At 69.6% G+C, this 115,343-nt stretch carries 89 protein-coding genes (1 of these 89 running past the window's edge); 53 read left to right on the top strand and 36 right to left on the bottom strand.

Translation table 11 applies throughout. The features are described 5' to 3' along the window. From secA to KF823_09995, 3 genes are all read left to right on the top strand, one after another. On the top strand, window positions 1-2,203 hold the 3' portion of the coding sequence (gene secA, locus KF823_10005; protein ID MBX3726240.1) for a preprotein translocase subunit SecA. Its footprint begins 518 nt before the window's first position; 2,203 of the gene's 2,721 nt are visible here — the last part of the coding sequence; its start codon lies off the left edge, out of view; the stop codon is at window positions 2,201-2,203. A gap of 15 nt (window positions 2,204-2,218) precedes the next feature. Further along, a complete protein-coding gene (locus KF823_10000) occupies window positions 2,219-3,295 on the top strand; it encodes a thiamine phosphate synthase (protein ID MBX3726239.1) in 1,077 nt (358 codons plus the stop codon). Between the two features lie 253 nt (window positions 3,296-3,548). Continuing rightward, entirely contained in the window at window positions 3,549-4,151 is a 603-nt protein-coding gene (locus tag KF823_09995; protein ID MBX3726238.1) for a YdeI/OmpD-associated family protein, read from the top strand. A gap of 27 nt (window positions 4,152-4,178) precedes the next feature. Here the strand turns inward: KF823_09995 and coaE are convergent, their stop codons facing one another. From coaE to KF823_09955, 8 genes are all read right to left on the bottom strand, one after another. Further along, complete coding sequence (gene coaE / locus KF823_09990) at window positions 4,179-4,865, bottom strand: dephospho-CoA kinase (protein ID MBX3726237.1); 687 nt, start codon at window positions 4,863-4,865, stop codon at window positions 4,179-4,181. A gap of 26 nt (window positions 4,866-4,891) precedes the next feature. Continuing rightward, window positions 4,892-5,770 (bottom strand): prepilin peptidase, encoded by an 879-nt coding sequence (locus KF823_09985; GenBank protein MBX3726236.1) that lies wholly within the window; start codon window positions 5,768-5,770, stop codon window positions 4,892-4,894. A 139-nt stretch (window positions 5,771-5,909) separates the two neighbouring features. Then, window positions 5,910-7,139, bottom strand: a complete 1,230-nt coding sequence (locus KF823_09980; protein MBX3726235.1) for a spore maturation protein — start codon at window positions 7,137-7,139, stop codon at window positions 5,910-5,912. 47 nt (window positions 7,140-7,186) lie between these two features. After that, the gene (locus KF823_09975; GenBank protein MBX3726234.1) at window positions 7,187-7,588 is read right to left on the bottom strand and encodes a hypothetical protein; all 402 of its coding nucleotides are present in this window, start codon (window positions 7,586-7,588) and stop codon (window positions 7,187-7,189) included. Beyond that, on the bottom strand, window positions 7,585-8,346 hold the full coding sequence (locus tag KF823_09970) for an ABC transporter permease (GenBank protein ID MBX3726233.1): 762 nt from the start codon (window positions 8,344-8,346) through the stop codon (window positions 7,585-7,587). Before KF823_09970 ends, KF823_09975 begins: the two co-directional genes overlap by 4 nt. Continuing rightward, window positions 8,343-9,284 (bottom strand): ABC transporter ATP-binding protein, encoded by a 942-nt coding sequence (locus tag KF823_09965; protein ID MBX3726232.1) that lies wholly within the window; start codon window positions 9,282-9,284, stop codon window positions 8,343-8,345. The genes KF823_09970 and KF823_09965 overlap by 4 nt, the downstream gene beginning before the upstream one ends. A gap of 67 nt (window positions 9,285-9,351) precedes the next feature. Continuing rightward, window positions 9,352-10,566: an RNA polymerase sigma factor gene (locus tag KF823_09960; GenBank protein ID MBX3726231.1), complete on the bottom strand. Its 1,215-nt coding sequence runs from the start codon at window positions 10,564-10,566 to the stop codon at window positions 9,352-9,354. 89 nt (window positions 10,567-10,655) lie between these two features. Then, window positions 10,656-11,012 (bottom strand): YciI family protein, encoded by a 357-nt coding sequence (locus KF823_09955; protein ID MBX3726230.1) that lies wholly within the window; start codon window positions 11,010-11,012, stop codon window positions 10,656-10,658. A gap of 201 nt (window positions 11,013-11,213) precedes the next feature. Here KF823_09955 and dbpA point away from each other — a divergent pair, with 201 nt between their 5' ends. The 5 genes from dbpA to KF823_09930 all read left to right on the top strand — a co-directional run bounded on the left by dbpA (window position 11,214) and on the right by KF823_09930 (window position 18,387). After that, window positions 11,214-12,590 (top strand): ATP-dependent RNA helicase DbpA, encoded by a 1,377-nt coding sequence (dbpA, locus tag KF823_09950; GenBank protein MBX3726229.1) that lies wholly within the window; start codon window positions 11,214-11,216, stop codon window positions 12,588-12,590. A gap of 175 nt (window positions 12,591-12,765) precedes the next feature. Next, on the top strand, window positions 12,766-13,125 hold the full coding sequence (locus KF823_09945; GenBank protein ID MBX3726228.1) for a DUF1428 domain-containing protein: 360 nt from the start codon (window positions 12,766-12,768) through the stop codon (window positions 13,123-13,125). Between the two features lie 139 nt (window positions 13,126-13,264). Next, window positions 13,265-13,975: a pseudouridine synthase gene (locus KF823_09940; protein MBX3726227.1), complete on the top strand. Its 711-nt coding sequence runs from the start codon at window positions 13,265-13,267 to the stop codon at window positions 13,973-13,975. A gap of 80 nt (window positions 13,976-14,055) precedes the next feature. Beyond that, window positions 14,056-15,744 carry a serine hydrolase gene (locus KF823_09935; protein ID MBX3726226.1) on the top strand — a complete coding sequence of 563 codons (1,689 nt, stop codon included), beginning with the start codon at window positions 14,056-14,058 and terminating at the stop codon, window positions 15,742-15,744. A gap of 273 nt (window positions 15,745-16,017) precedes the next feature. Continuing rightward, window positions 16,018-18,387 (top strand): hypothetical protein, encoded by a 2,370-nt coding sequence (locus tag KF823_09930; protein ID MBX3726225.1) that lies wholly within the window; start codon window positions 16,018-16,020, stop codon window positions 18,385-18,387. 67 nt (window positions 18,388-18,454) lie between these two features. Here KF823_09930 and KF823_09925 read toward each other — a convergent pair whose 3' ends face one another. From KF823_09925 to KF823_09905, 5 genes are all read right to left on the bottom strand, one after another. Further along, window positions 18,455-21,970 (bottom strand): indolepyruvate ferredoxin oxidoreductase family protein, encoded by a 3,516-nt coding sequence (locus KF823_09925; GenBank protein ID MBX3726224.1) that lies wholly within the window; start codon window positions 21,968-21,970, stop codon window positions 18,455-18,457. 68 nt (window positions 21,971-22,038) lie between these two features. Then, window positions 22,039-23,904 carry a diguanylate cyclase gene (locus KF823_09920; GenBank protein ID MBX3726223.1) on the bottom strand — a complete coding sequence of 622 codons (1,866 nt, stop codon included), beginning with the start codon at window positions 23,902-23,904 and terminating at the stop codon, window positions 22,039-22,041. Window positions 23,905-23,984: 80 nt separating this feature from the next. Beyond that, a complete protein-coding gene (gene dusB / locus KF823_09915; protein MBX3726222.1) occupies window positions 23,985-24,974 on the bottom strand; it encodes a tRNA dihydrouridine synthase DusB in 990 nt (329 codons plus the stop codon). A 157-nt stretch (window positions 24,975-25,131) separates the two neighbouring features. Next, window positions 25,132-26,220, bottom strand: a complete 1,089-nt coding sequence (locus KF823_09910; protein ID MBX3726221.1) for a hypothetical protein — start codon at window positions 26,218-26,220, stop codon at window positions 25,132-25,134. Window positions 26,221-26,305: 85 nt separating this feature from the next. Continuing rightward, the gene (locus KF823_09905; protein MBX3726220.1) at window positions 26,306-27,283 is read right to left on the bottom strand and encodes a ribokinase; all 978 of its coding nucleotides are present in this window, start codon (window positions 27,281-27,283) and stop codon (window positions 26,306-26,308) included. A 147-nt stretch (window positions 27,284-27,430) separates the two neighbouring features. On the opposite strand from KF823_09905, the gene KF823_09900 reads away from it, so the two are divergent. Next, window positions 27,431-27,718 (top strand): hypothetical protein, encoded by a 288-nt coding sequence (locus KF823_09900; protein MBX3726219.1) that lies wholly within the window; start codon window positions 27,431-27,433, stop codon window positions 27,716-27,718. Window positions 27,719-27,760: 42 nt separating this feature from the next. Here the strand turns inward: KF823_09900 and KF823_09895 are convergent, their stop codons facing one another. Further along, entirely contained in the window at window positions 27,761-29,053 is a 1,293-nt protein-coding gene (locus KF823_09895; GenBank protein ID MBX3726218.1) for a NupC/NupG family nucleoside CNT transporter, read from the bottom strand. Window positions 29,054-29,274: 221 nt separating this feature from the next. On the opposite strand from KF823_09895, the gene KF823_09890 reads away from it, so the two are divergent. From KF823_09890 to KF823_09880, 3 genes are all read left to right on the top strand, one after another. Beyond that, window positions 29,275-30,870, top strand: coding sequence for an electron transfer flavoprotein-ubiquinone oxidoreductase (locus KF823_09890; protein MBX3726217.1), 1,596 nt, complete (start codon window positions 29,275-29,277; stop codon window positions 30,868-30,870). A gap of 145 nt (window positions 30,871-31,015) precedes the next feature. Then, window positions 31,016-34,105, top strand: coding sequence for a S8 family serine peptidase (locus KF823_09885; protein ID MBX3726216.1), 3,090 nt, complete (start codon window positions 31,016-31,018; stop codon window positions 34,103-34,105). Window positions 34,106-34,330: 225 nt separating this feature from the next. After that, window positions 34,331-35,188, top strand: a complete 858-nt coding sequence (locus KF823_09880; protein MBX3726215.1) for a hypothetical protein — start codon at window positions 34,331-34,333, stop codon at window positions 35,186-35,188. A gap of 31 nt (window positions 35,189-35,219) precedes the next feature. Here KF823_09880 and speA read toward each other — a convergent pair whose 3' ends face one another. After that, entirely contained in the window at window positions 35,220-37,106 is a 1,887-nt protein-coding gene (gene speA, locus KF823_09875) for an arginine decarboxylase (GenBank protein ID MBX3726214.1), read from the bottom strand. Between the two features lie 129 nt (window positions 37,107-37,235). Here speA and speE point away from each other — a divergent pair, with 129 nt between their 5' ends. Both speE and KF823_09865 read left to right on the top strand, forming a co-directional pair. Next, complete coding sequence (speE, locus tag KF823_09870) at window positions 37,236-38,096, top strand: polyamine aminopropyltransferase (protein MBX3726213.1); 861 nt, start codon at window positions 37,236-37,238, stop codon at window positions 38,094-38,096. 169 nt (window positions 38,097-38,265) lie between these two features. After that, a complete protein-coding gene (locus KF823_09865) occupies window positions 38,266-41,169 on the top strand; it encodes a penicillin acylase family protein (protein ID MBX3726212.1) in 2,904 nt (967 codons plus the stop codon). A 104-nt stretch (window positions 41,170-41,273) separates the two neighbouring features. Here KF823_09865 and KF823_09860 read toward each other — a convergent pair whose 3' ends face one another. Beyond that, entirely contained in the window at window positions 41,274-43,328 is a 2,055-nt protein-coding gene (locus tag KF823_09860; protein MBX3726211.1) for a hypothetical protein, read from the bottom strand. A gap of 196 nt (window positions 43,329-43,524) precedes the next feature. On the opposite strand from KF823_09860, the gene KF823_09855 reads away from it, so the two are divergent. Then, on the top strand, window positions 43,525-44,169 hold the full coding sequence (locus KF823_09855) for an SCP2 sterol-binding domain-containing protein (GenBank protein ID MBX3726210.1): 645 nt from the start codon (window positions 43,525-43,527) through the stop codon (window positions 44,167-44,169). Then, window positions 44,166-45,818, top strand: a complete 1,653-nt coding sequence (gene ubiB, locus KF823_09850) for a 2-polyprenylphenol 6-hydroxylase (protein MBX3726209.1) — start codon at window positions 44,166-44,168, stop codon at window positions 45,816-45,818. Before KF823_09855 ends, ubiB begins: the two co-directional genes overlap by 4 nt. Window positions 45,819-45,894: 76 nt before the next feature. Here the strand turns inward: ubiB and KF823_09845 are convergent, their stop codons facing one another. Then, the gene (locus KF823_09845; protein ID MBX3726208.1) at window positions 45,895-48,549 is read right to left on the bottom strand and encodes a serine/threonine protein kinase; all 2,655 of its coding nucleotides are present in this window, start codon (window positions 48,547-48,549) and stop codon (window positions 45,895-45,897) included. Between the two features lie 71 nt (window positions 48,550-48,620). On the opposite strand from KF823_09845, the gene KF823_09840 reads away from it, so the two are divergent. Together KF823_09840 and KF823_09835 are read left to right on the top strand one after the other, a co-directional pair. Continuing rightward, the gene (locus KF823_09840) at window positions 48,621-49,193 is read left to right on the top strand and encodes a sigma-70 family RNA polymerase sigma factor (GenBank protein MBX3726207.1); all 573 of its coding nucleotides are present in this window, start codon (window positions 48,621-48,623) and stop codon (window positions 49,191-49,193) included. A 282-nt stretch (window positions 49,194-49,475) separates the two neighbouring features. Next, window positions 49,476-50,876 carry a hypothetical protein gene (locus KF823_09835; GenBank protein MBX3726206.1) on the top strand — a complete coding sequence of 467 codons (1,401 nt, stop codon included), beginning with the start codon at window positions 49,476-49,478 and terminating at the stop codon, window positions 50,874-50,876. A 285-nt stretch (window positions 50,877-51,161) separates the two neighbouring features. Here KF823_09835 and KF823_09830 read toward each other — a convergent pair whose 3' ends face one another. Both KF823_09830 and KF823_09825 read right to left on the bottom strand, forming a co-directional pair. After that, on the bottom strand, window positions 51,162-52,766 hold the full coding sequence (locus KF823_09830; protein ID MBX3726205.1) for an NAD(P)/FAD-dependent oxidoreductase: 1,605 nt from the start codon (window positions 52,764-52,766) through the stop codon (window positions 51,162-51,164). 19 nt (window positions 52,767-52,785) lie between these two features. Beyond that, entirely contained in the window at window positions 52,786-53,613 is an 828-nt protein-coding gene (locus KF823_09825; protein MBX3726204.1) for an NYN domain-containing protein, read from the bottom strand. 85 nt (window positions 53,614-53,698) lie between these two features. Between KF823_09825 and KF823_09820 the strand changes: the two genes are divergently transcribed. From KF823_09820 to KF823_09810, 3 genes are read left to right on the top strand one after another with little or no spacing between them, the layout of a single operon-like run. Then, entirely contained in the window at window positions 53,699-54,454 is a 756-nt protein-coding gene (locus KF823_09820; GenBank protein MBX3726203.1) for a pseudouridylate synthase, read from the top strand. A gap of 47 nt (window positions 54,455-54,501) precedes the next feature. Then, window positions 54,502-54,924, top strand: coding sequence for an aminoacyl-tRNA hydrolase (gene arfB, locus KF823_09815; GenBank protein ID MBX3726202.1), 423 nt, complete (start codon window positions 54,502-54,504; stop codon window positions 54,922-54,924). Between the two features lie 8 nt (window positions 54,925-54,932). Further along, entirely contained in the window at window positions 54,933-55,526 is a 594-nt protein-coding gene (locus KF823_09810) for a lysophospholipid acyltransferase family protein (GenBank protein ID MBX3726201.1), read from the top strand. Between the two features lie 40 nt (window positions 55,527-55,566). Here the strand turns inward: KF823_09810 and KF823_09805 are convergent, their stop codons facing one another. The 3 genes from KF823_09805 to KF823_09795 form a co-directional block, all read right to left on the bottom strand. After that, window positions 55,567-56,475, bottom strand: coding sequence for a hypothetical protein (locus tag KF823_09805; protein MBX3726200.1), 909 nt, complete (start codon window positions 56,473-56,475; stop codon window positions 55,567-55,569). A 14-nt stretch (window positions 56,476-56,489) separates the two neighbouring features. After that, window positions 56,490-58,577, bottom strand: coding sequence for a S8/S53 family peptidase (locus KF823_09800; protein ID MBX3726199.1), 2,088 nt, complete (start codon window positions 58,575-58,577; stop codon window positions 56,490-56,492). Window positions 58,578-58,878: 301 nt separating this feature from the next. After that, window positions 58,879-59,775 carry a hypothetical protein gene (locus KF823_09795; protein ID MBX3726198.1) on the bottom strand — a complete coding sequence of 299 codons (897 nt, stop codon included), beginning with the start codon at window positions 59,773-59,775 and terminating at the stop codon, window positions 58,879-58,881. A gap of 146 nt (window positions 59,776-59,921) precedes the next feature. On the opposite strand from KF823_09795, the gene KF823_09790 reads away from it, so the two are divergent. Beyond that, window positions 59,922-61,334 (top strand): hypothetical protein, encoded by a 1,413-nt coding sequence (locus KF823_09790; protein MBX3726197.1) that lies wholly within the window; start codon window positions 59,922-59,924, stop codon window positions 61,332-61,334. A gap of 95 nt (window positions 61,335-61,429) precedes the next feature. Here the strand turns inward: KF823_09790 and KF823_09785 are convergent, their stop codons facing one another. Beyond that, window positions 61,430-61,831 (bottom strand): VOC family protein, encoded by a 402-nt coding sequence (locus KF823_09785; protein MBX3726196.1) that lies wholly within the window; start codon window positions 61,829-61,831, stop codon window positions 61,430-61,432. Between the two features lie 346 nt (window positions 61,832-62,177). Here KF823_09785 and KF823_09780 point away from each other — a divergent pair, with 346 nt between their 5' ends. After that, window positions 62,178-64,640 (top strand): serine/threonine protein kinase, encoded by a 2,463-nt coding sequence (locus tag KF823_09780; protein ID MBX3726195.1) that lies wholly within the window; start codon window positions 62,178-62,180, stop codon window positions 64,638-64,640. A gap of 520 nt (window positions 64,641-65,160) precedes the next feature. Here the strand turns inward: KF823_09780 and KF823_09775 are convergent. Then, window positions 65,161-66,006 carry an ATP-binding protein gene (locus KF823_09775; protein MBX3726194.1) on the bottom strand — a complete coding sequence of 282 codons (846 nt, stop codon included), beginning with the start codon at window positions 66,004-66,006 and terminating at the stop codon, window positions 65,161-65,163. Here KF823_09775 and KF823_09770 point away from each other — a divergent pair. The 14 genes from KF823_09770 to KF823_09705 all read left to right on the top strand — a co-directional run bounded on the left by KF823_09770 (window position 65,970) and on the right by KF823_09705 (window position 81,693). Then, window positions 65,970-66,632, top strand: a complete 663-nt coding sequence (locus KF823_09770) for a TnsA endonuclease N-terminal domain-containing protein (protein ID MBX3726193.1) — start codon at window positions 65,970-65,972, stop codon at window positions 66,630-66,632. The two genes, KF823_09775 and KF823_09770, sit on opposite strands and share 37 nt — an antisense overlap. Continuing rightward, window positions 66,629-68,539: a DDE-type integrase/transposase/recombinase gene (locus KF823_09765; protein ID MBX3726192.1), complete on the top strand. Its 1,911-nt coding sequence runs from the start codon at window positions 66,629-66,631 to the stop codon at window positions 68,537-68,539. The genes KF823_09770 and KF823_09765 overlap by 4 nt, the downstream gene beginning before the upstream one ends. Continuing rightward, window positions 68,536-69,423 carry a TniB family NTP-binding protein gene (locus KF823_09760; protein MBX3726191.1) on the top strand — a complete coding sequence of 296 codons (888 nt, stop codon included), beginning with the start codon at window positions 68,536-68,538 and terminating at the stop codon, window positions 69,421-69,423. The genes KF823_09765 and KF823_09760 overlap by 4 nt, the downstream gene beginning before the upstream one ends. Continuing rightward, on the top strand, window positions 69,378-70,460 hold the full coding sequence (locus tag KF823_09755) for a TniQ family protein (protein MBX3726190.1): 1,083 nt from the start codon (window positions 69,378-69,380) through the stop codon (window positions 70,458-70,460). The genes KF823_09760 and KF823_09755 overlap by 46 nt, the downstream gene beginning before the upstream one ends. Before the next feature lie 575 nt (window positions 70,461-71,035). Continuing rightward, the gene (locus KF823_09750) at window positions 71,036-71,941 is read left to right on the top strand and encodes a hypothetical protein (GenBank protein ID MBX3726189.1); all 906 of its coding nucleotides are present in this window, start codon (window positions 71,036-71,038) and stop codon (window positions 71,939-71,941) included. Between the two features lie 1,057 nt (window positions 71,942-72,998). Further along, window positions 72,999-73,823, top strand: coding sequence for a hypothetical protein (locus tag KF823_09745; GenBank protein MBX3726188.1), 825 nt, complete (start codon window positions 72,999-73,001; stop codon window positions 73,821-73,823). A gap of 21 nt (window positions 73,824-73,844) precedes the next feature. Continuing rightward, on the top strand, window positions 73,845-74,288 hold the full coding sequence (locus tag KF823_09740; GenBank protein MBX3726187.1) for an NUDIX domain-containing protein: 444 nt from the start codon (window positions 73,845-73,847) through the stop codon (window positions 74,286-74,288). After that, the gene (locus KF823_09735) at window positions 74,278-74,937 is read left to right on the top strand and encodes a hypothetical protein (protein MBX3726186.1); all 660 of its coding nucleotides are present in this window, start codon (window positions 74,278-74,280) and stop codon (window positions 74,935-74,937) included. Before KF823_09740 ends, KF823_09735 begins: the two co-directional genes overlap by 11 nt. Before the next feature lie 2 nt (window positions 74,938-74,939). After that, window positions 74,940-76,046, top strand: coding sequence for a radical SAM protein (locus KF823_09730; protein ID MBX3726185.1), 1,107 nt, complete (start codon window positions 74,940-74,942; stop codon window positions 76,044-76,046). A gap of 69 nt (window positions 76,047-76,115) precedes the next feature. Continuing rightward, window positions 76,116-77,558 (top strand): hypothetical protein, encoded by a 1,443-nt coding sequence (locus KF823_09725; protein ID MBX3726184.1) that lies wholly within the window; start codon window positions 76,116-76,118, stop codon window positions 77,556-77,558. A gap of 227 nt (window positions 77,559-77,785) precedes the next feature. Continuing rightward, window positions 77,786-78,655: a hypothetical protein gene (locus tag KF823_09720; protein ID MBX3726183.1), complete on the top strand. Its 870-nt coding sequence runs from the start codon at window positions 77,786-77,788 to the stop codon at window positions 78,653-78,655. Beyond that, on the top strand, window positions 78,652-79,650 hold the full coding sequence (locus tag KF823_09715; GenBank protein MBX3726182.1) for an NAD(P)-dependent alcohol dehydrogenase: 999 nt from the start codon (window positions 78,652-78,654) through the stop codon (window positions 79,648-79,650). The genes KF823_09720 and KF823_09715 overlap by 4 nt, the downstream gene beginning before the upstream one ends. 126 nt (window positions 79,651-79,776) lie before the next feature. After that, window positions 79,777-80,271, top strand: a complete 495-nt coding sequence (locus tag KF823_09710) for a DinB family protein (GenBank protein ID MBX3726181.1) — start codon at window positions 79,777-79,779, stop codon at window positions 80,269-80,271. A gap of 186 nt (window positions 80,272-80,457) precedes the next feature. Continuing rightward, the gene (locus tag KF823_09705) at window positions 80,458-81,693 is read left to right on the top strand and encodes a TCR/Tet family MFS transporter (protein ID MBX3726180.1); all 1,236 of its coding nucleotides are present in this window, start codon (window positions 80,458-80,460) and stop codon (window positions 81,691-81,693) included. A gap of 218 nt (window positions 81,694-81,911) precedes the next feature. On the opposite strand, the gene KF823_09700 is transcribed toward KF823_09705, so the two are convergent. Beyond that, window positions 81,912-82,805: a WYL domain-containing protein gene (locus tag KF823_09700; GenBank protein MBX3726179.1), complete on the bottom strand. Its 894-nt coding sequence runs from the start codon at window positions 82,803-82,805 to the stop codon at window positions 81,912-81,914. A 119-nt stretch (window positions 82,806-82,924) separates the two neighbouring features. Between KF823_09700 and KF823_09695 the strand changes: the two genes are divergently transcribed. Genes KF823_09695 through KF823_09685 form a run of 3 tightly spaced genes read left to right on the top strand, consistent with a single transcriptional unit; the run spans window position 82,925 to window position 88,058 of the window. Then, window positions 82,925-86,071, top strand: coding sequence for an N-6 DNA methylase (locus tag KF823_09695; protein MBX3726178.1), 3,147 nt, complete (start codon window positions 82,925-82,927; stop codon window positions 86,069-86,071). Further along, complete coding sequence (locus tag KF823_09690) at window positions 86,068-86,808, top strand: hypothetical protein (GenBank protein MBX3726177.1); 741 nt, start codon at window positions 86,068-86,070, stop codon at window positions 86,806-86,808. The genes KF823_09695 and KF823_09690 overlap by 4 nt, the downstream gene beginning before the upstream one ends. After that, a complete protein-coding gene (locus KF823_09685) occupies window positions 86,808-88,058 on the top strand; it encodes a toll/interleukin-1 receptor domain-containing protein (protein ID MBX3726176.1) in 1,251 nt (416 codons plus the stop codon). Before KF823_09690 ends, KF823_09685 begins: the two co-directional genes overlap by 1 nt. 110 nt (window positions 88,059-88,168) lie before the next feature. Here KF823_09685 and KF823_09680 read toward each other — a convergent pair whose 3' ends face one another. Further along, entirely contained in the window at window positions 88,169-90,067 is a 1,899-nt protein-coding gene (locus KF823_09680) for a hypothetical protein (GenBank protein MBX3726175.1), read from the bottom strand. Window positions 90,068-90,275: 208 nt separating this feature from the next. Between KF823_09680 and KF823_09675 the strand changes: the two genes are divergently transcribed. From KF823_09675 to KF823_09665, 3 genes are all read left to right on the top strand, one after another. Next, on the top strand, window positions 90,276-90,470 hold the full coding sequence (locus KF823_09675; protein ID MBX3726174.1) for a hypothetical protein: 195 nt from the start codon (window positions 90,276-90,278) through the stop codon (window positions 90,468-90,470). Between the two features lie 77 nt (window positions 90,471-90,547). Continuing rightward, on the top strand, window positions 90,548-90,928 hold the full coding sequence (locus KF823_09670; GenBank protein ID MBX3726173.1) for a DUF2384 domain-containing protein: 381 nt from the start codon (window positions 90,548-90,550) through the stop codon (window positions 90,926-90,928). A 2-nt stretch (window positions 90,929-90,930) separates the two neighbouring features. Next, the gene (locus KF823_09665) at window positions 90,931-91,287 is read left to right on the top strand and encodes an RES domain-containing protein (protein ID MBX3726172.1); all 357 of its coding nucleotides are present in this window, start codon (window positions 90,931-90,933) and stop codon (window positions 91,285-91,287) included. Between the two features lie 137 nt (window positions 91,288-91,424). On the opposite strand, the gene KF823_09660 is transcribed toward KF823_09665, so the two are convergent. Both KF823_09660 and KF823_09655 read right to left on the bottom strand, forming a co-directional pair. Beyond that, complete coding sequence (locus KF823_09660) at window positions 91,425-92,324, bottom strand: ATP-binding protein (protein MBX3726171.1); 900 nt, start codon at window positions 92,322-92,324, stop codon at window positions 91,425-91,427. A gap of 7 nt (window positions 92,325-92,331) precedes the next feature. Further along, a complete protein-coding gene (locus tag KF823_09655; GenBank protein ID MBX3726170.1) occupies window positions 92,332-92,592 on the bottom strand; it encodes an accessory factor UbiK family protein in 261 nt (86 codons plus the stop codon). Between the two features lie 104 nt (window positions 92,593-92,696). On the opposite strand from KF823_09655, the gene KF823_09650 reads away from it, so the two are divergent. The 4 genes from KF823_09650 (at window position 92,697) to KF823_09635 (ending at window position 96,452) form a co-directional block, all read left to right on the top strand. Further along, window positions 92,697-93,035: a P-II family nitrogen regulator gene (locus tag KF823_09650; GenBank protein ID MBX3726169.1), complete on the top strand. Its 339-nt coding sequence runs from the start codon at window positions 92,697-92,699 to the stop codon at window positions 93,033-93,035. 49 nt (window positions 93,036-93,084) lie between these two features. Beyond that, entirely contained in the window at window positions 93,085-93,996 is a 912-nt protein-coding gene (cysD, locus tag KF823_09645; protein MBX3726168.1) for a sulfate adenylyltransferase subunit CysD, read from the top strand. After that, window positions 93,996-95,873, top strand: coding sequence for a sulfate adenylyltransferase subunit CysN (gene cysN / locus KF823_09640; protein ID MBX3726167.1), 1,878 nt, complete (start codon window positions 93,996-93,998; stop codon window positions 95,871-95,873). The genes cysD and cysN overlap by 1 nt, the downstream gene beginning before the upstream one ends. Before the next feature lie 105 nt (window positions 95,874-95,978). Next, on the top strand, window positions 95,979-96,452 hold the full coding sequence (locus tag KF823_09635) for an MgtC/SapB family protein (protein MBX3726166.1): 474 nt from the start codon (window positions 95,979-95,981) through the stop codon (window positions 96,450-96,452). Window positions 96,453-96,669: 217 nt separating this feature from the next. Here the strand turns inward: KF823_09635 and hemF are convergent, their stop codons facing one another. Beyond that, the gene (gene hemF / locus KF823_09630) at window positions 96,670-97,602 is read right to left on the bottom strand and encodes an oxygen-dependent coproporphyrinogen oxidase (protein ID MBX3726165.1); all 933 of its coding nucleotides are present in this window, start codon (window positions 97,600-97,602) and stop codon (window positions 96,670-96,672) included. Between the two features lie 262 nt (window positions 97,603-97,864). Here hemF and KF823_09625 point away from each other — a divergent pair, with 262 nt between their 5' ends. Together KF823_09625 and plsY are read left to right on the top strand one after the other, a co-directional pair. Then, window positions 97,865-99,706 carry a DegV family EDD domain-containing protein gene (locus tag KF823_09625; GenBank protein ID MBX3726164.1) on the top strand — a complete coding sequence of 614 codons (1,842 nt, stop codon included), beginning with the start codon at window positions 97,865-97,867 and terminating at the stop codon, window positions 99,704-99,706. Beyond that, window positions 99,703-100,347, top strand: a complete 645-nt coding sequence (plsY, locus tag KF823_09620) for a glycerol-3-phosphate 1-O-acyltransferase PlsY (protein MBX3726163.1) — start codon at window positions 99,703-99,705, stop codon at window positions 100,345-100,347. The genes KF823_09625 and plsY overlap by 4 nt, the downstream gene beginning before the upstream one ends. Window positions 100,348-100,414: 67 nt before the next feature. Here the strand turns inward: plsY and KF823_09615 are convergent, their stop codons facing one another. Next, window positions 100,415-101,056 (bottom strand): MliC family protein, encoded by a 642-nt coding sequence (locus KF823_09615; GenBank protein ID MBX3726162.1) that lies wholly within the window; start codon window positions 101,054-101,056, stop codon window positions 100,415-100,417. Here KF823_09615 and KF823_09610 point away from each other — a divergent pair. Further along, the gene (locus KF823_09610) at window positions 101,055-101,972 is read left to right on the top strand and encodes an MOSC domain-containing protein (protein ID MBX3726161.1); all 918 of its coding nucleotides are present in this window, start codon (window positions 101,055-101,057) and stop codon (window positions 101,970-101,972) included. The two genes, KF823_09615 and KF823_09610, sit on opposite strands and share 2 nt — an antisense overlap. Further along, complete coding sequence (gene dinB, locus KF823_09605; protein MBX3726160.1) at window positions 101,950-103,131, top strand: DNA polymerase IV; 1,182 nt, start codon at window positions 101,950-101,952, stop codon at window positions 103,129-103,131. The genes KF823_09610 and dinB overlap by 23 nt, the downstream gene beginning before the upstream one ends. Here the strand turns inward: dinB and KF823_09600 are convergent. Together KF823_09600 and KF823_09595 are read right to left on the bottom strand one after the other, a co-directional pair. Beyond that, window positions 103,092-103,709, bottom strand: a complete 618-nt coding sequence (locus tag KF823_09600; protein ID MBX3726159.1) for a superoxide dismutase family protein — start codon at window positions 103,707-103,709, stop codon at window positions 103,092-103,094. The two genes, dinB and KF823_09600, sit on opposite strands and share 40 nt — an antisense overlap. A gap of 214 nt (window positions 103,710-103,923) precedes the next feature. Continuing rightward, entirely contained in the window at window positions 103,924-104,430 is a 507-nt protein-coding gene (locus KF823_09595; GenBank protein MBX3726158.1) for an RcnB family protein, read from the bottom strand. Between the two features lie 310 nt (window positions 104,431-104,740). On the opposite strand from KF823_09595, the gene KF823_09590 reads away from it, so the two are divergent. Then, window positions 104,741-105,232 carry a hypothetical protein gene (locus KF823_09590; protein ID MBX3726157.1) on the top strand — a complete coding sequence of 164 codons (492 nt, stop codon included), beginning with the start codon at window positions 104,741-104,743 and terminating at the stop codon, window positions 105,230-105,232. A gap of 229 nt (window positions 105,233-105,461) precedes the next feature. On the opposite strand, the gene aceE is transcribed toward KF823_09590, so the two are convergent. The 3 genes from aceE to KF823_09575 form a co-directional block, all read right to left on the bottom strand. Continuing rightward, on the bottom strand, window positions 105,462-108,173 hold the full coding sequence (gene aceE / locus KF823_09585) for a pyruvate dehydrogenase (acetyl-transferring), homodimeric type (protein MBX3726156.1): 2,712 nt from the start codon (window positions 108,171-108,173) through the stop codon (window positions 105,462-105,464). Between the two features lie 715 nt (window positions 108,174-108,888). Continuing rightward, window positions 108,889-109,077 carry a hypothetical protein gene (locus tag KF823_09580; protein ID MBX3726155.1) on the bottom strand — a complete coding sequence of 63 codons (189 nt, stop codon included), beginning with the start codon at window positions 109,075-109,077 and terminating at the stop codon, window positions 108,889-108,891. Between the two features lie 178 nt (window positions 109,078-109,255). After that, window positions 109,256-111,553 carry an NADP-dependent malic enzyme gene (locus tag KF823_09575; GenBank protein MBX3726154.1) on the bottom strand — a complete coding sequence of 766 codons (2,298 nt, stop codon included), beginning with the start codon at window positions 111,551-111,553 and terminating at the stop codon, window positions 109,256-109,258. A 165-nt stretch (window positions 111,554-111,718) separates the two neighbouring features. On the opposite strand from KF823_09575, the gene purD reads away from it, so the two are divergent. After that, window positions 111,719-113,026 carry a phosphoribosylamine--glycine ligase gene (gene purD, locus KF823_09570; GenBank protein MBX3726153.1) on the top strand — a complete coding sequence of 436 codons (1,308 nt, stop codon included), beginning with the start codon at window positions 111,719-111,721 and terminating at the stop codon, window positions 113,024-113,026. A 7-nt stretch (window positions 113,027-113,033) separates the two neighbouring features. Here the strand turns inward: purD and KF823_09565 are convergent, their stop codons facing one another. Continuing rightward, window positions 113,034-115,130: a TonB-dependent receptor gene (locus KF823_09565; GenBank protein MBX3726152.1), complete on the bottom strand. Its 2,097-nt coding sequence runs from the start codon at window positions 115,128-115,130 to the stop codon at window positions 113,034-113,036. Window positions 115,131-115,343 lie beyond the last annotated feature (213 nt).

Genomic DNA, 115,343 nt, shown 5'->3' with positions numbered 1-115,343 from the left:
CATCACCTACGGCACCAACAACGAGTTCGGCTTCGACTACCTGCGCGACAACATGGCGCTGGCCAAGGACGACCGCTACCAGCGCAGCCTCAACTACGCGATCGTCGACGAGGTCGACTCCATCCTGATCGACGAGGCGCGCACGCCGTTGATCATTTCCGGCCCCGCGGACGAGTCGCCGGAGCTGTACGTCAAGGTCAACCGCATCGTGCCCTCCCTGGTCCGCCAGGAGAAGGAGGACGCGGCAGGCGACTACTGGGTCGACGAGAAGGGCAAGCAGGTGCACCTGTCCGAGCAGGGCATGGAGCACATCGAATCCCTGCTGCGGCGTGCAGGCATCCTCGCCGAGGACGACGCCCTGTACGACGCCGCCAACATCGCCGTGGTGCACCACCTCAACGCCGCCCTGCGCGCGCACGCGCTGTTCCAGCGCGACGTCGACTACATCGTCCGCGACGGCGAGGTGATCATCGTCGACGAGTTCACCGGCCGCACGCTGCCGGGCAGGCGCTGGTCGGACGGCCTGCACCAGGCGGTCGAGGCCAAGGAGGGCGTGCCGATCCAGCGCGAGAACCAGACGCTGGCCTCGATCACCTTCCAGAACCTGTTCCGCATGTACGGCAAGCTGGCCGGCATGACCGGCACCGCCGACACCGAGGCCTACGAGTTCCAGGAGATCTACGGCCTGGAGGTGGTGGTGATCCCCACCCACCGGCCGATGGTGCGCAAGGACGAGGCCGACCTGGTGTTCCTGAAGAAGGAGGCCAAGTACAAGGCGATCGTCGAGGACATCCGCAACTGCAACGAACGCGGACAACCGGTGCTGGTCGGCACCACCTCCATCGAGGTGTCCGAGTACCTGGCCGGCCTGCTGCAGGAGGGCAAGGTGCCGCACGAGGTGCTGAACGCCAAGCAGCACGCCCGCGAGGCGCAGATCGTCGCCCAGGCCGGCCGGCCCGGTGCGGTGACCATCGCCACCAACATGGCCGGCCGCGGCACCGACATCGTGCTGGGCGGCAACCTCGAGGTCGAGCTGTCGCAGCTGCCCGAGGACGCCTCGGAGGCCGAGCGCGAGAAGGTGCGCGGCGACTGGCAGGTTCGACACGACCAGGTGATCGCCGCCGGCGGCCTGCACATCATCGGCACCGAACGCCACGAGTCGCGGCGCATCGACAACCAGTTGCGCGGCCGCTCCGGTCGCCAGGGCGACCCGGGCTCCAGCCGTTTCTACCTGTCGCTGGAAGACACCCTGATGCGCATCTTCGCGCCGGACTGGGTGGCGCGGCTCATGGCCTTCGCCGGCATGAAGGAGGACGAGGCCCTGCAGGACCGCATGGTCAGCCGCCAGATCGAGAAGGCGCAGCGCAAGGTCGAGGCGCACAACTTCGACATCCGCAAGCACCTGCTCGACTACGACGACGTCGCCAACGACCAGCGCAAGGTCATCTACGAGCAGCGCAACGAACTGATGGAAGCCGAGTCCGTGCAGGACTCCATCGAGGGCATCCGCCACGACGTGGTCGAGGCGCTGGTGCGCGAGTACGTGCCGGTCGCATCGATCGACGAGCAGTGGGACCTTGCCGGCCTGGAGAAGGCGCTGGAGTCCGATTTCGCCGTGCACGTCGACGCCCGGCGCTGGCCGCAGGACGATGAGGGGCTGGACGCCGACGGCATCCTGGCGCGCGCCCAGGACGCCGTCGACCGCCACTTCCGCGAGAAGGAGGCGATGGTCGGCAGCGAGGTGATGCGCCAGCTCGAGCGCCACATCATGCTCAGCGTGCTCGACCAGCAGTGGAAGGAGCACCTGGGCAGCATGGACTATCTGCGCCAGGGCATCCACCTGCGCGGCTACGCGCAGAAGCAGCCCAAGCAGGAGTTCAAGCGCGAGGCCTTCCAGCTGTTCTCCGGGATGCTCGACCGGATCAAGCGCGAGGTCGTGACCCTGCTGTCGCGGGTGCGCATCCGCACCGACGACGAGATCGCCCAGCTCGAGGCCCAGCAGCGCGCCGCCCAGCAGCGCGTGCCCCTGCAGATGCAGCACGCCGAGGCCGCCGCCCTGGGCGGCCAGCCCGACCCCCTGCCGATGCCGACCGCCCAGGCGGCGGGCACTTTCGCGCGCAGCGAGCCCAAGGTCGGTCGCAACGACCCCTGCCCCTGCGGCTCCGGCAAGAAGTTCAAGCAGTGCCACGGCAAGCTGGCTTGAACCCTTGAGCCAGGCATGACCGGGCCCCGCCGACCGCACGGAGCGGGGCCCGCGCAGGCGCCGCGTGCCGATCGCGACGCGCCCTTGCTGGAGGTGGTCGCCGGCATCATTCGCGACGACCGCGGGCGGGTGCTGCTGGCCCGGCGGCCGCCCGGCCGGCCGCTCGCCGGCCTGTGGGAATTCCCCGGCGGCAAGCCCGATGCCGGCGAGTCGCTGGTGGCCGCGCTGGCGCGCGAACTGCGCGAAGAGCTCGGCGTCGAGCTGCACGACCTCGCGGCCCTGGGGTGCACCACCCACGCGCAAGCCGGCCGCCGGCTTCGCCTGCATGCCTTCGAGGCGACCGCCTGGACAGGCCCGGTACGGGCGCTGGAAGGCCAGGACCTGGCCTGGGTTGCGGTCGACGACCTTGATCGCCAGGCCATGCCGGCAGCCGACTGGCCGATCGCCGCCCGATTGCGCCTGCCGTCCCTTTGCGCGATCAGCCCCGATCCGGGCGCCGAGGGCGTCGGAAGAATGCTGGCCGGCGCATTGCAGGCGCTGGCCGCGGGCGCCCGACTTCTCCAGGTCCGCGTTGCCGACGCGGACGACCCGGCGCTGCAAGCGCTGCTGTTGGCCCTGGCCGGTCCCGCCCGCGAGGCCGGCGCCACGGTCCTGCTGAATGGCCGGCCTGCGCTGGCCGCCCGGCTGGGGGTCGGCCTGCACCTGCCCTCGCGCCTGCTGGCACCGGCCCTGGCCGGTCGGCTGCCGGGCTTCGAGGCCTGGCAGACGGCCGTGGACGACGACGGTGGCGATACGCCACCCCGGCACCGTCGCAGGGCCGGCGCCTGGCTGACCGCTGCCTGCCATGACGCCACGCAGCTACGCCAGGCCTGGGCCCTGGGCTGCGACGCCGCCCTTGTTTCTCCGGTACAGGCCACGGCCAGCCATGCCGATGCGGCGCCGCTCGGCTGGGACGGCCTGCAGCGGCTGCTGGACGACGCGCCCCTGCCTGTCTATGCGCTGGGCGGGCTCGCTCCCGGCGACCTGGCACGTGCCCGCGCCGCGGGCGCCCATGGGGTGGCCGGCATCTCGGCATTCTGGCCCCGGCGCTGAACCCACCGCAGGGCGGCTGCGCCGCTGCCGGGTGCGCAAGTCGTGGGACGCCGGCAGTCCACCACTTGCGACTCCGTCGCCATTGCGGGTGGCTTTTTCACCCGGCTGAATCGATGCGCCACCCGCCCAGGTCGAACGCTCGAGCCAGCGCTGCGCCGGGTCTGCCGCACCCCGGCCCCTGCGCCGCACACCCGCCCCGCCCACGGACAGGGCGACTATGCTGGCCTGGCGCCCGCTGCCCAGGAAGCCGACCATGGCTGTGCCCGATCCTCGCATCGATGCCTACATCGCCCGCGCCGCGCCGTTCGCGCGGCCCGTCCTGGAAGAGCTGCGCGCGCGCGTGCACGCCGCCTGCCCGGATGCCGAGGAGACCTTGAAGTGGAGCGCGCCGGCGTTCACCTGCAAGGGAAAGCTGCTGGCGGTGATGGCGGCGTTCAAGCAGCACGTCGCGTTCAACCTGTGGCAGGGCGCCCGGGTGATGGCGCAGGAGGCCGGCAGCGAGGCCATGGGCCAGTTCGGGCGGCTGGCCAGCGTCGCCGACCTGCCGCCACGACCTGCCATGGCCGCCCTGTTGCGCCAGGCGCGCGCGCTGGGCGCGGCCGGCGAGCCCGGCGGCGGTCGCAAACGGGCAGCCCCGAAGCCGCCACCGCAGCCGCCGCCCGATCTCGTCGAGGCCCTGGCGGCAAACCCCGCTGCCCGCGCCACCTTCGAAGGTTTCCCGCCCGGCAAGCGGCGCGACTACGTGGACTGGATCGTCGAGGCGAAACGCGAGGCGACCCGCCGCAACCGCATCGAGCAGGCCGTGGCCTGGCTGGCCGAGGGCAAGGCCCGGCACTGGAAGTACGAGAACTGCTGATCCACGGTCGGGCCGCGGCAACCCGGTTCAGCGATGCCCCCCCGCCAGGGCACGGATCCTCGGCGGCGGCAGGCCGCCGTCGCGCTTGCGCCGGGCAAGCTCCAGGTACTGCGCGTGCAATTCCAGCACCCGGGCATCGAGCGCCTCGATCGGTCCGCTGGCGTCGTGGACATCGTCGGCCAGCGCCAGGCGGACCTCGCGGCTGGCCTGCGCGGCCAGGATAGAGCGCGCCAGCGACTCGGCGACGCCATCTCGACGCACCAGCCTCTCGATCTGGACCTCCGGGGCGACATCGACCACAAGGACGCGGTCGACATCGACATAGGCGGCGGCGTTCTCGGCCAGCAGGGGGATGGCGAGCAGGCCGTAGGGCTGCCACCAGGCGGCCACCTGCGCGCGCAGCAGACGGCGCACACGCGGATGGATGATCGCCTCCAGGTGCCGGCGCGCCTCGGCGTCGGCGAACACGCGCGCGCGCATGGCGACGCGGTCCATGGCGCCGTCGCCGCCGAGCACGCCGGGGCCGAACGCCGCGACCACCTCGGCCAGCCCCTCGCTGCCTGGCGCGACCGCTTCGCGGGCGGCCAGGTCGGCATCGGCGACCGGCACGCCCAGGGATTCGAAGCGGCTGGTCAGCGCGCTCTTGCCGCTGGCGATGCCGCCGGTGACCGCGACCAGCAGCGGCGGCGCCGGGCCGCCGTCGGCACTTCGCATCAACACCGCCTCGATGCCGCCGCCGCTCACAGGCCGATCAGGTTCCAGTACCAGCCGACCAGGCGTTCGCCGGCGACCAGGTAAAGCCAGCCGGCGATCGCAAGGTAGGGGCCGAACGCGAACGGCTTGCTCTCGCCACGGTGGCGCAGGGCCAGCCAGAGGCCGCCGATCAATGCGCCGCTGATGCTGGCGAGCAGGACGATCGGCAGGATCGCGGCCGGCCCCATCCAGGCGCCGAGCGCGCCGAGCAGCTTGAAGTCGCCGTAGCCCAGGCCCTCCTTGCCGGTCGCGAGCCGGAACAGCCAGTACACGCTCCACAGGCTGAGGTAGCCGACGGTGGCGCCCAGGATCGCCTGCACCGGTCCCACGAAGACGCCGGCCAGGGCCAGCAGCAGGCCGGCCCACAACAACGGCAAGGTGATCTGGTCGGGCAGCAGCTGGGTGCGGAAGTCGATGCCGCACAGCGCCACCAGCGCCCAGGTGAAGGCCAGCGCCGCCAGCGCCTGCACACTGAAGCCGAAGGCCAGGGCGACCGCCAGCGAGGCCAGGGCGGTGGCCAGCTCGACCAGCGGGTATTGCCAGGAGATCGGCGTGGCGCAGGCGGCGCAGCGGCCGCGCAGCAGCAGCCAGCTCAGCACCGGGACGTTCTGCCAGGCGCGGATCGGCGCCTTGCAGGACGGACACTGCGAGCGTGCCACCACCAGGCCCGGCGGTTTCGGATCGTCGGCCGGCGCCGGCAGCGCCAGGAACTCGCGGGCCTGCTGGCGCCAGCTCCACTCAAGGCGCGGCGGGAAGCGCAGGATCACGACGTTGAGGAAGCTGCCGACGATGGCGCCGAGTACGGCGGCGATCAGCGGCCACCAGGGCGCCAGCGGGCTGTCGGCGGCGAACAGGGTCAGATCCATGCGCGAGGTTCCCAGGACTTGGCGATTGTGCGGCCTGGCGGACGACGAGGCCAGCGTGCGGCGCCAGGCCCGAGTGCCCGCGCACCCGATACCGGGTGCGCGCCCGTCGAGCCCGTGACCGCGGTCGGACCGCCGCCGCTCAACCGAAGAACCGGTAGCACACGGCGATCGCGGCGATCACGCCGGCGGCCTCGGCGACGAGGGCACAGCCGACGGCGTGGCGGGCGCGGCGGATGCCGACCGCGCCGAAGTACACGGCGAGCACGTAGAAGGTCGTCTCCGTGCTGCCCTGGATGGTCGCGGCGACCAGCGCCGGGAAGCTGTCGACGCCGTGGGTCTGCATGGTCTCGATCAGCATGGCGCGCGCGGCGCTGCCGGAGAACGGCTTGACCAGGGCGGTCGGCAGGGCATCGACGAAGCGGCCGTCGGCGCCGGTCAACAGCACCAGGGCGCGGATGCCGTCCAGCAGGTAGTCGAGCGCCCCGGAGGCGCGCAGCACGCCGATCGCGCAGAGCATGGCGACCAGGTAGGGCAGCAGGTCGCGGGCCACCTCGAAGCCGCCGCGCGCGCCTTCCACGAAAGCCTCGTACACCGGCACCCGGCGCAGCGCGCCGGTCAGCAGGAAGGCGACGATCACGGAGAACAGGACCAGGTTGCCGAGCAGCGAGGACAACGCCGCCAGCGCGGTCGCCGTCAGCGTCGCCAGCACCGCCATGAAGCCGCCCAGCAGCAGGCCGGCGCCGCCCAGCCAGGCCAGCACCACCGGATCCCACAGGCGCAGGCGCTGGACCACGGCGACCACCAGCAGCCCGGCCAGGGTCGAGGCGCTGGTGGCGAGCAGGATCGGCAGGAACACCAGGGTCGGGTCGGGCGCGCCCTGCTGCAGCCGGTACATGAAGATCGACACCGGCAGCACGGTCAGCGACGAGGCGTTCAGCACCAGGAACAGGATCTGCGCGTTCGACGCGGTGTCCGGCCGCGGGTTGAGCGTGTGCAGCTCGCGCATCGCACGCAGGCCGATCGGCGTCGCCGCGTTGTCCAGGCCCAGGCCGTTGGCCGCGAAGTTGAGCGTGACCAGGCCGATCGCCGGATGGCCGCGCGGCACCTCGGGCATCAGCCGCGCGAACAAGGGCCCCAGCGCCCGCGCCAGGGCGTCGACCAGGCCGGCGCGCTCGGCGATCTTCAGCAGTCCCAGCCACAGGGTCAGGGTGCCGAACAGCAGCACCATCACCTCGACCGACAGCCGCGCCATGTCGAACAGGGCGGCGACCATGGCAGCGAACACCTCGGCTTCGCCGCCGACCAGCCAGCGTGCCAGTCCGGCCACCGCCGCGGTCAGGAAGAAGGCCAGCCACAGTCCGTTGAGCATGCGCGCTTCCGCTTCGCCAGGGCGAAGGATGGCATGCGCGGGCCCGCTCAGTCAGCGGGTCCGCCCCGGTCGCCGGACGGCGGCGCCAGGCGCCGGCGCCGCTCGCGCTCAAGCCAGCGTTGCATGGCCCGCGCGCGGCGCGGGCCGGTGCGCGGGTCGCGCAGCACCGCCTCGACATGGCCGAGCAGGTCGTCGACATTGGCGGCGTGCGGCTGGCCGGGCTCGCGCGCGGCACCCCACAGGTCGATCCAGTCCTCGCTGCGCCGGCCGACGCGCAGCAGGCGGTAGAACAGGGCATCGCGGTCGCGGCGTCCGCTCAGTCCGTCCAGGGCGGCCGCCGCCAGCGACAGCGGGCTCAGCGCCACGTCGCGCAGGGCATCGAGCAGCAGCTTGAGCTGGAAGCGCAGGACATCGCGCAGCAACGGGCGCGGCGCGCCGGGGCCGGTCATGGCCGCAGCCGCCAGCCGGTGCGGAAGATCCACCACACCAGCCCCAGGCACAGCGCCAGGAAGCCGCAGATGGCGGCCAGGCTGATTCCGACGTTGACGTCGGAGATGCCGAAGAAGCTCCACCTGAAGCCGCTGACCAGATAGACCACCGGGTTGAACAGGGTGATGGTCTGCCAGACCGGCGGCAGCATGCTGATCGAGTAGAAGGCGCCGCCCAGGAAGGTCAGTGGCGTCACCACCATCAGCGGCACCACCTGGAGCTGCTCGAAGTTGTCGGCCCACAGGCCCAGGATGAAGCCGAACAGGCTGAAGCTGACCGCGGTCAGCACCAGGAAGGCGATCATCCACAGCGGATGGGCGATCTCGTAGGGCACGAACAACCGGGCCGTCAGCAGGATCAGCAGGCCGAGCAGGATCGACTTGCTGGCCGCCGCGCCGACGTAGCCGATCACCACCTCGATCCAGGACACCGGTGCCGACAGCACCTGGTAGAGCGTGCCCGACCACTTGGGCAGATAGATGCCGAACGAGGCGTTGCCGATGCTCTCGCTGAGCAGGGACAGCATGATCAGGCCGGGAATGATGAAGGCGCCGTAGCTGACCCCGTCGACCTCGCCCATGCGCGCGCCGATGGCGGCGCCGAACACCACGAAGTACAGCGTGGTCTGCAGCACCGGCGAGGCGATCGACTGCATCAGGGTGCGGAAGGTGCGCGCCATCTCGAAGCGGTAGATGGCGAGGATCGCGTGGCCGTTCATGCCGCGGCCTCCCGCACCAGGCCGACGAAGATGTCCTCCAGCGAGGTCTCCGAGGTGTGCAGGTCGCGCACGTCGATGCCCTGCCCGGCCAGCCGGCGCAGCAGGTCGGCGATGCCGCTGGACTGCGCCTGGGCATCGAAGCTGTAGGTGAGCGTGACGCCGTCGTCGGACAGCGACAGCGGCAGGTCGGCCAGGGCCGGCGGCACGGCCGGCAGCGGCGACTGCATGACCACGGTCAGCTGGCGGCTGCCCAGGCGGCGCATCAGCGAGGCGGTCTCCTCGACCACCACCAGCTCGCCGCGGCGCATCACGCCGATGCGATCGGCCATCTCCTCGGCCTCCTCGATGTAGTGGGTGGTCAGCACCACCGTGGTGCCGCGCTCGCGCAACTCCCGCACCATCGCCCACATGTCGTGGCGCAGCTCGACGTCGACGCCAGCGGTGGGTTCGTCAAGGAACAGCAGGGACGGCTCGTGCGCCAACGCCTTGGCGATCAGCACCCGCCGCTTCATGCCGCCGGACAGCGTGCGCACCTGGGCGTCGCGCTTGTCCCACAGGGAGAGCTGGCGCAGCACCCGCTCGACATGGCCGGGGTCGGGCGGCCGACCCATCAGCCCGCGGCTGAACGCCACCGTGGCGCGCACCGTCTCGAAGGCGTCCACCGCCAGCTCCTGCGGCACCAGGCCGATCCGCGCCCGGGTCTGGCGGAAGTCGCGGACGATGTCGAAGCCGTCCACCCGCACCGTGCCGGCGCTGGCGTTGACCAGACCGCAGACGATGCTGATCAGCGTGGTCTTGCCTGCGCCGTTCGGCCCCAGCAGCGCGAAGATCTCGCCGCGCCGGATATGCAGGTCGACGCCGCGCAGCGCCACCAGGCCGTCGCGATAGCGCTTGTCCAGGCCCTGGATGTCGAGGATGACGTCGTCGTCGGGATTCATTGCCGCTCCTTTCGGGCCAGGCCGGGAATCCTAGTCGGCCACCGACCGGGCAACCACCCGCCAGTGGTCATGGCAGTGCCGCCAGCCGGTCGGACAGGAAGGCGCGTTCCGGCAGTTGCCGCACCAGGCGGAGCGCACGCTGGTAGGCGGCGCGCGCCTCGTCGGTACGGTCCAGCCGGCGCAGCAGTTCGGCGCGGGTGGCATGGGCCAGGTGGTAGCCGGCCAGAGCCCCCTCGGCGAGCAGGTCGTCGACCAGGGCCAGGGCCGGCGCCGGGCCGTCGCGCTCGGCGACCGCGACGGCGCGGTTGAGCGCGACCACGGGTGAGGGATCGACGCGCAGCAGCAGGTCGTAGAGGGCGACGATCTGCGGCCAGTCGGTGGCCTCCGCGGTCGCCGCCTCGGCGTGCACGGCGGCGATCGCCGCCTGCAGGGCATAGCTGCGCGGCGGCCGGGCGCGCAGGGCCAGGCGGACCAGGGCCAGGCCCTCGTCGATCAGGGCGCGGTCCCAGCGGCCGCGGTCCTGGTCGGGCAGCAGCACCAGGGCGCCGTCGGCGCCGATGCGGGCGTGACGGCGCGAGGCGTGCAGCAGCATCAGGGCGAGCAGGCCGACCGCCTCGGGTTCGGGCAGCAGGGCGACCAGCAGGCGGCCCAGGCGGATCGCCTCCTCGACCAGGTCGTGGCGCACCGCCTGCGCGCCGGCGCTGGCGCTGTGGCCCTCGTTGAACACCAGGTAGACCACCTGCAGGACGCTGGCCAGGCGCGCCGGCAGCTCCGCGTGCCCCGGCACCTGGTAGCCGACCCGGGCCTGGCGCAGCTTCGCCTTGGCGCGCACGATGCGCTGCGCCAGGGTCGGCACCGGCACAAGGAAGGCGCGCGCGATCTCCTCGGTGGCAAGGCCGCAGACTTCGCGCAGGGTCAGGGCGACGCGCGCCTCCGGCGCCAGCACCGGATGGCAGCAGGTGAACACCAGGCGCAGGCGGTCGTCGCCGACCGCGTCGATCTCGGCCTCGGCCGGGTCGCCGTCCGCGGCGGCGACCCGCTCGGCGATGCGGCCATCGTCGAGGTCGTAGCGGCGCCGCCGGCGGATCTGGTCGATGGCCTTGAAGCGGCCGGCCGAGACCAGCCAGCTGTAGGGATTGCCGGGCACGCCTTGCGCCGGCCACTGCTCGAGCGCGGCGCGGAAGGCGTCGTGCAGCGCCTCCTCGGCCAGGTCGAAGTCGCCGAGCAGGCGTACCAGGGTGGCCAGCGCGTGGCGGGAATGCTCGCGCCAGGCCGACTCCACCGCCGCCCGGGCGGCCGCGACGGCGGCCGGGCTCAGGGCCGGCACGGCAGCGTCCGGCGGCGCGTCTTCGTCATCGCGGTCCGGCTCGCTCAGCCGGGCAGGGACTGCGCGATCGGCCGAACCTCGACGCTGCCGGTGCGCGCCCAGGGAAAGCCGGCGGCCAGGCGGATCGCCTCGTTCATGTCGCGCGCCTCGACGACATTGAAGCCGGCCAGGTACTCCTTGGTCTCGGCGAACGGGCCGTCGGTCACCGCCAGCTCGTCGTCGCGGATGCGCACGGTGGCGGCGGTCTCCGGCTTCTCCAGCCGCTCGGAGCCGAGCAGGCGGCCGTCGGCCATCAGCTCGCCGGCGCGCTCGTAGCAGTGCGCCAGGCGGTGCTCGAACTCTTCGGGCGGCAAGGCGTCGAGCAGGGCGGCATCGTTGTAGATCAGCAGCAGGTACTTCATGGCAACGCTCCTGTGGACGGTCTGGTGCGACGGGCGGGTCGACCGGCGAAGGAATCCGGCAGCCTCACCGGCTGGTCGGTCGGACGCGGCGCGGATCGACCGGCGCGCGGCACCCTGCGGCAGGGCCCAGCCTGCCCGCGCCCGGACGAGGCCGCAAGCACGCCGCCGCGCGCCTGGCGCCGGTTGCTGCGATCATTGCGCATGGATTCCTTCGACACCCTCGCCCTCGACCCCGCCCTGCGCCAGGCGGTCGCCGCCGCCGGCTACACCACGCCGACGCCCATCCAGGCCCGCACCCTGCCGGTGATCCTCGCCGGCCAGGACCTGCTGGCGATGGCGCCGACCGGCAGCGGCAAGACCGCCGCCTTCGGCCTGGGCCTGCTGCAGCGGCTGCAGCCGGGCCTGCTGCGCACCCAGGCCCTGGTCCTGTGCCCGACCCGCGAACTGGCCGACCAGGTGGCGCGCAGCCTGCGCAAGCTCGCCGCCGGCATCGGCAACGTCAAGCTGACCCTGGTCACCGGCGGCGTGCCGGCCGCACCGCAGCGCGCCTCCCTGGTGCAGCCGCCGCAGGTGGTGGTCGGCACCCCGGGGCGGGTGCTGGAAATGCTCGAGCAGGGCCTGATCGACCCGGACGCGATCGCCGGCTTCGTGCTGGACGAGGCCGATCGCATGCTGGACATGGGCTTCGCCGAGGCCATCGAGGCGATCGTGCGGCGGCTGCCGTCCGGCCGCCAGAGCCTGCTGTTCTCGGCGACCTGGCCGGACGCGATCCGCGCCATGGCGCGCACCACGCTGCACGAGCCGGTCGAGGTCACCGTCGACGAGGCCGGCCAGCAGCCGCGCATCGAGCACGTCTTCCACGAGACCGACCCGGCCCGCCGCAACGACGCCCTGGTCGCCCTGCTGCTGGTCAACCGGCCGCGCGCCGCCGTGGTGTTCTGCAACACCCGCAAGGAGGCCGACGAGGTCGCCGCGCGCCTGCGCGACGAGGGCTTCGACGCCCTCGCCCTGCACGGCGACATGGAGCAGCGCGACCGCGACGAGACCCTGCTGCGCTTCGGCAACGGCAGCCTGTCGGTGCTGGTCGCCAGCGACGTCGCCGCGCGCGGCCTGGACATCGACGAGGTGGACTGCGTGGTCAACCACGCCCTGCCCTCCGACGCCGACGCCTACACGCACCGGGTCGGCCGCACCGCGCGCGCCGGCCGCACCGGCCTGGCGCTGAGCCTGGTGGCGCCGGCCGAGATGGCGCGCGCACAGCGCATCCGCGACGCCCTGGGCATCGAACCGCGCTGGGCGCCGACCGGCCTGCCCGTCGGTGGCGCGGCGCGAGCGGCGCCACGTGCGGCGATGGCGACCGTGCGCATCGACGCCGGCCGCGTCGACAAGCTGCGCCCCGGCGACATCCTGGGCGCGCTGACCGGTGCCGCCGCGGTACCTGCCGAGGCCATCGGCCGCATCGACCTGTTCCCCACCCGCGCCTACGTCGCCATCCGCCGCGACCTGGCAAAGGCCGCCGCCGCGGCCCTGCAGGCCGGCCGCATCAAGGGCCGCAGCCGCCGCGTGCGGCTGGTCTGAGCCGGACCCGCCGGCAGCCGACTGGCGCCGGGGTCAGGACGAGAGTGCGGGCTGACCTGGGCCGCGAAGCCGCTGTCCCGCGCCGGACCGGATCGCCGGTCGATCCAGCCCGCGCCGGTTCGACCATGGGGCAAATCCCGGCGGCGCGGCCGCCCCGTCCAGCAAGGAGCGTCCCATGTCCACCTATGTCGATGGCTATGTCCTTCCCGTCCCCCGCGCCCGCCTCGAGGAGTACCGGCAGATCGCCGCCAGGGCCGGCGCGGTCTGGCGCGAGCACGGCGCGCTGTCCTACCGCGAGTGCGCCGGCGACGACCTGGCCGTGGAAGGCATGCTGCCGTTCACCGAGCTGTCCGGCGCCGGTCCGGACGACACCGTGGTGTTCGCCTGGGTGGAGTTCGCCTCGCGCGCCGAGCGCGACCGCATCAACGCCCTGGTGATGAACGACCCGCGCCTGGCCGGGATGTCGCCGGAGGCCATGCCGTTCGACTGCCGGCGCATGGCCTACGGCGGCTTCCAGACCCTGGTCGCGGCCTGACGGCGCCCTGGCGGCGGACCGCGCGGAGCGGCGCGACGCCGCCGCGCTCCGCTGCGCTGCCGGGGCCGGGCAGCGGCCGGCTGGGTGCCGCGCGCGGCCGCGGGCCGGGTGGCACAATGCCCCGCCCGGAACCCGCGCCATGCGCCTGAACAAGCACATCGCCGCCACCGGCTTCTGTTCCCGGCGCGAGGCCGACCGGCTGATCGCCGCCGGCCGGGTGACCGTCGGCGGCCGGCGCGGCGGCATCGGCACCGAGGTGGCGCCGGGCGAGGAGGTCCTGCTCGACGGCCAGCCGCTGCCGGCGCGGACCGTGCGCGCCGGACGCGCCCACGTCTACATCGCGCTCAACAAGCCGGTCGGCGTCACCTGCACGACCGAGTCCGGCGTGCGCGACAACATCGTCGACTTCGTCGGCCACGAGCAGCGCATCTTCCCGATCGGCCGCCTGGACAAGGATTCCGAGGGGCTGATCCTGCTGACCAGCAACGGCGATATCGTCAACGAGATCCTGCGCGCCGAGAACCGCCACGAGAAGGAATACCTGGTGGCGGTCAACAAGCCGGTGACGCCGGAGTTCCTGGCCGGCATGGCGCGCGGCGTGCGCGTGCATGGCGAGATGACCCTGCCCTGCCGAACCGCCAGGATCGCCAAGTACGGCTTCCGCATCGTGCTGACCCAGGGCCTGAACCGGCAGATCCGACTGATGGCCGCGGCGTTCGGCTACCGGGTCACGCAGCTGCGCCGGGTGCGCATCGACAACCTGAAGCTGGGCACGCTCAAGCCCGGCCAGTGGCGCAACCTGACCGCCGCCGAGCTGGCCGGCCTGCTGCCCGGGCGCAGCGACTGGTGAGCCCGGCCATGGCTTCCGGCAGGTGCGCCGGGCGCCGCTGGCACCCAGACTCGGGGATACCGTTCCAGGGAGATTCACCCATGACTTCAACAGCTCGCCTGTTGGCCTGCCTGCTGCCCGCCCTCTTCGTAGCGCTGCCCCAGTCGGCCGCCGCCCGCAGCGAGGCGCCCGACATCGAGGCAGCCGCCTCGCAGCTGCTGGAAGCTGCAGTGCGCGATCCCTCCGGTCCCGGCATGGCGGTGCTGCTGGCCCGGGGCGACACCGTGCTGTTCCGCGATGCCCGCGGCATGGCCAGCATCGAGCTGGGCGTGCCGCTGTCGCCCGACCACGTGTTCCGGATCGGCTCGGTCACCAAGCAGATCGCCGCCGCCGGCCTGCTGAAGCTGGTCGACGAAGGCAAGGTCGCGCTCGACGACCCGCTGGCCAAGTTCCTGCCCGACTACCCGAACGGCGGGGCGATCACCGTCGCGCAGCTGCTCAACCACACTTCGGGCATCAAGAGCTACACAGGCATCGCCGGCTACATGGACCAGGAGATCCGCAGGGATCTCGACACCAGCGCCCTGATCGCCGTGTTCGCCGACCAACCGGTCGACTTCGCCCCCGGCGAGGGCTGGAACTACAACAACTCCGGGTACGTCCTGGTCGGCGCGGTGATCGAGAAGGCCAGCGGCATGGCCTGGGACCGCTGGCTTGAACGCAGCCTGCTCCGCCCGCTGGCACTGGAACGGACGCGCTCCGGCGCCACCAGGCAGGTCATCGCCGGTCACGTCAGCGGCTACAGCGCCGGCGCCGACGGCGGCCACACCGTGGCGGCACCGCTGAGCATGACCCAGCCGCATGCCGCTGGTGCCCTGGTCTCCACCGTCGACGACCTGTGGCGCTGGAACCGCGCCCTGCATGGCGGCCAGGTGCTGTCCGCGCCGACCTATGCGCGCATGATCGCGCCCGAGGGCAAGGCCGCCGAGCCGCCGCAGCGCTACGGCTACGGCATCCAGGCCGGCACCGTGCGCGGCCGGACGACGCTCGAGCATGGCGGCGGCATCCACGGCTTCATCTCCCTGCTGGTGTACGTGCCCGAGGCCGACATCACCGTCGCCGTGCTGCGCAATGCCGACGCCAGCGGCGGCCAGGCGGTCGGCGTGCTGGCGCGCCGGCTGGCGGCGCTGGCGCTGGGCGATCCCTACCCGGCGCTGACCCCGGTGCCGGTACCCGACGACGAACTGAAGTCCCTGGAGGGCGTCTACCGTCTCGATGCCGACAATGCCCGCGTGCTGCGCTTCAAGGACGGCGCGCTGACCTCGCAGCGCAGCGGCGGCATGGCGTTCCCGCTGATCCCGGTCGGCAACGACAGCTTCGCGTTCGCCGACTCGCTCAGCCGACTGGCGATCGAACGCGACGCCGACGGCAAGCCGACCGCGATGCGCTTCTTCGCCGACGGCGAGGGCGAAGGCGAGCTGTGGCCGCGCACCGACGATTCGATCGAGGCGCGCACCGGCATAGAGCTGCCGCGCGCGGCGCTCGAGCGCCTGGTCGGCGACTATGCGGGGGAGGAGCTCACCTTCAAGGTGTTCTTCGACGAGTCCGACACGCTGCGCGTGCAGGTACCCGGCCAGCCGGCCTTCCAGCTCCATGCCGAATCGGCCAGCCGCCTGTTCATTACCGAAGTCGACGCCGCATTCGAGTTCGCCCCGGCCACCGGCGCGGTCGAGACCGCGACCCTGATGCAGGGCTCGGCGCGCATCGAGGCCCGGCGCCGATCGGACTGAACACCCAGGCACCGAGGCCGCGCAGCAACAGGGTGCCCGGCTGCCTGGGTTGACCGGGGATATCCCTTGAGGACGCGTGGCGAGGCCGTCGCGATCGCGCTGAACTGCGGATGGCGGACCGCTGCACGGCGAATGCGTAGCCGATGCCGAGTCGAACTGGCCGATGGAAGCGGACCGCGCCAGGGCGCGGAGATCGGTGGCCGCAGCAGCGGCCTCACGGAATATCCGGGTTAGGATGGCCGCAACCCCCGGCCGTCACGAGGATACGCGCGCGTGGCCTGCAACAGCCCTGCCCTCTCGACTGGCGCCTGGCACTTCCGGACGTTGCTGGCCGGGGCGCTCGGCTGCGGCACGCTCATCGCGGCGGCTGTGGCGCAGCAGATCGACATCGCTGCGCCACCCGGCAGCGACCGCTTCGGAACCGGCGTGCACCTGCTCGGCAATGGCAACATCGTGGTACGCGACTGCGGGGTGTTCGGTACCGCGGTCGGCTCGGTGTCGCTGTACCGGCCCGATGGCGAACTGATCAGCACGCTTACGGGCGCGATGGCCGGGGACTGCGTTGGCAGCCACGGCATCCGCGAGGTGGGCGACGGCAACTTCATCGTGCTCAGCCCCCACTTTCGTCACCAGGGACTGGAGGGCGCCGGTGCGGTCACCTGGGTGGATGGCGACGCCGGCCTGTCGGGCGAGGTGTCGGCAGCGAACTCCCTGGTCGGCAGCAGCGCCAACGACCGGATCGGCGAGCCGCAAGGCATCCTGGTGCTGGGCAACGGCAACTACATCGTGCAGAGCACGCTGTGGGACAACGGCGACGCCATCGATGCCGGGGCGGTGGTCTGGGCCGATGGCGACCTCGGAGTGGTCGGGCCGGTGTCGGCGGACAATGCCCTGGTCGGAACCCGGACCCATGATGCCGTGGGCTCCTCGGGCGGCCTGAATCACACGATCACCGAATTGCCGGGGGGCGATTTCGTCGTGCGCAGTCCCCTGGTTGATCTCGATGGGCTGCCTGACGCCGGCGCCGTCACCTTCGGCAGCGGCAGCAGCGGTGTGCGCGGCGTGGTGGGCGACGGCAACTCCCTGGTCGGCAGTCACGCCGGCGATCAGGTGGGCGGGGGGCAGCCCATCCTGCTGGCCGAGGGTCGCTACGTCCTGAGGAGCCCGTTCGCCGATCGCGATGGTCTGTCCGATGTCGGCGCGCTCACCTGGATCGACGGACCCCAGCCACTGCAAGGCGCGGTGGATCCCGGGAACTCCCTGTTCGGAATGCACCCCGGCGACCGGTTGGGGGAGGGTCTGGTGCAACCCCTGGCCAACGGCAACCTCGCGGTGGGCGTGCCGCGTTTCGGCCCCGACCAGCGGGGCGCAGTGCTGCTTTTCCAGGCGGGGGCCCTGCCGACCGGCATCCTGGATCCGACGTCGGCACTGCTGGGAAGCGAACCGGGCGATCGGGTGGGCAGCGACATCAAGGCGCTGCCGAACGGACATTTCGTCACCGCCACGCGCTACTGGCGCAACGGCGCGGCGGCCAACGCCGGTGCCGTGACCTGGGTCGACGGATGGACCGGCCTGGCCGCGGAAGTCGGAACCGGCAACTCGCTGGTGGGCAGCCTGCCGGGCGACACAATCGCCGAAAGCCTGGTGGTGCTGCCCGACAGCCGATACGTGGTGGTCAGCCCTTACTGGTCCAGCCCGACGTCCCCACGAGTCGGCGCGATCAGCGTTGGCGACGGCCTTGGCGGGCTGACCGGTCCGGTGTCCGCCGCCAACTCGCTGGTCGGCGCGCAGGCCAGCGACCTGGTCGGCTTCGGCGGGGCGACGGTGCTCGCCAACGGCAACGTCGCCATCCTCAGCCCGAGGTGGGCAAACGGTGACGCATTCCGGGCCGGCGCGGTCACCTGGATGTCGCCGGATCAGCCGGTGCTGGGTCCCGTCAGCGCCGGCAACTCCCTGGTTGGCAGCACGATCCAGGATGGCCTGGGCATGCGCCTGTTCCCCCTCGCCAATGGCAACCTCGTGGTCGGTGCGCCCGCCTGGGACCACGGCGACACTGCCGATGTCGGCGCAATCACCTGGATCGACGGCAGCACCGGTCGGACCGGTGCGATTTCACCCGGCAATTCCCTGATCGGGGCCAACACCGGCGACTTCCCGATCAATTCGTTTTCCGGCAGCCCGGTGGTATGGCCGCTGGCGAACGGGAACTACGTGGTCAACGCCCCCGGCTGGGACGGCTGGGGCGGACTGCTGCTGGAGCAGGGCGCGGTGGTGTGGGGCGACGGCAGGCGCGGCGTCACCGGCGTGCTTTCGCCGGAGCTGGCCCTGGTCGGCACGGTGGAAGGCGATGGCGTCGGCGACATCCACGTCCATGGCGACCACTTCGTGGTCGCGGCACCCCGCTTCGATGGCGCCGGCATCCTCAACGGCGGCGCTGTCGCGCTGCTGCGCGGGGGCCACGCCACCATCGGCATGTTGCACCCGGACTTCGCGGTGTTCGGGACAACCACGGCCACCGGCGTCGGCGACCACCTCCGGCACGCCTACGACCCCGTCCGGGATCTGCTGGTGGTCGGCCGCCCTGCCGACCGCGTGGTCAGCCTGCTCCGGATCGATGCCCTGCTGGTGGCCGACTTCGACTGAGCTCGCACGACGCAAGGCCCGGGCGGGCCGTGCATGGATCGATCAGACCGGACAGGTTTCCACCGGGTCAAGCGGCCGAGCGCAGCCGCGGGACCGGCGCCCGCCAGCGGGCCATCAACTCGGTCCAGCGTGCCCGGGCGCGTTCAAGGTGCGCCTCCTTGACGTGCCCGAAGCCGCGGATGTCGGCCGGGATCGAGGCGATCTCCACCGCCAGGGCATGGTTGTCGGGGGCCAGGCCGGCCAGCAGCTCGTCGGCGGTGGCGAAGTACTCCTCGACCAGGCGCCGCTCCATGCGCCGCTCGGCGGTGTGGCCGAACGGGTCCAGCCAGGTGCCGCGCAGGCCCTTGAGCTTCGCCAGCAGGCCGAAGGCCTTCAGCAGCCATGGCCCGAACTCGCGCTTGACCAGGTGGCCGTCGGCGTCGCGGCGGCTGAGCAGTGGCGGGGCGAGGTGCAGGCGCACCTTGTAGTCGCCGTCGAAGGTCTGCTCCAGGCGCCGGCGGAACTCGCCGCTGGTGTACAGGCGGGCGACCTCGTACTCGTCCTTGTAGGCCATCAGCTTGGCGGCGTTGCGGGCGACCGCCTCGGTCAGCGCGCTACGGCCGGGCGCGACCTGCTGCTCGGCGACGCGCACGCGCTCGACCAGGGCGCGCCAGCGCGCCGCGTAGGCGGCGTTCTGGTAACCGGTCAGGAAGCGCTCGCGGCGGGCGATCAGCTCGTCCAGGCCGGAGGACAGGCGCAGGTCGTCGATCGGCAGCGCGACCACCTCGGCAGCGACCTCCTCGCCGGCCGCCGCGGCCTGCACGGCGGCGACGTCGACCGCGGCCATGCGGCCCCAGGTGAAGGCCTTGCGGTTCATCTCGACCGCGGCGCCGTTGAGCTCCACGGCACGCATCAGCGCGTCCAGGCCGACCGGCACCCAGCCCTTCTGCCAGGCGTAGCCGAGCATGAACAGGTTGGCGCCGATCGCGTCGCCGAGCAGGGCGGTGGCCAGGGCGCTGCCGTCGACCAGGGCCGGGTCGCGGCCGCCCAGGGCGGTGCGCACGGCCTGCACGATGTCGGCGGCCGGGAACTGCATGTCCGGCTGCCGGGTGAAGGTGCCGGGCATCGCCTCGTAGGTGTTCAGCACCACGTTGGAGCGGTCGGCGCGGATCTTCGACAACGCCCAGTAGTCGTTGACCACGACCATGTCGCAGCCCAGCACCAGGTCGGCCTCGCCGGCGGCGATGCGCACCGCGTGGATGTCGTCGGGCCGCCGGGCGATGCGCACGTGGGTGGTGACCGCGCCACCCTTCTGGGCCAGGCCGGTCTGGTCGAGCACGCTGGTGCCCTTGCCTTCCAGGTGCGCGGCCATGCCGATCAGGGCACCGATGGTGACCACGCCGGTGCCGCCGATGCCGGTGACCAGGATGTTCCAGGGCAGCTCCAGGTCCGGCAGCGACGGCATCGGCAGCGCGGCCGGGTCGATCGCGCCGGCGCGCGGCTTCGGCTTGCGCAGGGCGCCGCCGTGCACGGTGACGAAGCTGGGGCAGAAGCCCTCGACGCAGGAATAGTCCTTGTTGCAGCTGCTCTGGTCGATGCTGCGCTTGCGGCCGAACTCGGTCTCCAGCGGCAGCACCGACACGCAATTGGACTTCACGCCGCAGTCGCCGCAGCCCTCGCAGACCAGCGAGTTGATCATGACCCGCTTGGGCGGGTCGACCATCAGCTTGCGCTTGCGGCGGCGACGCTTCTCGGCGGCGCAGGTCTGGTCGTAGATCAGCACGGTGGTGCCGGGGGTCTCGCGCAGGCGCTTCTGGACCTCGTCCAGCCGCTCGCGGGGCGCGAACTCGACGCCCTCGGGGAAGATCTCCGGACGGCTCCACTTGCCGATGTCGTCGGACAGCACGACGATCGTGGCCACCCCCTCGGCGCGCACCTGGTGGGCGATGTCGGGCACGGTCAGGGTGCCGTCGACCGGCTGGCCGCCGGTCATCGCCACCGCGTCGTTGTAGAGGATCTTGTAGGTGATGTTGACGCCGGCGGCGATCGCCTGGCGGATCGCCAGCGAGCCGGAATGGAAGTAGGTGCCGTCGCCGAGGTTCTGGAAGACGTGCTTCTCGCTGGTGAACGGCGCCTGCCCGCACCAGGTCACGCCCTCGCCGCCCATCTGGGTGAAGGTGTCGGTGCGCCGGTCCATCCAGGTGACCATGTAGTGGCAGCCGATGCCGCCCAGCGCCCGGGAGCCCTCCGGGACCACGGTCGAGGTGTTGTGCGGGCAGCCCGAGCAGTAGTGCGCGGCGCGCGGGAACACCGGCCGCGGCAGGGCCAGCTCGGCCTCCTTGGCGGCGATCCACTTCAGGCGCTGCTCGATGCGCTCGCTGCTGAAGAAGCGCGCCAACCGCCCGGCGATGACCCGGGCGATGCGCGCCGGGGTCAGTTCCGAGGTGCTGGGCAGGATCCAGTCGCCGGATTCGTCGTACTTGCCGACGATGCTCGGGCGCCGCTCGTGGTCCCAGTTGTACATGGCCTCCTTCATCTGCGACTCGATGAAGGCGCGCTTCTCCTCGACGACGACGATGTCCTCCAGGCCGCGCGCGAACTCGCGGATGCCGGCCGGCTCCAGCGGCCAGGTCATGCCGACCTTGTAGACGCGGATGCCGATGTCGCGGCAGGCCTCGGCGTCGATGCCCAGGTATTCCAGCGCCTGCAGCACGTCCAGGTAGCTCTTGCCGGTGGTGACGATCCCCAGCCGCGCACGTGGCGAGTCGAATACCGTGCGGTCGATGCCGTTGGCGCGCGCGAAGGCGATCGCCGCGTCGACCGCGTACTGGTGCAGGCGCATCTCCTGGTCCAGCGGCGGATCCGGCCAGCGGATGTTGAGGCCGCCCGGCGGCAGCGGGAAGTCGCCCGGCACCACGATGTCGAGCTGGTGCGGGTCGACGGTGACGCTGGCCGAGGATTCGACGGTCTCGGCGATGGTCTTGAAGCCGACCCAGCGGCCGGTGAAGCGGCTCATCGCCCAGCCGAGCAGGCCCATGTCGAGGATGTCCTGGACGCCGGCCGGGTTGAGCACCGGCATCAGCGCCGAGACGAACTCGTGCTCGGAGCCGTGCGGCAGGGTCGAGCTGCGGCAGGCGTGGTCGTCGGCGGCCAGGGCCAGCACACCGCCATGGCGCGAGGTGCCGGCGGCGTTGCCGTGCTTGAAGACGTCGCCGCAACGGTCGACGCCCGGGCCCTTGCCGTACCACATGGCATAGACGCCGTCGTGCTTCGCGCCGGGGAACAGATTGGCCTGCTGGCTGCCCCAGACCATGGTCGCGCCCAGGTCCTCGTTGAGGCCGGGCACGAACTTCACGGCGGCCGCTGACAGGTGCTTGCGGGCACGCCACAGTTCCAGGTCGAAGCCGCCCAGCGGCGAGCCACGGTAGCCGGAGATGAAGCCGGCGGTATTCAGCCCCGCGGCCTGGTCGCGCATCCGCTGCATCAGCGGCAGGCGCACCAGCGCCTGCACGCCGCTCAGGTAGATCCGGCCCTGGGTGCGGGTGTACTTGTGCTCGAGGGTGTACCCGGCATCGATCGCGGGCGCGGAAAGGCTGGCGGACATGGCGCGGAAACCGGCTTGCGGGGGTCGCGCATTCTAACAGCCCGTCCCCGGGTGGCCGCCGGCCGTCCTCAGGGCGGCCGGCGCAGGCGCAACGCGCCGTCGCGGAGCAGCGCGGGCAGCGCCTGGGCCAGGTCCCGGGCCAACCCGTCGGCGTCGCGGCCAGCCGGCCAGATGCCGCCCCAGTACCCGGCCCAGGTGTCGCGGCCGGCATCCTTGGCCAGGTACAGCGCCTGGTCGGCCAGGCGCAGGGTCAACAGCCAGGGCAGCGTGGCGCCGCCCTCGAACAGCGGCCAGGGCGCGAAGCCGACCGACACCGAAACCGGCACCGACGCCCCGCCGTCCAGGGTCACTGGCGCGGCCGATACCAGCGAACGCAGCCGTTCCGCCATGTCCAGTGCCTGCTGCTCGGTCAGGTCGGGGGCGGCCACCAGGAACTCCTCGCCACCCCAGCGGCACAGGCGGTCGCCGCCGCGGTCGCCGCCGCGGGTGCTGGCGCGCAGGCGCTGCGCGACCGTGACCAGCACCTTGTCGCCGACCTCGTGGCCGAACCGGTCGTTGATCGACTTGAAGCGGTCGATGTCGATCAGGAACAGCACGCCCGCCCGCACCGGCCCAGCCTGGAGGGCGGCAGTGCCGCGGTGCGCCTGCAGCCAGTCCAGCACCCGTGTCATATGCCGGCGATTGGACAGGCCGGTCATGTCGTCCTTGGCATTGGCGTGGCGAAGCTGCCGGTTGGCCCGACGCTGGTGCCAGGTGGCCAGCCCGGCGGCCAGCACGATCAGTGCCAGAAGGCCGATCCCGTAGCGCCGGGCCAGCCGGTCGCGCTCGAGCTGAAGGGCCTGGATCTCGTTGTCGCGACGCAGCAGCTCCAGCTCGCGGCGATCCATCTGCGAGCGCAGGCGAGCCTCCAGTTCGGCCAGCCGCTGGATGTTCTGCTCGCGGGCGAAGCGCAGGTGCAGCTCATTGTTGCGGCGCTCGGCCTGGTAGGCCTCGGGGATCCGGTCCAGGCTGGCATAAAGGGTCGACAGCGTGTGCATGCCGTCGCGCTCGGTGGTCTCGTCGCCGGTCTCCCGGGCCAGCGCCACGGCGGCCTCGGCGTCGGCCAGGGCGGCGGCCAGCTCGCCGCGCGCCTGTTCGACCCGGGCAATCTCCAGCAGGGTCGCGCCCTCGCCGGCGCGCGCGCCGATCTCGCGCCGCTCGGCCAGGGCGCGGCGCAGGCTGGCCTCGGCCTCCTCGAGGCGGCCGAGCTGGCGAAGCGCGAAGCCGATGCTGTGGGTGACGTGGGCGATGCCAACCCGGTTGCCCTGGGCCTCGGCCAGTTCCAGCGCCCGCTCAAGCAGCGGCAGGCCGCGGCCGGGCTCGCCGTTCTGGACCAGGGACAGGCCGTAGTTGTTGAGCAGCGGCGGCTCGTGCTGGCGGTGCCCGGTGGCCTCCATCAGGCGCAGCGCCTCCTCGAAGTGCGCCTGCGCCTGCAGGCCCTCGTCGAGGCTGCCGCGGGCGATGCCGAGGTTGGTCAGCAGGCCGATCCGCTCGTTGTCCAGGCCGTGCTCGTCGGCGATTTCCAGGGCCTGCACGAAGCGGTCGACGGCGGCATGGCGATCGCCCAGGGAAAAATGCACGCTGCCGGCGCGGCGCAAGGCCGCGGTCACCATCGCCGGCGACAGGCCTTCACGGGTGGTCAGCTCCAGCAGTCGGTCGGCCTCGGCGCGGGCCTGCTCGGCCTGGCCGGTGCGCACATGCGACCAGGCCAGGCACATCCGCGCCTGGATCTCGCCCTCCAGCGCCAGGCCGGGGGCGGCGAGCTGCCGCTCGGCCAGCGTATGGGCGGCGGCCGGATCGCTGTTGCTCAGCGCCTCGCAATCCTCGGACGCCGGCGGTGGCTGGGCGACCACGGTGGCGACTGCGACCAGCAGGCCGGCCAGCAGGCCGGACACCACCCACACCGACCCGGCCGGGGACACCCACCTGCCGCGGGGCCCGACAATCGAGGGCGTGCGGCGAAAACAGGGCGCCCTCATGCCGCCCTCGACCAGGCCGTGTCCGCCAACGCGGCAAAGAACGCCGCGACCGCGTCGCGCTGCGCGCGCGCCTGCTCGATGCCGCTGACCTGCCGCCAGAACGCCTCGGCCCCGGCATGGCTGCGGCAGTACCAGCCGATGTGCTTGCGTGCGATGCGCACGCCCTGGGACTCGCCGTACAGCGCGTACAGCCCGTCCAGGTGCTCGAGCAGCCAGGCGCCGACCTGGGCGGGCGATGGTGGGGCCGGCACCTGGCCGGTCGCCAGATAGGCGGCGATCTCGGCGAAGATCCAGGGCCGGCCCTGGGCGGCGCGGCCAACCATCACGGCGTCGGCGCCGGTGGCCTCGAGCACGGCGCGCGCGGCCTGCGGCGAATCGATGTCGCCGTTGGCGATCACAGGGATCGCCACCGCGCGCTTGATCGCCGCGATGGTGGCGTACTCGGCGCGGCCCAGGAAACGGTCGGCGCGGGTGCGGCCGTGCACGGCCAGTGCGGCGATGCCGGCGTCCTGCGCGATCCGGGCGATGGCCACGCCGTTGCGGTTGGCCGGGTCGGGTCCGGTGCGGATCTTCAGGGTCACCGGCACCTCGACAGCGGCAACCACCTCGGCCAGGATGCGCGCCACCAGTGGCTCGTCGGCAAGCAGGGCGGAACCGGCCTCGCGCCGGCACACCTTCTTGGCCGGGCAGCCCATGTTGATGTCGATGAGTTGCGCGCCCTGGTCGGCGTTGAAGCGCGCGGCGTCGGCCAGCATCGCCGGATCCCACCCGGCGATCTGCACCGCCACCGGCTCGGGTTCGCCGGCGTGCTCGCGGCGCAGGGCGGACTTGCGGGTATGCCTCAGCGCCGGATCGGCGGCGGTCATTTCCGACACGCACAGGCCAGCGCCCAGGCGCTTGCACAGCACCCGGAACGGCTTGTCGGTGATGCCGGCCATCGGCGCCAGCACCAGCGGCGGATCGATTCGGTGGCGGCCGATCTGCATGGCCGGCCATGGTAGCGGGGCGGGACGCGCCGCGGCGGGCGCGTCACCATCGTTCACGTGCGTGAAACCCTCGTCACCCGCGGGCCGGTACCCGCCATGCCGGATCCGGGGGGCACCAGATCCTCCGGAAAGGCGGCCTACTGCGTTGGCGCCCGTCTCAGCCCAACGGTCCGTTGTACGTGAGGGTGTAGTTCCCGCAGGCTGACGGTCCGCCGGCCGGCTTGACCACCAGGTACCAGGTTCCCTGCAGTTGCGAGAAGGTCAGCGGATTGCCCGCATTCCCGGTGGCGATGCAGCGGGTGGCCGGCCCGCAGGGGACCTCGCACAGGAACAGCGCCACCCCGAACGGCGTCGGCTCGGCGATTGAGAAGGCACCGGTGCGCGGCTCAGGCAGGGTGAATCGGTAGAGCACGGCTGGCGAGCGGTTGCGCGTGCTGCCCGAGGCCAGGGCCGGCAGGTCGTGGCTGCCGGTGCAGGTGCTTCCGCTCACGGAACCGAGCGGAAAGGGCACTCCTACAGGGCAGTTGGCGTCCTCGCCGGCCTCGTGGCTGATCCAGGCGAGCTGGTCGTCGGCCAGGGCGATGCGGTCGAAGCGCACGGTGCGCGTGGCCTGCCCTGCCAGGAACCCGGTGCTGGGGTTGCCCAGGCCCAGGGCCAGGCGTTCGATGCCGCCCAGCGCCACGGTGTCCAGGCCGTTCATGACCGCGGTCGGGGCATCGCTGGTCGGCGTGTCCACCCACAGGCGCAGGCTGCCGGTGCCGGCGCCTTCCTCCAGCCGCAGCGTGATCTCGGGGCGCACAGGCAGCGGCACCGACAACGTGCACTGGCCGCCCGGCTGGCCGGGACAGGGAGCGGACACGCCCAGGTTCCGGGACGTGCCCGCGATATTGCCGAACACCGACAGCGCGAAGACCGTGGCGGTGCGCTGGTCGCCGCTGCCGGCGGGCTGGGCGGACACGGCGTGGACCAGATCGAATACCTGCACCGCGTTGAGACCGGTCAGCGCCGAGAGGTCGGCCCGGAAGGCCAGCTCCATCAGCGGCGCCTGGTCGCGGCGGCGCACGTGGGCCATCGCCGCCGACCCGCGCACGTTGGCATCGATGCGGACATCCAGGGCGCAGCCGTCGTCGCCCTCCAGCCAGGTCGCGGTGCCGCCCAGCTCGACGGTCTCGTTGAACGGCGGTTCCGGGCAGGCAAGGGCGGGGGCGGCGAAGGCCAGCAGCAGGGCGAGGGCGGGCAGGCGCATGGCGATTCTCCTGGGGACCGGGGACCGGCACAGGCTAACACGCTGTGGAAGCTGCAACGATGCGGCGGATGCGGCGATGCAGCACTCAGGCCCCGAAGCGGGCAGCGACTTCGGTGCGGGTGGGCATGGCGACGGTGGTGCCGCGGCGCTCGGTGGACAGCGCGGCGGCGCGGTTGGCATCGACGATCGCGGCGCGGAAGCCGGTGCCGGCACCGGCGGCAAGGGCGGCGGCCAGGGCGCCGTTGAAGCAGTCGCCGGCGCCGGTGCTGTCGATGCTGGCCACGGCCTCGGCGGCCAGGCGATAGCAGGCCGGTTCGCCGGCGGCCCAGGGGCTGCCCCCGGCATGGCAGACGAAGCAGCCGTGGCGACCCAGGGTGACCACGACGGTGGCCACGCCCAGGCCGCGGGCGAGCCGCTGCAGTTCGTCGTCGGGCAGCGCGGCGACCTGGTCCGGATCGACCCGGGCCACGCCGCAGCAGGCCAGCAGCTGCGCGAATTCGGTCTCGTTCGGCGTCACCAGCGGGAAGCGGCGCAGCAGGGCGGGCGGCAACGCGGCGTCCATCGGCGCCGGGTTCAGGATCGCCGGAATGGCCAGGGCGTCGGCCAGGTCGGCGACCGCCGCCACCGCGGCCAGGCTGGTTTCCATCTGGGTCAGCAGCAGGCGACTGCCGGCCAGCTCGTCGGCCAGGCCGGCGATGAACGATGGCGCAAGCTTCCGGTTCGCGCCCAGGGCGACCGCGATCAGGTTGTTGCCGGCGCCGTCGACCAGGATGCCGGCCGCCGCGGTCGGCTGGCCGGCAACCGTCTGCCAGGATGCCGCCAGACCCTCGGCGGCAGCGAAGGCACGGGCACCGTCGGCGCCGGCGTCGTCGCCCAGGGCGCCGACGAAACGCACCCGGGCGCCAAGCCGGTGCGCGGCGACCGCCTGGTTGAAGCCCTTGCCGCCCGCGCAGCTGGCGTAGCCGTCGGCGGGCGCGGTCTCGCCGGCGCGCGGAAAGGCCGGCAGGGTCCAGATGTGGTCCTGTACGTAGGAGCCGATCACCACCACGTCGTGGCCGGGCATGGTCTTCGTCCCTCGACTGCCGGCGGGCCGGCAAGCCCGCCATCACAGCGCCAGGCGTGACCGTCGTCAAGCTTTCTCCGGCCCGTGCGGCGGGGACTAGACTGCCGGCGCGGAGCGTTCCGCACCACAGTAGGGAGAAGCAACACCATGGAAAACATTCTGCCCCTGGTCATCCAGGCCATCGCGGGCCTGGTAGGCGGCAACGTCGCCGGGCTGATCAACAAGGCGCGCAGCCTGGGCCCGCTGCTGAACAGCGTACTGGGCGCGGTCGGCGGCGTCGCCGGCGCGCAGGGCGCCCAGGCCGCCGGCCTGTTCGAGATGCTGGGCATGGCCGGCACCGGCAGCGACCCGGCGGCGCTGGCCGCGCAGGGCGGCATCGGCGCGGTCGCCGGCCTGATCCTGCCGCTGATCGGCGGCCTGCTGAAGAAGAAGTGATGCCGCGCGGACCCGGGGCGGCGGTGCCGCCCCGGGTCGCGCTCAGAACGAGGTGATGACCCCGGCGATGGTGGCGGTCATCAGGGTCGCCAGGGTGCCGCCGAGCACCGCCCGCAGCCCGAAGCGCGCCAGGTCGGCGCGGCGCTCCGGGGCGATGCCGCCGATGCCGCCGATCTGGATGGCGATCGACGAGAAGTTGGCGAACCCGCACAGCGCGTAGGTGGCGATCAGCCGGCCCTTCTCGGTCAGCTCCGGCGCCATCTCGGCGAGCTGCACGTAGGCCACGAACTCGTTGGCGACGATCTTCTGGCCGACCAGGGAGCCGACCGCCTGGGCATCCGACCAGGGCACGCCGGTGATCCAGGCGACTGGCGAGAACAGGTAACCCAGCATCAGGGCCAGGTCGGTCTTCACCGGCCGGCCGGCGGCCTCGCTGAGCGCGGCAGTGACGCCGGTCACCTCGCCCAGCCATTCCAGCGGAAAGTTGACCATGGCGATCAGCGCCAGGAAGGCCAGCAGCATGCCGCCGACGTTGAGCGCCAGCTTGACGCCGTCGGAGGCGCCGATCGCCGCCGCCTCGATGACGTTCTGGGCGACCCGCTCGTCGTGGATGCGCACGGTGCCCAGGGTCAGCGGCTGCTGAACCTCGGGGATCAGCAGCTTGGCCATCACCAGCGCCGCCGGCGCCGCCATGATGCTGGCCGAGACCAGGTGCTTGGCGTAGAACACCTGCTGGTCCGGATCGCCGCCGCCGAGCAGGCCGATGTAGGCGGCCATCACGCCGCCGGCGATGGTCGCCATGCCGCCGACCATCAAGGTCATCAGCTCCGAGTTGGTCATCCGCCCGATGTAGGGGCGCACCACCAGGGGCGCCTCGGTCTGGCCGACGAACACGTTGGCGCTCACCGACAGCGTCTCGGCGCCGGACACCGGCATCACCTTGGTGATCGCCCAGGCCATGCCCTGGACGATCCGCTGCATCAGGCCGACGTGGTAGAGGACGCTCATCAGCGCCGAGAAGAAGATGATGGTCGGCAGCACCTGGATGGCGAACACGAAGCCGAACTTCGAGATGTCGACGAAGTCGCCGAAGATGAAGCCGGCGCCGGCCTGGGTGAACGAGATCACCTTGACGAAACCGCGCCCGAGGGCGTCGAACACCGCGGCGCCGAACGGCGTCATCAGCACGAACAGGGCCAGCGCAACCTGCAGAGCCAGGCCGGTGCCGATCAGGCGCCAGTTGACGGCGCGCCGGTTGTCGGAGAACAGCCAGGCGATGGCGACCAGCACCGAGAGGCCGAGCAGGCCGAACAGCACGCTTTGCAACAGGGCCATCGCGGGGCCGCCTCCATGGGGAACCCGGGCAGGCTAGTGGCTGGGGCTCCCCGAGGGAAGGTCCGGTGCCCCGGGCCCACGGTCCGCAACGGACCGGTGCCATGGTCGGACCGCGGCAACGCCGAACCTGCCGGATCGGACCCCCGGCACGAGCCACGCGGGCGCGCGCCGGCTTCACCGGCGTGGTCCGTATAATCCTGGCCATTCCCAGGAGGCCAGCCATGAGCGAGCGCGACGTGATGGAGTACGACGTGGTGACGGTCGGCGCCGGGCCGGCCGGCCTGGCGTTCGCGCTGCGCCTCAAGCAGCTCCGCCCGGAGCTGTCGGTGTGCGTGATCGAGAAGGCCTCGACGATCGGCGCCCAGGTGCTGTCCGGCGCGGTGATCGAGACAGGCCCGCTCGACGCCCTGCTGCCGGACTGGCGCAGCGCGCCGCCGCCGGTGTGCGTGGACGTCGCCGGCGACCGCTTCCTGTGGCTTTCGAAGACCGGCGCGCGGCGGCTGCCGACGCCGCCGCAGATGCACAACAAGGGCAACGTGATCGTCTCGCTGGGCGCCCTGTGCGCCTGGCTGGCGCCGCAGGCCGAGGCGCTGGGCGTCGAGGTCTTCCCCGGCTTCGCCGCGGCGGAGGCCCTGGTCGAGGACGGTCGCGTCGCCGGCGTGCGGATCGGCGACATGGGCGTCGCCCGCGACGGCAGCCGCAAGCCGACCTACACCCAGGGCATCGACATCCGCGCGAAGGTCACGGTGCTGGCCGAGGGATGCCGCGGTCACCTGGGCAAGCGCCTGATCCGCGAATTCGGCCTGGACCGCGACAGCGGTCCACAGACCTACGGCATCGGCATCAAGGAGCTGTGGCAGCTTGCGCCGGGCAAGGGCGAGGCCGGCCAGGTCGTGCACACCCTGGGCTGGCCGCTGGACCGCCGCACCTACGGCGGCAGCTTTCTCTACCACCTCGACCAGGATCGCCTGGCGATCGGCTTCGTGGTCGGCCTCGACTACGAGGACCCCAACTTCGCGCCCTACGAGGCTTTCCAGCAGCTCAAGCACCACCCGGCGATCCGGCCCCTGCTGGAGGGCGGCAGCATCCTGTCGGCCGGCGCCCGCGCCCTGGTCGAGGGCGGCTACCAGGCGCTGCCGCGCGTCGAGATGCCGGGCGCCCTGCTGATCGGCGACGACGCCGGCCTGCTCAATGTGCCCAAGATCAAGGGCACCCACCAGGCGATGGCCTCGGGCATGCTGGCCGCCGAGCACGTCGCCGAAACCGGCGCGGCCGAGGGCTGGGACGCGCGCCTGCGCGCCTCGAAGGTGGTCGACGAACTGCGCCGCGTGCGCAACATCCGTCCGGGCTTCCAGAAGGGCCTGTGGCGCGGCCTGGCCAACGCCGCCTGGGAAACGGTGACCGGCGGTCGCTCGCCGTGGACCCTGAAGCACCATGCCGACCACAGCGCGCTGCGCCGGCTGGACGCCTACCAGTCGCCGGCGCGCGACTGGGTGGCGCGCGACCTGCCGCCGCGCGACCGCCTGGCCGGCGTCTACTTCGCCGCCACCGAGCACGACGAGGACCAGCCGGTGCACCTGCTGGTCGCCGATCCGCAGGTCTGCGTGACCCGCTGCACGGTGGAGTACAACAACCCCTGCGAGCGCTTCTGCCCGGCCGGGGTCTACGAGATCGTCGACGACGGCGCCGGCCGCCGCCTGCAGATCAACGCCGCCAACTGCGTGCACTGCAAGACCTGCGACATCAAGGATCCCTACCAGATCATCACCTGGGTGACCCCCGAGGGGGGCGCCGGTCCCAACTACCAGAACCTCTGACCGGCGCAGGCCTGGCGCTTCCTTCGCCTTTCGCAAGCCACGATTCGCTGCGGCGGACCGGCCATCCGTCCCGGTTCGGCCGTCGATCGCCGCTTCCGGGGTATGCTCCGGAGTCCGATCAACTGGAACATGTCGGGAGGTTTTCTTGAATCCGATTCGCCTGGGCGCACTGGCGCTCGCAGTCTCTCTCGCCGCCGGCAGCGCCGGCCTCGCCGCACGGTCCGGCGCATCGCCGCAGGCCGGCGCCACCGCAACCGCCTCGCAGCTGGACTTCACCCTGGACCTTGGCGGCCTGCGCTTCGATCCGCTGATCGCCGCCCCGGCCGCGACGCGCGACGCCGACCACGGGCCGGACCTGCGCCTGGTGCAGTTCCACGGACCGCTGCAGCCGGGCTGGCTCGACGCCCTGGCCGACGACGGCGCGATCCCGGTGCAATACGTGCATCCCTACACCTACATCGTCTGGTCGGACGCCGAGGCCCTGCAGCAGGCCGGCCGGCGCGCCGAGGTGCGCTGGACCGGACGCTTCATTCCGGAGTTCAGGGTCAATGCCCTGCAACGCGATCATGGCGCGCAGGCGCTGCCGACCATGGCCCTGATCAGCCGCCATGCAGGTATCGACACCGTCGTACAGTCGTTGCGCGATGCCGGCGCGCAGGTGCACTCGGCCGACCCGCTCAACCGCCACCTGGCTGTCCTGCATCTCGATGCCCCCGGCGACCGTTACCTGGACCTGGCGGAGATCGCCGGCGTCTACACCCTGCAGGCGATCCCGCAGGACGCCGGCCCCCGAGGCGAGATGAGCAACCAGTCGGTGGTCGGCAATCATGGCCCGGGGCCGTCGTGGACGATCGTGCCCGGCTACGCCAGCTGGCTGATCTCGACCGGCTATGACGGCACCGGCGTCACCGTCGGCATCGTCGACGGCGGCATCCGCACCAGCCACCAGGACCTGGCGCCGAATATCCGGCCCTGCGTCAACGGCGGCACCTCGCCGAGCAGCTGCAGCGCCAGCAACAACTCGCACGGCACCCACGTCGCCGGCGCGGTCGGCGGCACTGGCGCCTCGGGCATCACCGACGCGGCGGGCTTCCTGCGCGGCCAGGGCGTGGCACCCGGCGCCGGCCTGATCCAGCAGCGCTACGGCAGCTTCCTGGGTGGCGGCCCCGGCGGCATGATCCCCAACGGCATGCTGACCATCTACCGGGAATCGGCGCTCAGCGGCGCCGTCCACACCAACAATTCCTGGGGACCGACCAGCACGCCGCAGGGCTACGACATTCCGACCCAACAGATCGACTTCATCTCGCGCGACGCCGTGCCCGAGCAGCCCGGCCAGCAGCCGGTGCTGGCGGTATGGTCGATCATGAACGGCAACGGCGACTCCGGCGGCGCCTGCGCGCCCAGTTCGCTGGGCGGGCCGGACGAGGCCAAGAACCTGTTCGCGGTCGGCTCGACCAAGCTGCAGAACACCAACGGCACGCAGATCCCGGACATCTTCGACATCTCCGGCAATTCCGCGCACGGCAACGCCTGCGACGGTCGCCGGGTGCCGCACATCGTCGCGCCCGGATGTCGCACCGACAGTTCCTCCAGCGGCAGCGACACCGCCTTCGGCCTGAGCTGCGGCACCTCGATGGCGTCGCCGGTGGTGTCCGGCGCGGTCGCGCTGTTCGTCGAGAAGTACCGCGACAACAACGACGGCGCCACGCCCAGCCCGGCGCTGATCAAGGCCGCGTTCACCGCCGCGGCCCGCAACCTGCAGGGCTTCCGCAACGCCGACAACGGCATCATGGGACACCGCCCCGACCGCTTCCAGGGGTATGGCCGGCTCGATCTGGACAAGGTCATGAATCCGCCGCAGCCGGTGTTCCTGCAGGAGCAGGAGACCGTGTTCACCAGCACCGGGCAGACCTGGGACATCGCACTGCAGGCCGCCGATCCCACCGCACCGATGCTGATCATGCTGGCCTGGACGGATGCCCCGGGCCATGGCCTGGGCGGCAGCACCCCGGCCTGGGTCAACAACCTGGACCTGACCGTCAGCGCCGCGGGCGGTACCTTCCGCGGCAACGTGATCGGCGCGGACGGCTGGTCGGCCACCGGCGGCACCGCCGACGACCGCAACAACCTCGAGGGCGTGTTCCTCAGCCCGGCCCAGCATGGCGGCAGCATCAACCTGTCGGTGCTGGCGGCCAACATCGCCGCCGACGCGCTGAATCCGCACAATCCGGGCGCCCCGGCGCAGGACTTCGCGCTGGCCTGCTACAACTGCGCGACCGATGGCACGCCGCCGGAACCGGCCGACCTGGGGCTCAGCCTGCTGGCGACCCCGGATCCGGCCAGCATCGGCGGCGAGGTCTCCCTGCTGGTGCAGGCCGCCAACTTCGGTCCCGGCCCGGCAACCGGCGTGGTCGTCGAGCTGGCGCTGCCGCCGGAGCTCGCCTACCTCGACGCCAGTGCCGTGCAGACCGCGAAGGCGGGCATGCTGCAGGGTGCGGACTGGAACTGCAGCGTCGACGGATCGGAGGTCTCCTGCACCCTGGCAGCCTCGCTGCCGACGGCCACGCTGGCGCCAGTGCTCCTGGTCCGCGCCCAGGTCGATCCGCTTGCCGACGCCGGTACCGTCGCGGTCACGGCCAGCATCGGCGGTGGCCAGCCCGATCCAGCGCCCGGCAACGACGTGGCCAGCGTCCAGCTGGCGCTCGAAGGCGAGCCGGACCGGCTGTTCGCGCACGACTTCGAGTGTGCCGCCGGCGCGCCCGGCTGCGGCGGCAACCCGGACATCGTGGTCATCGAGGACATCGACTTCGTGCCGGCGCCGGACTTCACCGGCGGTTCGATCCGCTGGCTGGACGGCACCACCTGCGCCTGCGACACCACGCCATTCAACTTCAACGTGTACGGCACGCCGACGGTGGTGCAGTTCTTCTGGCCGTTCAACGCCAACGGCAGCGAGGGGGGCGTCAGCCTAAACGGCAGCACCTACGCGGTGCTGGCCAGCGGTGCCACCATCGGGCCGGCCAGCCAGTTCCTGGTATCCACCGCAGCGGCCGCCACCACACCCTGGACGACGCCGGGCAACATCACCGACGGCTACCTGGGCTTCCGCTTCGACAATGGCGGCACCACGCTGTACGGCTACGCGCGGATCAGCACCGGCCCGGCCGGCCGGCCGCTGACCATCCACGCGCTCGCCTACAACAGCGCAGGCGATCCGATCACGATCCCTTGAGGCCTGACGGGGGCGGCGGCAACGCCGCCCCCTCTTGGAAAGGTCTGATCAAGGCCGTCCTGGCCTTGATCAGACTCGCCGGGCTCGGCAGATGTCCGTGCCCGGCTCCGATGAATCGAGCACTGGCGTGCTCGATTCGCGCCGGCCCGTCCCTGGGCCGGAGGAAGGCCTGAATCGATCCGACCTTCCCTTGCCGCTGCCGGCGGCGACCCCGACAATGCCGGCATGCCCCTGATCGCCCTGGCCACCGCCGTCCCGGCCCTGCCGCTGGACGAGGATCTGCCACCCCTGCTCGCCGCCCTTGAACGGGCAGGCTGGGACGCCCAGGTGCGTGCCTGGGACGACGCCACGGTGTCCTGGGCAAGGTTCGACCTGGTGCTGCTGCGTTCGACCTGGGACTACACCGGCCGGTTGCCGGGCTTTCTCGCCTGGTGCGATGCTGTTGCCGCCCGGACGCGCCTGCTCAATGCCCCCGAGGTGGTGCGCTGGAACACCGACAAGCGGTACCTGGGCGTCCTGGCGGACGCAGGCGCGCCGGTGGTGCCCAGCCATTTCCTGGCGCCGGACGAGGATGCCGGCACTCTGCCCGGCTGGCCCGAATTCGTGGTCAAGCCGACGGTCGGCGCCGGTTCGCGCGGCGCCCGGCGCTTTCTGGCCAGCGAGCGCGAGCAGGCCGTCGACCATGCCCGGCAGCTGCAGGCGCAGGGACTGCATGTGCTGGTCCAGCCCTACCTGGATCAGGTCGACGAGGCCGGCGAGACCGCCCTGCTCTACTTCGACGGCGAGTTCTCGCACGCCATCCGCAAGGGGCCGCTGCTGAAGCGCCAGGCCGGATCGACGCGGGCCCTGTTCGCACCGGAGCACATTCGCGAACGCACGCCATCGGCGCAGGAACGGTCGGTCGCCGAACAGGTGCTGGCCGCACAACCGTTCGGACGGCTGCCGTATGCGCGGGTCGACCTGCTGCCCTCGCCCGAGGGGCCGCGCCTGCTCGAACTGGAACTGACCGAACCTTCGCTGTTCCTGGACCACGCGCCCGGCAGCGCCGACCGGCTGGTCGACGCGCTGCAGCGCTGTCTCTGAGCGGCAGGCCCTGCCACCGTCGAGACCGGGCTCAACCGGCGTCGTCGAGATAGGTATAGGCGGTCAGGCCGGCCTCGAGCTGGCCGTGCAGGCTGGCGCGCTCGCTGCCAGCCAGGCCCGCGCGGTCCAGCTTGAGGGCGAGCAGCCTGCGCAGGTCGTTGACGTCGTAGCCGACGTAGCCGAGCAGACGGTCGGCGGTGTCGCCGCGGCGCGGCTGGCGCAGCTCGAAGCGGCCGTCGGCCAGCATGACATTGACCGAGTCGGTGTCGCCGAACAGGTTGTGGATGTCGCCCAGGGTCTCCTGGTAGGCGCCGACCAGGCAGATCGCCAGACGATAGGGTTCGCCCTCGCGCAGGGCATGCAGCGGCAGGCTGGAATCGACGCCCTCGGAATCGACATAGGCGTCGATGCGACCGTCGGAATCGCAGGTCAGGTCGACGATCACGCCCTGCCGGTCGGGACGCTCGCCGAGCCGCTCGATCGGCACGATCGGGAACACCTGGTCGATCGCCCAGACGTCGGGGATCGACTGGAACACCGAGAAATTGACGAAGTACTTGTCGACCAGCTTGTCGTTCAGGTCGTCCAGCACCTGGCGATGCGCGCGCTCGTCGGTCTTCAGCCGGGCCCGCACGCCGTGCGCGATCGCGTAGAACAGGTCGTCCAGTGCGGCCCGGCCTTCCAGCGTCAGCTCGCCGGTGGCGTAGCGCGCCTGGCCCTCGGCCAGGAAATGCACCGCCTCGTGGTAGAGCTCCAGCGCCGGACGCCGGTCGAAGTCGGCGAGCACCGCGCGCAGGTGGCCGATCGCCGCTGGTTCGGCCTCGCCGACCGGCGGCAGCGCCCCGGCCGGCGCGGTCTCGACCTCGCTGACGTTGGCGACCAGCACGGCATGGTGCGCGGTCATCGCCCGTCCGGCCTCGGTCAGCACGTGCGGCGCCGCCATGCCGGCCTCGCGGCAGGCTTCGGCGATCGCCTCGACCACCGTGCCCGCGTACTGGTCCAGCGAATAGTTGATCGAGCAATAGCTGCGCGAACGGGTGCCCTCGTAGTCGATGCCCAGGCCGCCGCCGACGTCCATGTAGCGGATGTCGGCGCCCAGGCGCGCCATCTCGGTCATGTAACGGGTCGCCTCGCGCATGCCGCCGGCGATGTCGCGCAGGTTGGAGATCTGGGAACCCATGTGAAAGTGCAGCAGCTTGAGGGCGTCCAGCTGGCCGGACGCGCGCAGGCGCTCGACCAGGTCCAGCAGCTGCCGCGGCGACAGCCCGAACTTGGCCTTGTCGCCACCGGTGTTCTGCCACTTGCCGGCGCCCAGGGACGCCAGCCGCAGGCGGGCGCCCAGCAGGGGCGACACACCGAGGGCAGCGGCCTCTTCCAGCACGATGTCGAGTTCGGCCGGGCTCTCGATGACGATGAACACGTCCAGGCCCAGTCGCCGCCCGATCAGGGCCAGGCGGATGTACTCGCGGTCCTTGTAGCCGTTGCAGATCACGATGCCGCCGCGCGACAGCGCCAGCACGGCGATCAACTCGGGCTTGCTGCCGGCCTCCAGGCCGAAGCCGGGGCGGCCGTCGGCGCGGCCGACCAACTCGCCGGCGACGCCCATGTGCTGGTTGACCTTGATCGGATAGACCGCGGTGTAGCCGCCGTCGTAGCCCTGCGCGGCCATCGCCCGGGCGAACGCCGCCTGCATCTGCGCCAGCCGGTCGCCGAGGATGTCGGCGAAGCGCACCAGCAGCGGCAGCTTCAGGCCCTGCTCGCGCGCCTGTGCGACCACGTCGGCCAGGGCGATCTGCCGCTCCGGGCTGCGGTCCGGGCGCACCACCAGCCGACCGTCGGCATCGACGTCGAAGTAGCCCTCGCCCCAGTAGGGCAGGGAGTAGGTACGGCGGGCATCGTCGAGGCTGAAGTCGGTCATCGGTTTTCCGGTGCGGATCGCGGGGATTCTACAGCGCGGGCCGGCGCGTCCGCCCCGGGGCACCCGGGCGTCGACAACCGTGCGTCCTGCGGTCGGCTACAATCCGCGCCCCGCATCCGGACGCCCGCCATGACCGACGCCACCGCCCCGACCTGGTTCCACGAGACGCACGAGTACTCGGGCTCCGCCATCGGCTTCCGGGTGACCCGTCAGCTGCACGCCGAGCAGACGCCGTTCCAGAACATCGAGATCTGGGAGAGCACCGACTGGGGCAACCTGATGGTGATCGACGGCTGCATGATGGTGACCGGCCGCGACAACTTCCTCTATCACGAGATGATGGCGCACCCGGTGCTGTTCACCCACCCGCGCGCCAAGCGCGTGGTCATCATCGGCGGCGGCGACTGCGGCACCCTGCGCGAAGTGCTGCGCCACGACGAGGTCGAGCGCTGCATCCAGATCGAGATCGACGAGCGGGTCACCCGCCTCGCCGAGAAGTACTTCCCGGAGCTGTGCGAGGCCAACGGCGATCCGCGCGCGGAACTGCGTTTCGAGGACGGCATCAAGTTCATGGCCGAGGCCGAGCCGGAATCGATCGACGTGATCATCGTCGACTCCACCGATCCGATCGGTCCGGCCGAGGGCCTGTTCAACGAATCCTTCTACCGCAACGCGCTGAAGGCGCTGCGCAGCGGCGGCATCCTGGTGCAGCAGAGCGAGTCGCCACTGGTGCACACCGACCTGCTGCGCGACATGCGCAGCAAGATGAAGGGCTGCGGCTTCCACAGCCTGCGTACCCTGTGCTTCCCGCAGCCGTGCTACCCCTCGGGCTGGTGGAGCTGCACGATGGCGCGCAAGGGCGTCGACCTGGACGGTTTCCGCGAACGCGGCGCCCAGACCAAGACCTTCCCGACCCGCTACTACAACGCCGAGATCCATCGCGCGTCGCTGGCGGTGCCGGAGTTCCTGCGCGAGGCGCTGGGCGAGTAACCGCCAGCGGCACGGCCCGGGCGCCGCACTCGAAAGCCGGGCCACCGGCCGGTCGCGGCCGGCGGATCGGGCGAATGGTGCACCGCGTCTCGGATTGTCGGCGACGACGTGGTTCCATACGGGTGCGTACCCTGCTGCCTTCCCGGGCAGTCCGACCCCGGAGCCGACCATGTCCCAGCATCCGAATCCCTCCCGGCCGTCTGGACGGGCGCGCTTGGCCGCCACCGTCCTGGCGGTGCTCGCCGGACCCGCCCTGGCCCAGTCCACCACGATCACCGGCACCGGACTGTCCGCCCCGGGGTCGGTCGCCTACGACGCCGAGGGCATTGCGCTGGTCCGGGCCCGGACCGACAACGATGCCGCCTTTCTGCAGGGCTGGGCGCATGCCCGCGACCGCTTCTTCCAGATGGACGCCAACCGGCGCGGTGCCAGCGGCACCCTGGCAGAACTGGTCGGCAGCGCGCGCCTGGCCGACGACGTGCAGACCCGCACCATCGGGCTGCGCCGCGCGGCGCTGGCCACCTGGCTGGCGATGTCGGCGGACACCCGCGGCTGGCTGAAGGCCTACGCCGACGGCGTCAATCACTGGCTGCGCAGCAACCCGTTGCCGCCCGAGTACGCCGCGCTCGAGATCACCCGGGTGCCGGCCTGGGAGCCGGTCGACACGCTGGTGATCGGCAAGGCCCTGGCCTTCCAGCTCTCCTTCGATCTCGACATCGAGCCGACCCTGCGCTTCGCCGCCTATCTGCAGGCCGGCGCGGCAGCCGGCTTCGACGGTGCCGCGCTGTACTTCGGCGACACCCACCGGGCGGCGCCGGCGGACGGCCGGGTCTCGGTGCCCGGCTTCGTGCCGGGCGACGCCGGCCTGCCGGCAGGGGTGACCGAGACCGCCGCGACCGATCCGCTCGATGGAATCTTCGGCCACGCCGGCAGCCACGCCCCGCTGATCGGTGCGGACACCGTCGAGCTGGCCCGCGGCCTGCGCGACAAGCTGTCCGGCCTGACCCTGTTCGAGCGCGCCCTGGACCGCAGGGAGAGTCCGATCGGCAGCAACGAATGGGCGGTGGCCGGCGTGCATACCGCCAGCGGCCGGGCCCTGGTGGCCAACGATCCGCACCTTGGCCTGGGCCTGCCGTCGATCTTCATCACCCATCACATCCATTCCACCGATCCACGCCACGGCGCGACGCCGCTCGATGCCGTCGGCGTCAGCCTGCCCGGCGTGCCGGGCATCATCCAGGGTTGCAACCTGCGCATCTGCTGGGGCACCACCACCAATTCGCTGGATGTCACCGACGTCTACCAGGAGACCTTCCGCGTCAACACCCTGGGCCTGCCCTACGCCACCGTGCACAACGGCGTGGAGGAAGCGGTGCAGTGGGTGTTCCAGAGCTTCTTCGTCAACCGGCCCGGCAGCGGCCAGCCCGACGACGTGGTGCGGGACAACTCGATCGGCTACCTGAACGGGGCGATCACCGTGCTCGTGCCGCGCCGGAACAACGGGCCGGTGCTGCAGATCAGCGGCAGCAGCGGCCTGTCCGTGGCCTATGCCGGCTGGGGCCCGACCTTCGAGCTGGAGTCGTTCCGGCGCATCAACGCCGCGCAGAACCTCGCGCAGTTCCGCGAGGCGCTGTCCTACTTCGACGTCGGTTCGCAGAATTTCATCTACGGCGACGTCGACGGCAACATCGCCTACTTCACCACGGGCGAGGCCGCGGTCCGCGAGGACCTGCAGCTGCTCGGCCAGCCCGATGGCGGAGTGCCGCCGTGGTTCATCCGCAACGGCGCCGGGCCGCAACGCCACGGCTGGCTGCCGCGCCAGAATCCGCAACCGAACCAGGCGTTGCCGTATGAGATCCTGCCGGCATCGGAGATGCCCTTCGTGGTCAACCCGGCCACAGGCTACGTGGCCAACGCCAACAACGACCCGTCCGGATTCTCGCTGGACAACAACGCCCTCAACCAGCTGCGACCGGGCGGCGGCATACACTACCTGGACAGCGGCGGTTCCTCCTCGTACCGGATGGGCCGCATCGACCGCGAACTGCAGCGGCTGATCGCCAGCGGCCGCAAGCTCACCCTGGACGACATGCGCGTTCTGCAGGCCGACAACCGCCAGCTCGACGCGGAACTGGTGCTGCCGCACCTGATCGCCGCCTTCGACAACGCCCGCGCCGGCGGCGCCTGGCCGGAACTGGCCGCGCTGGCCGGCGACGCACGCGTCGCCGAAGCGATAGACCGCCTGCGTGCCTGGGACTACTCGACGCCGACCGGCATCGCCCAGGGCTACGACCCCGGCGACAATCCGGCGGACCTGCCGACGCCCGGTCAGGCGCAGATCGATGCCAGCGTCGCGGCCTCGATCTGGGCGCACTGGCGCAGTTTCGCGGTGCGCTCGACCATCGACGCCACGCTGTCCCGGGTCGGCCTGGGCGCCGCGCTGCCGGGCAACAACGAGGCCTACACCGGTCTCAAGTTCCTGCTCGACAACTTCGCCCTGCTCGGCGGCCGCAGCGCCTCCGGCCTGGACTTCTTCCAGGTGGCTGGCGCGCCGACGGCGGCCGCGCGCCGCGACTTCGTGCTGCTCAAGGCCCTGAAGGACGGTCTGGACGCGATGGCCAGCCCGGCCTACGCACCCGCCTTCGGCGGCTCGACCAGCCTGTCCGACTACCGCTGGGGCCGGCTGCACCGGATCACCTTCAGGCATCCGCTGGGCGGTCCCTTCAACCTGCCCGGTGCCAACCCGTACGGATTTTCCGACCTCGCGCCGGGCCTGCCCGGCCTGGCGCGGCCCGGCGGCTACGAGGTGGTCGACGCCTCAGGACATGGGGTGCGCGCCCAGGGCGTCAACGGTTTCACCTTCGGCAGCGGCCCGGCCCGGCGCTTCGTCGGCGAGATGGGCAGTCCGATCACGGCCTTCCAGATCCTGCCCGGCGGCCAGAGCGGCGTGCTCGGCAGCGCCACCTATGCCAGCCAGCTCGGCCGGTGGCTGACCAATGCCTACCACCCCCTGCGGATCGGCGTCGCGGCGGCGGCAGCCGCCTCGCCGACGGTGGTCAATTTCCTGCCCTGAGGGCAGCGTCCTGTCCCGTCGCCCCCGGGCGGCGACGGGAAGAACGCGGACCAGGACGGGAATGGTTCGGGGCTGCGGGTTCGTCGGCAATGCCCGCAGCGGCTTCAGCGCAGTCCGCAGTCGCCCAGGCCGACCGGCCGGGTCAACCGGGTGAGGGGCAGCTCGCCTGCCCCCCAGGCGGACTCCTCCGCCTGCCAGTTCAGGACGGCTGCGTCGCAGCCGTGGAAGCGCAGGCGCAGGCTGCCCCAGCGCGGCTGTGCCAGCGCAGCCGGCAGGAAGCGGTCGAAACGGGTGCCCGAAGGCCGGACCACGTCCTCGACGACCAGTTCGCCGACGGCATCCACGCGGCCGGATCCGAACAGCCAGGCCTGCTCGCCGCTGACCGGGTCATAACCGAACCAGGCGACGGACGCCGCGCCGTCTCGGCCGACGTTGACCACCAGGCCGTGTCCCGGCTGATCCGCCTGGTACCAGCTGCCGCTGAGCGCACCCGGTCCCGATCCGCTGCCGACGTCGTCGCCGCAGGCGTGGTCGGCCTGGCCGGCGAGTTGCAGCAGCCGTCGCTCGCCGTTGCCGTAACCCTCGGGACCCTGGTAGCGGAGGCGGGCGCTGCCGCAGTCGTCGAACACGAACTGCAGGCGACCCCAGGGAACCCTCTGCGGCGCACCGCTGGCCGGGTTGCCGGCGAAGGTGCCGCCGCGCATCGTGCTGGCCGCCTCGACGAGGATGCCGTCCTCGGAGACCAGGCCGGTGCCGATCAGCCAGCGCTGCTCGGCGTGCTCGCTGCTGGCCGGGGCGATGAAGCCGTACACCAGTGCGGAGCGGTCGTCGAGCAGCTCCAGCAACCAGCCTTCGCCGGGGCGGTCGGGATCGTGCCAGTGGCCGTTGAAGCGTGCGTCCAGGGCCCCCGGACCGGAGCTGCGGGGAAGCAGCCGGGGCGTCCGGTCGGCCAGCTCCCCGGTTGCGATCCGGCACGGGCCGTCGCCCTCGCCGGCCTCGACCGCGGCCAGGCAGCGGGCCTGGATCTCGATGCCGTCGGGCGCCGCGGCGCCGGAACCACCCCAGGCGACCAGGGCGTCCCAGGCGGCGGCCAACTCGGCCGGAGCGATGTCGCAGGCGCGCTGGCCGGTGTCGTCGAGGACGACGCTGGCCAGGCTGGCCGGCGGCCAGCGCTGCGCCAGCCAGTCGACGTGGCCGGCCGGCAGCAAGGGGTCGGCGGCACCATGCACGACCAGGGCGCGTGCCGTGCTGCCGCCGCGCAGCCCCGCCTGGATGCGGAACGCCAGCGCCGCGAAGGGATCGGCAGGCACCCGACGGATCGCCGCGTTGACGTTGGCCGGGCCGTAGTCGACCGCCTGGTTGCCGAGGGCGTCGGCGCCGGCCAGCTTGCCGGGATCGCGCACCAGGTCGGACAGGCCGAGCGTGGCATGGCCGAGCGCGACCAGCAGATGGGCCGGATCGGCGATGCCGGTCAGATCCAGCAGCATGTCCAGGCGGGCCTGCTGGCCCGGGTCGCGCCGCCAGGCCTCGCGGTTGATGCCCAGGCAGCGATTGGCCGCAAGCACCACACGCTCCAGTCCGAACGGCGTCAGGTCTTCGGGCGGCACCAGCCAGGGTCGGTCCGCCGCCATCGGCAGCGCGCCACCCTCGACCCCGGCGCAGGCCTGGTCGTACAGGAGCCGCAGGTCGAGCGCCGACTCCCAGGCACGGTGGCCGGCCGCGACCGGACACAGTGCGAGCGCGGCATCGACCGCCAGCAGCGGATCCTCGGCCATCTGCAGGGCGACCAGGCCGCCCATGGCCTGCCCATAGCCCAGCACCCGGCCGGGGGCACCGACCTCGGCGCGGAAGCGCTCCAGCAACTCCCGGTTGTCGCGGTCGCTGGCGAACAGCGCCCAGCCGGCCTGGCTATAGCCGGTGCTGGCCACCGCCCAGCCCTGGGCCAGCTGGCGCGCCGCCAGTGGGCCCAGTCCAGGCATCCGGTCGGGCTCCAGGGCAAGATCGCGCTGAAAGACGACCAGGCCATCGCCCGGCTGCCAGCCTTCAGGCACCGCCACCTTGAAGATCGCGCCCGACGGCAACTGGCCCTCGCGCTCCCAGGCGGCATGGGCCGTGGGCAGCAGCAGGACCAGCAACAGCGCGATCAGCAGGCGGGACATGCGCCCGATCATCGCAGACCCGGGCGCCTGGGGTCACGCCCGGGTGCGGCTGCGGCGCGGCGCGATTCAGGTGATGCCCGGCTGGGGGTCGCGGGCCGGACCTGTTGACGCTGCCGTGCCGCGCGTCAGGACCCGGGCGGCACCGGACCGCTGCCGTTCCGGCCGTCCTCACGCAACGAGCGGATAGAATCGCCGGATGCAAGAACCCGCTTCGCAACCGGGCGCCGACGTCCGCCTGCTCGACGCCCTCGCCGGCCTGGTCGAATCCGCGCTGGGCCGGCTGCTGCGCCTGGATGCCGGCAGCGACCCGCTGCTCGCGCGCCTGGACGGCCGCCAGCTGCGCCTGGCCCTGCGCGGCGCGCCGCGCGGCCTGCGCCTGGCGATCGCCGGCGGCCGGGTGCGCCCGGTGCCGGACGACGACCGGCCTGCCGACCTGTCGCTGGCCATGGAACCGGCCGCGCTGCTGGCCTGGCTGGCGCGGCCGGAGGCCGAGCGCGGCCTGCCGACCGGCGCCCGCATCGAGGGCGACCTCGATCTGGCGCGGGTGCTGGAGCGCGCCCTGACCGGCTTCGACCCGGACTGGAGCCTGCCGTTCGTCGACCTGCTGGGGCCGACCATCGGACCGCAGGTCGCAGGCGGCCTGGCCTCGGCCCTGGCCTACGTGCGCGGACAGGCCGGGCACCTCGCCGCCAGCGCCGCCGAGTTCGCCACCGAGGAGGCGCGCCTTGTGGCGGCACGCGCCGAGATCGACGACTTCAACGGCGAGGTCGACAGGCTGCGCGACGATGTCGAGCGCCTGGCGGCACGCATCGCCCGGCTCGACCAGGCCGCGCGCGGATGAGTGCGCCGCGGGTCGCCCTGGGCGCGCTGCGCCTGCTGCGCATCGCCCTGCGCTACCGGCTCGACGGTCTACTCAGCGCGCCGCTGCCGGCGCCGCTGCGCTGGCTGCGGCCGCTGGCCGGTCGTGCCCGCGCCGATATCGAGGCGCTGCCGCCGGGCGTGCGCGCCCGCCTGGCGCTGGAACACCTGGGCCCGATCTTCGTCAAGTTCGGGCAGATCCTGTCGACCCGCCGCGACCTGCTGCCGCCCGACATCGCCGACGAGCTGGCGGCCCTGCAGGACCGCGTGGCGCCCTTCGACGGTGCCCTGGCACGCGCCCAGGTCGAACGGGCGTTCGGCCGCCCGGTCACCGAACTGTTCGCCGCCTTCGACGAGACTGCCCTGGCCTCGGCGTCGATCGCCCAGGTCCACCCCGCCCGCCTGCACGACGGCAGCGAGGTGGTGGTCAAGGTGCTGCGCCCGGACGTCCACCGCCTGGTCGCGCGCGACCTGGAGCTGCTGCGTGCAGTGGCGGGCTTCGTCGAGCGCCGGCATCCGCGCGCCGACAGGATCCGGCCGCGCGAGGTGGTCGCCGAGATCGAGGCGACCCTGGCCAACGAGCTGGACCTGCAGCATGAGGGCGCCAACGCCAGCGCCATCGGCCGCATCTGGAACGGCGGCGGCGAGGCGGCGGTGCCGAAGGTGCACTGGCCGTTGACCCAGGAGTCGGTGCTGACCCTGGAGCGCATGGCAGGCATCCCGATCGGCGACCTGGCCGCCCTGGAGCGCGCCGGCATCGACCGCCGGCGACTGGCCGAGCGCCTGATCCATCTGTTCTACACCCAGGTCTTCCGCGACAACCTGTTCCACGCCGACCTGCATCCCGGCAACCTGTTCATCCAGCCGCGCGATGGCGCCCAGCCGGTGATCGTGCTGCTCGACTTCGGCATGGTCGGCTCGCTGTCGCCGGTCGACCAGCGCTACCTGGCCGAGAACTTCATGGCGATGTTCACCATGGACTACCGGCGGGTCGCGCAACTGCACCTGGAGGCCGGCTGGATGCCGCGCCACATCCGCGTCGAGGCGCTGGAGGCCGGCGTGCGCGCCGTCTGCGAGCCCTACTTCACGCGGCCGCTGTCGGAAATCAACCTGGGCGAGGTGCTGTTCAAGCTGTTCCGCATGGCCCAGCGCTACGAACTGACCCTGCAGCCGCAGCTGATGCTGCTGCAGAAGACCCTGCTCAACGTCGAGGGCCTGAGCCGCTGGCTGGACCCGAAGATCGACATCTGGGCGGTCGCGCAGCCGGTGCTGCGCGACATCATGCAGCGCCAGTACGGCCGGGTCGGCTCGCTGCTGCGCGCCGCCCGGATCCGCGTGCCCGACTGGCTGGAGCAGGTGCCGGCGCTGCCGCGCCTGGCGCGCGAGACGCTGGAGACGATGCGCGAGGAACAGGCCCTGCAGCGCCTGGACCGGCAGGCGCAGTCGGCGCGCGCCGAGCGCGGCCGGCGCGCGCTGGTCTGGGCGATGCTGGCCGCGGGCGCGGCGATCGGCGCGGCGGTGCTGCAGGCCGGTGCCGCGCCGTCGCCCGTGGTGGCCGGCGTGCCGGTGCTGCCGGGCCTGGCGACGCTGATCGCCGCGCTGACGGCGCTGATGGCCCTGCGCCGAGGCTGAGCCCCGCCTGCCGCGACCCCGCGTGGGTCGGCATCGGCGGCGCGGCAAGTGCTCAGTCCGGCGGTCGACGGGCCTTTCAGGAGGCGCCAGGGCCGCGACATTGGACCAGGGCGGCGCGCAGCTGCCTGCGCCAGCCGGTGTCGTCGGGCAGCGCACGGCCCGGCTCGGCCAGCCAGTCGCAGTCGTCGCTGGGCCCCGCCTGCCCGGCCTGGTGCGCCTGCAGACGCACCAGACGCAGCGTCGCCAGGGCCAGGGGTCCTTGGGCCCCGTCGCTGCCGCCGGCCGACAGCGCCTGGTCCGCGACCTGCCAGGCGTGCGGCCAGTCGCCCGCTGCCGCCAGCGCCTGCGCGCGCGCAACGGCGACCAGCAGACGGACCCTGGGCTGCATGGACGAAAGGGTCGGATCGCGGTCGAAGAGTTCCTCGAACAGGGGCAGGGCTGCCAGGGGATTGCCGGCATCGACTTCGGAGATGCCGGCCCAGGCAAGCGAGCGCGATGTCTGTGCGGCCCCTATGGTCGGATGCAGGCGGCTCAGTCGAAGCACCTCGCGGGCGAGCTCGACGGCTTCGTCATGGCGTGCCTGGGCGGCAATCGCGGCCCGCATGTTGTGCAGGTCGGTGATCGCCGCATGCGAGCCTGCCCCTTCCACCTCCTGGCTGATGGCCAGCGACTCCCGGAACAGCGCTTCGGCCTGTTCCGGCGAGCCGCCGTGCAGCAGGGCGAAGGCATGGGCGCTGATCAAGGTGCCGAGATCGTGGCGGGACAGGCCGGCCTGCTGCCGCGCCGCCGCCAGCGCCGGACCGGTCACGGCCAGGGCCTCGCCCGCGCGGTCCAGGGCATTGAGCACGGTGCTGTACATGAGCACGCTGCGGGTCGCCACAGGCGCGCCGCGCGCGCGCGCACGGGCGATGGTCCGCTCCAGGTGGTGCAGCGCGCGGGGCAGATCGCGCAGGTTGTTGTGCACGACGGTCGAGACATGGTCGATGACGTCGAGCAGGTCGGGATCGTCGATGCCCGCTTCCCGGACCACCGCCCAGGCACGCTCCAGGTGCGCCGCCGCCGCGGGGCGATCCCCGGCATTGTTGGCGGCACGCCCGAGCATGGTCAGGCTGGCGGCCTCGAGCCTCGGTTCGCCAGCCGCCAGGGCGGAGACCAGTCCCTGTTCGGCCAGTGCCAGCGCCTGCGTGTAGAGGGACAGGTCGATGTGGACGCTGGCCATCATGTTCAGCAGGTTGGCACGCGTCGCACCGTCCAGATCCTCGCGCGCCAGCAGCGATTCGGCGCCGCGTGCCAGCAGCTCGCTGGCCGGCGGATCGCGGCCATCGGTCAGGCGGGGGTTGGCGCCCCGGAACACACCGATCAGGAAATCCGCCACGGCATCGGCGCGCCTCGCCTGTTCCTGGGCCTGATTGCGCTGCGCGCGCGCTTCCTGAGCCTGGTGCAGGGCGACGGCCGCGCCGGTCAGCAGCGACACGCCGGCCAGCACCGCCAGCGAGGCCGCCAGTGCATGGCGGGCCAGGAAACGCTCGAAAAGGTAGCGCGTGCCGCCCTGCCGCGCCGCCACCGGGCGACGCTCCAGGACTGCGCGGACATCCTCGGCCAATGCCCTGACGCCATCGTAGCGACGCGCCGGCTGGGGCCGCAGCGCCTTCATCACGATCGCGTCGAGGTCGCCGCGCAGGCGCTGGCGCAGCCGTGCCGGCGTGGTGTCGCGCTGGCTGGCGACCTGCTCGGGCGTTGGCGTGCCGGCGTCGACGGGCGCCGTCCGCTGCACCTGGCTGCTCGGCCTCTGGGGGTCGGCATCGCCGGTCGAGGCCGTTCGCTTGCGGTCCTCGCCCCGCCAGGGCAGCCGGCCAGTGAGCAGTTCGTGCAACAACAGGCCCAGCGCGTAGACGTCGACGGCGGTGGTCGGCGGCTCGCCGCGGATCTGCTCCGGTGCGGCATAGGCGGGCGTGAAGGCGCGCAGCACGGTCGAGCCGGCGACAGCGTCGCCCTCGTCGCCGTCGAGCAGTTTTGCGATGCCGAAATCGAGCAGCTTCACCTGGCCGTCGGAACCGACCAGGATGTTGGCCGGCTTCAGGTCACGATGCACGACCAGCCGCTCATGGGCATGGGCGACCGCCGCACAGACGGCCAGGAACCGCTTCAGACGCCCCTCCACGGTCAGACGGTTGCGGTCGCACCAGTCGGTCACCGGTTCGCCCTCGACATACTCCAGGGCGAACCAGGGTGTGCCGTCGTCGGCCATGCCGCCGTCCACCAGGCCGGCGATGTTGGGGTGCTGGAGACCGGCCAGGATCTGCCTTTCGCTGCGCAGGCGGCGCGCCACGGCCGACTGGTCGCCGACCTGGTCGACCAGCTTGATGGCGACCTGCTGGGCAAAATCGCCATCCTCGCGGCGCGCCCGGTAGACCCGGCCCATGCCGCCGCGGCCGACGCACTCGAGGATCCGCCAGGGTCCGAGCCGTCGACCGGGCCAGGGATCGTGTTCCGGGGCGCCCGCCTGCAGCAAGGCGTCAAGCAGGTCCGGCGCGCTGCCGGAAACCCCGGTGGCGCCGCCGGTCACCGCGGCGTCCGCCACCAGCAGCGCCAGCGCCTCGTCGCGCAGCCGCTCGTCCTCCGGACACAGCGCCAGCAACCGCGCCGGCCAGTCCGCGGGATCGCAATCGGCGACCTGGTCGAAAAGCGCCCGCACCTGCTGCCACCGGTGCGCCTGGTCGGAATCCGTCATCGCGCCCCCAAGGTCCGCTCCCTGCCTGGACAACGTAGCAAATGGCGCCAGCGTGACGCTACCATCGGCCCATGGACGCGCCGCGACCCCCGATCACGAGAGCGCTCGCAGAGGCAGGCAGCCCCGAGGGACGGGACCGTGCGCTGGCCCTGGTCTACGACGACCTGCTGCGGATCGCACGCGCCGAGCTGGCGCGCCATCGTCGGGGCGCCACCCTCGACACCCGCGCCCTGGTCAACGAGGCCTACCTCAAGCTGTTCAACCGCAGCGGCCTGGATTACCAGAACCGCGTGCACTTCTACGCCACCGCCGCACGCGCCATGCGCCAGGTGGTGATCGACTACGCCCGCGCCCGTCTCGCCGAACGTCGCGGCGGCGGCGCCGAGCATGTCGACCTCGAGAGCATCGAGGGCGGTGTGCTGCCGGTGGACGCCCAGGCCGAGCAGTTGCTGGCCATCGACAATGCCCTGAACAAGCTGGCGACACTGGACGAGCGCCTGGTCAAGGTGGTCGAACTGCGCTTCTTCGCGGGCCTGGAGGTCCGCGACATCGCCGAGCTGCTGGGCGTCTCGGAGCCCACCGTCAAGCGCGACACGCGCGCCGCCAAGGCGTTCCTCCAGCGCGAACTGTCCGGCGCCGACTGACCCGGGTCGTCCCGGCCTTCCCGCCCCGCCGGCTCGGCGGCAAGCACCCGGCACTCGAATCCGGCGGACGCGCCGATGCCGCGGCTTCGCGCATCAGCGCGCCTGCAGCCCTACCTACGCAGACAAGACCGGCAAGGGATCACGACCGACCCTGCGGGCCCGACGCCGCATGGCCGCTGATCCCTGATGCCCCGCCACGTCGTACCCCCCTCCAGGCACGCCTTTCCGGCGCCTCGCCAGCGATCCACTGGCGCGTCGACCATCCACCGTCTGGAGTCTCCCATGATCACCGCACGCTTTCGCACCTGCCTGTCGCTGGCTCTGCTCGCGCCGACCGTCGCGCTCGCCGGGCCGCCGCTGGACGGCACCCTCGACACCAGCTTCAACAACACCGGTCGACGCATGGTCGCCTTCGATCTGCACTCCACTGGCCTGGACGCCGGCCGCGACGTGGTGGTCGACGCGCAGGGTCGCGTCTACCTGGTCGGCACCGTGGTCGCCGCCAATGGCGACAACCAGATCGGTATCGCCCGGCTGCTGCCCACCGGCGCCCTGGACACCAGCTACGGCAACAACGGTCGCGTGGTGGCCGCGGCCGGCGCGCAGATCACCGGCATGAAGGCCGCCTTCGACAGCCAGGGCGCCCTGCTGGTCGGCGGCTCGCGGCGGATCTCCGGTACCAACGACGACTTCGCGGTGTGCCGCTTCAATGCCAGTGGCCAGCTCGCGGCCTTTCCCGGCAATCCGAACAGCCTTGCCTGCATCTCGCTGGCCTTCGACATCGGCGGCGACAACCGCGACGTGCTGCGCGACATCGCGGTGGATGGCCAGGGCCGCATCTACCTGGCCGGCAACGTCGGGTTTTCCAGCACCTTCGTGCAGGCCGGGGTGATGCGCCTGCTGGCCAATGGCACGCTCGACGCCAGCTTCGGCGTCAACGGCCGCGCCTTCCATCTGGCCACGGGCTTCCAGCGCCACGACGTCCAGGCGATGGCGGTCCAGAGCAACGGTCGCGTCTGGCTGGCCGGAGCCGCCGTGGCCAACGGCCGCACCGACACCGACGCCATGATCATGCGCCTGAACGCCACCGGCGGCCTGGACGGCACCCTCAACGGCACCGGCATCCGCACCTACTCGGTGGGCGAGGAGCTGGCCGACATGCAGTTCAATGCCATCGTCTTCGACCAGTCCATGCCGCAGACCGACAGCCCCCACGCGCTGGTGGTCGGACAGCGCCAGGAAAGCGTGGGCAGCAGCACCCTTCGCGGGATGGCCGGCAGCATCCGCTTCGACGGCCTGCCGCGTCTGGACTTCGGCAACAACGGCTTCGACACCTATGCCTCGGGCAGCCTGGTCTTCAACGACGTGGTCCAGCACTCCGACGGAACCGCCGTCGCGGTGGGCACGGTCACCCCGGCGCCCGGCGTGCCCAGCGACTTCTTCGCTGTGCGGATCGGCAGGATGGGTGGCCAGGACACCAGCTTCAACGCACCCCAGGGCAGGATCGCCATCGACTTCGGCACCTCGGGTGGCCAGGACACCGGCCTGGCCATCGCCCACCACGGCGGCCGCTATTACCTCGCCGGCTCCGTGCTGTGGGCGGCGCCTGCCGACCTCGACTTCGGCGTGGCGGTCCTGCATCGGGAGCGCATCTTCCGCAGCAGGTTCCAGACCTTCCAGTAACCCGGACGCAAGAGGCGGCGATCGGCCGGCACCGCCTTGCGGCGGGGCCGTCCGGGGCCTGCCCGCCCGGAAAAAAGCGCGGTGGCCGCCGGGAGGGGAGGAGGGCGGCCACCGCGACTGGACCGGGGGCGGCGAGGGACCTGCCGCTCCCACAGTACTGAACGCTGAAAGGGGCAAAAAAGTGTCATTCAGGACGTCGGCCGCGCCGAACCCCGACCGGCACGGCAGCCAGGCGCCCTACCGCCCCAGCCCAGGAGCGGCCGGCGTCTCTCCGGACCGTCCCGCTCAGGCCCGGCGCCAGCGCCGGCGGTCGCGCAGGATCTCGCGCGCGGCATTGTGGCCGGGCGCGCCGGTGACGCCGCCGCCGGGATGGGTGCCGGCGCCGCACTGGTACAGCCCGGCCACCGGCGTGCGGTAGTCGGCATGGCCGAGCATCGGCCGCGCGCTGAACAACTGGTTGAGCGACAGCGCGCCGTGGAAGATGTCGCCGCCGACCAGGCCGAATTCGCGCTCCAGGTCGAGCGGGCTGAGCACCTGCCGGCCCAGCACGCTGGCGCGGAAGTTCGGTGCCCAGTCGTTGACGGTGTCGATGATGAGGTCGGCGACCGTCTCGCGGTGATCGTCCCAGCTCCTGCCATCCGGGAGTTCCGGCGCGAACTGCTGGCAGAACAGGCTGGCGACGTGCTGGCCCGGTGGCGCCAGGGAATCGTCGAGTACCGACGGGATCAGCATCTCGACGATCGGCTGCCGCGACCAGCCATGGGCGCGCGCGTCCAGGAAGGCGCGGTCCATGTAGTCCAGCGACGGCGCCAGGATGATGCCGGCGCCGTGGTGTTCGGCGGCGACGGTGCCCGGCAGGGCCGTGAAGTCGGGCAACTCCGACAGCGCCACGTTCATCCGGAAGGTGCCCGAGCCGCAACGCCAGTGGCCGATCCGTGCCAGGAATTCCGGCGGCAGCGCCGTCGGGTCGAGCAGGCGCTGGAACAGCAGCTTCGGGTTGAGGTTGGAGACCACGCAGCGCGCCGGCAGGCGCCCGCCGGCGTCGGTCACGACGCCGGCGGCACGGCCCCGTTCGACCAGCACTTCCCGCACCGCGGTGCCGGTGCGGATCTCGACGCCGCGCGCGGCGCAGGCGCGCGCCATCGCCTGGGTGATCGCGCCCATGCCGCCGATCGCATGGCCCCAGGCGCCCTTGCGGCCGTTGACCTCGCCGAACACGTGGTGCAGCAGCACGTAGGCCGAACCCGGCGTGTACGGGCTGGCGTAGTTGCCGACGATGCCGTCGAAGCCGAACAGGGCGCGCAGCGCCTCGCCCTCGAACCAGCGGTCCAGGTACTCGGCGGCCGACAGGGTGAACAGGTCGAGCAGCTCGCGCTGGCCGTCGAGGCCGAGCGGCGCCAGGCGCCGGGCCAGGCGCGCCGACTTCAGCATCTGCGGGATCGCCGACAGCCAGCCGCCGTCGGGCAGGTTCGGCGGCGTCTCCAGCACCAGCGCGCGCAGCACGTCGGCGATCGCGTCCAGACGCGCCGCATAGGCCGGCAGGGCGGCGGCGTCGCGCGCCGAGAACTTGCTGGCCTCGGCGGCGGTGCGGCCGTCGCCGGCCTTCAGGTAGCGGCCGTCCGGCAGCGGCAGGAAATTCGCCAGTGGCCGCTCGACGATGCACAGGCCGTGGCCGTGCAGGTCGAGATCGTCGATCACCCTTCGCTGCAGCAGCGACACCGTGTAGGAGGCCACCGAGTTGCGGAAGCCGGGATGGAATTCCTCGGTGACCGCCGCGCCGCCGACCACGCCGCGCCGCTCCAGCACGGTCACCGACAGCCCAGCCGCGGCCAGGTAGGCGGCGCAGACCAGGCCGTTGTGGCCGGCGCCGACGATCACGACATCGCGCATGGCGGTCACCGGGCCGCGATCATTTGCCGCCGTCGCGGCGCAGGCGGACGCTGAACACCTTGCCGGCGCCGTCGCCCCGCGCGACCTCGCGCAGTTCCAGCGCGGCGACGCTGCGCAGCAGGTCGCTGAGCTTCTTGTGGCCGTACAAGCGCGGATCGAAGTCCGGGCGCACCTTGGTCAGGTAGCCGCCGACCGCGCCGAGGTCGGCCCAGCCGTCGTCGTCGGCGGCGTCCTCGACCGCCTGGCGCAACAGCGCCAGCGGCACCCCGGCGTCGCCCTTGGCGGGCGCCGGCGGCTTCCCGGACGCGCCGCCGGTCGTCGCCGCCGCGGCCTTGCCGGCCGCCTTGCGCGCCGGCGCCTGCTTCGCCGGTTCCGGCTCGGGCCGCAGCAGCTCGGTGTAGATGAACTTGTCGCAGGCGACCACGAACGGCTCGGGCGTCTTGCGCTCGCCGAAGCCGTAGACCAGCAGGCCCTCCTCGCGCAGGCGCTGCGCCAGGCGGGTGAAGTCGCTGTCGCTGGAGACCAGGCAGAAGCCGTCGAAGCGCCCGGTGTACAGCAGGTCCATGGCGTCGATGATCAGCGCGCTGTCGGTGGCGTTCTTGCCGCGCGTGTAGGCAAACTGCTGCACCGGGCTCAGCGAGTGCTTGAGCAGGGACTGCTTCCAGGCGTTGTTGGCGCTGGTGGTCCAGTCGCCGTAGATGCGCCGCACGCTGGCGACGCCGAAGCGCGCGACCTCGGAGAGCAGGCCGTCGATCACCGCCGGCTGCGCGTTGTCGGCGTCGATCAGCACGGCCAGGCGCGGCTGCTCGTCCTCGGCGGCCGGCCGGGTGCGGCGGTTGTCGGCCATGTCGGCGGTTCCTGGTGGCCGGCCGATGCTAGCACCGCGCTACCGGCGGCCCCCGCGCCCGGGCCTGCCGGGCTAGTCTTGCGCGATGACCGGCACCCCGCCCCTGGCCATCGTCCACGACGACGGCGACCTGATCGCGGTCGACAAGCCGGCCGGCCTGGCCGTGCACCGCAGCCGCATGGTCGGCCGCGACGACGACTACCTGGTCGACCGCCTGCGCCGCCAGGTCGACGGCCCCCTGTTCCTGGCCAACCGCCTGGACCGCGCGACCAGCGGCCTGGTCCTGGTCGCGCGCAGCCAGCCGGTGGCGCGCGCCCTGGGCGAGGCGCTGATGGCGCGCGACGTCGCCAAGACCTACCTGGCCGTGGTGCGTGGGTGGCCCGCGCCCGACGGCGAGGTCGACTATCCGCTGACCGTGGGCGGCATGAGCGGCGAGCGCAAGCCGGCGCTGACCCGCTGGCGGACCCTGGCCACCGTCGAGGTGCCGATCGCGCTGGGCCGCTATCCGCAGCAGCGCTACGCCCTGCTGGCGCTGGCGCCGCTGACCGGCCGCTACCGGCAGCTGCGCCGGCACCTGCACCATGTCCACCACCCGATCGTCGGCGACACCACCCTCGGCCGGGGCGAGCACAACCGCCTGTTCCGCGAGCGTTTCGGCAGTCACCGCATGCTGCTGCACGCGTGGCGGCTGGCGCTGGCGCATCCGCTGACCGGCCGGCCGCTGCGCCTTCAGGCGCCGCTGGACGACACCTGGCAGCGGGTGCTGGTGGCGCTGGGCTGGCCACCCGAGGCGGACCTGCCGCCCTGGCCCGGGGCGCCCGCCACGGCTCACGGCACCTGATCGACGGTGCCAGGCGGGTGCCGGGCCTGCCCCGCTACACTGCGCCGATGCTGGAGATCACGCCCACCCTCGCGATTGCCGACGCCGAACTGGTCGAGCGCTTCGTGACCGCCTCGGGGCCCGGCGGCCAGAACGTCAACAAGGTGGCCAGCGCGGTCGAGCTGCGCTTCGACGTGCGCAACTCGCCGTCCCTGCCCGAGGATCTGCGTGCCCGCCTGCTGGCGCGCCGCGACCGCCGGCTGACCGCCGACGGCGTGCTGGTGCTGCAGGCGCAGCGCTTCCGCGACCAGGGCCGCAACCGCGAGGACGCCCGTGCGCGCCTGGCCGACTTCATCCGCGCCGGCCTGCACGTGGCGAAGGCGCGCATCGCCACCCGGCCCTCGCGCGCGGCGCAGCGCCGCCGCGTCGATGCCAAGACCAGCCGCGGCGCGGTCAAGCGCAACCGCGGCCGGCCGCGCCTGGAGGACTGAGCCGCACCATGCGCGTCATCGCCGAACCGCTGCCGCCGAACGCGCCGCGCATGCGCACCGGCCTGTCCCGGCACCTGGGCGCCGCCTGGCTGCGCGCCACCGGCTGGCGCCTGGTCGGTCGGTTTCCGGACGCGCCCAAGGCGGTGGTGATCGTCGCGCCGCATTCCAGCAACTTCGACGGCTTCCATGGCCTGGCCATGAAGCAGTACATCGGCCTGGACGTGCACTTCCTGGCCAAGCGGCAACTGTTCTGGTGGCCGCTGGGCGCGATGCTGCGCAGCTTCGGCGCCATCCCGATCGACCGCGGCGCCGCCGGCGACATGGTCCGCCAGGCGGTCGCGCAGTTCCGCACCCATGACCGCTTCTGGCTGGGCATCGCCCCGGAAGGCACCCGCAAGCCGGTGGCGCGCTGGAAGAACGGCTTCTGGCGCATCGCCCGCGCCGCCGACGTGCCGATCATCCCCGCCTGGTTCCACTACCCCGAGCGCACCATCGGCATCGGCCCGCCGCTGCACCCGGGCGCCGACATGGACGCCGACATCGCCACCCTGCGCGCCCTGTACCGCCCCTGGCGCGGCGCTGGCGGCAAGTCGGCGGTCTGAGCCCGCGCGCGGCAGGCGGGACGCCGCGACGTCCTGCGCCCTACAGCCGGACCCGCAGCCCCAGGTCGACGGTCTCCCAGTCGCGGTTGCCCAGCCCCTCGACCTGCAGCAGCACCGACAGCCGCGACGTCAGCGCGTAGCGCGCCTGCAGCGCGCCCCAGGTCCAGGAGCCGCGGGGTTCGCGGCCCACCAGGGTGTCGATGCCGGAGCCGGTCCCCTGGTTCACGCCATTGGCGCTGGCGAATCGTGGGTACAGGTCGTTGCGATAGATGCGGTAGCGGAAGGCCTGGTGACGCAGGGTCGCAGCAAGGGAGAGTCGGCTGGTACGCCACAGTTCGACGCCCAGCCCGGCGACGATTCCATCGGCGTGAGCCCGGCGGACGACCTGCTGGCAGTCGGGGTTGCGGTAGAAGCCCACACCGACGTCGAACGCCAGGCAGCGCGCGGTCGCCGTGGCCTCGACATCGTCGCGCGAATGCCAGCGGGAGACCCCGTATCCGAGTTCCGCAACGCCGTCGAGCCAGTCGGTCAGGCCAAGCCGGTAGCCGAACACGAAGTCGAGCTGGCCGTGACGGTCCTCGATCCGGCCCTCACGGGGCGGGGTGATCGCCTGACATAACGTTCGCGGCGGCAGGAAGCGATTGACCACCGCCGGGCACGCGGGATTGAGCGGGCTTTCGTAGCGCAACTCGCTTCGCGAATAGGTGCCGCGCAGGTACCACTGCCCGCCACTCTCCCACTGCAGGCCCAGCCCGAGGCGCCGGCCCTCCTCGATGCCGTCGATGCGCCGTAGAAGATCGAGCTCCTTGTTGGTCATCCCCGGTCCCTCGATATGCCCGGCACGCACATCGACCGTCCAGCCGCGCTCGACGGCGGCCACCGGGGCCACCGATGCCACCGATGCCAGGCAGAGGATGGCGCCCGCCAGCCCGAGACACAGCTTGTTCATGGCCTGCTCCTGTCTCAGAAATTGCAGCCGGGCGGTATGCCGCCGGCGAGCCGCTGCAGGGGGATGGAGCCGGATAGCCCGGCGTTGGTACCGGCTGTGAAGCTGTAGGTCAGAATCAGGTAACCGCAACTGATCACCTGCAGGCTGGCAGTGCCAACCTGAATGATCGAAGGCAAGGGCGCCCCCCCGGCAAACACGCCACCGGTGGTCTGCCCAATGGGAATACCGTGGAACACGCGCGTGCCGGGCGTGTAGCCGCTCGGATCGAGCTGGAGCGAATACCAGCGCTGGGTCTCAGGGCCGCCTCCCTGGCCATTGGGCACGAAGGTGAACCACGTCGCGAATACGGCCGGATTGACCGGATTGAATTCAAACACCAGGCCCTGCCCCCCGGTGGCCGGGTTGTACCAGTTGCCGGAAAGCAGATAATCCGCGTGTCCGCCTCCGCTGTTTCCCGCCTGTGTGCAGTTCACATTGGACAGGAGGCGTGCGAGCGGAATGGTGCCGGCGCGGCCCGAGCCGTCGGTGAACTGATAGGTCAGCATGCCCTCGTTGCAGTGGCTGAGCGAGAACGTCGCGGTGCCCACCTGATCGGTCGGACGGCTGGGCGACGCATCGAAGTTGCCGCCGACCGAGGTGCCGATGCCAAGCTGTGCCGTGGAGGAGCCCGTCGTCACCGAGCCTTGCAGGACGTACCAGCGCTGCTTGGCATCGCCGCCTGCCGGCGCCACATCGAAGGTGAACCAGCCGCCGAACAGCAGGCCCTGTCCGGGACTGAAGTGGTCCACCACGACCTCCAGGCTCAGTCCCTGGCCGCCGGTCGCGGGGTTGTACCAGTTGCCGGTGATGCCGCGCTGGTTGAGCGGCAGCGGCGCATTGCCGGCGAGCCAGGCCATGGACTGGCTGCAGCCCAGTCTCGGCACTACCGGTGCACCGGGCCGGGTCGCGCTCAGCCCGGACGACTGCAACGCAGCTCTCAACAGCGACGGGCTGGCGCCGGGGTAGGCCTGCCGGAGCACCGCCGCGCATCCGCCGACCAAGGGGGTGGACCAGGATGTGCCCGCGCTCGGGTTCTGTAGCCCGGTGGGAAGGATCATCGGACCTGCGGGAGCCGCAATGTCGGTGGCTGCTGCGCTGAGCGACGATTGGCTCCAAAGCACGTCAGGGCCTGAGCCACCGGGACACTTCACTCCAAGGTTTGCACAGGACCACGTACCGGTCACTGCCATCATTGGCGAAAGGCAGGCTGGGGACAACATGGCCGTATTGCCACCAGCATTGCCCGCAGCCGCAACCAGCATTACACCCTGTTGTTCCAAGGCGCTCAGGGCACCAAGCAAGCCATTGAGCACAGGGGAGAAATTGCAGATTCCTTGGTGCGATCCCCAACCAAAACTCATCACCACCGCGTCGATGTCGGCGCGGGTTGCAAGATAGTTGAGCGCCCGGAGCAAATCAGGGTCCTGGACCGTGGTAGATATGGCAATCACACCGGCATCTGGCGCTGCAGAGCCGCCGGAAGAGAGCCCACCGGCGAGCGATGCCACCCGGTTCCCGTGATCGGGTTGAATCGTCAAGCCGGTGGTGGCCGATGCCCCAGGCCCGTGCTGCTCGATCTGCTGGTTCGGGCAACAGGGCTGCCCGTTGGCCCGCTGACAGAAGCAGTGCTCCTCGACGAACAGGCCCGGCAGCTCGGCCGGCTGGAACTCGCCGTCGATTACCGCGATCTTGCGCCCGCCTCCGCGCCAGCCCTGGCTATGCAGCGCCGTAAACTGCGCGGCTTCCACCGCAAAGTCCGCCTGTTGGCGATAGCTGCGGGGCGTGGACAGGCCATGCACCAGCGGGTGCCTGGCCAGTTGCAGGGCGGCCTCCAGGCCCAGGCGCAGATGCGCCGTGCCGAACCGGGGATAGCTGGCCAGAACGGTCACCGAGGGTGCCGCCTCGATGGGCTGAACGGCGCGCAACACCTGTTCGAGAACTTCAGCGCGCCGCTCCGGGGCGTCATCGACCACTGGACGGTAGAACGGCATGCCGTCGGGAAAGCCCCTTACCGCAAGCAGCACCTCGACCCGCCCATCGCCACGCTGGAAGGCCTGGACCACGTCCGGCGCAACGGCCGGGTACCTTGCCAGCTCGGAGGGTTCGGCAATCGCGGCCGGGGCCGGGGCGAAAACAAGCAGGACGCGCAGCAGCCCCCCCCCCCGAAAATTCGTCGTATCGACGTGTGGACCACGGCCATCATTGTCATCGAGAGCCTCCCCGCCGATGCGTGAAATCTGCTTCTACCTCGCGTTAGTTGCGCTGTCAACCGTGCAGGATCGTCGCTTCTGCAGCACCGGCAAGTTGTGCGGCGCCTGAGGCCGCGACGTGCGCGGCCCGCGTAGCGCCGCAAGCGCTGAGCATCTACAGCCGGACCCGCAGCCCCAGGTCGACGGTCTCCCAGTCGCGGTTGCCCAGCCCCTCGACCTGCAGCAGCACCGACAGCCGCGGCGTCAGCGCGTAGCGCGCCTGCAGCGCGCCCCAGGTCCAGGAGCCGCGGGGTTCGCGGGCGACCAGGGTGGAGAAGGTGAAGCCGGGTGCCTGGTTGAGGTTGTTGGCGGTGGCGAAACGCGCGTACAGGTCGTTCCGGTAGATCCGATACCGGAACGACTGGTGGTTGATCCTCGCCGTCAGCGAGAACCGGCTGGCCGGCCACAGGTCGATGCCCAGGGCGGCCACCAGGCCGTCGGCGCGGGCATGGCGGTTGACTTCGACGCAATTCGACAAACGTCTGGGCGGGATCCCCACACTGAAAGCCAGGCATCCGGCTGTGGCGTTCGCTTCGATGTCCTCCCGGGAGCGCCACTGGGTCACGCCATAGCCCAGCTCGCCATGGGCATCGAGCCAGCCGAACAGGTTCCATCGGTAGCCGGCCGTCAAATCGAGCTGGTGATGCCGATCCCGGATCTGGCCGATACGGGGATCTGTGATGGCCTGGCAGTTGCGAAACGGGGGCAGGAACTGATTGGCCGTGACGGGACATGCAGGATTCAATGGACTCTCGTAGCGGAGCACGCTTCGCGTGTACTCGCCGCGTACATACCAGGTTCCGCCATTTTCCCAGCGCAACCCCAGACCAGAGCGCCGCCCCTCCTCGATGCCATCGATGCGCCGTAGAAGGTCGAGCTCCTTGTTGGTCATCCCCGGTCCCTCGATATGCCCGGCACGCACATCGACCGTCCAGCCGCGCTCCGCGGCCACGGCCGGGGCGGCCAGGGCCAGGGTGCAGGCCAGGGCGATCGGGCGTGCGAGCGGGTGCATGGATCCACCTCCGGAATCGGGACGCGCCTCCAGGCCAGTGTGGAGGTGTCGCATTGGCGCGTCCAGAACGGGCACCGTTCCTGCCGCCGACGCTGTACGCCGGGCCGCCCAGTTCTTACACTGCGCCGGTCCAGGGAGGACCGCACATGGAACGTGATCCGCGGCGCGGCGAGCATCCGCTCGACGAGCGTCTGTCCGAGGCCGGCATGCTGGCCTGGTTCGCACCCACCTTCGCCCTGCTGGCCGGCCACCTGGCGCGCGTGGCGCCGTTCGCGCTGGCCTTCGGCGCGTTCATCTGGCTGCTGCCGCACATCACGCTGGCCGGGCCGTTCCAGTCCGGCGGCTGGCGCGGATTCCTGGACGCCGTCCTGCAGACCGTGGTCAGTACCGCGATCATGGTGACCGGCTTCCGGACCCTGGCCGCGGCCGAGGGCGCACCGTACGGTGTCGGGGCGGTGCGGCCGCTGGTGGAGGCCGCCGGCACCCTGGTCGGTCTGATGGTGTTCTGGGCGGTGGCCGGCTGGGTGGTGGGCAAGCTGATCGGCTCGCTGTTCCAGACACCCGCGGTGCTGCGCCTGATGTTCAGCCTGTTCAACAGCCTGGGCCTGTGGGGCATCTACGCGGTGATCATCGCCCTTTCGCCCCTGGCGATCATGCTGGCCAGCGTCAGCGCGCTGACCTATGTCCGCGCGATCCGTGCGGAGGAGCCGTTCTCCGAGGTCCTGTCCGACAGCTTCGCGGCCGTGTTCGGCCAGCCCGGGCGCTTCGTGCCGGCCAGCCTGGTGATCGCCACGGTCCTGGTGCTGGCTGTGCACCTGGGCGGGCAGCGCCTGGGCCAGACGATCGTGCGCCTGTTCTTCGAGTTCGGCATGCTGATCTTCGCCGTGCTGGGCGCGGTGGCGACCCTGATCGCGATTCCCTGGTGGTTCGTGCAGGAGCGGGCCCTGCGCCCGCACCTGGGCGTCGAGGCCGACCCGGACGGCGCCGACGCGCCCTCCGACATCGCCGGTGCGGTCGCCGCGGCGGCGGCAGCGGCGGCGCCGGTCGACCAGGCCGCGCGATTCTCGGCACTGGTGGCCAGCGACGGCGCCGTCCCCGCGGCACGCCGGCTGGTCGCCGAACTGCGCGGCCGGCGCCTGGACAGCGCCGGCTTCGAAGCCGGCCTGGCCGGCCTGGCCGACCCGGCGCCGGTCCTGCCCGAACTGGCCGTGCTGGCGAACGACTGGCAGGAAGCCAGCCGCCCGGGCGAGCTGGCCTGGCTGGTCGGCACCGGCCTGAAGCTGGACCGCGCCTTCCTGATGGATCGCCCCGACCAGGTGCTGGCGATCGGCAAGCGCCTGGCCCAGCAGCAGCACGTGCAGCTGGCCGGGCGCCTGCTGCTGAACTTCCTCAACCGCCACCGCCGCCACCCGGACCATGCCGAGGTGGGCGTGCAGATGGCACGCCTGATGGCGTTCAGCCGCGACGACAGCGCCGGCGCTAGGCGTCTGCTGGAACAGCTGCAGCCCCTGCACCCGGACAACCCGGCGATCGCCGCGCTGCTGCGGCAGTTGCCCTGAGGGGGTCAGAGTGCCTTTTCCCGGCCGCCCGGCTTACCGTGCCCGGGCCTTCGGGGGAAAAGGCACTCTGACCCCCGGCGGCACCCGGCGGCACCTCAACCCGGCGCGGACGGCCCGATGAGATCCCAGAGGTTGCCGTAGAGGTCGCGGAACACCGCCACCTGGCCCCAGGGCTGGCGTTCCGGCGGGCGCACGAATTCCACGCCGGCCGCCAGATAGCGCTGGTGGTCGCGCTGGAAGTCGTCGGTGTGCAGGAACAGGAACACCCGGCCGCCGGTCTGGTCGCCGATCCTTGCCACCTGTTCCGGCTGTGCCGCCCGCGCCAGCAGGAGACTGGCGCCGGCGCCCCCGCGTGGCGCCACCACCACCCAGCGCTTGCCCTGCTCGGGCACCGGCCGGTCCTCGACGTTGGCGAAACCCAGCACGCCGCAGTACCAGGCCAGGGCCTCGTCGTAGTCGCGGACCAGCACCGAGACCAGGGCCACCCTTTGCTCGATACCGGCGATCGCCGCGCCTGATCCGCCACTCATGTTCGTGCTCCGATATCGATTGCAGGCAGGCCAGGGCGCCGGCCGGATCCGTGCCAAGCCTGTTTCGCCAGGGCGCGTGGCAAGTCCGCCGAGTCCGCGTTGCGGTGCGAGCCGCGGACCGGTGCACGGCGAGTGCGCGCTCGACGCGACATCGATACGGCCAACCGAAACAGGCCACGCCCCGGCGCGACGATCGGCGACCGCAGGAGCGGCTTGCCGGACACTCCGGCCCTCCGTCCGGCCGCGACCAGGCTGCGAAGTATCGTCGAGCCGGGCCGGTCCTGCTTGCCGGGACGGGCGGACCCTGTCCACCATGACCGCTGTCGCGGCCCGCGCCGCGCGCTCGAGGGCCGTGCCGATGCCGATCCGTCCGGAAGACCTGGCCACCGGGGGCGCCCTGCTGGGCAGCGTCGCGGCCTCGCTGCTGGCGCGCTCGCGCAGTGCCGAGGCGCCCCGTCCGGGCCAGCGCCTGGGTCCGTTCCGGATCACCGGCGAGCTGGGCCGGGGCGGCATGGCGATCGTCTTCCGGGGCGAGCGCGACGACGGCGAGTACCGCCAGGCGGTCGCCCTGAAGTGGATCGCCAGCGGCCACCAGGACGAGGCCAGGCGGACGCTGTTCCTGCGCGAGCGCCAGGCCCTGGCCGATCTCGTCCATCCCAACATCGCCCACCTGCTCGATGGCGGCCATACCGCGGACGGCCAGCCGTGGCTGGCCATGGAACTGATCGAAGGCGTTCGCATCGACGCGCATGCCCGGGACGGGGCGCTGGACCTGCGCCAGCGCCTGCTGCTGTTCCTGCAAGTCTGTTCGGCGGTGTCTCATGCGCACGGCCATGGCTTCCTGCACCGCGACATCAAGCCGTCCAACGTGCTGGTCGATGGCAGCGGCACCGTCAAGCTGCTGGATTTCGGCATCACCCACCTGGTCGACGGCGACGACGACCTGGCCAGCAGTGCGCACACGCCAGGCTATGCCAGCCCTGAGCAGCAGCGCGGCGAGCGGCCGACGGTGGCCGCCGACATCTGGCAACTGGGCAGGTTGCTGCAGCGGCTGCTGGCCACGCAGGACGAGCCGTCGACGGTGACCCGGTCCGACGCGCAGGCGGTAGCCGGGCGCCAGGACGGTACCGATCGGCTGCCGGCCGATCTTCGCGCCCTCATCGCCTGTGCAACCGCCGACCTGCCCGGGCAGCGCTATGCCACCGTCGACGCCCTGGCCACCGACGTCCGGGCCTTCCTCGACCAGCGCCCTCTGGCGGCGGTTGGCCGCAGGCCGGGCTACCGGCTGCGCCGGTTCGTCGGCCGCAACCGCAGCGGCGTCCTGGTCGCCACCGGCGTGCTCATCGTGCTGGCGCTGGCCGCGGCCACCTCGGCGCTGCGCATCCGCGACGAGCGCGACCTGGCGCGCGCCGCGGCGGCACGCGCCGAACGCGAGGCGGCCACCGCCCGGGCGATCAACCAGTTCCTCAGCGAGGACCTGATCCGCGCCGCCGACCCGTACGGCGTCAACGCCCAGGATGCGCCGATCGGCGAACTGATCGAACTGGCCATCCCGCGCGTCGAGCCGCGCCTGGCCGGGCAACCGCTGATCGCCGCCGAGCTGTACGCCGTACTGGGCGACACCCTGCTCAACCTGGGCCGCACCGAACCCGCCGCGCAGGCCCTTGATCTGGCCATCGCCCGCGCCCGCCCGCTGCTCGGCGCGAACGACCCGACCGTGGTCAGGTACCGGCTGCGCCGGGCCGATGTCGAGGAGGTCGCCACCCGCTACGACCGCCATCGCACTCTGTTGCGGGAACTGGCGGCGGACCTCGAGGTCCTGGACGCGCGCGACCCCCGGCGTGTCGAGGCCGATCGCCACCTGGCCTGGAACGCCTTCCTGACCGGCGATTTCGAGGCCGCCGCCGTGGCGTTCGCCGAGCTCGCCGAGCGCGCCGGGCCCGGGCCCGACCAGGAAGCCGGGGTTGCAGCCCTGAGCCGCGCCTACATCGCCGCTGGACTCGGCCTGGCCCTGGCGAGGCTGGGCCGCGGCGAGGAGGCGCTGGAGGCCGCCGAGGAGACCCGGCGGTTGCGCGGGCAGGCGCTGGGCGCCGAGCACCCGGATGCCCTGGCCGCGGGATTTCCGGTCGCCACCGCCCTGATCGGGGTGGGCCGCATCGACGAGGCGGTCGCGTTGCTGGCCGACCTGGATGCGCGCTTCGTGGCGCGCTTCGGAACCGGCCACCCGCAGGCGGTTCTGGCGGCACACGAGCTGGGCGTCGCCCTGGCGCGCCAGCATCGCTATCCGGAGGCGATCGAGCCGCTGCGGCGGGCCGCCGAGGCACGCCTGGCCAGCTTCGGGGCGGACAACGGCGGCACCATGAACTCGATGGCGGCACTGGCCCTGGTGCAGGCGCGCGCCGGCGATATCGCGGCCGCGCGCGAAACCATCGGGCGCATATGGTCAGGCGGCTACCAGGCACGGACCGAGTACGACCGTATCGCCGAGGCCGGCCTGCGTCGGACCATGGGCGAGATCGCGCTCGCGGACGATGCGCCCGCCCAGGCCCTGCTGGCCTGCGACCAGGCGGCGGCACTGCTCGCCGGCCGGCTGCCCGAGGGGCATTCCGTCCACCTGCAGGTCGAGGCCTGCCGGCTGCTGGCGCGCTGGCGACTGGCGCCGGGCGACGCCGGGCTGCGGCAGTCGCTGGCGACGCTGGCCGACGCGCTGGTCGCGCACCCTGGCGGCGACTGGTGGCAGCGCCTGATCGTCGCCACGCTCGGCGCAGGCAACTGAGCGGACAACGCGGCGGCTCGGGCGGCTGCGCCCTGACTGGGCGCCGGGCAGCGTGCGGCGCGCGTACACTCTCCCCCGCCCCTCCCCCGCAGGCCCGATTAGCGTCGTGTCTCAGCTCAGGATCGGGGACCAAGGACCAGGACTCGGTGTACGGTAAGCGGAACGCGCTGTGCTCCCCTCTCCCTGTGGGAGAGGGGCCGGGGGAGAGGGTCGGGGCTGGCCATGATCTGCATCGTTGCCGGCCCAGCGGCGTGCGCTGGCCGGGGCGGCCCTCTCCCCCGCCCCTCCCCCGCAGGCGGGGGAGGGGAGAAGTGCGGTGCCGTCGCCAGTCCGGGATTCGGGACCCGGGACCCGGGATTCGGGATTCGGGACTCGGGATGCGCGATTTGGAGCGCGCTCTGCTCCCCTCTCCCTCTGGGAGAGGGGCCGGGGGAGAGGGTCGGGGCTGGCCATGATCTGCATCGTTGCCGGCCCGGCGGCGCGCGCTGGCCGGGGCGCCCCGTACCCCAGGTGCGCGCCCTCAGGAATGGGCGGACGCGACCGGGCGGTCCAGGCAGCGGTAGCTGACCGCTTCGGCCAGGTGGGCCTGGCCGATCGCCGCAGCGCGGTCGAGGTCGGCGATCGTGCGTGCCACCCGCAGGATGCGGTGGCAGGCGCGGGCGGACAGTTCCAGTCGCTCGGCGGCCTGTTCCAGAAGGCGTCGTTCGCTGGCGCCCAGGGCGGCGTGCCGGCGCAGTGCGGGGCCGGCCAGGAGGGCGTTGTCGGCACCGCTGCGCGCGTGCTGCACGGCCCGCGCCTCGGCCACCCGCGAACGCACCCTGGCCGACGGCTCGCCGCCACCCTCCGGTGCCAGCAGGACCTGCTGCGCAAGGCGCGGTACCTCGACATGCAGGTCGATGCGGTCCAGCAGCGGGCCGGACAGGCGCGACCGGTAGCGGCCGATGGCCTCGCCGGTGCAGCGGCAGCGCCCTGCCGGATCGCCGGCATAGCCGCAGGGACAGGGGTTCATCGCCGCGACCAGCTGGAAGCGTGCCGGAAACTCCGCCTGGCGGGCGGCCCGCGAGATCACGATGCGGCCGGACTCCAGCGGCTCGCGCAACACCTCCAGCACCGCTCTTCCCCATTCGGGCAGCTCGTCCAGGAACAGGACGCCGCCATGGGCCAGCGAGATCTCGCCCGGTCGCGGCCGGCTGCCGCTGTGACTTCCAATTATTGCCGCGACTCGATCTATTGCCAAGCCTGGCTCTGGCGAGCATGATTGCAACAAATGACACGACCGTGGTATGCGAATAGAAGCGACTGCCTCCGGAATGCTGCTTAATGGCGCGACTGAGTTCTGACACCCCTGTACGCGAGCTACGGACAAACCGGAGGAGCCTAACCGGGCGCCTAACTCTGGGCGATGGGGGGGTCGCCGTTTTCGAGTCTTCGCTGGAGCGCGACTGGCTGCTGGCGCTCGACTTCGACCCCCGCGTCCAAGCCATTCAGGTTCAACCTTTTTCCCTTCGCTACCAGCATGAAGGGGCGACGCGCCGCTACACGCCAGACGTGCGGGCTGACTACGCGCTGGGATCGCATGTAATCACTATGGTGTATGAGGTGAAGCCCGCCAGAGAACTGCACGCGAACTGGTCGGCGTACCGCCCGCGGTTCAAGGCCGCGGTCGGGTACTGCCGGGAACACGGCTGGCGTTTCAAGCTTGTGACGGAGCGGCACATCCGAACAGCGCTCCTAGATAACGCCAGGTTTCTGCGCCGCTATCGCGCACTGCTTGATCAGGATCTTTTCTTGCAGCAGTTGCTATACACGCTGCGAGCGCTCGGTACAACCACGCCACAGGCCCTCCTTGCAGCGGCTTACTGGTCCGAAGAGTCGCGGATGGCGGCGCTGCCCATGCTGTGGAAGCTCATCGCTACCCGTCGAGTCAGTGCTGATCTCCAGGTGCCGCTCACAATGAGCGCGCCGATTTGGCTGCCGGGAAGAGGCGCATGAGCGGCATTTCCAAGGCATTCTTTCGCGCCGAACCGGGCCAGCTAGTGAGACATGGCGATCGGCGCTTTCGCATCACCCACCTGCTATCTGTCGACAGCGTCCTTGCGGTCGATCTTGAAAGTCATGAAAGCCAACGCTTGCGGGTGGAGTCGATCACGCCGCTACCTCCGGATAGGGACGGCGAATCCAAGGCGGACCTTGAGCGCGATCTGGCCCACTACAGCAAGGAAGAATGGGCAGAAGCCCAGCGGCGTTTCTCGGCGATCAAACCGCTGCTAGAGAACCCGCTACGGACACGCGCGATGGCCGAGAAGCTCGCCGAGAAGGAGCGCATCCACGCGTCCACGCTGTACAAGTGGTTGAAGCTGTATCAGGCCGCAGGACACGTGTCGGCGCTGGTCCCGGGGAAACGCGGCCGCAAGAGCGGCACGATCTTGCTTCGGGATGAGCAGGAAAAAGTGATCAGCTCTGCCATCGAAGACGTATACCTGAGTAAGCAGCGCCACAACAAACAGGACGTCGTTGATGAAGTCATTCGACGTTGCCGTTTGGCCAAGATCGATGCGCCCAGTTCGAACACGATTCGAAACCGCATTGCCGCGCTTGAACCTGCCCAGACACTCCGCCGCCGCGGATTTCGAGATGTGGCGCGTAATCGCTACGAGGCAATCCAAGGTGCCTTCCCGGGGGCAAACCACCCGCTTTCCGTAGTCCAGATCGACCACACCGAGGCGGACATCATCCTAGTAGATGAGGTCCATCGCCGGCCCGTTGGACGTCCTTGGATCACGCTAGCAATCGATGTGTACAGCCGCATTGTCGCGGGCATCTACGTCACCTTCGAGAAACCCGCAGCGATCTCAGTAGGCATGTGCCTGGCGCATGCGATCTGCCCCAAGCGGGAATATCTGGCCGAGCTCGGCGTTGGCGGTGAGTGGCCCGTGTGGGGCGCGATGAGCGCGGTCCACAGCGATAACGGCAAGGAGTTCCGGGGCCAGATGCTCAAGCGGGCCTGCGAGGAGTACGGCATCGACCTGCAATGGCGTCCGGTCACGCTTCCGCACTTTGGCGGCCACATCGAGCGGCTGATGGGCACCATGGCCAATCAGCTCCGCAAGCTGCCGGGGGCAACCTTCTCCAACCCCCAACAGCGCCGCGGCTACAACTCCGAAGCCATGGCAGCACTGACGCTTAAGGAGTTCGAGAACCATCTGGTTGACTTCATCGTCAACGTCTATCACCAACGTGTACATTCCGAACTTGGCATGTCTCCCAAGACTAAGTGGAGCCTGGGCATCCTGGGCGATGCGAACTCCACAGGTACCGGCATGTTCCCGATGCCGGAAGATGCGCTGCGGATCCATCTGGACTTCATGCCTTTTTTCCATCGCTCCGTGCAGCAATACGGCATCCAGATCGACAACATCAGCTACTACGATCCGGTGCTGGATCCCTACGTCAGCGCTATGGATCCGGACAACGTCAGGGCCAAACGCGAATTCCTGATCCGACGGGATCCGCGTGACATCAGCAAGGTGTACTTCCTCGATCCGAAGGACGGGCGCTATACGGCCCTGCCGTATCGCAACATCGGCTATCCGGCTATGAGCGCCTGGGAGTTGAGAGAGGTGCAGGCACGACTGAAGGCTGAGGGGCGCCGTGGCGTGGATGAGAACCTGATCTTTGAGGCCCTGGAGCGTATGCGCTCGAAGGTCGCCGAAGCCAAGAAAAAGAGTAAAGCCGCGAGGCGACAAGCAACTCGCAACCCGGCCACGGCCAAGCATTTCGTTCCAAAACCCCAAGCGCCCCCTTCTGTCTCACACCTGTCGGCGCCAACGTCCACGATCGAGCCGGATCCGTTCGATGAGCCTATCCGACCCTTCGATGAGGTCTCGCTCGTCCGATGACGCGATACAGCCACCTCACCCCGGCCGTTGCGCAGGCTCTGGAGCTGCCAAAGGAGGAGCGAATCACGTTCTGCCAAACCGATCGTTGGATTGGCTACACCCGGGCGACGCAAATCCTTGACCAACTGGATCAGCTGCTGGCCTATCCACGAAGCCTGCGGATGCCAAACCTCCTGGTGGTCGGGCGTAGCGGCAACGGCAAGAGTTCGATCATCGAGCACTTCACCAATCGACATCCTGTGCAGATGACGGAGTCGGGTTCGCCGATCGCACCGATCCTGTGCGTCGAGATGCCAGAAACGCCGGACGAGACCGAGTTCTGGTCGACGTTGCTTTGGGCGCTGGCCATCTCGCATCGCGAAAAGGATCCCGCATCGATCAAGAAGCGGCAGGCTAAGTCCGTCCTTCAATATGCCAGCGTGCGCCTACTGGTGATTGATGAGTTCAACAATCTCACCAACGCGGGCAAGGCCGCCGGCGATCTGTTGGCCGCCATCAAGGGGCTCAGCAACGAGTTGAAGATCTCGATCGTGGCAGCCGGCACGCAAGCGGCGATCAACGCACTGAACTCCGATCCGCAGATGAAATCGCGTTTTGAACCGACGGCGCTGGATCGGTGGAAGCTCAACGGCGAGTACTTGCGGTTCCTGGCCAGCTACGAGCAACTGCTGCCGCTCGCTGAGCCGTCGCAGCTGGCCAGTCGCGAACTGGCCCCGAAGCTCTACGGTATGGCCGGGGACACCATTGGCGGCACCGTGAAGTTGCTCAAGGCCGCATCGGCGCACGCCATCAAGGCTGGCGTGGAGCGCATCACCGCCTCTGTCTTGGATGATTTGGGATGGACGCGCCTGGGCGATTGGGAATCAGTGGCGCGCGTGGTGTGAGGGAGATGCGTTGGCCGCTGCCCATCGAGCCCCAGGAAGATGAGCTGCTGAGCTCTTTCCTGGTCAGGGCCGCACAGCGACACGGCCTGGCTCCATACCGCTTCTGCGCATTTCACTTTCCCAGTATTCCGATCTGGAACCGAGATATCGATCGTTCTGCATCGGACACACTGCTCGCCGCGATCGCGGTCAAGTCGGGGCTTGCGTTGGCGCGTGTGGTGCAGATGACACTCCGCGGCGCAGAGGCCGGGTTGAGAGGGGGCGTGACACGCGGACCGGCTCCCTGGATCAATCGGATCGGCATCTACCATCGCCTGCGACGGGGCTGGGGCCTGCAATACTGCCCCGATTGCCTGGCAGACCGGCCGGTCTTTTGCCTAGACTGGCGCATGTCCTTCATGGTGGCATGCAGCCGCCATCGGCGGCTCCTGCAGGACGCCTGTCCCCATTGCGATGCGCCGCTGGCCATTCACCGGCAGATGCTCTCGGTGAGGCGGTGTCAGCTCTGCAGTCGCATGCTGGGAAGGACGCCGCAAGATCCGAGCGTACCGATCGGCGCGGTAATCCAAGCGCAGTCCTACCTTGATCGTGCCCTGAATGGTGGCATTGCGGAGATTGGCGGTCAGCCCGTCTGTCGTGAAGACCTGTTCCACGGCAGCCGGGTGTTAGCCAGCCTGCTGGCGCGCCGCATACACTCGCCGCCTGATCCTGCCGGTCGTCACGCTCGGCCATTGGAGCTGGCCCGCGTCCAAACCCGCGCCGAAGTGGTGCTGCTCGTTATCGATGTGTTGGCCAGCTGGCCGCTGGAATTCAAGAAGATCGCGCGTGACCAGAATTTGACGCAGCGACGTTTCGCACGGGAGTCGTTGCCGGACTGGTTGAGGTCAGCGGTAGAGGACCTGCCGGCGGGGAGGACGCGTAAGGTAGTTCCGAGGAAGCCCCACGCGCTGCGAGCGAAGCTGGAGCACGAACGGCGTCGCAGTACTGATTGGCGGGCCACACGCGCGGCACTGCTGTGGCAGGCGATCAGCGAATGAGCATCGATTCCAAGGGGCAGCGGTACTGCGACGAATGCGGCCGCACGATCGTCAACGCACATCGCCTCCACAAGGGAGCAGAGTATTGCTCTTCGTGCTACGCGCGGGTTTTTGTTCCTCTGCAGTGCGCCCGCTGCGCGAAGCCAACGCGAACCCATCAGCATGCAACCGCTGAGCCAGTCTGTCGGCAATGCGAGCGGGCGACTCGCAAATGCCTGCGTTGCGATCGTCCAGTGCGAGGAAAGGCCGGGCGACTGGTTGGCGGGCGGCCTGTGTGCGGGTCGTGCTCGCCCTACTTCCTGCAGCCCGAACCTTGCGCGTGGTGTGGCCAAGCGAGCGTGCACCTGTCCCGGGCGCCGCGCCTGCGGATCGAGGACAAGATCTGCGGTGCTTGCCGTAACCGACTGACGCATCGCAGCTGTGGATCTTGCCGGCGCTATCGGCCCATCGCAGGCTTGCTGGCTAGCGGCAAACCCCACTGCGAGGCGTGCACACCTGGGGCCGAGAAGGTTCACGCATGCCCGGGGTGCGGGTCGATGCTGGCGGGTGACGGTCATGGCCGCTGTATTGCCTGTTTGAACCGGCAGCGTATCGAGCGTGATGCTTTAGTCCAGATGTTGGCACTTGAGCGGGATTGGTCACGGGCGGCCTATCTCGCCTTTGGCCAGTGGCTGCATGAGGCGCAGCCTGACAAGCCGCTCCTGGCCAAGGTCTTTGCCCGCCATTTTCCATTCTTCTCCCGGCTGGATGCATCTGTCGCCAATCCAGATACGCTTCGGGGCAACGGCCTGCTGGAGACGTTCAGCGTGGCCGAGCTGAGAAGGCATGTGTTGCCCGTGCGCTTCCTCGAAGTACACCTTGGGGTCAGCCTAGACGAGGCTGCCAAGGTCGAGCACGTTGAGCGAAGCCGGATTGCGGAGAAACTGCGCGCCTCGCGCCGTGCGCCCTATGCCGCGGTGCTCAATCGCTACGTCGGCTGGCTGGATGAGCAAAAGACGCCAGCACGAACTATGCGTCTCTACCTCACTGCCGCCAGCCAGCTGTGCGCAGACGAGGGGCTCGGAGAGGACGGGCATTGCGATGACGACCAGCTGCAGCACTTCCTGCGCAGGCATCCAGGGGCGCGGGCGAGCCTGTTCCGTTGGCTGACCTTTGGTCGAACGATCCTGGGCTGGGAGTGCACTATGCCGAAGCGTAGCACCGGTAAAGATCGGCCGCCGCGGACCGTGCGCGACTTGTCCGTGCTCATGGCCAAGATCGAGCAGGTCGGTATTGAAAAGGCGCCTCTGAAGCTCTTACAACGCGCGATCGCCAAGGCGTTTGGCTTTCCTGCTAAACGTCTGGGTCACAGCAGGTGGAACGTGGTCGAGCGAGGCGAAGAACTTCATTTGTTCGATGAGCACGACAGGGTTCGAGTCCCAGAGGCCATGCGGCATTTGGTGAAAGTATGGGCGGACAGGGTCGAGACAGCGTCTCGTTGACCTCTATCGTGCAGGCTCTGGGTCTTGAGCAAGGACCCGGCGTTCGTTCAGTCCACCTTACGACAGCTAATGTTGTTGGCGCCGAATGGTCGCGGCATGACGCAGGAAGCGCAGCCACGCCCTCACTCACCATTCCCGACAAACAAGGGCCGCCAGGGCCTGGCCTTGCCCCGACCCGGGGTGCGTGAAGGTGGGTGTCGCCCAAGTACGTGAGACTGGGTGTTGCTCGACAGCCGGTGATTCAGCGTGATGGCGCGCGCCCGCGCCGCGCCTGGCCGATCTTTCTGTTATCGCCGCTTCGGGCATCGAGAGGCTGACGAACAGGCATGGCGTCGGACCTTCGTCGAGGCCGGGCGGCGCGAGCGGTTTCGCCCGCTAGCCTTCGGTCACGGCACCCAGATCCAGCGACGTTTTGTGCAGGGCCGTAGGCGGCGCGTCCAGGTTTAGCGAACGCCCCTCCGGCGGCGTCGCTGCAACCGGCAGTTTGGCCAGCGACCAAGTTAACAACAGAGGCAGGTACAACCACCAGCGCCAGCGCGCATGCACCAGAGAGCCGGAGCGAACCGGAGGTTCGCACGGTCCAATCAGGCAGGCGCGGGGGCGAGTGCGCGGACAGGCTGGCCATTGGGGCCGTCCCTGTGCAAGGCGGATCACGTCCGGGACCGGCGATGTGTCTTAGCGGCCGCGATGCGTCCCGGCCAAAAGAACGCGTTCCGATGGGCACTTCGCGATCAGTACGCAGTCTCGCAATCAGACGAAGATGGGGCGTTCCAACGTCCACGAGGACTGTAGACGAGCAGAAGGCAGCGCAGCTTTCTTGCTGTGGACGTTGATGCACTCGGAACCTCGTTGAACCTATCCTGTGCGGCACAAGCCTGTAGTTGACAAGTACATTGGATTGTGGGAGATAGGGGCCTGGATTGCTACGCGGCGGTTTGCCGCATCGCTAGACCGTAATGCGGCTGACGGAATCGCATCGTATTCAGGCTGCCGTATGCGGCTGAAGCAATAGCAAGATGCGCTTTCTGATGCTCACCACCAAATTGAGTTTGCTAGGATGCAGCGAGCTCTATGCTATTTGAAGCCAGATGTGACCTTAACCGGTGGGCTTTTCGGAGCGCTCGGAGCTCTCGGCGAGAGTGGCTACGAAATCTGCGCCTATCAGGTCATTCACATGAATGACCAGCTCTATCGCCTTGCTTATGAGAACGGATTCGATGCCGCGCGAGATTCGTGGCACGTGAATCGACGGTTTGCCCGCGTAGGGCCTTGGATCGCGCTCCTCCTTTCACACGAGGCAGGTGGGGATATTCAAGAGCGACTAAAGGCCGAGCAAGGTCCGGCCATTCCCTCGAAGACAAGCTGTCTCAGAGCGAAGATCGGTCATCTCAATCGAATTCAGAATGCGATTCACGTGCCCGATACGTCGCAGGAGGCGACGGAGCAGGCGTCAGTGCTTTTTCCTGGTGAAGGATTCGCCGAGATCGACGGCAACCCTCAACCAAAGGATGTAGTTGCAGAATTTCGGCGCCATGGGTATCAGTGTCGAAGGCGATCGCTTAAAGCGTTCCAGGCAGTTCTCAAGCAACGTGTAGCGCACCGATCCACGCGGATAAGTCGCGTTGCAAGTCCGGGCGGGCGGGGATTGCGATCGCATGCTGGAGTAGCGATTCGAAGCGCGATCGAGCAACTAGTGCTTAGTCCTTCCGAACGTGATCTCCTCAGAACGTTGCTGATCGATGACTTTTTCGATGGGCCTAATCGCTTGCTCAAGGCGAAGAATGTTGCTGAAGCGCTGTCGCGAAACTTCATACATCTCACTGAATGGGATCAGGCCACGCTCTTTGGCTTCTTCGCCTACCCCACCATCGAGTCTCGATGATTGCTTAAAGGGTCGCAGCACATGAGGCCAACGCCGACAATTGATCTTCATTTGCTGCTCGTCGACGGCCCGCTCGCATGTTTCTCACTGCGTGCCGGAACGGGCTTTGAGGATGGCAAGTTCAGCCTAGTTGCGGGTCACCTCGAAGCAAACGAGACCCTGTCGCAGGGGATGCAGCGAGAGGCCCGTGAGGAGATTGGTATCGAAATCGCTAGCGAGAACCTGCTACTCGTACACACTATGCACAATCGCTCGAACAGCGATCGAATCGCGTTTTTCTTTAGGTGCACCACATGGGCCGGGACGCCGACCAACCAGGAGCCGCATAAATGCGCAGAGCTCAGATGGATGGATCTGGGGAAGCTACACGAGATCGATAACGTGGTCGATTACATTCGATTCGCGCTACAGCACGTTGCAAAGGGAATACCCTACTCAGAATTTGGTGGCTGGCATGTTCGATGAGTACGCAGCTGTCGTCAGACAATTGAATTGGTCGGATACCGAGCAGGTATCTCGCGATACTCGGCAGTTGCTCGCCCACCTGGCCGAAGATCGGGATGCGCTGCGCGCGGCGGTAGAAGAGTGCCGGCGGGCACCGCAGCTATGGTGTATGTGCGAGCACTACGACATCCTGGACAAGCTCGTTCTGCATCACGACGTCGAGTCAGACGCTCGCATCCGTCTGCATGTATTCGGCGACGGAAGGTTCGATCGCCCACACAATCATCGGTGGCCTTATGCAGCAAGAGTGCTGTCGGGCAGCTATGAACACTATCTCTACACGATCAAGCCGGAGCGGAAGATTTCGATGGGCACGGCTACGCCGGATGATCTTCAGCTCGAGTTTGTGGAGCGTCGCGAACGGGGTACGTCCTACTTTCTAAAAGAACATCTTTACCACTCGATCGGAGCCGAGCCCTGCACCATTTCATTGATCATCCGCGGGCCAGCTTCCAAAGCACAGTTCACCGTCATGGACCGAACCAAAGGTGAAGCGTGGACGCAGTATTCGAACTCACAGGAGTCCCGTTCCGAAAAAGTCGAAAAGCGGATGACAGAAGCTCAATACAGGGAAATGGTCCGAAAGCTCAAGGAAAAAGGAGTGATTTAGCCATGGCGGAGATCATAGAAAAAATTCCTGTGGCACCCGACCACTACGGATGGGCCAGATTCCCTGAGACAGAGAAACGCATCGAGTATGGACGCTTCCGCAACGTCTATCTCTACATTACTGAAGTCTGCCAGCTCAGATGCAGTCATTGTTACATGGGGGAGCGCCTTGACCTTGCGCGTGTGATGCCACTAGAAAAGGTGCGAAAGACTCTCGCACTGTGGCGACAGATGGGCGGGAGCAAGTTGACTTTGCTGGGTGGCGAACCGACCACTCATCCGCAATTTCGGGAATGCGTCCAGGCGGCCTACGAACTCGGATACGAGAAGGTGATCATCACGACAAACGGCTTGGGTCCAGCCCGCAGAACATTCCTGAATCTAGATCCTTCGCTGTTCAATTACATCCAGATCAGCCTTGATGGGGGAAGTAAAGAGACGCACGACAGGGTCCGAGGGCCGGGCACGTTCAAGTACGCAGTTGAGACTTCAAAGACACTGGCTGCGGCTGGATACGACGTGCGCTTCATATGTACCGTAAGCAAGAACAACGTCGCAGACTGTTTGGATCTTATCGCGCTCGCGGATGAAACCGGCGTCACGTTGGTCAAGTACCACGTATTCTCGACGATCGGGACCGGAAAGGGGGACGAAGGTGCAGCGCTGACTCCCGTCGAATGGGTCGAGTTCTGCGACGCGCTCAAGCAGCAACAAGGTCGATCGAAGTGCCAGATCTGGTACCAGCCGACTTACGTACGGGTCAGCGAGGTCCAAAAATACTACGACGAAGGCTATCGAGGGTGCATCGGCAGGACGATGGACCGCATCTCGATATTCCCCGATGGTCGATGCTACGTATGCTCCTACCTCTTTGATACAGACTTTCAGTTTTGCACGATGGACGAGGACGGGATTAGGGTGAATCCCGGCACTAACGAGTTCACACTCTTTGCACAGGCACTGTCTCGGCCGAGCTGTGGCAGTTGTAAGTCTCCGGCATCCTGTTGCGGCGGCTGTCCAGCTGAGAAGTATGCAATGGGTGCCGCTTCCTGTGAGGCTTATCCCGATATTGTTCCCATATGTCGTCTGTGGAAGTCTGACGCCGTGTGACAGTCGAGATAGCACCGAGGTGCGCCTCTCTGATCAGGGCGGGATGCGACCAGGAACCGAGGAACGATCATGGCGAACCCCTTCGATACGCCGCAACTAGCACGAGACAACATCACAGGTGCCTTCCAGTTCTCCATCAATCAGTGGAGTGGGCGGCCCTATGTGGTGGTTATTCCGACAAGGTACTGTCCTGTTGGCTGCGCGCATTGTTACTTCGCGTCCCCAAAGCCTGGCCGCTCGCCGGAGGCTGGAAGTATTCTTGCTGTGACCGACGTCCAGCTTCTTACACGCTTCCTAAACGATGCGAATGTCGGCTTGCTACAACTGTCCGGCGGCGGTGAGCCACTGCTTGAGCTCGAGAGCGTCTGTGAGCTTCTCGCGCACACTCGGGCCTACCGAGCGGCGATCACCACCAGTGCGGTCATGGCAAAGACCGACGCCAAGGCAACACAGCTTCTGGACCAATTATGTGCGGCCTTCGCTTCTTCACCCAGTGAAGGCGAACTAATCTTCCGCTTGTCGGTCGATGAATTCCATACCGAGCGCATTCGGGATACGGCGGTGCAGAGCGTCATACAAGCGTTTCGGGCGGGATACCCACGCTACAGAGATCAGTCGATGCGTCTAAAGCTCCATTCGATCATGGGCGACAAGTCGATCGATAAGCTGCTGGATCAGCTGGCCGACGAGGTTGCCGACGTTCAAAGCGAGGTGGTCTTCGGCGAGGAGAGGCCCACGAGGATCGTGCTGAAGGACAGAAGTGAAATACTGGCCGACTATTCGCTGCGGATGTACGCCGACACCCTGCCGGACCTCAACGACACCGCAGCAAACCAACGGGCCGTCGCCGCCTATGAGGCGCTACGCATTCCAACGCCGGCCCAGTACATCGATGAGGACGGAAACCCCGCACTGTGTCTAATCGTGCAGGAAACCGGCGAAGTCGAGCTCTGGAATACGACGCCTCCGGATCGGCAGGTGACGTTACGCACGCATGACTATATAGCGGCACGTAAGGCTTATTCATCGGACATCATCCAGGTGGCTGCGTTGCAGCGTGGTGCGCGTTTCGTAGAGGAAATATTGAGCGAAGTGAATCCCCGTGCCGTGACCCGAGCGAAGGTCATCGGATCGGCCATCTCCTTCAATAAGAACATGCTGGTGCAAGGCAAGGATCGCTTGTACGTGACGGTGCGTCTTGTGCAGGAGTACCTCGTGGAGGGGAGGCTTACGTCCGATGATCTGAAGAGCCTCGATTCAATATCGATCGAACTCGTGGGCGCCCCCGTGGCGCGGTTGCAGGACATGTATCGGTCGGCCTCGTCAGACATCCTTAGCGAAACACTCGATAGGCCAGATCTGCATCTGAAGCATCTTGTCGATCTCTTCAAGCAGGTCAGGCGTGGACATTTCGCCGTCGATGAAGAGGAGATGGTGACTCGCGTACACCGCGCGGCCATTGCTGATGAAACAAAAGCTGCCTTCATACAGTCCGTTCAGGTGGCGGCGTGAGTATGCACTTTCAACGTGACAACTGACTGCTGATCATGGCCCGAGGCCGAAATCCCATGGAGAGAGGGATCGCGTACGAGGCTATGCTAGCAAATTGCCTTTACGTCCATCCCGTGGTCGTGGAGTGCAGCGCGAAGATGCGGGAAGCCTGCTACCGCTACGTGATGGCGCGTTCCGGATCAAGCGCTCGGTCGCTGCATGAGGTGCTCTCTCGCATCAACCGTCCAGTGGATCTGCCCTTCGCCGGACGGGTGAATAGCAACGCGGACCTGCTGGGAGTTTTTCGCGGGGATGGCTCTATCCGCGAGGAGCAGTGCACGGTCTGGCGCGTGTTCAGTCACCTGATCGCCGAGGATCTCGTCGGAGCGCAGCGACTCCCCGACGTCCTCGACGTTGCCGATCGCGCTGGCTTTCATCTGGGCCACCTGCAGGCTTGGCTGGCCGAGGCGATAGATTACACGTCGCGCCAAACCGACCGCCAAGTTGGCGCAGAGTCAGTGGATCCACGTTTCGGTTTCATGCGCATGGATTGGCACCCCATACGCCAGCTGCAATACCAGAGCAGGGCAGCGTACTCCTCGTTGCATCAAGCGCGTCGCTTTTGGAGCCTGAGATCACGCACCGACCATGAGGCCATCGGGGGAACTTTTAGTCGTTTCGAGCGAAATCTTTCAAGCCCGCTCGGGCCCAACTTCCTTCCATGGTTGGACACAAGACGCTTCTATAGGCCAAACCCGCAGAGCACCATAGTACGCCGGGCGTACGAGGCCGGTGTTCCGATGATTACCGGTGCCTCGGGTGTAGGCATGCACACGCATCAGTTTGCACGGGTCCTGGGCATCGACGACACGGTAGCTGTCAGGCTTGTTGCAATCGCCTACTTGGTCCCGATACTTCAGCACAGCATTTACGAGGTTTGGATATCCGAAAGATCCGATGCGCCGGAGGCGATAGACGCGTTCTCGTATGCGGACGTCCTGCCTGTCGACATCGCATCCTTCAACCTGGGACCAGCTCCTGAGCAGGTGAGGGCCGCAGACACCACTGCCCGGCAAGCGGTTGGTCTTGACGATCTATGTCCGGTCCACTGCAAGTGAACATCGAGGCCTATGAGCTGGTGGCAAGCAACGCCGGATTTAAGGGCTTGCGCCGGACCGAACGCCCGAAGCCCATCCCTGGACCTGGGCAGGTGCTCGTTCGTCTGCGCGCGGCATCTCTGAATTCACGCGACCTCGCAATTGCCGGCAATCGGTACTTCCCCGTCCCTGTCATGCGGAACACGATTCCGTTGTCGGACGGTGCGGGTGAGGTTGAAGCGATCGGAGATTCGGTACGACGATTTGCGCCGGGGGACCGGGTCGTCGCAGCTTTCAAGCAGGCCGCAGGCTCACTCGGCGTGCCGCTGGATGGGACTCTTACGCAGTACGCAGTGTTCAGTGAAACCGGCTTGCTGCCGATTCCCGAGAACCTGAGCTTCGAGGAGGCGGCGACCTTACCGGTAGCCGCCGTGACTGCCTGGAACGCTATATGCGGAGGAAGACCCATTCGCGCTGGCGAGTGCGTGCTCACGTTGGGAGTCGGTGGGGTCGCGATCTTCGCTTTACAGATAGCGAAGACATGCGGCGCCCGCGTGATTGTTGTGTCCAGCGATGACAGGAAGCTTGAAAAATCAAGAGAGATAGGAGCAGACGAAGTCATCAATCGCGTCCGGCATCCGCAATGGGCCTCCGCCGTGCTCGAGTTGACCGGCGGCGCGGGCGTTGAAAAGGTCGTAGAACTATTTGGTGCCGAGACGCTCGAACAGTCCTACCAGGCCGTGGCGGCAGGTGGAGAGATTGCTCTGGTCTCGGGTTCCAAGAGAAGAGACATCATGGGTTTGGAGCCTCACCCCCTTATCTGGAAGTCGGCGACACTTCGCGGCGTCGCATGCGGGAATACAGATCATTTTGAGAGGGTTAATGCCCTAATATCACACCACAAGCTCACTCCAATAATCGATTCCGTCTACTCGTTTCAAGATGCGGAATTGGCCTACCAGAGCATGCATGAGAATCGACACGTAGGAAAAATAGTCATCGTGATTCAGGAGTAGAGGTGATCGGAATGAGCTGTGTCGCCCACGTGTCGAGGTCCGGGTTGACAAAGTATGTGCTGCCGCGTGATGGGCGTCCTTCTTTCGCACTTAAAAAATGCAACGAGGAAATCAAAGGGTAATGCCATGAAGCCTACAAGCACGATCGCGCATCTTTTCGGTCACAACCTTTGGGCAAACCTGCGTTTAATCGATGCATGCGCGGCGCTGAATCCAGAGCAGCTGAATACCAAGCCTCCCGGCGTCTTCGCATCTATACGAGATTCCCTCGAGCATGTGGTGCGGTCGGAAGAATCGTACTTCTCGCTCATCAGCACCGGCCAGCGGCCTCATCGTCCCGAAGAGCCACCGCCAATGACGATTGAGGAGATGAAGGAAAGCGCAATTACGACCGGAAGGGGTCTTCTAGCCTTGGCTCCTTCGATCGACATCGTCGATTCGGTGCAGATCGATTGGGGTGGACCCATTCGGGAGGTGCCTAAGATGGTCATTCTTACCCAGGTTATCAATCACGCAACCGAGCACCGTGCTGAAGTAATCACCATACTCATTCAGCTGGGTATCCAGCCGCCAGCGCTGGACAGCTGGACCTACTTTGACCAGGGGACCGTGCAAGTGTGATGCCATGCCTTTTCACCGGGTTCGAGTGCTGTCTAATGTTGCCCCAGGCTACTAGCGCACGGACTGCAGCACTGCGAAGATTGCTGCGACTGCTAGTAGGTCGGTAGCCCGGTGATCCCAATGCGCCCGACGAGTGCAACAGCTTTATTCCCACCCGCGACTCTAAACTTCTGACTCCAATTGCCAATGAACCAAGGCGCGTCGCCGCCAACAAGTACGCAGCGCAGGCGCGCGGCGACTGTATTCATCTTCGTCACGCTGTTGATCGATGTTCTCTCGTTCGGCCTTATTATTCCTGTACTCCCGCACCTTATCGAGGAATTCCTGGGAGGCGACGTGCCAAGGGCGGCGATCTGGTACGGCTGGTTCCAGGTGGCATTCCTCGGAATGCAGTTCATCTTTATGCCGATACAAGGCGCATTGTCGGATCGGTTCGGTCGGCGCCCTGTTATCCTGATTTCAACAATTGGGCTTGGCCTCGACTACGTGGTCATGGCAATTGCCAGTACATTGCCGATTCTGCTGGTCGCGAGAATGGTAGCTGGAATGACGTCGGCGAGTCTGTCTGCTGCAAATGCGTATATCGCGGACGTAACGCCTCAAGCGCGCAGAGCGCAGGCTTACGGCATCGTCGGAATCGCATTTGGCCTTGGCCTGTCGATAGCTCCGGTGGTTGGTGGAGCACTCGGCTCGGTGGACATGCGTCTGCCGTTCTGGGTGGCTGCCGCGTTATGCGCAGCGAACTTTTGTTATGGGTTGCTTGTTCTGCCAGAATCGCTCCCGCCAGAAAATCGCAGCCGTACATTTGTTTTTGCGCATGCCAATCTGCTTGGTTCCCTGCGCCTTCTGCGCCGCTATCCCCGAGTGCTAGGGATGATCGGTGTGGCAGCCCTTGACGCTCTGGCGCACATGGCTGCCCCCGCGACGTTCGTACTTTACGCAGGCTACCGTTTTGGCTGGGGACCTCTAATGGTCGGCGTCACGTTGACACTTAGCGGTGTTCTGCAGTCCATCGTGCAAGGATTTCTGGTCAAACCAATCGTGGGTGCCATGGGCGAGAACCGGGCGCTGATATTCTCGCTTGGCTGCGGAACTTTAGGCCTCACGCTGTTTGCGCTCGCTCCTACCGGCTACTGGTTCTGGGCCGTTATGCCCATAACGGCGCTATGGGGCGCGGCGCGGCCAGCTTTGCAATCACTGCTTTCCGGTGCGGTCGATGCGCGCGAGCAAGGTCGGCTGCAAGGCACGGTAACGAGCATTTCAAGCCTTGCTGGAATCGTTGGCGCGATAGTCTTCCCCATCGTGCTTGCTATCGTGACCGCATCCGAGCGTCACGATGTCTGGGCCGGCGCGACGTTCTTCATCGCTGCGGCTGCTGCAGGCGTGGGTTTGCTACTCGCGTATCGGGTGGTCAGACGTTAACGACAGACCGCGTGGCGAACTGATGTGTCAAGCGCTCCATCACGTGTGTGGAGGAGCAGGTGTGCTTGAAGCGGAAGCTTACGCGACCATCGGCTCGGCGCTGTCTCCATCCAAAGATGCTGCAATCAACTGCCCCATTTATTCCAGGCGAACGCGGAACGCCTCACTCGGTTCCAAAAAATTCGGCTTTCCGCATGAGACCTGGTCGGCACCGCCGCTCAGGCGACTTGATCTGGCAACAGCAGGGACCGAACCGCCTGCGGATCCCTGAGCACGATCCTGTGACGCGGCAGCTGGGGCTTGGCCGCGTCCAGTCCGTAGCGTTGCACAAAGTAGCCGACCAGACAGCGTCGGAGTACGACCCTCCATGCCGGGCCGTGCTCCGTTTCGGACATCCCGAAGTCCCGGACCACGACAGCCCGCTGATGGTTGTTCAAGCCTGAATGCGGGACCACTTCGAGGGTCACTTCAGTGATCCAGTCCGCGTCCTCGCCAACCTCCACAGGGCATACCGCACGGACGAGTTGAGCCGAGTCCATGCGGCCCAGAGAAAACTGTCGGAACGTCTCAGTCTGCGCGTCGTAGCCCCGAACATGCCAGCGCACGCCTGTGTGAACCAGCGCATGCGGCCACACGCGCCGACGCGATGCACCTGCGCCCGTGCTCGAGTGGTACACCACATCCACCCCTTCGTGCTGGTGCAGGGCACAAAGCACAGCGCGCAGCACCGGGCTGTGAATGCCGTGTGCGGGAACCGGCACACCGACCGACGGGATACCTGCGCCGCCGCCAATCCACGGCGTGACGACGGAAGCACCAGTGTGAACATAGGCCAGTTGCAGGGCGAGGTACTCGCCCGGGTCTGACGAGGCGATCCGAGGCTTAAAGCGCGGCCCCGGCACGTACGCCCGACGTCGGGGTTCAAAGACCAGGCTGTTCGGATACGCCGTTTCGTACTCCCGCAGATCCTTCGTCACATGGTTCGCCGCCACGCCGAACACCTCGCTGACTCGCGCCCGTTGCAGTTGCCCCTCCCACATCAATGTCGCTTCGACGAAGCGCAGGCGTTCGCGCTGGGCATAGGGAAGGCTGGAGGCGGCTGGCGATGCCATTTATACGCAGTATGCGTGCTGGACATGTCTTGCGTAGTCTACTGGTAATGCGTAGGATAGCAAGCCAAGCGCTCTATAGAACTACCATTGACCCCATCATCCGCACGAGACCGTGACCCGTGATGCACGAGGAAGGCCTCGAACGTTGGCTGACGGCCCTGGGCTACGACCCGGCCTCGCCGTCGTTGCATCGCGCCAGTCCCCGCTTGTCCAGCCGCCATGCCTATGCACCGGAACTGCATGACCTGCTGAATCCTGCGGGTGACATCCGGGCGGAAGCGGTCTTCGATGTCGAAGGAACGCCGACGATCAGCTTCTTCGTCGATGATGGCGCCCTATTGAAGGACGACGCACGCCTGACGGCGTTGCGGCAACGCATCTGGAATCAGGGGCTGGTGTCGGTCCTCCTGGTCGTTACGCCTGCGGCCGCGACCCCTGTGCCGATCAGTCCACGCGCCGCGGTCGGCGATCCGCTGACTTTTGATGCAGCCCGGGTCGATGGGCCGTTCTCGCGCGCCGACGTGCAGTCTGGCGATGTTCGCGCGCGCCATGAGAGTTGGTTCCGTCTCGAAGACCGCGTGGACCGTCGCCTAGTGGCCAATCTGCGCGAGACCGTGACCAGGCTCGCTGCCGTCGACGCCGGAGCGAGTGGCAAGGTTACGAGGCAGGATGCGCAGTACTTGGTGGGCCAGCTGCTGTTTGTTTCCTACCTAGAGCACCGCGGCATCGTCAGTGATCTCTATCGCAGCCACAGAAGGGTGGACTCGCTTCACGCCCTGGTCGCGAGGCGCGACCGAACGGGTTTGGTGCGGCTGCTGGCCCAGCTTAAGCGCGACTTCAATGGCGACTTCCTCGACAGCGACGCCGGTGTCGGGGCGCTCTGGCAGCGCCTTCCCCCGGCGGGGTTCGATGTTCTCGCCGACCTGTTGGCCGCCACCGACATCGAGCGTCGGCAACCCAGTCTGTTCCCGTACAACTTCCGCTACATTCCCGTCGAGCTGCTGTCCGGCGTCTACGAGTCGTTCCTGGGCCGCGACCAGAAGAAATCGCTGGCGGCTTACTACACGCCGCGACATCTCGCCAACCTGGTCGTCGATCAGGCCCTGTCGACGTCGCCCGACCTGCTCTCCGAGCGGATCTATGACGGCGCCTGCGGATCAGGCATCCTCTTGACCACCGCGTTTCGCCGACTGCTTGGCGAAGCGGAAGCGCGCCGGGGAGCGGGGCCGCTGCCCCTGCGCGAGCGCATCGACCTGCTGCGCGGTCACATCTTCGGTAGCGACCTGAGTGAGGCGGCTTGCCGCGTCACCGCCTTCAGCTTGTACCTGTCGTTGCTCGAACGGCTCGAGCCGGCGGATGTCGTCGCCCTGTGCGAGGACGCGCAGGTCAAGCTACCACGCCTGCGCGGCTCAAACCTGTTCGGAGGCGTCGAGCACGGGGACTTTTTCTCTGACGCCAATCCGAACACGCAGCGCACCGATTACACTTTGCTGCTTTCCAATCCACCCTGGATGGAAACCGGGCTTGATGAAGGCGCCTCGGATGACGAGCGGGCCGCCGCTGCATCGCTGGCGCGTTGGGTCGGCACCTCCGGTATCCCGCGCACGTTGAATCAGATCGCCGCCGACTTCGCCTGGCGAGCAAGCGACATCGCTGCGCCCGGCGCGAGGCTGTGCCTGATTCTCCCCATGAGCCTGTTGCTAAAGCCCACCAGCCAGCCTTTCCTCGCCGCATGGCTCGAGCGCGTGCGGTGGCGGCAGCTGGTGAACTTCGGCGACCTCAAGGAACTGCTCTTCGACGATGGTCGGCTGTCCTGCGCGGTCCTGCTGGCCGAACGTCGCGCAGAGCTACCCCACCCGGAGCGGTCGGTAATCGCGCCAGGCGAATCCTTCGAGTATTGGGCGCCCAAGGCCGATGCCAGCCTGGCCATGGGGCGCCTGACCCTGCACGGTGTCGACCGTCACACGGTGTATACCCGGGCCATCTCGGTCTCCAATCGCGAACTGGTCACCCGCATGTGGGGCGATGAGCACGATCTTGCCCTTTGGACCCGGCTGCGCCTGCGCGGCACGTTCGGCGACCTGTGGAAGGGACGGAATCGTCGGTGGTACAAGCAGAAGGGCTTCCACCACCAGGATGCATCGGTTCCCCAGACTGTCAGCAGCAGGCCTCTGTGGAACCACCCCTTCATTGAGCCGAGCCTGCTCAAAGACGCGCTCGTGCTCGATACCGCCAGCGAGGCCTCGCCCTTCCCGAGGCAAGAGATTCCGACCGTATCGCGGCTCAGCGACAAACTACTGCTGGGCTTTGACGGGCCGCGCATTTTGTTTCCGGATGGCCCCTCGCCGGAGCGATCCGTTCGCGCAGCGTTCGTGAACGGACCCGCCTCCTTCAAGAGCAGCGTCGGCGTCATTGCTGGACCGCCAGAGGACGAAGACCTGCTGCGTTTCGCGACGGTCTACCTGCGCTCCGATCTGGTGCGCTACTTCATGGTCACCCAGCTTTACCAGCTGCTCGGAGATCGCGATCGCGTGTCGCTATCCGACGTGGCCGAGTTCCCCTTCTTCACGCCCGAACGGCACCCTGACCCGGCGGCAGCGCACCGCATTGTCCGTGCCACAGCCGACCTGACGCGGGCGATCGAGCACCAGCCCCAGCTCACGCGAGATGCGTACTGGCGGGCGCACCGCGCGGAAGCGGAACAGTTGATCGAGGCCTACTTCGGCCTGGAGGCCTCGGATCAGGCCATCGTCCGCGAAACGGTCGAGCACCTGCTTCCGAGAATCCGCCCCTATGGACTGTCCAGCGTATTCAGATTGGCGCGGGATAGGCTCGGCGAGGCGCAGGCACAGGCCTACGCACTTGCCCTGCAGACCTCACTGGAATCCTGGCGTGACGCACGCGGCGGGACCGGCGAATTCCAGGTCGACGTGCAGCTAACGCGCATCGATCGCGCGGGCCCGTTCGGCATCGTGCGCATTCGGGCTGGTGTAAGGCATTCGCGGGCGGCCAGCGCGACGCGCTCCGACCAGGCCGTGAACGGTGTCGTCGAGGAGCTTCATCGGGCCGGACTCCTCACATGGCCCGTGCGCGAATCCATCTATTTTGCTCCGGATGTCGTGTTGCAGGAAGGTGACACGGTCTACCTGATCAAACCACAGCTGCCGCGCCTTTGGCTGCGGCGCCAGGCACGACGCGACGCCACCCGCGTGGTTCTCGCAACCACCGAGACGTCTCCCCGCCCCTCGCATGTGGACGCGGCATGAGCGGGCGGACAGCGTGGCAGGCTGCGTTTCTGGATGGCGATGCGCCTTGCGCAGTACGTGCAGTGTGCGAAGCATGGACCACCTTGGTGCTGACCTCTCCCGATACAGTGAATCCGGGTAAACGCGAGAACCATCTGACCGAGATCCTCGGGGAGTACCTGCGCGGCGCCAAGGCGCAATGGCATCTCACTGGCGACTGGAGCTACGAGCATCGCCAGGGTCGGCTGCGACGAGCGACGGCCACGGGCATGACGGTTACCCATCGCAAGCGCACCGATATTCGTTACTTTTCGAACGCGAGGCTGCCGGCACTGGAGCTGATATTCGAGTTCAAGTTCCTCGATCACTCATCCGGAAAGCGGCGCACCTATGTGAAGGAGGGACTCAGGAGATTTCTGGACGGGGACTACAGCCAGGGCCAGCCGGTAGCGCTCATGGCCGCAATGCTCACCGTGCATCGCGACGACGCCTTACCGCCACTCCGCCGCTGGTTGGCCGGGCCAAAAGCGCACCACCAGCTCGACATGGCGTGCGAGAGAGGCCGGCAGGTTCGCGATCCCTCAGCGCTCTTTCCTGCTCATGCGGCCTTTGACACCGAACACCTCCGTGATCCCGACAAGGCGCCGGCGCACGGGACGATTGTGGTCTCTCACCTTTTTCTAGAGTTCCCGAATCCACCCCGCGCTGAAGGCAAGCGCGCCCGCCGTAACGCCCTGCATGACGCGCTGGAGCTGTGATGTTGCGAATTGAGTTCAATGGCAAGCCGTTCGACCCAGACGCCTTTGAAGATGCGCTTATGGCCTCGGCACTGGAGGCGGTGAAAGAGCAGATTCGAGAGAAGATCGGCGGAATCCGCGACCCCCAGACGGGCGAGTTCCCGACCGTCGTCATTCGGGCAACCTCGCTCGAAGACGTGCAGTTGCACATCGAAGGCTCTGATGCCTTGATCGCTCGCGTGCGCGAGGCGCTTGGTGTCAACGACGACGATGGGCAGCCTGTCGAAGGAGGCCCTACGGTCACCTCGCCGGACCTGGATCAGCCCCGGACACCCAAGGTCTTCCTGAGCTACGCGAGCGAGGATCGCGACCTTGCTAGCCAGCTTGCGCATGCACTCATCCGCAACGGGATCGACACGTGGTGGGATCGCTGGGAGATTCACGCAGGAGACAGCCTGCGACAGAAGATCGATACGGGTCTGGAGGACTGCACCCACTTTCTGGTGCTTCTGACCCCGACCTCCCTCTCGAAGCCCTGGGTCAATCAAGAAATGGACGCCGGGTTGGTTCGGATGTTGAGCGAGCGCATCGGCTTTCTGCCGGTGCGTTACGGTCTCGCCGCGAGCGCACTGCCTCCCTTGCTTCGTGGCAGGTACTCGCCGGAGATCCGCGATCTCGAAACCGACCTGCACCAGCTCATCCACGACATCCACGGTGTCACTCGAAAGCCTCCGATCGGCCCACCCCCACCGACCGCGTCGCTGGCGAGGAAGTCCGGCGCATCACCGGCAGCGGTCGCTCTTGCACGCGCCTTCGTTGAGCACACGAAGACCGCAACGCAGCTCGACCCTCAGTTCACCAAAAGCCAGCTTCAAGCGCTGACGGGACTTTCGAAGGAAGACCTGGCCGACGCCATCTACGAGCTCCGAGGCGTGGTGAAAGTGCACGAGTACTCTGACGGCGGATTCGTGGTGGCCGAACCTGAGCTATACGCTGACTTCGACACCCTGTGGAAGCCTTGGAATCCTGCGGAGGACGCGCTCCGGCTCGCCGCCGACCTTCACAACGACCCTGACTTCCCTATAACGCCCGCTGAGATCGCAGGGCGCTACGACTATTCACCGCGACGACTCAACCCTGCACTGGCCTATTTGATTGCTCGCGATCTGGTGGGGGTCCTGGTCGGGATCGGGGACCCCGACTACCTGTGCCACCGCGTGACCGCCACCGACGCAACGCGGCGATTCATCAAATCACGTAGCGCCGGGTAAGTGAGCGACCATCGGACTTCGATCGACGGTCCCCACCGGCGAACCGCAGCTGCCAACTCACGCCAGGCAGCGGCCGAAGCCAGAAGCCGGGGGCAGCTGAGTTCCGGCCTTCATGAGTCGCATCGTTGAAAGAAGCGTCGGAGCGAACTCACATCAAGCTCCGAACTTTGCTTGTCTCGATAGTGGTGACGATAGCACTGTGCCTTGCCGCGACCGACAGCTTCCAGGGCCGTTTTGGCGGCCTGCCGGAGGTTTCGCCCTTCAACGCGTGAGATTGATTCGATCAGGTGCTGGATCACTTCCTGATCATGCGGTCCAAGGCCATAGAAATATGGTGAAAGTACACCGCCTTCAGTCGGCCGTGTCTCGATCTCGAACCAGTAGCCGACGCGACCGGCGCGTTCGACACGCACCACTAGCACGCAACGAGGCTTTCCTGGCGTTCGCTCGGATCCCCTGCCTCGGGCACGCTCGATCATGCGCCATCCTGCGTTCGGCCAGCGGCCTGTGTGGCGCGCGGCTGCATCAAGCAAGTTCCAACAGACCAGTCCGCCGCACTGTGCCATCTGAGATGGGATCGCGGGCTGATACACCGAGTAGCTCCGCAGTTCCCGCGCATTCTGCAGTGCTTCGAAGGCATCCAGGAGATAACGAAAACGGTTGATTGGATCCCGGACAAGGACCTTGTGGTGCGCCGGCGCGGCATTGCCGCTCTGATGAGTGCGTTCGCCTCCCGAAGCGGTATCGAGTGGCGGTGGGTGCGCGCGAACGGCATCGCTCTCGCCGTAAAGCTGGCTCCGATCCTTGGTGAGCTTCTCTGGCTCCTCGCCATCCAACCAGGAAAAGGTGTCTTCGAGGGTGATAGCATCTCCCTGCCTTGCGGACGCATCGACGGCGCTGGTCGTGATCAATTCACTTCCTGCAGGACGAGCGCGTAGATGGCCGGCATATGGTCGGTCGCCGGCTGCCGGTAGCTGCTCCCTGCCTTTATCGCCGCTATTGAGCCTGCCCGCCTTGATTTGTGGTGCGTAGCTGGGCCAGCTGCAGCCCAGGATCGAAGTAGCCAGAAACGTTTGCTTGTGCACCACCGGCTTCCCGCCTGCGCCTAGGCGGCCAAGCCGAGGCGCCAACATGAAGCCCTTGATCAGCAGCCTGAGCGGCTTGGACTCGGCTCGGAACGGGATTTTGGCCTGGGCGAACCAGGGCGCATACTGGTTGCCACGACGGTCGGTAAGCATCCCGGTATAGATCGATTCGGCGCACGCAGCCGCATAGTCGTCAAAGTACAACAGCGCCGCGAGGCGGGCGAAGTCGTTCTCGACATGCGTCTGCAGGATGATATGCCAGGCCCCGGTGCTGGGGTCGACCTTGGTCTCCAAACCGGAATTCAATTGGCCCTCGTAGACGATCTTGCGCTTGGTCAGTGCCCAGGGGCCGGTGGTGAACGCGTTGGCTAGTTCGCGTTGAATGGCATAGAACCTCTGGAAGACTAGCGCTCTCGGGATAATGTAGTCGATTCCGCTCTGGTCGTTGAAGACCAGGCAGCGCGATGCACTGAATTCGTTCTGGATGCCGCCGAACTCTCGGGACAGGAGCTGCTTGTAGGGGTAGCTCCAGCCAGGGGGTGCTTCCAGCTCCTCGCCGATGGACACTTCACGGCAGGAGAGCTCAGCCTGCGGTAGAGAAATCATCACCTGTCGCGCGGGCAGCTCCCCCACTAGGCGCCGGCCTTGGTAGACGCGGCCGATCGAAAGGTGTGGAAGCAAGCCTGCGTGCACGGCCACGGATGTGTACTGGCTTTGCCCGGTGTCAGTGCGGTCGAGCGGTAGCAACCCGACGGCGTCCTCCCGCGAAAGGCAGTTCAGGTCGGCATGGCGCCTAAACGGCAGCCGCTGGAGACGAACGGTGACCGAGGGGGATCGGGTAGTCAGATGCGGGAGCGTGAACTTGTCGAACCATTTGACGAGCCGAAAGACGTCGTCGTTGGGAAACTCCTCGATGATCGGCATGGATAACGCAGGCGTGAGGTCTCTGTTCCTCAGAACATAGCTCAGTCGCGCATTATGTTGGAGGCCTCGGGGCTGCGGGGAGGGCCCGCTGCTGGCTATTCTTCGTTGAGCATGGTGCAGCCCTCCAGCGACCAGATGAACCCCTTCTCATCAGCGCTGCACTGCGCGGCGGTCAACACAAGCCGATCGCGGGCGCTAAGCTGTGTCCGTGGACACCCAGACCGATGCCGAAGCCCTCGCCGAACTGGTGGTGATCTGGCACAAGCTCGCCAGGCTCCACGCTGCTGACCCCAACGGTCCGGCGCGGCTTTTATTGAGCCCGGTCGCGAACGAGGCGCTCACCCTCGCGGGACGATTGGGGGTGGACCCGGCGCTGGTCCTCGAGGAGGGTGGCGCCGCATAGTAAGCAGGTCACGAGGCTATGCCTGTGGGCACGTATTGTGCGAGACTCCAGCACAAAGGCAGCAGGGAGCCAGCCTCATGAACGTCGCCAGCGACCAGTTTGCCGCCTTCCTCTCGACCCTAAGGGATGAATCGTCCCGCACGGCGCTCTCCCCCGGGCGCCTGGCGGAAGCGTTGGAGCTGCCCATCCAGAAGCTGGCCAGCCTGGCGCGGGTCCATCGCAACACGGTCAGCCTCTCCCCTACCTCGCCAAAGCTGCAAGAGGCCATGGGGGACGTTGTTCGCGTGTTGTCGGCCGCCCATGAGCTCAGTGGAGACCTGGACACCGCCCTGTTCTGGTTTCGCAATCAGCCGATCCCCGAGTTCAACCACTTCACGCCGCTGCAGCTGGTCGAGCAGGGCAAGGTGCAGGCGCTCATCGACTACATCGACTCGACCAGCAGCGGTGCTGCAGGGTGATCCTGACCCACCTCACCGGCCCGGCGCATTTCTACCGCGCCCATGCTCCGGAGTGGGCCAGCCAGCCGTTGAGCGGGGCCGGCGCAGCCAAGGTCGGGGGCCGACTGAACCGCAAGGGCATGCCCCGCCTCTACCTTTCCGACTCGATCGAAACCGCGATCCCAGAGTACCAGCAGTTTTCGCCCCTGATTCCGCCCTTGACGCTCGTGACGTATGAGGTAGTGCGGGGGACCCGTCGTCGACTTCAGCCGTGGTTTCGACCCCGCGCATTGGACAGCCCTGTGGGAGGGCCTGATGTGCGATTGGCGGTGGCTCGCCTTTTTCGAGGGCAGCGATCCTCCAAGCTGGGACACAGCTGAACAGGTCCGTGAAGCGCCCAACCGCAAACGCCACGATCCACCTTGAACGGCTGAAAAGGGGTGCAGATTCCGCGCCCTAGGGCTGAGGAACGTGGTCGCGGGACCGCAGTTGCTTGAGAAGCGCCAATCCCGTCTCGTTAATGGCTGGAAAGTCGCGTAATTGACTGGAATTCACAGCCGCCGCCGACCAGGGCGACCGCCGAGGCGGTGTGGTGCGGGGAACGGAAGGGCGGCTCATGGAATGCGGCGCCGAGACGCGGCGGAAGTCCGGCGATCGAGGCGATCGCCGCCGCCTCCAGCGCCCGTTCCGTCGACAGCGGCGGAAGGATGCCGGGCAGGCAGGTCGCCAGCAGGGTCTTGCCGCTGCCGGGCGGCCCGATCATCAGCAGGTTGTGTCCCCCTGCCGCCGCCACCTCCAGGGCGCGACGGGCACGCGCCTGGCCGCGCACCTCCGCCAGGTCGGTGCCCACCAGGTTCGCCGCCTGCGTATCGCCAACCCCTTCCGCGACCGCCTCGGCCAGGCCCTGGCCCTCGCGCAGGAACCGGCACACCGCTAGCAGGCTGTCTGCGGCCAGGGCCCGCGCGCCCGGCGCAAGCGCCGCTTCTGCGGCGTTGCCGGCCGGCACCACCAGGGCGCGCCCGGCCTGGCCGCAGCGGATCGCCGCCGGCAGGACGCCGTGTACCGGGCGCAGGGCGCCGGAAAGCGCCAGCTCGCCCAGGAACTCCATGCCCGCGAGGCGGGCGGCCGGGATCTGGCCACTGGCGGCCAGGATGCCCAGTGCGATCGCCAGATCGAAGCGGCAGCCGTCCTTGGGCAGGTCGGCGGGCGCCAGATTGACGGTCAGGCGGCCGTCCGGGAAGCGGAAACCGGCATTCTGCAGGGCGGCACGGACGCGATCGCGTGCCTCCTTCACCGCGGTCTCCGCCATGCCGACGATCTGCACGTTCGGCAGGCCGCCGCCGAGGTTCACCTCGACCGCCACCTCCGGCGCCTGCACCCCGAGCTGGGCGCGGCTGGAGACGACGGCCAGGCCCACCCGGCCCTCAGCCGCCGTCGCGGCGCGCCAACGCGGCCTCGAGGGCGTCGACGCGGGCGGCAAGCTGGTCCAGGCGCTCCCGGCTGCGCTGCAGCAGGGCGCGCTGGATCTCGAATTCCTCGCGGGTGACCAGGTCCAGGCGGCCGAGCTGGGCGCCCACGGCGGCCTTCAGGTTGGCGCGGAACGCCTCGCCGCCCTCGCGGACGGAGGGGGGAAGCAGCTCGCCGATGCGCTGGCTCAGGGCTTCGATGTGCTCGGGACGGATCATGGCGGGCCTCGGCGTGCGGGCAGTGTGGGGGGTCCGGCACCGCCAGGCATCGGCGGGACGGCTAGAATCGCATCGGAATTTTCCGATATCGGCGGGCAGGCGCGATGAAGATGGTGACCGCGGTGATCAAGCCGTTCAAGCTCGACGACGTGCGCGAGGCGCTTTCGGAGATCGGCGTGCAGGGCATCACGGTGAGCGAGGTCAAGGGCTTCGGCCGGCAGAAGGGCCACACCGAGCTGTACCGCGGTGCCGAGTACGTGATCGATTTCCTGCCCAAGATCAAGCTGGAGATCGCGGTCACCGACGAGCTCGCCGAGCGGGTGGTCGAGACCATCGCCGCCGCCGCGCGCACGGGCAAGATCGGCGACGGCAAGATCTTCGTGACGACGCTGGAACAGGTGCTGCGCATCCGCACCGGCGAGCTGGACGGCGACGCGCTGTGAGCGTGCCGTCCAGGACCCGCCCTTGAGCGTCCCACGCCGGTCCGCGACCGTGGCGTCGCAAGGCGCGCCCAGCCACCTGGACGAGCTGGAGGCCGAGGCCATCCACGTGCTGCGCGAGGTGGCCGCCTGCTTCCGCAAGCCGGTGCTGCTGTACTCGGTGGGCAAGGACAGCTCGGTGCTGCTGCACCTGCTCGGCAAGGCGTTCGCGCCGGCGCGGCCGCCGCTGCCGCTGCTGCACGTCGACACCGGCTGGAAGTTCCGCGAGATGATCGCCTTCCGCGACCGCCGCGCCGCGCAGACCGGCGCCACCTTGCTGGTGCACACCAATCCCGACGGCGTGGCGCGCGGCATCTCGCCGGTCAGCCACGGCGCCGCGGTGCACACCGACGTGATGAAGACCCAGGCGCTCAGGCAGGCGCTGGACCGGCACGGCTTCGACGCCGCGATCGGCGGCGCCCGCCGCGATGAGGAGGCCTCGCGCGCCAAGGAGCGCATCTTCAGCTTCCGTACCGCGCAGCACCGCTGGGATCCCAAGAACCAGCGCCCGGAACTCTGGCGGCTCTACAACACCCGCCTGCACCCCGGCGAAAGCGTGCGCGTGTTCCCGCTGTCGAACTGGACCGAGCTGGACGTGTGGCTGTACATCCTGCGCGAAGCGATCGAGGTGCCGTCCCTGTACTTCGCCCGCGAGCGCCCGGTGGTCGAGCGCGATGGCACCTTGCTGATGGTCGACGACGCGCGCCTGCCGCTGCGCCCCGGCGAGGTGCCGGCGCTGCGCCGGGTCCGCTTCCGCACCCTGGGCTGCTACCCCCTCACCGGCGCCATCGAGTCCGACGCCGCCACCCTGGAGGAGGTGATCGCCGAGATGCTGGACGCCACCACCTCCGAACGTCAGGGTCGGGTGATCGACCACGACCCGGCCTCGTCGATGGAGAAGAAGAAGCAGGAGGGCTACTTCTGATGGCGGCCGGGGCACTGGCGGAACGGCTGCGCCGGCACGAGGCGCGCACGCGGCTGCGTTTCATCACCTGCGGCAGCGTCGACGACGGCAAGTCGACGCTGATCGGCCGCCTGCTGCACGACAGCCGCCTGCTGCACGACGACCAGCTTGCCGCGCTGGCGCGCGACAGCCGGCGCCACGGAACCCAGGGCGAACGCATCGATTTCGCCTTGCTGGTCGACGGCCTGGCCGCCGAGCGCGAACAGGGCATCACCATCGACGTCGCCTACCGCTATTTCGCCACGGCGCAGCGCAGCTTCATCGTCGCCGACTGCCCTGGCCACGAGCAGTACACCCGCAACATGGCGACCGGGGCGTCCACTGCCGACCTCGCCGTGGTCCTGGTCGACGCCCGCAAGGGCCTGCTCGCGCAGACCCGCCGGCACAGCCATATCGTCGCCCTGCTCGGCATCCGCCAGGTGCTGCTGGCGGTCAACAAGATGGATCTGGTCGGCTTCGGAAGGGAGCGCTTCGAGGAGATCGCCGAGGCCTACCGGGCGCTGGCCGCGCGCCTCGGCATCGACGGCGTGCAGGCGATCCCGGTCTGCGCGCTGGATGGCGACAACCTGTGCACCGGCTCGGACCGGATGCCCTGGTACCAGGGTCCGACCCTGCTCGCTGCGCTGGAGGCCGCCCCGGCCCGGGGCCTGCGCCGCGATGGGCCGCTGCGCCTGCCGGTGCAGTGGGTGAACCGCCCCGACCCGGACTTCCGGGGCCTGGCCGGCACCGTGTGCGCCGGCGCCGTCGCGCCGGGCGATTCGGTGGTGGTGCTGCCCGGCGGCCGCCGGACCCGGATCGCCCGGGTCCTGGGGCCGGAGGGCGAGGTGCCCGTGGCAAGCGCCGGCCAGGCGGTCACCGTGGTGCTGGACGACGCGGTCGACGCCGGCCGCGGCGACCTGATCGCCGCGGCGAACGATCCGCCCGAGGTCGCCGACCAGTTCGCCGCCCACCTGCTGTGGATGGCCGACAAGCCCCTGTATCCCGGTCGCTCCTACTGGCTGACCCTGGGCACCCGCACGGTCACCGCCCAGGTCACCGAGATCCGCCACCGCATCGACATCGACACCGGCGCCGAACTGGCCGCGCGGCATCTGGAGCTCAATGCCATCGCCAACGTCCGCCTGAGCCTGGACCAGCCGGTGCCGTTCGAGCCCTATGCCGCCGACCCGGCGCTGGGCGGCTTCATCCTGATCGACCGCGAGGACCACGGCACGGTCGCCGCCGGCATGGTCGACTTCGCGCTGCGCCGCGCCGGCAACATCCACTGGCAGCACCTGGATGTCGACCGCGCCGCGCGCGCCCGCATCAAGGGGCAGCAGCCGCGCGTGCTGTGGTTCACCGGCCTGTCCGGCGCCGGCAAGTCGACGATCGCCAACCTGGTCGAGAAGCGCCTGCACGCGCGCGGCTTCCACACCTTCATCCTGGACGGCGACAACGTCCGGCACGGGCTCAACCGCGACCTCGGGTTCACCGCCGCCGACCGCGTCGAGAACATCCGCCGGGTCGCCGAGGTGGCGCGGCTGATGACCGATGCCGGGCTGATCGTGCTGGTCAGCTTCATCTCGCCGTTCCGCGCCGAGCGCCGCCTGGCGCGCGAGCGCTTCCCGGACGGCGAGTTCATCGAGGTCCACGTCAAGGCGTCGCTGGCGACCGCCGAGGCACGCGACGCCAAGGGCCTGTACGCCAAGGCGCGCGCCGGGCTGATCCCCAACTTCACCGGCATCGATTCACCCTACGAGGTGCCCGAGGCCGCCGAGCTGGTGCTCGACACCGAGACCGAGACGGCCGAGGACCTGGCGACACGGGTGGTCGACCACCTGCTCGCCGGCATGCGCTGAACCGCGGCGGTATCGCGCTCGTCGCACCGCCCGCCCCCGCCCCTGCCGCGCCCGGCGGCCGGCCGGCGCTAGACTCGCCGCGTCACCGGACGCCTTGCCATGGAAGTGTGGTTGCAGCAGGACCTTGCGATCCTGGGCCGCGTGGTCGCCGCCATGGCGCTGGGCGGCCTGATCGGCCTGGAGCGGGAGACGCGGGCGAAGCCTGCGGGCCTGCGCACGCACATGCTGGTCGCCGGCGCGGCCGCGCTGATCGTCGGCCTCGGCGACGTGCTGGCCGAAACCTTCATGCGCGAGGACTACGCCGGCATCCTGCAGGTCGATCCGGTGCGCCTGATCGAGGCGGTGATCGCCTGCGTGGGCTTCATCGGCGCCGGCACCATCCTGCGCAGCGCCAGCCACGACCACGTGCTGGGACTCACCACCGCGGTGTCTCTGCTGATGGCCGCGGCGATCGGCATCGCAACCGGCCTGGCCCGCTACGGTCTTGGGATCGGTGTCGCGGTGCTGTCGCTGCTGGTGCTGGTCGTGTTCAGCCACCTGGAGCGCAAGCTGCCGCGGCAGGAACCGCCAAAGGACTAGCAGCTTGTTGAAAAACGACCTTCCTGGTCGTTTTTCAAGCCGCCCGTCCGGCGCAGGTCCGGACGGGCTCCCGTCGAATCAACTGCTTACGCACCTGCTTCGCCGAGCGGCCATCCATGCCCGCCGCCAGCAGGCTGTTTTTCAACAGCCTGCTGGCCGGCATCCGCCCGGACGTCGCGTGGCTGGCGCATCGCGCCGCGCGACGCTGGTCCTTCCGCTACAGCCACTCGCGCGGCACCAGGTAGTCGGCCAGGCGCGCCTCCGGCGACCCGGGCTCGGGCTGCCAGCCGTACTGCCAGCGCACCAGCGGCGGCAGGCTCATCAGGATGGACTCGGTGCGGCCGCCACTTTGCAGACCGAACAGGGTGCCGCGGTCGAACACCAGGTTGAACTCGACGTAACGACCGCGCCGGTACAGCTGGAACTGCCGCTCGCGCTCGCCCCAGGGCGTATCCCGGCGCCGCGCCACCAGCGGCAGGTAGGCGTCCAGGAAGCCTTCGCCCACCGCACGGGTGTAGGCGAAGCAGCGATCGAATCCGTCTTCGTTGAGGTCGTCGTAGAACAGCCCGCCGACGCCGCGGGTCTCGCCACGGTGGCGCAGGAAGAAGTACTGGTCGCACCAGCGCTTGTGCGCCTGGTAGCGCTCGATGCCGCCGAACGGCGCGCACAGGTCGGCGGCCACCTGGTGCCAGTGCCGGACATCCTCGTCGAACGGGTAGAACGGCGTCAGGTCGAAGCCGCCGCCGAACCACCACACCGGCGACGCGTCCGCCGGGCGCGCCTCGAAGTAGCGCACGTTCATGTGGGTGGTCGGCAGGTAGGGGTTGCGCGGGTGGAACACCAGCGACACGCCCATCGCCCGCCACGGCGCGCCCGCCAGGGCCGGCCGGCTGGCGCTGGCGGCCGGCGGAAGCCGCTCGCCATGGACCTCGGAGTAGCCGATCCCTGCCTGTTCGAACACCGCGCCCTCGCGCAGCACCCGCGACCGGCCGCCACCGCCTTCCGGGCGCTGCCACACGTCCTCGCTGAAGCGCGCACTGCCATCGGCCGCCTCGATGGCCGTGCAGATGCGGTCCTGCAGGCCGCGCAGGAAGGCCTGGACGGCGGCCGCCTCCGGCGCGCCTTCGGGTGCCTGGGGCGCCGCGTTCACGAAGGTATCCCCTCGGGGGGGCCGGCGAGCGCGGGTGCAGCCGCGGCGGACGAATGGAACAGGGCGGGACGTGCCCGCTTCGGGCTGCGCGGCATCGGGATTCCTCCGATTCGAACGGGGTCCGGACGGTCGCCCGGCCGCAGCCGGGCGACGGTCCGGCGCGGGCAACGCCACGACTTCGCGGTGGGCGCCATGGTAGCCCAGGCCGGGCGCTGCATCGCAGCACGACGGGCCGCATCCGCCCCCGTATGCTGCCCCGCCTATGCACACCCTGTCTGCGTCGCCCGATCCCGCCCTGCACCTGAGCGGCAGCCGCCTGAAGGCCGCCCTGATCGCCGGCTGTCGCCGGGTCCTGACCCGCCGCGACTACCTCAACCGGATCAACGTCTTTCCGGTGCCCGACGGCGACACCGGCAGCAACCTGGCGTTCACCCTCGCCGCCGTGCTGGGCAGCGCCCGACGCGATCGCGGCGGCGATGTCGGCACCGTGCTGCGCCAGGTGGCGCGCGAGGCCGTCGATGGCGCGCGCGGCAACTCCGGCGCGATCTTCGCGCAGTTCTTCCAGGGCCTGGCGGAGGCGGTCGGCAGCCGTCGCGAGGTCGACGCCGACCAGCTTGCGCTGGCCGCGCAGGCCGCCGCCCGCTCGGCGCGGGCCTGCCTGGCGCAGCCGCGCGAGGGCACCATCCTGAGCGTCATCCACGACTTCGCGGGGGAGTTGCGCGACCAGGCCGAGCGCGGCGTGCGCGACCTCACCGCGCTGTTCCGCGCCGCCCTGGCGCGGGCGCGCGCTTCGCTGGCGGCGACGCCCCAGCAGTTGCCGGTGCTGCGTGCGGCCGGCGTGGTCGATGCCGGTGCCGCCGGCTTCGTCGATTTCCTGGAGGGTGTCGACGACCTGATCGCCCGCGGCCGCGATGCCCTGCGCCTGCCACCCGAACTGCGCGACCTCGCCGGCGGCGCGCATGCCGACGTGCACCTGGAGTCGGTCGAGACCGCCAGCCCGTTCCGCTATTGCACCGAATGCTCGCTGTCGGGGACCGACCTGGCGCCGGAGCGCGTGCATGCCGCGCTGTCCGGCCTGGCCCTGGACTCGCTGGTGGTCGCCGGTGGCCGCGAGCGGGTCCGCGTTCATGCCCACATCGACCAGCCGAACCGGTTGTTCGAGGCGCTGTCCGCGCTTGGCACGGTGGCGCAGCGCAAGGCCGACGACATGCAGGCGCAGGCGCGGCTGCGGGCGGCGCCGTTCCAGCCGGTGCGCGTGGTGGTCGATTCGGCCGCCGACCTGCCGGCCGGCCAGGCCGAGCGGCTGGGCCTGACGGTGGTCCCGGTCCGGGTCAACTTCGGCGACGAGGATTTCATGGACCGCGTCACCCTGGCGCCAGCCGAGCTCTACGCCCGGCTGCGCCTGGATCCCACTCCGCCGCGCACCAGCCAGCCACCGCCTGGCGACTTCCGCCGCGCCTACGAGCTGGTCCTGGCGCACTGCCGGGACATTGTCTCGGTCAGCCTGTCCAGCCAGGTGTCGGGCACTTTCCAGGCCGCCGGAACCGCCGCGCGCGAGGCCGGTGCCGGCAACATCCACGTGATCGATACGCTCAACGTCTCGGCCGGCCAGGCGCTGATCGCGATCCGGGCCGCCGAAGTGGCCGCCACCGGCGCCGACCTGGCCACCGTGCAGGCCGCGGTGGCCCGCGCCATGACCGATACCCGCACCTTCGGGATGATCGCCGACCTGCGCTACGGGGTCGCCGGCGGCCGCCTGCCGCCGCTGCTCAAGCGCGTCGCCGACTGGTTCGGGCTGACCCTGCTGGTCACCGCCCGCGGCGGCAAGGTCAAGCCGTTCCGCGCGTTGCGCGGCAGGTCGGACCTCACCGAGCGCTTCGCCGCGGTGATCGCGCGCCGCGCCCGAGGCGCCGATCGTTGGCGCGCCATCGTCGGTCACTGCGATGCCGCCGACCAGGCGGCACGCCTGGCCGGCGCCCTGCGCGATCGGATCACCGGGCTGGACACGGTGTGGGTGACCGAGAACGGCCCGGCGATCGGCGCCCACGCCGGACCGGGGACGCTGGTCGTCGGCCTGCAGGCGCTTTTCGACGCCCCGCCGTGACCGCCCTGCTGGCCAAGCTGCTGCTCGCCTACCTGCTCGGCAGCGTGGTCGGCAGCCTGCTGCTGGGCAGGCTGCGCGGCGTCGACATCCGCAGGGCCGGCAGCGGCAATGCCGGCGCCACCAATGCCCTGCGCACCCAGGGCCGGGGCTTCGCCCTGGCGGTCGCGGCGATCGACGTCGGCAAGGGCGTGGCGGCGGCCCTGGTGGTGGCCCGCCTGCCCTGGTTCGGGGCCGACCTGCTGGCACCGGCAGCCACCGGCCTGGCCTGCGGCCTGGCTGCGGCGGTCGGCCACTGCTATCCGCTCTGGCATGGCCTGCGTGGCGGCAAGGGCGCCGGAACCGCGTTCGGCACCGTCCTGGCATTGTTTCCCGGCCTGGCCCTGGTCATGCTGCTGGCCTGGCTGCTGGTGCTGACCGCCACCGGCTACGTCGGGCTGGCCACGGTGACGGCCGCCGTGAGCTTCCCGGTCGCCCTGGCGTTCACGGGCTGGCGCGCCGTCCCCGGCGTATTCGCGCTGGCGCTGGCCGCCGCCGCGCTGCTGGTGTGGACCCACCGCGGCAACCTGGCGCGGCTGCGGGCCGGCAAGGAGCTGCGCTTCGAGCGCGCACGGATCCTGCCGCGCCTGTTGGGCCGCCGCTGAGGCACGCACGGGCGCGTTGCGTCCGGCCCGACCGCGTCCTCGGGATACCGGCAGCGCCGGCCGGGGATCAGTCGGCCAGGAATCGCCCGCAGCCGGCCAGGCGGCGGTCCCCGATGCGCAGCTCGGCGGTCGCCTCGTAGGCCTCGCCGCTCATCACGTCGATGCAGGGCTCGGGCCGGATGCGCAACGTCACCGTCTCGCCGTCGACTTCGGCGACCACGCCGGCGGCATCCGCCAGCCGCCGGGTCCGCTCGGCGCGAAGGGTTCGGCTGCCGTAGTCGAGCTGCACGGCCAGCCAGGCGTCGGGTCCGGGCGCCAGTTCGGCGACCCAGCCGGGCTCCTGGCCGATCGCCCGGAATCCGGCGCCGCGGGCGCGTGCGTCTCGCCACGGATCGACCGGGATCACCACACAGTCCCTGCGGACGCCGTCCAGCCGCAGCCAGCCCTGGTCGCCGCGCGTCCAGAACTCGTCGTTGCCGCGCGCGTAGCGGGCACCGGACGCGGCCACCGCGGCCGGCAGCCGCCGGCTGCCGCCGGCCCACGCAAGCTCCACCTCGCCGGGCAGGAAGCGCGCCAGCACCTCCTCGTCGCCGCACCGGAAAGCCTGCGGACCGGACCCGGCGTCGTTGCGCGACGGCGTGGCGGCGCAGCCGGCCAGGACGCTGGCGGCGACCGCAAGCAGGGCGCGCATCGGACTTGCGTGGCTCATGGCAACCTCCTGGCCGGGGTCGCAGCATGCGCCCGCGACCGTATCCGCATCATCCCGCAATGCCGTCAGGCGGGCCAGCGTCGCCCGCCCCGGCCGGATCCCGGGCTACACTGGCCGCGTGCAGCTGGAAGCGATCTACCGCTATCCCTTGAAGTCGGCCGCGGCGCAGCCGCTCGCGCAGGCCACGGTGGAACCTCGCGGACTGAAGGGCGACCGGCGCTGGCTGGTGGTCGACGCCGACGGCCGCTTCCTGACCGGCCGGCAGCTGCCGGCGCTGGTCCGGATCCGCGCCGTGGCCATGCCCGACGGCCTGGTGCTGCAATCGCCGGGGTCGCCGACGCTGGCGCTGCCCAAGCCGAACGCGCAGCAACGCCGCCGCCGGGTGCGGATCTGGAAGGACGACGTCGATGCCCTGACCTGCGGTGCCGACGCCGACGCCTGGCTGTCGCGCGTGCTGGGCAGGCCGGTGTCCCTGGTGTACATGGACGCCGGGGCCCGGCGCCCTGTCGATCCGGTGCACGCCCGGCCGGGCGACGAGGTCAGCTTCGCCGACGGCTATCCGCTGCTGTTGCTGTCGGCGGCCGCGCTGGCGACGCTCGGCGAGCGCGTCGGCAGACCGATGGCCGCCCTGCGCTTCCGGCCCAACCTGGTGGTCGGCGGCTGCCCGGCCCATGCCGAGGACGGCTGGCGGCGTCTGCGCATCGGCGAGGTCGAGTTCGAGGCCGCGAAGCCTTGCACGCGCTGCGTGTTCACGCTGGTCGACCCGGACACCGGGGTGCCCGATCCGCAGGGCGAACCGCTGGCCAGCCTGAAGGCATACCGGCGCGGCGACAGCGGCGTCACCTTCGGCGTCAACCTCATCCCGCGCGGCGAGGGCCGCCTGCGCACCGGCGATGCCGTCGTCGTCCTCGACTGAGCGCCCCGCCGACGCGCCGGCCGCGCTGCCGGCAGACGCACGTCGCATCGTGCATGTCGACATGGACGCCTTCTACGCCTCGGTCGAGCAGCGCGATGATCCGTCGCTGCGCGGCCGGCCGGTGGTGGTGGCCTGGCGCGGCCGTCGTTCCGTGGTGTGCGCGGCCAGCTACGAGGCGCGGCGCTTCGGGGTGCGCTCGGCGATGCCCGCGCTGCGCGCCGAACGGCTGTGCCCGGACGCCGTGTTCGTGCCACCGGACTTCACCCGCTACCGCGCGGTATCGCGGCAGGTCCGCGCGATCTTCGCGCGGCATACCGACCTTATCGAACCGCTCTCGCTCGACGAGGCCTACCTGGACGTGACCCGGCCGAGCTCGGGCCTGTCGAGCGGCACCGCGGTGGCGCAGGCGATCCGGGCGGCGATCCGCGAGGAACTCGATCTGACCGCCTCGGCCGGTGTCGCTCCCAATCGCTTCCTGGCCAAGATCGCCTCGGACTGGCGCAAGCCCGATGGCCTGTTCGTGCTTCGCCCGCACCAGGTCCTGGACTTCCTGGCGCCGCTGCCGGTCGACCGCCTGCCGGGCGTCGGCCGGGTGATGGCGGCTCGGCTGGCTGCTCTCGGCGTGGCCATGGTCGGCGACCTGCGCGCCCTGGGCGCGGAAACGCTTTCTGCGCAGTTCGGCCGCTGGGGGCGTCGCCTGGCCGAACTCGCACTGGGCATCGACGAGTCGCCGGTGCAGCCGGATCGACCGCGCCAGTCGATCTCCTGCGAGGACACCTTCGCCGAGGACCTGCCCCTGTCGGCGCTGACGCCGGACCTGCGACGGCTGGCCGAGCGCACCTGGCAACTGGCGCAACGGCACGGGGCACTCGCCCGCACCGTGGTGCTGAAACTCAAGACCGCACAGTTCCGCCTGCTGACGCGCAGCCTGACGCCGCCGCATCCGCTGCGCTCGCTGGCCGAGGTCGAAGCCGTGCTGGCCACCCTGCTGAAGCGCGTCGACCTGCCGGAACACACGCGCTATCGGCTGGCCGGCGTGGGCCTGGCCAATTTCGAGGACGCGCCCTCGCCCGGCGACCTGTTCGCCGCCGGCGACGCGACAGCGTCAGGCCAACCTGGTCAGCCGGCTGCGGGCTGCGTCGCCGGCGCCGCTTCCTGAATCGGCTGCGGCGCCAGCGCTGGCGCCGGCGTCGCCTCGATCACCCCGCAGGCGATGCGTGCACCGGCATTGCCGGCCGGCTGGCTGCTGTAGTCGTCGGCATCGGCATGGACCACGATGGCCTTGCCCAGGACGTCGGCGTCGCCGCCGTCGCCGAGCGTGACGCCGGTGATCCGGAACGCGAAGGTGGCGGTGCCGCGGGCATCCGCCCGAAGGTTCGGCATGTCGCCGGCGTGGTTCGGCGCGCTGGTCCTGGGGTTTCCGTGGTTGTGGTTGCCGGGATTGAAGTGGTCGCCGGCGCTGCTGGCGTCGGCGGCGCTGCAGTCGCCGACCGCATGGACGTGGAAACCATGCTCGCCATTGGCGCGCAGGTTGGCCACGGTGCCGCTGATGCGCAGACCGCGGCTGTCCGGGGACAGGGTGAGGGTGCCGCGGGCGCGGTTGCCCTGGGTCGGCGCCAGCTCCGCCCGCGCCTCGTTGAGCTGCGCCTTCATGTCGGCCGCTGCGGCGTGGCCCTGGCCGAGCGCGGCGCTGACTGCGGTGGCAAGGACGAGGCAGGAAAGGATCGACGGGCGCATGGCAACTCCTGGCTGTATCGGCGGGTCGGCAGCGGTGCCGTTACCGGCATCCGCCACCAGGGAATCCGATTATGCGGGGTTGACCGCCCGCCTGCACGGACCGTGCCGCCAACGCAGCGGCGCGACCGTCGCCCTGCGGATCCGGGCAGAGCGCGCCCGCGCACGCAGGCGCGCCTGGATGGTCGGCCAACGGTCCGGCCGGGGCCCGCCGGGCTCAGCGGAACAGACCGTAGACGGCATCCACGACCAGTCCGGTGGCCAGCGCCACGAGCAGGACATCGCCATCGACCCGCACCCAGCGATGGCCATAGGGCGGCGGCGCCAGGCGGTAGGGCCGGTAATCGACGTAATAGACCGGCGCGTAGTAACCGCGCGGCAGGCGGTGGCCGTGACTCCAGCGATACGGGCGGTACCCGTGCGGACGCACGTAGTGCCCCGGCGGCGGATAGCCATAGCCATAGCCCGGCCTGTAGCCCGGCCCCGGCCGCCAGGCCTGGCCATGCGGCGGCCGTTGACCGGGATCCGGACGGTACCGGCGGTCGTCGCGGCCGTGACGGTCGTGACGGCCAGGCCGGCGGTCGCCATCGTGCCAGCGCTGCTGGGCATGGCTATGGCCGTGCGGGCCGCGCTCATGGCCGCCACGGTCGCGCGGCGAGGCCTCGACCAGGCCGGCGGCACCGGCCAGCGCGGCGACGAGCGTGCAGGAAAGCAGTCTACCCATGGTGATGTCCTCGGAACGGCCGACCCGGCCGGACGGCAGCGGGGAAGTTCCGCTGCGGAGCCCACGTTCGCGCCCGTCGCCTTAATCGGTTTTGAACCGCCGCAAGGACGTTCAGGCGGCGCTGGGAATTGGCCGCTCCGCCGGTCCGGTAGACGTGGCCATCCGCCGTCCGGAAGTCGTTGCGGTCCGGACCGCGCGACGTTTTCGGCGCCCGACCCGTCCGATCATCATCGCGGCAATGGACCGCCCGTTCGGCGAGGCCGAGTCCCGCGCCGTTCCCGCCCGACCTTTCCACGACCTGGAGCGCCCCATGTCCCGAGCCTTCCCCGCCGTGCTGCTGGCCCTGGCGCTGCCGGCGACCCTCGGCGACGTACATGCGCAGCGCCGCCAGAACGACGAACATACCTTTCCGACGCCGGTGGCGGGACCGGTTTCCCCGGCCGACGTGCTTCGACAGACCGGCCATTGGGCCGACGCGCTGGCATCGGGCGGCTTCGCCGGGCTGTCGCCTGAAGCCAGGGACGCTGCACAAGCCGCGCTGCAGCGGCTGCGGGCGTCCCTGGCGCCGATCCGGGCCTGGCGCCATCTGCGCCCACCGCAGGTCGAGCGTATCGTCGCCGACCACACGGCGGTCGTGGAGACGCTCGGCCTGGACGCCGGCGAGCGCCTGAGCTGCCAGCCCGCCGCCAGCGTCGGCAGCCGGATCGCGCAGATGAGCTGCCAGCTCGCCGGACGCCAGGCGGAAGCCGCCAGCGAGGCCGCGCGGCGCACGCCCGACGCCACCATCGGCCGCAACCAGTAGCCCGGCTGCATGCTTGAGGCCGCCATTGCGGCCGATGAACTCCGCGCCGTGGCGCGGTCCGCTCCCGTTGGCCGGATCGCCGTGGTGTCGATCACGCGTTCACCGTCCAACGGCTTGTCGCCCGCGATACGAGGCGATCCCGACCGCCTCGCTTGCGCGTCCTGCGGAAGCATCCGGAGCGGCGGGTGCGGCCGGACCGCCGGCGCCTCCAACCGGCGCCGGCGCCCGCTCAGACCGTCGCCGGATTGGGCTTGTCAGGGTCCAGACCGAAGGTCTTGATGGCGCGGGCGACGTCGTCGGCGGTCTTCTGGCCCTGCTCGGCCAGGGCAGCGATTGCCGCGTGGGCGATCCAGTAGCGGTCGACCTCGAAGAATCGGCGCAGGTTGGCGCGGGTGTCGCTGCGGCCGTAGCCGTCGGTGCCCAGCACGGTGTAGGGCATGGGAACCCAGGCGCGCACCTGGTCGGCGACCTGACGGACGTAGTCGGTGGCGGCGATCGCCGGGCCGGCCCGACCCTGCAGCAGGCCCGTGATCCACGGTTGCCGGGGCGCCTTGGCCTTGGGATGCAGGCGGTTCCAGCGCTCGGCTTCGATGCCGTCGCGACGCAGCTCCGAGAAGCTGGTGCACGACCAGATGTCGGCGCTGACCCCGAACTCGGTGTCGAGCAGCTCGGCAGCGGCGATCACCTCGCGCAGGATGGCGCCGGAGCCCAGCAGCTGCACGTGCGGGCGCGCGCCGGCCTTGCCCTTGGCCTTTGCATCGCGGGCCCCGAACCCCGAATCGCGCAGCAGGTACATGCCCCTGACCACGCCCTCGCGGGCATCGTCGGGCAGTGCCGGGTGGCCGTGATTCTCGTTCATCAGGGTGATGTACCAGTAGGCATCCTCCTGCTCGGTCAGCATGCGGCGCATGCCGTCCTGGAGGATCACCGCGACCTCGCCGGCGAAGGCGGGGTCGTAGGCCCGGCAGTTGGGGATGTTGCCGGCCAGCAGGTGCGAATGGCCGTCCTCGTGCTGCAGGCCCTCGCCGTTGAGCGTCGTGCGGCCGGCGGTGGCGCCCAGCAGGAAACCGCGCGCGCGCATGTCGCCGGCCGCCCAGGCGAGGTCGCCGATGCGCTGCATGCCGAACATCGAATAGAAGATGAAGAACGGCAGCATCGGCAGGTCGTTGGTGCTGTAGCTGGTCGCCGCGGCGATCCAGCTCGAGAACGCACCCGCCTCGGTGATGCCTTCCTGCAGCACCTGGCCGGCCTGGTCCTCGCGGTAGTACATGAGCTGGTCGGCATCGACCGGCTTGTACTTCTGGCCTTCCGGCGCGTAGATGCCGATCTGCCGGAACAGGCCTTCCATGCCGAAGGTGCGCGCCTCGTCGGCGACGATCGGCACGCAGCGCGGCCCGACCTGCTTGTCGCGCAGGATGATGTTGAGCGCCTGCACGAAGGCCATGGTGGTGGAGATCTCGCGCTCGCCGGTGTCCTTGAGCAGACGCTCGAAGGCGTCCAGGCCAGGCACCGGAAGGCTCTCGCTGGCGCGTGCGCGACGCTGCGGCAGCGAACCCCCCAGGGCCTCGCGGCGTGCCTTGAGATATCCGACCTCTTCCGAATCCGGACCCGGGTGGTAGTACGGGACTTCGGCGATGCGCTCGTCCGGCACCGGGATCTGGAAGCGGTCGCGGAAGGCGCGGACCGCCTCGTCGTCCAGCTTCTTGGTCTGGTGGGTGGGATTGAGCGACTCGCCGGCCTTGCCCATGCCGTAGCCCTTGACCGTCTTGGCCAGGACCACGGTCGGAATGCCGTCGCTGTTCATCGCCGCGTGGTAGGCGGCGTAGACCTTGTGGGGATCGTGGCCGCCGCGGTTGAGGCGCCAGATGTCCTCGTCGGACATGGTCTCGACCATGGCGCGGGTCTCCGGATACTTGCCGAAGAAGTTCTCGCGCGTGTAGGCGCCGCCGAAGGCCTTGCAGTTCTGGTATTCGCCGTCGACGGTCTCCATCATCAGCCGGCGCAGGAGCCCCTCGTGGTCGCGTTGCAGCAGCGGGTCCCAGCGGCTGCCCCAGACCACCTTGAGCACGTTCCAGCCGGCACCGCGGAAGGCGCCCTCCAGCTCCTGGATGATCTTGCCGTTGCCGCGCACCGGGCCGTCCAGGCGCTGTAGATTGCAGTTGATGACGAACACCAGGTTGTCCAGCTTCTCGCGGCCGGCCAGGGTGATCGCACCCAGCGATTCGGGCTCGTCGGTCTCGCCGTCGCCCATGAAGCACCAGATCTTGCGGTCGGAGCGCGGCAACAGGCCGCGGTGCTCCAGGTACTTGCAGAAGCGCGCCTGGTAGATGGCCATGATCGGGCCCAGGCCCATCGAAACGGTCGGGGTCTGCCAGAAGTCCGGCATCAGCCAGGGATGCGGGTAGGAGCTGAGGCCGCCGCCGTCGACCTCCATGCGGAAGCGGTCCAGCTCGGTCTCGCTGATCCGGCCTTCCAGGAAGGCGCGCGCGTAGACGCCCGGGCTGGAATGGCCCTGGATGTAAAGCAGGTCGCCCGGATGGCCCTCATGGGGCGCCCGCCAGAAATGGTTGAAGCCGACGTCGTAGAGGGTCGCGGCCGAGGCGAAGCTGGCGATGTGGCCACCCAGCTCACCCGGGCGCCGGTTGGCACGGACCACGGTGGCCAGGGCGTTCCAGCGGATGATCGAACGGATCCGCCATTCCAGGTTCTGGTCGCCGGGACTGCGCTGTTCGCGCTCGGGCGGGATGGTGTTGTGGTAGCCGGTGGTCAGGCGGAACGGCAGGTGCCCCCCGGCGCGCCGGGTCTCCTCGATCATGCGCTCCAGAAGGAAGTGGGCGCGCTCGGCGCCGTCGCTGCCGATCACCGCCTGGATGGCGTCCAGCCATTCGCGGGTCTCGACGGGATCGAGGTCGTTGCGGGTGGGGTCCTGGCTGGCGTTCATGGCGCTGGGTCTCGCGTCGGGGCGCCGTCGACGACGGCGACGATCGGTGTCGTTGCTGCAGCGGGCGAGTCTAGCAGGCCGCTGAACAGCGGCCCGCTGCCTCCGGCCGTCGAGTACCGGCACCAGGCAGCGGGGACGTCAGCCGCCGCTGGTCCGCAGCTGATCCACCGCGACTCTGGAAGGAAGGGTCTTGATCGGCGCGGAGCCTGTCGGGCACCTGCGCAACAGGGATAACGCACCTTTGCACAACGGAGCTGCCCGTACTGGGGTGGTCGCACGACGGGGCGGGTCACATGGGCGGAGGCCGTCCATCCGAGACCTGGCCGGGCCTGCGCGTCCGCTGGCAGGGTGGCCGACGTGTCCAGGTGGCATCGATAAAGTAAGGCTGCGGCGCGCTTGGTAACGCCGCAGCCCCGAATGCCACATGACGTCGTCTTCTTGGAATGCGATTCCCGCCACACCCCGGAGTGGCAGGGGCCGTTAAGTCTACCTTAACGACAGCGTGGGTGGCCACGCTTTCCTCGCCCTCGCCGGGCCAGGCCGAATGCTTCCCAAGCCATTGATCAGCAAGCGTGCAACCAAGAAGCGGCCCGCTCGGCCCGCCTGCCCGGCCCGGCGTTGGGGGGCGCGGCGGGATCACCAGTCGTGCGCAACGGCCATACGTGCCACCGCCCCCCGGCAGGTCGGCCCGCCGACATCGCCGGGAGGGACGCGCTCAGGGACGCCTGCCGAGCAGCAGCGCGAGCGCGCCACTGGCGATCGCGACGATGCAGCCGACCAGGACCACCTTGCCGGCGTACTCGCCCAGCGCCGACAGGTTGATCAGGCCGAACACCACGGCAATGGCGAGCGCCGCCAGCACCACGATCACCAGGGCGGCGACGGACTTCAGAATGCCGGACATCGAGGTCTCCCGTGTGGCGCCGGCCGCAGCGACCGGCGGGGCGGCGGACTGCCGCCCGGGGGACATTCTGCCGCAGCCCCGACCCGGCCGTGCAGCCGCTCCCCCGCGGCTGGCATGGCCGGCGCGGAGGTCCCGCCCGGGTCGACCATCAAGGGACGACGCGCAGGGGCCGTACGGATCAGAAGCCCAGGCCGGGCTGCTGGCTTGCGCGCTGCTGGGCATCGACCGCCGCGAGCGCGGTCATGTTCACGACCCGGCGCACGGTGGCCGATGGCGTCAGGACATGCGCGGCGCCCCGCACGCCCAGCAGCATCGGGCCGATCACCACGCCATCGGTCAACGTCCGGACCAGGTTCAGCGCGATGTTCGCCGCGTCCAGGTTCGGCATCACGAACAGGTTGGCGGCACCCTTGAGCTGCGAGTCGGGGAACAGCCGCTCGCGGATCGCCTCGGTGAGCGCGGCGTCGCCATGCATCTCGCCCTCGAACTCGAGGGTCGGCGCCATTTCGCGCAGCAGGGCGCAGGCCCGGCGCATCTTGCTGGCGCTGGCGTCGGCGTGGCTGCCGAAGTTGCTGTGCGAAAGCAGGGCGACTTTGGGCTCGATGCCGAACCAACGCAGCCGCTCGGCGGCCAGCAGCGTGCTCTCGGCGATCATCTCGGCGTCCGGATCGACCTGGACATGGGTGTCCAGGAAGAAGAAGGTGCCCTTGTCGTTGATCACCGCGGTGACCGCCGCCGGGGCGTGCACACCCTCGTCCAGGCCGAGGATGTCGAGCACGTAGCGGACCCGCTTCTGGTAGCGGCCGACCAGGCCGCAGATCATCGCGTCGACTTCGCCCCGGCGCAGCGCGAGCGCGGCGATCGCCGACGCCCGGGAGCGCACGATCGCCTTGGCGACGGCCGGTGTCACGCCCTTGCGGCGCATGATCGAGTGGTAGAGCTGCCAGTAGTCGTTGAACCGCGGGTCGTCGTCGATGTTGACCACTTCGATGTCGCGGCCGGCCCGGATGCGCAGACCCAGGCGCTCGATGCGCCGTTCGATCACCGCCGGCCGGCCGATCAGGACAGGGGTGGCGAGGCCCTCGTCGACGACCGTCTGCACGGCGCGCAGCACGGTCTCCTCCTCGCCCTCGGCGTAGCAGACCCGCTTGCGGTCACGCTTGGCGGCGGCGAACACCGGCTTCATCATCAGGCCGGTCCGGAACACGAACTGCCACAGCCTCTCGCGATAGGCGTCCATGTCGACGATCGGCCGGGTGGCGATGCCCGAATCCATTGCCGCCTGCGCCACCGCTGGTGCCAGTTCGACCAGCAGGCGCGGGTCGAAGGGCTGCGGGATCAGGTACTCCGGGCCGAACGCCGCAGGCGCTCCGCCGTAAGCGCTGGCCGCGATGTCGGAGGCCTCCATGCGCGCCAGCCGGGCGATCGCCCTGACGCAGGCCAGCTTCATGGCCTCATTGATGGTTGTGGCGCCGACGTCCAACGCGCCCCGGAAGATGTAGGGAAAGCACAGTGCGTTGTTGACCTGGTTGGGGTAGTCGCTGCGGCCGGTGGCGACGATGCAGTCCGGTCGCACGGCGCGCGCGTGCTCGGGCAGGATCTCGGGGTTCGGGTTGGCCAGCGCCAGGATCACCGGCCGCTCGGCCATGGCCGCGACCATCTCCGGCTTCAGCACGCCGCCTGCGGACAAGCCCAGGAATACGTCGGCGCCCACGACGATCTCCGCAAGCGATCGCTTGTCGGTGTCGCGCGCATAGCGCGCCTTGTCGGCGTCCATGCCCGGGCGTCCGGTGTAGAGGACGCCGTCGCGGTCCACCGCCAGGATGTTCTCCGGCTTCATGCCCAGCGCCACCAGCATGTCCAGACAGGCGATGCCCGCTGCGCCGGCGCCGCTGGTCGCCAGCACCACGTCCTCGATGCGCTTGCCGACCACCTCGAGGGCGTTCAGCACCGCCGCGCCGACGATGATCGCGGTGCCGTGCTGGTCGTCATGGAACACCGGGATCTTCATGCGCTCACGCAGCTTGCGCTCGACGATGAAGCACTCCGGCGCCTTGATGTCCTCGAGGTTGACGCCGCCGAAGGTGGGCTCCAGCGCGGCGATGATGTCGACCAGCCGGTCCGGGTCGCGCTCGTCGATTTCCAGGTCGAACACGTCGATGCCGGCGAACTTCTGGAACAGCACGCCCTTACCTTCCATCACCGGCTTGGCCGCCAGCGGTCCGATGTCGCCCAGGCCCAGCACCGCGGTGCCGTTGCTGATCACTGCGACCAGGTTGCCGCGGGCGGTCATCTGGGAGGCGGCGTTGGCATCCTCGACGATCGCCTCGCAGGCGGCCGCGACGCCCGGGGAGTAGGCCAGCGACAGGTCGCGCTGGGTCACCAGGGCCTTGGTCGGCGCCACCCGGATCTTGCCGGGCGGATGCGCGCGGTGGTAGTCCAGCGCCGCCTGCTTGAGTTGCTCGGCCTTGTCCATGCTGTGCGGTCCGTCCGGAGTTCTGCGGCGACGCCGGAACGGCGCGCCGGGGCGGTCATTATGCCGAGGCCGGCCGACGCCGGCACGGACGGTGCGGCGACCGTCCCCTCGGCGGCGCGCCACGTGGGCGATAATCGCGCCCTTCTCCCCGAGGACCGGTTGGCGATGAAAGTGCTCGTGATCGGCGGCGGCGGCCGCGAACATGCCCTGGCCTGGAAGCTGGGCCGCTCGTCCCGGGTCAGCGAGGTCCTGGTCGCGCCCGGCAACGCCGGCACCGCGCGCGAGCCCGGCCTGCGCAACGTCGCGATCGCCATTACCGACCTCGATGGCCTGCTGGCCCTGGCGCGCGGGGAAGGCGTCGGCCTGACCGTGGTCGGCCCCGAGGCGCCGCTGGCCGCGGGCCTGGTCGACCGTTTCCAGGCCGCCGGCCTGCGCTGCTTCGGCCCGAGCCAGGCAGCCGCCCAGCTCGAGGCGTCCAAGGCCTTCAGCAAGGACTTCCTCGCCCGACACGGCATCCCGACCGCCCGCTACGCGGTGTTCGGGTCGCTGGAGCCCGCCCTGGCGTACGTGCGCGACCACGGCGCACCGATCGTGGTGAAGGCCGACGGACTCGCCGCCGGCAAGGGGGTCACCGTGGCGACCACGGTGGCGGAGGCGGAGTCCGCGCTGCGCGATTGCTTCCAGGGCGAGTTGGGGCAGGCCGGCGCCCGCGTGGTGATCGAGGAGTTCCTCGACGGCGAGGAGGCCAGCTACATCGTGGTCGCCTCCGGCCGCCGCTTCGTCGCCATGGCCAGCTCGCAGGACCACAAGCGGCTGGGTGAGGCCGATACCGGCCCCAACACCGGGGGCATGGGCGCCTATTCGCCCGCGCCGGTGGTGACCCCGGAGATCGCCGCCCGGATCGAGGCCGAGGTGATCGTACCGACCCTGGCCGGCATGGCCGACGAGGGGCGGCCATTCACCGGATTCCTCTACGCCGGCATCATGGTGATGGCGGACGGCACACCGAAGGTGCTCGAGTTCAACGTGCGCTTCGGCGACCCGGAGACGCAGCCGGTGATGCTGCGCCTGCGCTCGGACCTGGTCGAGGTGCTCGAGGCCGCGCTTGACGGGCACCCCGATTCGGTAGCTCCGGATTGGGACCCGCGCCCCAGCCTGGGCATCGTCATGGCAGCCGCGGGCTACCCGGCGCGCGGACGCACCGGCGACCCCATCGACGGACTGGGCGAGGACGACCGGAACGACGTCAAGGTTTTCCATGCCGGCACCGCGTTGGCAGACGATGGCAGCGTGCGGACGGCAGGCGGGCGGGTGCTCACGGTCTGCGCGCTCGGCGACGATGTCCTCCAGGCCCGGGACCGGGCACTGGCGCGGGTCGACTCGATCGGCTTTGCCGGTGCCCAGCACCGGCGCGACATCGGCTGGCGGGCGATCGCCCGCGATGCGCCCGGTCCGCGCCTGGCGGACAGCTAGGCCAGGCTCAGAAGCGCCAGTCCAGCGCCAGCGACAGGTTGCGGCCGGGCTCGTCCAGGCCGGACCCGTGCTCCCGATAGCGCTTGTCGGCAAGGTTTGCGGCGGTCAGCTGCAGCATCACCGCCTCGGTGGCCTGCCAGCCCACCCGGGCATTGACGGTGGCCCAGCCGGCCGTACCCTGCGGATTGATGCGGGCGTCGCTGGCGTCGCGCGGGCTCAGGCGGTCCTGGCTGCCGGCGTACACGCTCCAGCCCTCAAGCTCCCAGCCCGGAGCGAACGCCCAGCGCGCACCCAGCTTGCCGAACAGGGGCGGGATCCGGTCGGCGGGATACTGCTCGCCCTCGAATCGTTCGTCACCGCGCGTCCAGGTGCCGGTGGCGTAGACCTGCCATTCCGCCGTCGGCATCCAGCGCAGTCCGGATTCCAGTCCCTCGAGGACAAGGCGGGTGGCGTTGCGCGACTGCACGATCGCCCGCCCGGTGTCGGTCAGCTCCCCGGTCAGCACCGAGGTGATCTTGTCGCGATAGTTGGAGCGGAACGCCATCAGCTCCCATTGCCAGGCCGGATCCACGTACTTCAGGCCGAGGTCGAAGGTGTTCACGGTCTCCGGCGCCAGGTCCGGGTTGGGGATGTTGAAGCGGTTGCTGGGCCGGTCGCCGAAGGTGCCCAGGTCGAAGATGTTGGGCGCGCGGAAGCCGCGCCCGGCATTGCCGACCAGGCGCAGGTGCTCGCCCAGCTTGAAGGCAAGACCCAGGTGACCGTTCACATCGGAGGGCGACAGCGACACCCCGATGCCGTTGATGGTGGGCGGCAGGTCGATGTCGAAGCGGCTGTAGCGCAGGCCGAGGTTGACGTCCAGGCGGTCTGTGATCAGCCAGTCGTCCGCCACGTAGGCGGCCAGGGAGGCCATCGTCGAGCCATCCGGGTAGCGGCTCGGCCGCGCCGTCACCGCCCCGGTATTGATGTTGACGCGCTCGCGGAAGCTGTCGACCCGGTCGTCGTACCACTCAACGCCATAGGTCAGGAAATGGCGTTCGCCCAGGGTCTTGGTCATTTGCGCGGTGATACCCCGCAGGATGCTGGCGTTGCGTTCGAGGTCCCGGTTCGCCGTGCCGGTCTCGCGGGTGGTCCGGTCGTCGACGACTTTCTGGCGACCCAGATGGACCTCGATGTCGTCGGCGAACGGCAGGGCGTCGGTGTAGCGATAGCGCAGGTGACCGAATTCGCGGGCCTGCGGCTTGAACAGGAACTCCGCGTTGTCGGGCAGCGACTGCCCGAATCCCGGCACCAGCGCATCGTGGCGCGGCGTTTCCGGCTGCTTGCTGTACTGGAACGACGCCATCAGCGCATGCGCGCTGCCGGCCGGGGTGAGCAGCAGCTTGAGGTCGCCGCTGCGCTGCTGGAACTGCGTGAACGGCAGGCGCTCGCCGCCGCCGACCCGCAGGGTGCCGACGTCCTGCCAGCTCACGCCGCCGGTGATTGCCACACCGTCGCGCCCGGTCTCGAACCCGGCCCGGCCGTGCCAGCTACGGTCGGCGCTGGACCACCGCCCCCGCAGCAGACCGCCCGCCTGCCAGTCCGCGCCCGCGAACCGCGGCTCGGGAGTCAGGAACTGCACGACGCCGCCCATGGCATCGCTGCCGTACAGCGTCGACATCGGACCGCGCACCGCCTCGATTCCCGCAAGATTGAGCGGATCGACCAGGGCCACGTACTGGTTGGGCGCGTTACGGAAGAACGCGTTGTTGAGACGGAAGCCATCCACGAGGTGCAGGACCTCGGAGCCCTTGAGGCCGCGGATGATCACCACGCCCTGGCCGGGCGTGGTCTGCTGGACGTAGGTGCCGGGCTCGCCGTGCAGAAGGTCGGCAACCGTCTGCGGCGCCATGCGCAGGATGTCCTCGGAATCCACGACCGTCACCGCCACCGGGATCTCGAGGGCTGCCTCTTCGCGGCGCGTCGCCGTGATCTGTACGCGATCGAGGCGGCGTGCCGTCTCCCCCGCGTCGTCCAGCGAGTCGACGGCATCGGCCCGGGCGATGCCCGGAGTGTGCAAGGCAAGCGCAACTGCGCCGGCCGCCAGGGTCGGCAGGATTCGTGTCATCGATTTCTCCGGGGAGGGAGGCCCGACGCGAACCGCGCGTCCTGGCCTGGCACCTAGGGTAGTGCGCTTTGCAGCCCCGTGGAACCGGCTCGTCGACGACTTGAGCGGGCCCGTCGCCTCACGGAAGGGGAGTCGTACACGAACCGACCCCCTGAAATGCGAAGGCCCCGCGTGGGCGGGGCCTTCGACTTGACGCAAGCCGGTCCGGCGGGC

The organism is Lysobacterales bacterium, assembly GCA_019634735.1.
Lineage (GTDB): Bacteria > Pseudomonadota > Gammaproteobacteria > Xanthomonadales > UBA2363 > Pseudofulvimonas.
The sequence above is the reverse complement of the archived record's forward strand: the minus strand, read 5'-3'. Positions and strand labels throughout refer to the sequence as shown.

Bases quoted from the DNA above. Each gene is read 5' to 3' on its own strand.
- KF823_09575 (MBX3726154.1), bottom strand. From the start codon at position 111,553: ATGGACAAGGCCGAGCAACTCAAGCAGGCGGCGCTGGACTACCACCGC.
- KF823_09740 (MBX3726187.1), top strand. From the start codon at position 73,845: ATGAGGCCAACGCCGACAATTGATCTTCATTTGCTGCTCGTCGACGGC.
- purD (MBX3726153.1), top strand. From the start codon at position 111,719: ATGAAAGTGCTCGTGATCGGCGGCGGCGGCCGCGAACATGCCCTGGCC.
- aceE (MBX3726156.1), bottom strand. From the start codon at position 108,173: ATGAACGCCAGCCAGGACCCCACCCGCAACGACCTCGATCCCGTCGAG.
- KF823_09685 (MBX3726176.1), top strand. From the start codon at position 86,808: ATGTTGCGAATTGAGTTCAATGGCAAGCCGTTCGACCCAGACGCCTTT.
- KF823_09980 (MBX3726235.1), bottom strand. From the start codon at position 7,139: ATGCTCAACGGACTGTGGCTGGCCTTCTTCCTGACCGCGGCGGTGGCC.
- dinB (MBX3726160.1), top strand. From the start codon at position 101,950: ATGCCGTCGTCGTCCTCGACTGAGCGCCCCGCCGACGCGCCGGCCGCG.
- KF823_09955 (MBX3726230.1), bottom strand. From the start codon at position 11,012: ATGAAGTACCTGCTGCTGATCTACAACGATGCCGCCCTGCTCGACGCC.
- KF823_09765 (MBX3726192.1), top strand. From the start codon at position 66,629: ATGAGCGGCATTTCCAAGGCATTCTTTCGCGCCGAACCGGGCCAGCTA.
- KF823_09650 (MBX3726169.1), top strand. From the start codon at position 92,697: ATGAAGATGGTGACCGCGGTGATCAAGCCGTTCAAGCTCGACGACGTG.
- KF823_09820 (MBX3726203.1), top strand. From the start codon at position 53,699: ATGACCGGCACCCCGCCCCTGGCCATCGTCCACGACGACGGCGACCTG.
- dbpA (MBX3726229.1), top strand. From the start codon at position 11,214: ATGGATTCCTTCGACACCCTCGCCCTCGACCCCGCCCTGCGCCAGGCG.
- KF823_09900 (MBX3726219.1), top strand. From the start codon at position 27,431: ATGGAAAACATTCTGCCCCTGGTCATCCAGGCCATCGCGGGCCTGGTA.
- KF823_09830 (MBX3726205.1), bottom strand. From the start codon at position 52,766: ATGCGCGATGTCGTGATCGTCGGCGCCGGCCACAACGGCCTGGTCTGC.
- KF823_09580 (MBX3726155.1), bottom strand. From the start codon at position 109,077: ATGTCCGGCATTCTGAAGTCCGTCGCCGCCCTGGTGATCGTGGTGCTG.
- KF823_09855 (MBX3726210.1), top strand. From the start codon at position 43,525: ATGCAAGAACCCGCTTCGCAACCGGGCGCCGACGTCCGCCTGCTCGAC.
- KF823_09880 (MBX3726215.1), top strand. From the start codon at position 34,331: ATGCCCCTGATCGCCCTGGCCACCGCCGTCCCGGCCCTGCCGCTGGAC.
- KF823_09890 (MBX3726217.1), top strand. From the start codon at position 29,275: ATGAGCGAGCGCGACGTGATGGAGTACGACGTGGTGACGGTCGGCGCC.
- KF823_09600 (MBX3726159.1), bottom strand. From the start codon at position 103,709: ATGCGCCCGTCGATCCTTTCCTGCCTCGTCCTTGCCACCGCAGTCAGC.
- KF823_09760 (MBX3726191.1), top strand. From the start codon at position 68,536: ATGACGCGATACAGCCACCTCACCCCGGCCGTTGCGCAGGCTCTGGAG.
- KF823_09690 (MBX3726177.1), top strand. From the start codon at position 86,068: ATGAGCGGGCGGACAGCGTGGCAGGCTGCGTTTCTGGATGGCGATGCG.
- KF823_09925 (MBX3726224.1), bottom strand. From the start codon at position 21,970: ATGTCCGCCAGCCTTTCCGCGCCCGCGATCGATGCCGGGTACACCCTC.
- KF823_09655 (MBX3726170.1), bottom strand. From the start codon at position 92,592: ATGATCCGTCCCGAGCACATCGAAGCCCTGAGCCAGCGCATCGGCGAG.
- KF823_09795 (MBX3726198.1), bottom strand. From the start codon at position 59,775: ATGCACCCGCTCGCACGCCCGATCGCCCTGGCCTGCACCCTGGCCCTG.
- KF823_09825 (MBX3726204.1), bottom strand. From the start codon at position 53,613: ATGGCCGACAACCGCCGCACCCGGCCGGCCGCCGAGGACGAGCAGCCG.
- KF823_09725 (MBX3726184.1), top strand. From the start codon at position 76,116: ATGGCGAACCCCTTCGATACGCCGCAACTAGCACGAGACAACATCACA.
- KF823_09940 (MBX3726227.1), top strand. From the start codon at position 13,265: ATGCGCCTGAACAAGCACATCGCCGCCACCGGCTTCTGTTCCCGGCGC.
- KF823_09845 (MBX3726208.1), bottom strand. From the start codon at position 48,549: ATGACGGATTCCGACCAGGCGCACCGGTGGCAGCAGGTGCGGGCGCTT.
- KF823_09905 (MBX3726220.1), bottom strand. From the start codon at position 27,283: ATGCCCGGCCACGACGTGGTGGTGATCGGCTCCTACGTACAGGACCAC.
- KF823_09565 (MBX3726152.1), bottom strand. From the start codon at position 115,130: ATGACACGAATCCTGCCGACCCTGGCGGCCGGCGCAGTTGCGCTTGCC.
- KF823_09860 (MBX3726211.1), bottom strand. From the start codon at position 43,328: ATGTCCCGCCTGCTGATCGCGCTGTTGCTGGTCCTGCTGCTGCCCACG.
- KF823_09790 (MBX3726197.1), top strand. From the start codon at position 59,922: ATGGAACGTGATCCGCGGCGCGGCGAGCATCCGCTCGACGAGCGTCTG.
- KF823_09755 (MBX3726190.1), top strand. From the start codon at position 69,378: ATGGACGCGCCTGGGCGATTGGGAATCAGTGGCGCGCGTGGTGTGAGG.
- KF823_09705 (MBX3726180.1), top strand. From the start codon at position 80,458: ATGAACCAAGGCGCGTCGCCGCCAACAAGTACGCAGCGCAGGCGCGCG.
- KF823_09935 (MBX3726226.1), top strand. From the start codon at position 14,056: ATGACTTCAACAGCTCGCCTGTTGGCCTGCCTGCTGCCCGCCCTCTTC.
- KF823_09745 (MBX3726188.1), top strand. From the start codon at position 72,999: ATGCAGCGAGCTCTATGCTATTTGAAGCCAGATGTGACCTTAACCGGT.
- ubiB (MBX3726209.1), top strand. From the start codon at position 44,166: ATGAGTGCGCCGCGGGTCGCCCTGGGCGCGCTGCGCCTGCTGCGCATC.
- speE (MBX3726213.1), top strand. From the start codon at position 37,236: ATGACCGACGCCACCGCCCCGACCTGGTTCCACGAGACGCACGAGTAC.
- KF823_09995 (MBX3726238.1), top strand. From the start codon at position 3,549: ATGGCTGTGCCCGATCCTCGCATCGATGCCTACATCGCCCGCGCCGCG.
- coaE (MBX3726237.1), bottom strand. From the start codon at position 4,865: ATGCGAAGTGCCGACGGCGGCCCGGCGCCGCCGCTGCTGGTCGCGGTC.
- speA (MBX3726214.1), bottom strand. From the start codon at position 37,106: ATGACCGACTTCAGCCTCGACGATGCCCGCCGTACCTACTCCCTGCCC.
- dusB (MBX3726222.1), bottom strand. From the start codon at position 24,974: ATGCAGATCGGCCGCCACCGAATCGATCCGCCGCTGGTGCTGGCGCCG.
- KF823_09735 (MBX3726186.1), top strand. From the start codon at position 74,278: ATGTTCGATGAGTACGCAGCTGTCGTCAGACAATTGAATTGGTCGGAT.
- KF823_09780 (MBX3726195.1), top strand. From the start codon at position 62,178: ATGACCGCTGTCGCGGCCCGCGCCGCGCGCTCGAGGGCCGTGCCGATG.
- KF823_09895 (MBX3726218.1), bottom strand. From the start codon at position 29,053: ATGGCCCTGTTGCAAAGCGTGCTGTTCGGCCTGCTCGGCCTCTCGGTG.
- KF823_09680 (MBX3726175.1), bottom strand. From the start codon at position 90,067: ATGCCGATCATCGAGGAGTTTCCCAACGACGACGTCTTTCGGCTCGTC.
- KF823_09985 (MBX3726236.1), bottom strand. From the start codon at position 5,770: ATGGATCTGACCCTGTTCGCCGCCGACAGCCCGCTGGCGCCCTGGTGG.
- KF823_09595 (MBX3726158.1), bottom strand. From the start codon at position 104,430: ATGGGTAGACTGCTTTCCTGCACGCTCGTCGCCGCGCTGGCCGGTGCC.
- arfB (MBX3726202.1), top strand. From the start codon at position 54,502: ATGCTGGAGATCACGCCCACCCTCGCGATTGCCGACGCCGAACTGGTC.
- KF823_09965 (MBX3726232.1), bottom strand. From the start codon at position 9,284: ATGAATCCCGACGACGACGTCATCCTCGACATCCAGGGCCTGGACAAG.
- KF823_09590 (MBX3726157.1), top strand. From the start codon at position 104,741: ATGTCCCGAGCCTTCCCCGCCGTGCTGCTGGCCCTGGCGCTGCCGGCG.
- cysN (MBX3726167.1), top strand. From the start codon at position 93,996: ATGGCGGCCGGGGCACTGGCGGAACGGCTGCGCCGGCACGAGGCGCGC.
- KF823_09975 (MBX3726234.1), bottom strand. From the start codon at position 7,588: ATGACCGGCCCCGGCGCGCCGCGCCCGTTGCTGCGCGATGTCCTGCGC.
- KF823_09835 (MBX3726206.1), top strand. From the start codon at position 49,476: ATGATCACCGCACGCTTTCGCACCTGCCTGTCGCTGGCTCTGCTCGCG.
- KF823_09710 (MBX3726181.1), top strand. From the start codon at position 79,777: ATGAAGCCTACAAGCACGATCGCGCATCTTTTCGGTCACAACCTTTGG.
- KF823_09840 (MBX3726207.1), top strand. From the start codon at position 48,621: ATGGACGCGCCGCGACCCCCGATCACGAGAGCGCTCGCAGAGGCAGGC.
- KF823_09810 (MBX3726201.1), top strand. From the start codon at position 54,933: ATGCGCGTCATCGCCGAACCGCTGCCGCCGAACGCGCCGCGCATGCGC.
- KF823_10000 (MBX3726239.1), top strand. From the start codon at position 2,219: ATGACCGGGCCCCGCCGACCGCACGGAGCGGGGCCCGCGCAGGCGCCG.
- KF823_09945 (MBX3726228.1), top strand. From the start codon at position 12,766: ATGTCCACCTATGTCGATGGCTATGTCCTTCCCGTCCCCCGCGCCCGC.
- KF823_09865 (MBX3726212.1), top strand. From the start codon at position 38,266: ATGTCCCAGCATCCGAATCCCTCCCGGCCGTCTGGACGGGCGCGCTTG.
- KF823_09615 (MBX3726162.1), bottom strand. From the start codon at position 101,056: ATGAGCCACGCAAGTCCGATGCGCGCCCTGCTTGCGGTCGCCGCCAGC.
- KF823_09610 (MBX3726161.1), top strand. From the start codon at position 101,055: ATGGCAACCTCCTGGCCGGGGTCGCAGCATGCGCCCGCGACCGTATCC.
- KF823_09805 (MBX3726200.1), bottom strand. From the start codon at position 56,475: ATGAACAAGCTGTGTCTCGGGCTGGCGGGCGCCATCCTCTGCCTGGCA.
- KF823_09730 (MBX3726185.1), top strand. From the start codon at position 74,940: ATGGCGGAGATCATAGAAAAAATTCCTGTGGCACCCGACCACTACGGA.
- KF823_09670 (MBX3726173.1), top strand. From the start codon at position 90,548: ATGAACGTCGCCAGCGACCAGTTTGCCGCCTTCCTCTCGACCCTAAGG.
- KF823_09910 (MBX3726221.1), bottom strand. From the start codon at position 26,220: ATGCGCCTGCCCGCCCTCGCCCTGCTGCTGGCCTTCGCCGCCCCCGCC.
- KF823_09970 (MBX3726233.1), bottom strand. From the start codon at position 8,346: ATGAACGGCCACGCGATCCTCGCCATCTACCGCTTCGAGATGGCGCGC.
- KF823_09700 (MBX3726179.1), bottom strand. From the start codon at position 82,805: ATGGCATCGCCAGCCGCCTCCAGCCTTCCCTATGCCCAGCGCGAACGC.
- KF823_09625 (MBX3726164.1), top strand. From the start codon at position 97,865: ATGCACACCCTGTCTGCGTCGCCCGATCCCGCCCTGCACCTGAGCGGC.